At 64.7% G+C, this 111,482-nt stretch carries 108 protein-coding genes and 1 tRNA gene (2 of these 109 cut by a window edge); 58 read left to right on the top strand and 51 right to left on the bottom strand.

Going from position 1 to position 111,482, the window contains the following annotated elements:
• The 6 genes in view from yajC to AC1RQP_RS01395 are tightly spaced (at most 60 nt apart) and all read left to right on the top strand, a layout consistent with a single transcriptional unit that may run on beyond the window.
• Positions 1-351 carry the 3' portion of a preprotein translocase subunit YajC gene (gene yajC, locus AC1RQP_RS01370; RefSeq protein WP_028179502.1) on the top strand. Its footprint begins 18 nt before the window's first position, so 351 of the gene's 369 nt are visible here — the last part of the coding sequence; its start codon lies beyond the left edge, outside the window; it ends in the stop codon at positions 349-351.
• Positions 352-398: 47 nt separating this feature from the next.
• Positions 399-2,003, top strand: a complete 1,605-nt coding sequence (gene secD, locus AC1RQP_RS01375) for a protein translocase subunit SecD (RefSeq protein WP_239623744.1) — start codon at positions 399-401, stop codon at positions 2,001-2,003.
• A gap of 10 nt (positions 2,004-2,013) precedes the next feature.
• Positions 2,014-3,033, top strand: coding sequence for a protein translocase subunit SecF (gene secF / locus AC1RQP_RS01380; RefSeq protein WP_239623743.1), 1,020 nt, complete (start codon positions 2,014-2,016; stop codon positions 3,031-3,033).
• Positions 3,034-3,093: 60 nt separating this feature from the next.
• The gene (locus AC1RQP_RS01385) at positions 3,094-3,477 is read left to right on the top strand and encodes an Mth938-like domain-containing protein (RefSeq protein ID WP_239623742.1); all 384 of its coding nucleotides are present in this window, start codon (positions 3,094-3,096) and stop codon (positions 3,475-3,477) included.
• A complete protein-coding gene (locus tag AC1RQP_RS01390) occupies positions 3,474-4,337 on the top strand; it encodes a phytoene/squalene synthase family protein (protein ID WP_492935656.1) in 864 nt (287 codons plus the stop codon). The genes AC1RQP_RS01385 and AC1RQP_RS01390 overlap by 4 nt, the downstream gene beginning before the upstream one ends.
• A gap of 45 nt (positions 4,338-4,382) precedes the next feature.
• Positions 4,383-5,624, top strand: a complete 1,242-nt coding sequence (locus AC1RQP_RS01395) for a threonine ammonia-lyase (protein ID WP_028179507.1) — start codon at positions 4,383-4,385, stop codon at positions 5,622-5,624.
• Positions 5,625-5,643: 19 nt separating this feature from the next.
• On the opposite strand, the gene AC1RQP_RS01400 is transcribed toward AC1RQP_RS01395, so the two are convergent.
• The 5 genes from AC1RQP_RS01400 to AC1RQP_RS01420 all read right to left on the bottom strand — a co-directional run bounded on the left by AC1RQP_RS01400 (position 5,644) and on the right by AC1RQP_RS01420 (position 10,358).
• Entirely contained in the window at positions 5,644-6,822 is a 1,179-nt protein-coding gene (locus tag AC1RQP_RS01400) for an aminotransferase class V-fold PLP-dependent enzyme (RefSeq protein WP_492935657.1), read from the bottom strand.
• Positions 6,823-6,899: 77 nt separating this feature from the next.
• The gene (locus AC1RQP_RS01405) at positions 6,900-7,457 is read right to left on the bottom strand and encodes a CAP domain-containing protein (protein WP_492935658.1); all 558 of its coding nucleotides are present in this window, start codon (positions 7,455-7,457) and stop codon (positions 6,900-6,902) included.
• A gap of 94 nt (positions 7,458-7,551) precedes the next feature.
• A complete protein-coding gene (locus AC1RQP_RS01410; protein WP_492935659.1) occupies positions 7,552-8,646 on the bottom strand; it encodes an AMP-binding enzyme in 1,095 nt (364 codons plus the stop codon).
• Positions 8,647-8,653: 7 nt separating this feature from the next.
• A complete protein-coding gene (gene trmFO, locus AC1RQP_RS01415) occupies positions 8,654-10,081 on the bottom strand; it encodes a methylenetetrahydrofolate--tRNA-(uracil(54)-C(5))-methyltransferase (FADH(2)-oxidizing) TrmFO (protein WP_492935660.1) in 1,428 nt (475 codons plus the stop codon).
• Positions 10,082-10,205: 124 nt separating this feature from the next.
• Entirely contained in the window at positions 10,206-10,358 is a 153-nt protein-coding gene (locus AC1RQP_RS01420; protein ID WP_007590701.1) for a DUF1127 domain-containing protein, read from the bottom strand.
• 626 nt (positions 10,359-10,984) lie between these two features.
• Here AC1RQP_RS01420 and AC1RQP_RS01425 point away from each other — a divergent pair.
• Entirely contained in the window at positions 10,985-11,248 is a 264-nt protein-coding gene (locus AC1RQP_RS01425) for a hypothetical protein (protein WP_492935661.1), read from the top strand.
• 83 nt (positions 11,249-11,331) lie between these two features.
• On the opposite strand, the gene AC1RQP_RS01430 is transcribed toward AC1RQP_RS01425, so the two are convergent.
• A complete protein-coding gene (locus tag AC1RQP_RS01430) occupies positions 11,332-12,156 on the bottom strand; it encodes a lytic murein transglycosylase (RefSeq protein ID WP_492935662.1) in 825 nt (274 codons plus the stop codon).
• A 131-nt stretch (positions 12,157-12,287) separates the two neighbouring features.
• Positions 12,288-13,196, bottom strand: coding sequence for a DUF2189 domain-containing protein (locus AC1RQP_RS01435; RefSeq protein ID WP_492935663.1), 909 nt, complete (start codon positions 13,194-13,196; stop codon positions 12,288-12,290).
• 335 nt (positions 13,197-13,531) lie between these two features.
• On the opposite strand from AC1RQP_RS01435, the gene AC1RQP_RS01440 reads away from it, so the two are divergent.
• A complete protein-coding gene (locus tag AC1RQP_RS01440) occupies positions 13,532-13,930 on the top strand; it encodes a DUF3597 domain-containing protein (protein WP_239623734.1) in 399 nt (132 codons plus the stop codon).
• A gap of 52 nt (positions 13,931-13,982) precedes the next feature.
• Here AC1RQP_RS01440 and AC1RQP_RS01445 read toward each other — a convergent pair whose 3' ends face one another.
• The gene (locus AC1RQP_RS01445) at positions 13,983-14,258 is read right to left on the bottom strand and encodes a GNAT family N-acetyltransferase (RefSeq protein WP_492935664.1); all 276 of its coding nucleotides are present in this window, start codon (positions 14,256-14,258) and stop codon (positions 13,983-13,985) included.
• 320 nt (positions 14,259-14,578) lie between these two features.
• Between AC1RQP_RS01445 and AC1RQP_RS01450 the strand changes: the two genes are divergently transcribed.
• Positions 14,579-14,974 (top strand): SPW repeat protein, encoded by a 396-nt coding sequence (locus AC1RQP_RS01450; RefSeq protein ID WP_492935665.1) that lies wholly within the window; start codon positions 14,579-14,581, stop codon positions 14,972-14,974.
• A gap of 49 nt (positions 14,975-15,023) precedes the next feature.
• Here AC1RQP_RS01450 and AC1RQP_RS01455 read toward each other — a convergent pair whose 3' ends face one another.
• Both AC1RQP_RS01455 and AC1RQP_RS01460 read right to left on the bottom strand, forming a co-directional pair.
• A complete protein-coding gene (locus tag AC1RQP_RS01455; RefSeq protein ID WP_239623731.1) occupies positions 15,024-15,299 on the bottom strand; it encodes a GNAT family N-acetyltransferase in 276 nt (91 codons plus the stop codon).
• 87 nt (positions 15,300-15,386) lie between these two features.
• Positions 15,387-15,746: a hypothetical protein gene (locus AC1RQP_RS01460; protein ID WP_492935666.1), complete on the bottom strand. Its 360-nt coding sequence runs from the start codon at positions 15,744-15,746 to the stop codon at positions 15,387-15,389.
• 93 nt (positions 15,747-15,839) lie between these two features.
• Here AC1RQP_RS01460 and AC1RQP_RS01465 point away from each other — a divergent pair, with 93 nt between their 5' ends.
• The 6 genes from AC1RQP_RS01465 (at position 15,840) to AC1RQP_RS01490 (ending at position 22,209) form a co-directional block, all read left to right on the top strand.
• On the top strand, positions 15,840-16,337 hold the full coding sequence (locus AC1RQP_RS01465; protein ID WP_492935667.1) for a hypothetical protein: 498 nt from the start codon (positions 15,840-15,842) through the stop codon (positions 16,335-16,337).
• A gap of 105 nt (positions 16,338-16,442) precedes the next feature.
• Entirely contained in the window at positions 16,443-18,050 is a 1,608-nt protein-coding gene (locus AC1RQP_RS01470) for an acyl-CoA synthetase (protein ID WP_492935668.1), read from the top strand.
• 9 nt (positions 18,051-18,059) lie between these two features.
• Positions 18,060-18,920 (top strand): PCC domain-containing protein, encoded by an 861-nt coding sequence (locus tag AC1RQP_RS01475; protein WP_492935669.1) that lies wholly within the window; start codon positions 18,060-18,062, stop codon positions 18,918-18,920.
• Between the two features lie 84 nt (positions 18,921-19,004).
• A complete protein-coding gene (locus AC1RQP_RS01480; protein ID WP_492935670.1) occupies positions 19,005-19,772 on the top strand; it encodes an AAA family ATPase in 768 nt (255 codons plus the stop codon).
• A gap of 917 nt (positions 19,773-20,689) precedes the next feature.
• Complete coding sequence (locus AC1RQP_RS01485) at positions 20,690-21,253, top strand: SRPBCC family protein (RefSeq protein ID WP_194393833.1); 564 nt, start codon at positions 20,690-20,692, stop codon at positions 21,251-21,253.
• A gap of 2 nt (positions 21,254-21,255) precedes the next feature.
• The gene (locus AC1RQP_RS01490; protein ID WP_492935671.1) at positions 21,256-22,209 is read left to right on the top strand and encodes a YVTN family beta-propeller repeat protein; all 954 of its coding nucleotides are present in this window, start codon (positions 21,256-21,258) and stop codon (positions 22,207-22,209) included.
• 78 nt (positions 22,210-22,287) lie between these two features.
• On the opposite strand, the gene AC1RQP_RS01495 is transcribed toward AC1RQP_RS01490, so the two are convergent.
• Both AC1RQP_RS01495 and AC1RQP_RS01500 read right to left on the bottom strand, forming a co-directional pair.
• Positions 22,288-23,133, bottom strand: coding sequence for a DUF3313 domain-containing protein (locus tag AC1RQP_RS01495; RefSeq protein ID WP_492935672.1), 846 nt, complete (start codon positions 23,131-23,133; stop codon positions 22,288-22,290).
• A gap of 29 nt (positions 23,134-23,162) precedes the next feature.
• The gene (locus tag AC1RQP_RS01500; protein WP_492935673.1) at positions 23,163-24,170 is read right to left on the bottom strand and encodes an alpha/beta hydrolase family protein; all 1,008 of its coding nucleotides are present in this window, start codon (positions 24,168-24,170) and stop codon (positions 23,163-23,165) included.
• A gap of 192 nt (positions 24,171-24,362) precedes the next feature.
• Between AC1RQP_RS01500 and AC1RQP_RS01505 the strand changes: the two genes are divergently transcribed.
• Positions 24,363-25,004, top strand: a complete 642-nt coding sequence (locus tag AC1RQP_RS01505; RefSeq protein WP_492935674.1) for a TetR/AcrR family transcriptional regulator — start codon at positions 24,363-24,365, stop codon at positions 25,002-25,004.
• Positions 25,005-25,133: 129 nt separating this feature from the next.
• Here AC1RQP_RS01505 and AC1RQP_RS01510 read toward each other — a convergent pair whose 3' ends face one another.
• The 5 genes from AC1RQP_RS01510 to AC1RQP_RS01530 all read right to left on the bottom strand — a co-directional run bounded on the left by AC1RQP_RS01510 (position 25,134) and on the right by AC1RQP_RS01530 (position 31,389).
• A complete protein-coding gene (locus AC1RQP_RS01510) occupies positions 25,134-25,790 on the bottom strand; it encodes an HAD-IA family hydrolase (protein ID WP_492935675.1) in 657 nt (218 codons plus the stop codon).
• A gap of 11 nt (positions 25,791-25,801) precedes the next feature.
• Positions 25,802-26,365 carry a DinB family protein gene (locus AC1RQP_RS01515; protein WP_492935676.1) on the bottom strand — a complete coding sequence of 188 codons (564 nt, stop codon included), beginning with the start codon at positions 26,363-26,365 and terminating at the stop codon, positions 25,802-25,804.
• A 49-nt stretch (positions 26,366-26,414) separates the two neighbouring features.
• A complete protein-coding gene (gene uvrA, locus AC1RQP_RS01520) occupies positions 26,415-29,396 on the bottom strand; it encodes an excinuclease ABC subunit UvrA (protein ID WP_492935677.1) in 2,982 nt (993 codons plus the stop codon).
• A 287-nt stretch (positions 29,397-29,683) separates the two neighbouring features.
• A complete protein-coding gene (locus AC1RQP_RS01525) occupies positions 29,684-30,382 on the bottom strand; it encodes an outer membrane protein (protein ID WP_492935678.1) in 699 nt (232 codons plus the stop codon).
• Positions 30,383-30,621: 239 nt separating this feature from the next.
• On the bottom strand, positions 30,622-31,389 hold the full coding sequence (locus tag AC1RQP_RS01530) for an outer membrane protein (protein ID WP_492935679.1): 768 nt from the start codon (positions 31,387-31,389) through the stop codon (positions 30,622-30,624).
• Positions 31,390-31,829: 440 nt separating this feature from the next.
• Between AC1RQP_RS01530 and AC1RQP_RS01535 the strand changes: the two genes are divergently transcribed.
• Both AC1RQP_RS01535 and gyrA read left to right on the top strand, forming a co-directional pair.
• On the top strand, positions 31,830-32,324 hold the full coding sequence (locus AC1RQP_RS01535; RefSeq protein WP_061881761.1) for a single-stranded DNA-binding protein: 495 nt from the start codon (positions 31,830-31,832) through the stop codon (positions 32,322-32,324).
• Positions 32,325-32,706: 382 nt separating this feature from the next.
• Positions 32,707-35,436, top strand: a complete 2,730-nt coding sequence (gene gyrA, locus AC1RQP_RS01540; protein ID WP_492935680.1) for a DNA gyrase subunit A — start codon at positions 32,707-32,709, stop codon at positions 35,434-35,436.
• An 82-nt stretch (positions 35,437-35,518) separates the two neighbouring features.
• Here the strand turns inward: gyrA and AC1RQP_RS01545 are convergent, their stop codons facing one another.
• Entirely contained in the window at positions 35,519-35,776 is a 258-nt protein-coding gene (locus tag AC1RQP_RS01545) for a hypothetical protein (RefSeq protein ID WP_492935681.1), read from the bottom strand.
• Positions 35,777-36,045: 269 nt separating this feature from the next.
• Here AC1RQP_RS01545 and coaD point away from each other — a divergent pair, with 269 nt between their 5' ends.
• From coaD to AC1RQP_RS01580, 7 genes are all read left to right on the top strand, one after another.
• Positions 36,046-36,543: a pantetheine-phosphate adenylyltransferase gene (coaD, locus tag AC1RQP_RS01550; RefSeq protein ID WP_492935682.1), complete on the top strand. Its 498-nt coding sequence runs from the start codon at positions 36,046-36,048 to the stop codon at positions 36,541-36,543.
• A 36-nt stretch (positions 36,544-36,579) separates the two neighbouring features.
• Positions 36,580-37,143 (top strand): peptidylprolyl isomerase, encoded by a 564-nt coding sequence (locus tag AC1RQP_RS01555; protein ID WP_492935683.1) that lies wholly within the window; start codon positions 36,580-36,582, stop codon positions 37,141-37,143.
• Between the two features lie 8 nt (positions 37,144-37,151).
• On the top strand, positions 37,152-37,562 hold the full coding sequence (locus AC1RQP_RS01560) for a UCP034077 family protein (protein WP_492935684.1): 411 nt from the start codon (positions 37,152-37,154) through the stop codon (positions 37,560-37,562).
• The gene (locus AC1RQP_RS01565) at positions 37,559-38,023 is read left to right on the top strand and encodes a peptidylprolyl isomerase (protein ID WP_492935685.1); all 465 of its coding nucleotides are present in this window, start codon (positions 37,559-37,561) and stop codon (positions 38,021-38,023) included. The genes AC1RQP_RS01560 and AC1RQP_RS01565 overlap by 4 nt, the downstream gene beginning before the upstream one ends.
• Positions 38,024-38,157: 134 nt before the next feature.
• Positions 38,158-39,231 carry a tRNA preQ1(34) S-adenosylmethionine ribosyltransferase-isomerase QueA gene (gene queA, locus AC1RQP_RS01570; RefSeq protein ID WP_492935686.1) on the top strand — a complete coding sequence of 358 codons (1,074 nt, stop codon included), beginning with the start codon at positions 38,158-38,160 and terminating at the stop codon, positions 39,229-39,231.
• Between the two features lie 56 nt (positions 39,232-39,287).
• The gene (locus AC1RQP_RS01575) at positions 39,288-39,530 is read left to right on the top strand and encodes a type II toxin-antitoxin system VapB family antitoxin (protein ID WP_492935687.1); all 243 of its coding nucleotides are present in this window, start codon (positions 39,288-39,290) and stop codon (positions 39,528-39,530) included.
• Positions 39,530-39,907, top strand: a complete 378-nt coding sequence (locus tag AC1RQP_RS01580) for a type II toxin-antitoxin system VapC family toxin (RefSeq protein ID WP_492935688.1) — start codon at positions 39,530-39,532, stop codon at positions 39,905-39,907. The genes AC1RQP_RS01575 and AC1RQP_RS01580 overlap by 1 nt, the downstream gene beginning before the upstream one ends.
• 130 nt (positions 39,908-40,037) lie before the next feature.
• Here AC1RQP_RS01580 and AC1RQP_RS01585 read toward each other — a convergent pair whose 3' ends face one another.
• From AC1RQP_RS01585 to AC1RQP_RS01600, 4 genes are all read right to left on the bottom strand, one after another.
• On the bottom strand, positions 40,038-41,075 hold the full coding sequence (locus AC1RQP_RS01585) for an aspartate-semialdehyde dehydrogenase (protein WP_492935689.1): 1,038 nt from the start codon (positions 41,073-41,075) through the stop codon (positions 40,038-40,040).
• Between the two features lie 231 nt (positions 41,076-41,306).
• Positions 41,307-41,909 carry a PepSY domain-containing protein gene (locus AC1RQP_RS01590; RefSeq protein ID WP_492935690.1) on the bottom strand — a complete coding sequence of 201 codons (603 nt, stop codon included), beginning with the start codon at positions 41,907-41,909 and terminating at the stop codon, positions 41,307-41,309.
• Positions 41,910-42,159: 250 nt separating this feature from the next.
• Positions 42,160-42,906, bottom strand: a complete 747-nt coding sequence (locus tag AC1RQP_RS01595; RefSeq protein WP_239623707.1) for a TetR/AcrR family transcriptional regulator — start codon at positions 42,904-42,906, stop codon at positions 42,160-42,162.
• A 134-nt stretch (positions 42,907-43,040) separates the two neighbouring features.
• Positions 43,041-44,225 (bottom strand): patatin-like phospholipase family protein, encoded by a 1,185-nt coding sequence (locus AC1RQP_RS01600; protein ID WP_492935691.1) that lies wholly within the window; start codon positions 44,223-44,225, stop codon positions 43,041-43,043.
• Between the two features lie 217 nt (positions 44,226-44,442).
• Here AC1RQP_RS01600 and tgt point away from each other — a divergent pair, with 217 nt between their 5' ends.
• Positions 44,443-45,588 carry a tRNA guanosine(34) transglycosylase Tgt gene (gene tgt / locus AC1RQP_RS01605; protein WP_492935692.1) on the top strand — a complete coding sequence of 382 codons (1,146 nt, stop codon included), beginning with the start codon at positions 44,443-44,445 and terminating at the stop codon, positions 45,586-45,588.
• Between the two features lies 1 nt (position 45,589).
• Here the strand turns inward: tgt and AC1RQP_RS01610 are convergent, their stop codons facing one another.
• Complete coding sequence (locus tag AC1RQP_RS01610; RefSeq protein ID WP_239623704.1) at positions 45,590-45,808, bottom strand: hypothetical protein; 219 nt, start codon at positions 45,806-45,808, stop codon at positions 45,590-45,592.
• 221 nt (positions 45,809-46,029) lie between these two features.
• On the opposite strand from AC1RQP_RS01610, the gene cysK reads away from it, so the two are divergent.
• Together cysK and AC1RQP_RS01620 are read left to right on the top strand one after the other, a co-directional pair.
• Complete coding sequence (cysK, locus tag AC1RQP_RS01615; RefSeq protein WP_492935693.1) at positions 46,030-47,007, top strand: cysteine synthase A; 978 nt, start codon at positions 46,030-46,032, stop codon at positions 47,005-47,007.
• Between the two features lie 3 nt (positions 47,008-47,010).
• Positions 47,011-47,253: a BrnA antitoxin family protein gene (locus tag AC1RQP_RS01620; protein WP_239623702.1), complete on the top strand. Its 243-nt coding sequence runs from the start codon at positions 47,011-47,013 to the stop codon at positions 47,251-47,253.
• A 90-nt stretch (positions 47,254-47,343) separates the two neighbouring features.
• Here AC1RQP_RS01620 and AC1RQP_RS01625 read toward each other — a convergent pair whose 3' ends face one another.
• Both AC1RQP_RS01625 and AC1RQP_RS01630 read right to left on the bottom strand, forming a co-directional pair.
• Entirely contained in the window at positions 47,344-48,771 is a 1,428-nt protein-coding gene (locus AC1RQP_RS01625) for a caspase family protein (protein ID WP_239623701.1), read from the bottom strand.
• Between the two features lie 201 nt (positions 48,772-48,972).
• Positions 48,973-49,848: a DMT family transporter gene (locus tag AC1RQP_RS01630; protein ID WP_492935694.1), complete on the bottom strand. Its 876-nt coding sequence runs from the start codon at positions 49,846-49,848 to the stop codon at positions 48,973-48,975.
• 150 nt (positions 49,849-49,998) lie between these two features.
• On the opposite strand from AC1RQP_RS01630, the gene AC1RQP_RS01635 reads away from it, so the two are divergent.
• Positions 49,999-50,397 carry a RidA family protein gene (locus tag AC1RQP_RS01635; RefSeq protein ID WP_492935695.1) on the top strand — a complete coding sequence of 133 codons (399 nt, stop codon included), beginning with the start codon at positions 49,999-50,001 and terminating at the stop codon, positions 50,395-50,397.
• 49 nt (positions 50,398-50,446) lie between these two features.
• On the opposite strand, the gene AC1RQP_RS01640 is transcribed toward AC1RQP_RS01635, so the two are convergent.
• The 3 genes from AC1RQP_RS01640 to AC1RQP_RS01650 all read right to left on the bottom strand — a co-directional run bounded on the left by AC1RQP_RS01640 (position 50,447) and on the right by AC1RQP_RS01650 (position 52,047).
• Complete coding sequence (locus AC1RQP_RS01640; RefSeq protein WP_239623698.1) at positions 50,447-50,992, bottom strand: hypothetical protein; 546 nt, start codon at positions 50,990-50,992, stop codon at positions 50,447-50,449.
• Positions 50,937-51,287, bottom strand: coding sequence for a hypothetical protein (locus AC1RQP_RS01645; protein ID WP_239623697.1), 351 nt, complete (start codon positions 51,285-51,287; stop codon positions 50,937-50,939). The genes AC1RQP_RS01640 and AC1RQP_RS01645 overlap by 56 nt, the downstream gene beginning before the upstream one ends.
• Before the next feature lie 172 nt (positions 51,288-51,459).
• Positions 51,460-52,047 carry a formyltransferase family protein gene (locus AC1RQP_RS01650; protein WP_239623696.1) on the bottom strand — a complete coding sequence of 196 codons (588 nt, stop codon included), beginning with the start codon at positions 52,045-52,047 and terminating at the stop codon, positions 51,460-51,462.
• A 478-nt stretch (positions 52,048-52,525) separates the two neighbouring features.
• Between AC1RQP_RS01650 and AC1RQP_RS01655 the strand changes: the two genes are divergently transcribed.
• Positions 52,526-52,744 carry a hypothetical protein gene (locus AC1RQP_RS01655; protein WP_028180534.1) on the top strand — a complete coding sequence of 73 codons (219 nt, stop codon included), beginning with the start codon at positions 52,526-52,528 and terminating at the stop codon, positions 52,742-52,744.
• Between the two features lie 65 nt (positions 52,745-52,809).
• Here the strand turns inward: AC1RQP_RS01655 and AC1RQP_RS01660 are convergent, their stop codons facing one another.
• Positions 52,810-53,112 carry a hypothetical protein gene (locus AC1RQP_RS01660; RefSeq protein WP_028136298.1) on the bottom strand — a complete coding sequence of 101 codons (303 nt, stop codon included), beginning with the start codon at positions 53,110-53,112 and terminating at the stop codon, positions 52,810-52,812.
• A 106-nt stretch (positions 53,113-53,218) separates the two neighbouring features.
• Positions 53,219-53,446, bottom strand: a complete 228-nt coding sequence (locus AC1RQP_RS01665) for a hypothetical protein (RefSeq protein ID WP_492935696.1) — start codon at positions 53,444-53,446, stop codon at positions 53,219-53,221.
• A gap of 275 nt (positions 53,447-53,721) precedes the next feature.
• On the opposite strand from AC1RQP_RS01665, the gene AC1RQP_RS01670 reads away from it, so the two are divergent.
• Together AC1RQP_RS01670 and AC1RQP_RS01675 are read left to right on the top strand one after the other, a co-directional pair.
• The gene (locus AC1RQP_RS01670; RefSeq protein ID WP_239623694.1) at positions 53,722-54,807 is read left to right on the top strand and encodes an AI-2E family transporter; all 1,086 of its coding nucleotides are present in this window, start codon (positions 53,722-53,724) and stop codon (positions 54,805-54,807) included.
• A gap of 146 nt (positions 54,808-54,953) precedes the next feature.
• Entirely contained in the window at positions 54,954-55,346 is a 393-nt protein-coding gene (locus AC1RQP_RS01675) for an NUDIX hydrolase (RefSeq protein WP_028182320.1), read from the top strand.
• 82 nt (positions 55,347-55,428) lie between these two features.
• Here AC1RQP_RS01675 and AC1RQP_RS01680 read toward each other — a convergent pair whose 3' ends face one another.
• Positions 55,429-55,665, bottom strand: a complete 237-nt coding sequence (locus AC1RQP_RS01680) for a hypothetical protein (RefSeq protein WP_061881737.1) — start codon at positions 55,663-55,665, stop codon at positions 55,429-55,431.
• A gap of 728 nt (positions 55,666-56,393) precedes the next feature.
• Here AC1RQP_RS01680 and AC1RQP_RS01685 point away from each other — a divergent pair.
• The 3 genes from AC1RQP_RS01685 to AC1RQP_RS01695 all read left to right on the top strand — a co-directional run bounded on the left by AC1RQP_RS01685 (position 56,394) and on the right by AC1RQP_RS01695 (position 61,024).
• Entirely contained in the window at positions 56,394-59,501 is a 3,108-nt protein-coding gene (locus AC1RQP_RS01685; protein ID WP_492936358.1) for a DEAD/DEAH box helicase, read from the top strand.
• Positions 59,502-59,868: 367 nt separating this feature from the next.
• Positions 59,869-60,531 (top strand): hypothetical protein, encoded by a 663-nt coding sequence (locus AC1RQP_RS01690; protein ID WP_492935697.1) that lies wholly within the window; start codon positions 59,869-59,871, stop codon positions 60,529-60,531.
• A gap of 223 nt (positions 60,532-60,754) precedes the next feature.
• The gene (locus AC1RQP_RS01695) at positions 60,755-61,024 is read left to right on the top strand and encodes a hypothetical protein (protein ID WP_492935698.1); all 270 of its coding nucleotides are present in this window, start codon (positions 60,755-60,757) and stop codon (positions 61,022-61,024) included.
• A 46-nt stretch (positions 61,025-61,070) separates the two neighbouring features.
• On the opposite strand, the gene AC1RQP_RS01700 is transcribed toward AC1RQP_RS01695, so the two are convergent.
• The 7 genes from AC1RQP_RS01700 to AC1RQP_RS01730 all read right to left on the bottom strand — a co-directional run bounded on the left by AC1RQP_RS01700 (position 61,071) and on the right by AC1RQP_RS01730 (position 69,750).
• A complete protein-coding gene (locus tag AC1RQP_RS01700) occupies positions 61,071-61,313 on the bottom strand; it encodes a hypothetical protein (protein ID WP_492935699.1) in 243 nt (80 codons plus the stop codon).
• Positions 61,314-61,772: 459 nt separating this feature from the next.
• Entirely contained in the window at positions 61,773-61,943 is a 171-nt protein-coding gene (locus AC1RQP_RS01705) for a hypothetical protein (protein ID WP_239623691.1), read from the bottom strand.
• A gap of 787 nt (positions 61,944-62,730) precedes the next feature.
• Complete coding sequence (locus AC1RQP_RS01710; RefSeq protein ID WP_492935700.1) at positions 62,731-63,813, bottom strand: acyltransferase family protein; 1,083 nt, start codon at positions 63,811-63,813, stop codon at positions 62,731-62,733.
• A gap of 707 nt (positions 63,814-64,520) precedes the next feature.
• Complete coding sequence (locus tag AC1RQP_RS01715) at positions 64,521-65,585, bottom strand: acyltransferase family protein (protein WP_239623689.1); 1,065 nt, start codon at positions 65,583-65,585, stop codon at positions 64,521-64,523.
• A gap of 323 nt (positions 65,586-65,908) precedes the next feature.
• Positions 65,909-65,984: transfer RNA gene (locus tag AC1RQP_RS01720), tRNA-Lys, on the bottom strand.
• 296 nt (positions 65,985-66,280) lie between these two features.
• On the bottom strand, positions 66,281-68,947 hold the full coding sequence (locus AC1RQP_RS01725; RefSeq protein ID WP_492935701.1) for a glycosyltransferase: 2,667 nt from the start codon (positions 68,945-68,947) through the stop codon (positions 66,281-66,283).
• 212 nt (positions 68,948-69,159) lie between these two features.
• Complete coding sequence (locus AC1RQP_RS01730) at positions 69,160-69,750, bottom strand: hypothetical protein (RefSeq protein ID WP_028182176.1); 591 nt, start codon at positions 69,748-69,750, stop codon at positions 69,160-69,162.
• Between the two features lie 330 nt (positions 69,751-70,080).
• Here AC1RQP_RS01730 and AC1RQP_RS01735 point away from each other — a divergent pair, with 330 nt between their 5' ends.
• On the top strand, positions 70,081-71,640 hold the full coding sequence (locus tag AC1RQP_RS01735; protein ID WP_492935702.1) for a glycoside hydrolase family 17 protein: 1,560 nt from the start codon (positions 70,081-70,083) through the stop codon (positions 71,638-71,640).
• Here AC1RQP_RS01735 and AC1RQP_RS01740 read toward each other — a convergent pair.
• The 3 genes from AC1RQP_RS01740 to AC1RQP_RS01750 form a co-directional block, all read right to left on the bottom strand.
• On the bottom strand, positions 71,600-71,980 hold the full coding sequence (locus AC1RQP_RS01740; protein WP_028178746.1) for a hypothetical protein: 381 nt from the start codon (positions 71,978-71,980) through the stop codon (positions 71,600-71,602). The genes AC1RQP_RS01735 and AC1RQP_RS01740 overlap by 41 nt on opposite strands.
• Before the next feature lie 95 nt (positions 71,981-72,075).
• Positions 72,076-72,516 carry an MgtC/SapB family protein gene (locus tag AC1RQP_RS01745; protein WP_028178747.1) on the bottom strand — a complete coding sequence of 147 codons (441 nt, stop codon included), beginning with the start codon at positions 72,514-72,516 and terminating at the stop codon, positions 72,076-72,078.
• Positions 72,517-72,650: 134 nt separating this feature from the next.
• Positions 72,651-74,030, bottom strand: coding sequence for a hypothetical protein (locus AC1RQP_RS01750; protein ID WP_492935703.1), 1,380 nt, complete (start codon positions 74,028-74,030; stop codon positions 72,651-72,653).
• A 176-nt stretch (positions 74,031-74,206) separates the two neighbouring features.
• Between AC1RQP_RS01750 and glmU the strand changes: the two genes are divergently transcribed.
• Positions 74,207-75,562, top strand: coding sequence for a bifunctional UDP-N-acetylglucosamine diphosphorylase/glucosamine-1-phosphate N-acetyltransferase GlmU (glmU, locus tag AC1RQP_RS01755; protein WP_492935704.1), 1,356 nt, complete (start codon positions 74,207-74,209; stop codon positions 75,560-75,562).
• A gap of 6 nt (positions 75,563-75,568) precedes the next feature.
• Here glmU and AC1RQP_RS01760 read toward each other — a convergent pair whose 3' ends face one another.
• The gene (locus AC1RQP_RS01760; protein ID WP_061881722.1) at positions 75,569-75,787 is read right to left on the bottom strand and encodes a hypothetical protein; all 219 of its coding nucleotides are present in this window, start codon (positions 75,785-75,787) and stop codon (positions 75,569-75,571) included.
• Positions 75,788-76,007: 220 nt separating this feature from the next.
• On the opposite strand from AC1RQP_RS01760, the gene glmS reads away from it, so the two are divergent.
• From glmS to panE, 4 genes are all read left to right on the top strand, one after another.
• Positions 76,008-77,834, top strand: coding sequence for a glutamine--fructose-6-phosphate transaminase (isomerizing) (glmS, locus tag AC1RQP_RS01765; protein WP_492935705.1), 1,827 nt, complete (start codon positions 76,008-76,010; stop codon positions 77,832-77,834).
• A gap of 89 nt (positions 77,835-77,923) precedes the next feature.
• On the top strand, positions 77,924-78,694 hold the full coding sequence (locus tag AC1RQP_RS01770) for a DUF502 domain-containing protein (RefSeq protein WP_239623682.1): 771 nt from the start codon (positions 77,924-77,926) through the stop codon (positions 78,692-78,694).
• A 105-nt stretch (positions 78,695-78,799) separates the two neighbouring features.
• Positions 78,800-79,669: an NAD(P)-dependent oxidoreductase gene (locus tag AC1RQP_RS01775; protein ID WP_492935706.1), complete on the top strand. Its 870-nt coding sequence runs from the start codon at positions 78,800-78,802 to the stop codon at positions 79,667-79,669.
• 203 nt (positions 79,670-79,872) lie between these two features.
• Complete coding sequence (gene panE / locus AC1RQP_RS01780; RefSeq protein ID WP_492935707.1) at positions 79,873-80,802, top strand: 2-dehydropantoate 2-reductase; 930 nt, start codon at positions 79,873-79,875, stop codon at positions 80,800-80,802.
• Here panE and recG read toward each other — a convergent pair.
• Entirely contained in the window at positions 80,799-82,907 is a 2,109-nt protein-coding gene (gene recG / locus AC1RQP_RS01785; RefSeq protein ID WP_492935708.1) for an ATP-dependent DNA helicase RecG, read from the bottom strand. The two genes, panE and recG, sit on opposite strands and share 4 nt — an antisense overlap.
• Before the next feature lie 215 nt (positions 82,908-83,122).
• On the opposite strand from recG, the gene AC1RQP_RS01790 reads away from it, so the two are divergent.
• From AC1RQP_RS01790 to AC1RQP_RS01810, 5 genes are all read left to right on the top strand, one after another.
• Complete coding sequence (locus AC1RQP_RS01790; RefSeq protein ID WP_239623679.1) at positions 83,123-83,413, top strand: FAD assembly factor SdhE; 291 nt, start codon at positions 83,123-83,125, stop codon at positions 83,411-83,413.
• Positions 83,410-86,928: a transcription-repair coupling factor gene (mfd, locus tag AC1RQP_RS01795; RefSeq protein ID WP_492935709.1), complete on the top strand. Its 3,519-nt coding sequence runs from the start codon at positions 83,410-83,412 to the stop codon at positions 86,926-86,928. Before AC1RQP_RS01790 ends, mfd begins: the two co-directional genes overlap by 4 nt.
• Positions 86,929-87,165: 237 nt before the next feature.
• Positions 87,166-87,375 carry a cold-shock protein gene (locus tag AC1RQP_RS01800; protein ID WP_492935710.1) on the top strand — a complete coding sequence of 70 codons (210 nt, stop codon included), beginning with the start codon at positions 87,166-87,168 and terminating at the stop codon, positions 87,373-87,375.
• Between the two features lie 187 nt (positions 87,376-87,562).
• Positions 87,563-88,687: an acyl-CoA desaturase gene (locus tag AC1RQP_RS01805; protein WP_492936359.1), complete on the top strand. Its 1,125-nt coding sequence runs from the start codon at positions 87,563-87,565 to the stop codon at positions 88,685-88,687.
• Between the two features lie 230 nt (positions 88,688-88,917).
• Entirely contained in the window at positions 88,918-89,160 is a 243-nt protein-coding gene (locus AC1RQP_RS01810) for a hypothetical protein (protein ID WP_492935711.1), read from the top strand.
• A 12-nt stretch (positions 89,161-89,172) separates the two neighbouring features.
• Here the strand turns inward: AC1RQP_RS01810 and AC1RQP_RS01815 are convergent, their stop codons facing one another.
• From AC1RQP_RS01815 to AC1RQP_RS01825, 3 genes are all read right to left on the bottom strand, one after another.
• The gene (locus AC1RQP_RS01815; protein WP_492935712.1) at positions 89,173-90,396 is read right to left on the bottom strand and encodes a GGDEF domain-containing protein; all 1,224 of its coding nucleotides are present in this window, start codon (positions 90,394-90,396) and stop codon (positions 89,173-89,175) included.
• Positions 90,397-90,481: 85 nt separating this feature from the next.
• Complete coding sequence (locus AC1RQP_RS01820) at positions 90,482-91,984, bottom strand: AMP-binding protein (RefSeq protein WP_492935713.1); 1,503 nt, start codon at positions 91,982-91,984, stop codon at positions 90,482-90,484.
• Positions 91,985-91,988: 4 nt separating this feature from the next.
• Positions 91,989-93,833, bottom strand: a complete 1,845-nt coding sequence (locus tag AC1RQP_RS01825) for an extracellular solute-binding protein (RefSeq protein ID WP_492936360.1) — start codon at positions 93,831-93,833, stop codon at positions 91,989-91,991.
• A gap of 259 nt (positions 93,834-94,092) precedes the next feature.
• Here AC1RQP_RS01825 and AC1RQP_RS01830 point away from each other — a divergent pair, with 259 nt between their 5' ends.
• Positions 94,093-94,911 carry an invasion associated locus B family protein gene (locus AC1RQP_RS01830; RefSeq protein WP_492935714.1) on the top strand — a complete coding sequence of 273 codons (819 nt, stop codon included), beginning with the start codon at positions 94,093-94,095 and terminating at the stop codon, positions 94,909-94,911.
• Between the two features lie 72 nt (positions 94,912-94,983).
• Here the strand turns inward: AC1RQP_RS01830 and hspQ are convergent, their stop codons facing one another.
• Positions 94,984-95,316 carry a heat shock protein HspQ gene (hspQ, locus tag AC1RQP_RS01835; protein WP_061881708.1) on the bottom strand — a complete coding sequence of 111 codons (333 nt, stop codon included), beginning with the start codon at positions 95,314-95,316 and terminating at the stop codon, positions 94,984-94,986.
• Between the two features lie 106 nt (positions 95,317-95,422).
• Between hspQ and AC1RQP_RS01840 the strand changes: the two genes are divergently transcribed.
• Positions 95,423-96,376, top strand: a complete 954-nt coding sequence (locus tag AC1RQP_RS01840; protein WP_028178767.1) for an AEC family transporter — start codon at positions 95,423-95,425, stop codon at positions 96,374-96,376.
• Between the two features lie 6 nt (positions 96,377-96,382).
• On the opposite strand, the gene AC1RQP_RS01845 is transcribed toward AC1RQP_RS01840, so the two are convergent.
• Positions 96,383-97,567, bottom strand: a complete 1,185-nt coding sequence (locus AC1RQP_RS01845) for a UbiH/UbiF family hydroxylase (RefSeq protein WP_239623671.1) — start codon at positions 97,565-97,567, stop codon at positions 96,383-96,385.
• A gap of 87 nt (positions 97,568-97,654) precedes the next feature.
• On the opposite strand from AC1RQP_RS01845, the gene pcsA reads away from it, so the two are divergent.
• The 3 genes from pcsA (at position 97,655) to AC1RQP_RS01860 (ending at position 100,203) form a co-directional block, all read left to right on the top strand.
• Positions 97,655-98,422, top strand: a complete 768-nt coding sequence (pcsA, locus tag AC1RQP_RS01850) for a phosphatidylcholine synthase (RefSeq protein WP_492935715.1) — start codon at positions 97,655-97,657, stop codon at positions 98,420-98,422.
• Entirely contained in the window at positions 98,419-99,153 is a 735-nt protein-coding gene (locus tag AC1RQP_RS01855; protein ID WP_492935716.1) for a TerC family protein, read from the top strand. Before pcsA ends, AC1RQP_RS01855 begins: the two co-directional genes overlap by 4 nt.
• Before the next feature lie 75 nt (positions 99,154-99,228).
• Complete coding sequence (locus AC1RQP_RS01860; RefSeq protein WP_028178771.1) at positions 99,229-100,203, top strand: quinone oxidoreductase family protein; 975 nt, start codon at positions 99,229-99,231, stop codon at positions 100,201-100,203.
• A 165-nt stretch (positions 100,204-100,368) separates the two neighbouring features.
• On the opposite strand, the gene AC1RQP_RS01865 is transcribed toward AC1RQP_RS01860, so the two are convergent.
• The gene (locus AC1RQP_RS01865) at positions 100,369-101,559 is read right to left on the bottom strand and encodes an acetylornithine transaminase (RefSeq protein WP_492935717.1); all 1,191 of its coding nucleotides are present in this window, start codon (positions 101,557-101,559) and stop codon (positions 100,369-100,371) included.
• Between the two features lie 268 nt (positions 101,560-101,827).
• Entirely contained in the window at positions 101,828-102,466 is a 639-nt protein-coding gene (locus AC1RQP_RS01870) for a hypothetical protein (protein ID WP_492935718.1), read from the bottom strand.
• Positions 102,467-102,801: 335 nt separating this feature from the next.
• Between AC1RQP_RS01870 and AC1RQP_RS01875 the strand changes: the two genes are divergently transcribed.
• From AC1RQP_RS01875 to AC1RQP_RS01885, 3 genes are all read left to right on the top strand, one after another.
• On the top strand, positions 102,802-103,743 hold the full coding sequence (locus tag AC1RQP_RS01875) for a hypothetical protein (protein WP_492935719.1): 942 nt from the start codon (positions 102,802-102,804) through the stop codon (positions 103,741-103,743).
• 434 nt (positions 103,744-104,177) lie between these two features.
• On the top strand, positions 104,178-104,609 hold the full coding sequence (locus AC1RQP_RS01880) for a MerR family transcriptional regulator (RefSeq protein WP_239623665.1): 432 nt from the start codon (positions 104,178-104,180) through the stop codon (positions 104,607-104,609).
• Positions 104,542-104,961, top strand: a complete 420-nt coding sequence (locus AC1RQP_RS01885; protein ID WP_492936361.1) for a carboxymuconolactone decarboxylase family protein — start codon at positions 104,542-104,544, stop codon at positions 104,959-104,961. The genes AC1RQP_RS01880 and AC1RQP_RS01885 overlap by 68 nt, the downstream gene beginning before the upstream one ends.
• A 114-nt stretch (positions 104,962-105,075) precedes the next feature.
• Here the strand turns inward: AC1RQP_RS01885 and rimO are convergent, their stop codons facing one another.
• Positions 105,076-106,395: a 30S ribosomal protein S12 methylthiotransferase RimO gene (rimO, locus tag AC1RQP_RS01890; protein WP_492935720.1), complete on the bottom strand. Its 1,320-nt coding sequence runs from the start codon at positions 106,393-106,395 to the stop codon at positions 105,076-105,078.
• Positions 106,396-106,812: 417 nt separating this feature from the next.
• Between rimO and AC1RQP_RS01895 the strand changes: the two genes are divergently transcribed.
• The 4 genes from AC1RQP_RS01895 to AC1RQP_RS01910 form a co-directional block, all read left to right on the top strand.
• Positions 106,813-107,868: a hypothetical protein gene (locus AC1RQP_RS01895; RefSeq protein WP_239623663.1), complete on the top strand. Its 1,056-nt coding sequence runs from the start codon at positions 106,813-106,815 to the stop codon at positions 107,866-107,868.
• 582 nt (positions 107,869-108,450) lie between these two features.
• Entirely contained in the window at positions 108,451-109,041 is a 591-nt protein-coding gene (locus AC1RQP_RS01900) for an ANTAR domain-containing response regulator (protein ID WP_239623662.1), read from the top strand.
• Positions 109,038-110,201 carry a CmpA/NrtA family ABC transporter substrate-binding protein gene (locus AC1RQP_RS01905; protein WP_239623661.1) on the top strand — a complete coding sequence of 388 codons (1,164 nt, stop codon included), beginning with the start codon at positions 109,038-109,040 and terminating at the stop codon, positions 110,199-110,201. The genes AC1RQP_RS01900 and AC1RQP_RS01905 overlap by 4 nt, the downstream gene beginning before the upstream one ends.
• Before the next feature lie 334 nt (positions 110,202-110,535).
• Positions 110,536-111,482, top strand: the 5' portion of a protein-coding gene (locus tag AC1RQP_RS01910) for a NirA family protein (protein ID WP_492935721.1). The gene runs 835 nt beyond the window's last position; the window shows 947 of its 1,782 coding nt (coding positions 1-947); the start codon lies at positions 110,536-110,538; its stop codon lies off the right edge, out of view.

Below are 111,482 nucleotides of genomic sequence, written 5' to 3' on the forward strand. Positions count from 1 at the left end.
TATGCCCAGGCCGCGGGCGCCGGCGACACCAACAGCATGTTGATGTCGCTGCTGCCGTTCGCCCTGATCTTCGTGATCATGTACTTCCTGATTCTGCGTCCCCAGCAGAAGAAGGTCCGCGACCACGCCGAGCTCGTGAAGAACATCCGCCGCGGCGACACCGTCGTGACCTCGGGAGGCCTCGTCGGCAAGGTCACCAAGGTCGTCGACGACGACCAGATCGAGTTCGAGATTTCCGACGGCGTGCGCGTGCGGCAGATGCGCCAGATGATCTCCGGCGTGCGAGCCAAGGGCGAGCCGGCGAAAGAAAGCTCGAAGGATAGCGCCAAGGACGACACCGCGGCGAAGTGAGCGCTCGCGCGAGTCTCTCAAGTCTCCTGATCTGACAGGTCCAGTCGATGTTGTATTTCACGCGGTGGAAGGCGCTGGGGATTATCCTGACGGCGCTGATCGTGTGCCTCTGCGCGATCCCCAACTTCTTCCCCGAGGCGGAGGTCAAGACCTGGCCCGCCTGGGCGCAGCGCAGGCTCGTGCTCGGCCTCGACCTCCAGGGCGGCTCCTACCTGCTGCTCGAGGTCGATTCCAACTACGTGAAGAAGGAGCGGCTCGACCAGGTCCGCGACGACGTTCGCCGGACGCTGCGCGATGCCAAGATCGGCTTCACCGGCGGCGTCACCGTGCGCAACGACGCGGTCGAGGTTCGGATCACCAAGGAATCCGATGCGCAGGCTGCACTCGCCAAGCTGCGGGAGCTGTCCCAGCCGTTGGGCGGCCTCATGGGATCCAGCGGTCAGCGCGACCTCGAGGTGGCCGATGCCGGCGGCGGTGTGATCCGTTTGAGCATCCCGCAGGCCGCGATGCTCGACCGCATGCGCAAGACCATCGAGCAGTCGATCCAGATCGTCGAACGCCGCGTCAACGAGCTCGGCACCGTCGAGCCCGTGATCCAGCGCCAGGGCAATGACCGCATCCTGGTGCAGGTCCCGGGTCTTCAGGACCCGACGCGCCTGAAGGAACTGCTGGGCAAGACCGCGAAGATGGAATTCCGCATGGTCGACACCTCCGTGCCGCCGGACCAGGCGCAGCAGGGGCGGTTGCCGGCGGAATCCGAGCTGCTGATGAGCGCATCGCCGCCGCCCACGCCCTACGTGGTCAAGAAGCAGGTGCTCGTCGCCGGCGGCGACCTGACCGACGCCCAGGCGAGTTTCGACCAGCGTACGGGCGAGCCGGTCGTCAGCTTCAAGTTCAACACCTCGGGCGCGCGCAAGTTCTCGCAGGCCACGACGGAGAACGTCGGACTGCCCTTCGCGATCGTGCTCGACAACAAGGTGATCTCGGCGCCCGTGATCCGCGAGCCGATCACCGGCGGCCAGGGTCAGATCTCCGGCAATTTCACGGTGCAATCGGCCAACGATCTCGCGATCCTCCTGCGCGCCGGCGCGCTGCCGGCGCCGCTCACGGTGGTCGAGGAGCGCACCGTCGGTCCGGGCCTCGGCCAGGATTCGATCGAGAAGGGCGAGCTTGCGGCCTATGTCGGCTCGATCCTCGTCATCGTCTTCATGCTGCTGACCTACCGTCTGTTCGGCGTGTTCGCCAACATCGCGGTGGCGATCAACGTCGCGATGATCTTCGGCCTGCTGTCGCTGCTCAATGCCACGCTGACCTTGCCCGGCATCGCCGGCATCGTGCTCACCGTCGGCATCGCGGTGGACTCCAACGTGCTGATCTACGAGCGTATCCGCGAGGAATTGCGCGGCGGCCGCAACGCGATCTCGGCCATCGACGCCGGCTTCAAGCGGGCGCTCGCGACCATCCTCGATTCCAACATCACCACCTTCATTGCCGCCGCGGTGCTGTTCTACATCGGCACCGGCCCGGTGCGCGGCTTTGCCGTGACGCTCGGCATCGGCATCATCACCACGGTGTTCACCGCCTTCACCATGACCCGGCTGATCGTCGCCTGGTGGGTGCGGTGGAAGCGGCCGCAGAGCGTGCCGATCTAGGAGCCTGATCGTGACTCACACCGTTCTCATCGGGCTCGGCGTCCTCATTGCCATCCTCACCGTGGTCTCGGTGTTCGGCTGGCTGCCGTCGCTGCGCATCGTCCCTGACGATACGCATTTCGACTTCACGCGCTTCCGCCGCATCAGCTTCCCGATCTCGGCGCTGCTGTCGATCGTCGCGATCACGCTGTTCTTCACCCATGGCTTGAATTTCGGCATCGATTTCAAGGGAGGCACGCTGCTCGAAGTGCGGGCCAAGTCCGGCGCCGCCGACATCGCGGCGATGCGCACGACGCTGGATGGCTTGCGTCTTGGCGAAGTCCAGCTGCAGCAGTTTGGCGGACCCGAGAACGTCCTGATCCGCGTCGCGGAGCAGCCGGGCGGCGACGCTGCCCAGCAGGAGGCCGTGCAGAAGGTTCGCGCCGCGCTTGGCGATTCCGTCGAATATCGCCGCGTCGAGGTGGTCGGCCCGCGCGTCTCAGGCGAACTGCTGGCCTATGGCATGCTCGGTCTGATGCTCGCGATCCTAGGCATCTTGGTCTATCTCTGGTTCCGCTTCGAATGGCAGTTCGCGCTCGGCGCCATGATCGCGAACGTGCATGACATCGTGCTGACCATCGGCTTCATGTCGATCAGCCAGGTCGATTTCGACCTGACCAGCATCGCCGCACTGCTGACGATCCTGGGCTATTCGCTCAACGACACCGTCGTCATCTACGATCGTATCCGTGAAATGCTGCGGCGTTACAAGAAGATGCCGATGCCGCAGCTTCTCAACGAGTCCATCAACTCGACGCTCTCGCGCTCGATCATCACTCACTTCACGGTGACGCTGGCGCTGCTCGCGCTGCTGTTGTTCGGCGGGCACGCGATCCACAGCTTTACCGCAGTGATGATGTTCGGCGTGGTGCTGGTCGGTACCTACACCTCGATCTTCATTGCGGCCCCGATCCTGATCTACCTCGGCGTCGGCGAGCATCGCGAAGATGCGGTGGAAGCGACTACGCCGGCGAAGAAAAACAAGGCATGATCCGAACCTCGTGCCCTCGCAGGAGTTTGCGGGGGCAGTAAGCCCATTCGGACGAAGCTCATGGCCGGCGATCCCAATGCTCCGCATTTCCCGCGCTCGGCGCCGATCGATGCCTATGGCAAGGGCGGCTTCGCCTTTGCCGGCATGTCGCATCGGGGCTCGCTGCTCTGCCTGCCGGACGCGGTCTGGGCCTGGGACGTGACGGACCCCGCGAAGATCGACCGCTATTCGCTGGATCGGGTCTTCACGGCGGCCAACAGCATCGACACGCTCCTGGTCGGCACCGGAACCGGGCTGTGGCTGCCGCCGCCGGAGCTGCGTCAGGCGCTCAAGGCGGTGAGGGTGGTGCTGGACACGATGCAGACCGGACCCGCCGTACGCACCTACAACATCATGATCGGCGAACGGCGGCGGGTTGCCGCTGCGCTGATCGCCGTGCCATGAGCAGCCCTGCGCCGCCGCCCGATTCCGTTGCCTTCTGCGCCGATCTGGTGCGCAGCCATGACTTTCCGCGTTACGCCGCGACCCTGTTCGCGCCGGCCGCCGAGCGCCGTGCGTTGCTGGCCCTGTATGCCTTCAACGTCGAGATCGTCCGCGTCCGCGACCAGGTGAGCCAGCCCTTGCCCGGCGAGATCCGCCTGCAATGGTGGACCGACATGTTGTCGGGCCATGTCCATGGCAGCGCCGAGGGCAATCCCGTGGCAGCCGAGCTGCTCCGCGCGATCCGTGATTTCAACCTGCCGGTCGAGCCGCTGTCGCTGCTTGCCGACGAGCACCAGTTCGATCTCTACAACGACCCGATGCCGACCATGGCCGCGCTGGAAGGCTATCTGGCCGCGACCTCATCGGCGCTGTTCGGTCTGGCGGCGCAGGTCTTGGGACCGCCGTCCGAGGCGGTCGAGCATCTCGCCCGCCATGCCGGGCTGGCGCAGGGCATCGTGCAGGTCATCGCCAACTTGCCACGCGATGCCGCGCATCGGCAGTTGTTCCTGCCGCAGCAGCTGATGGAGAGGCACAATTGCAGCATCGAGGATGTCTTCGCCGGCACGGATACACCCCATCTCCATGCGGTGCTGGAGCAGCTTGCGGGTGAAGCCCGGCAGCATCTGACGACGGCTTCGTCGCTGCTGGCGCAGGTGGCACCGTCCATGCGGCCGGCGTTTCTGCCGCTGAGCCAGGCGCAGGCCGATCTCGAGCGCCTGTCGCGTCCGGGACGCAACCCGTTTACGCTGCAGCCGTCGTCGCGGCTGCGCACGCTCTGGACATTGTGGCGCGCCTCGCGATCGCGTGAATTTACCAAATAGCGGCTGGCTTATCGCCTGAGCCGGCCAAATGCTCTATGCTGTCCTATGGCTGACTTGTCCCGAAGCACGTCCGATCTCAGCGGCTTTCCGGTCGCACCAAGCGACATTCTTGCCGCCGCCGAGACCATCCGCGGCGCCGTCGTCGAGACGCCCTGCAGCCATAGCCGAACACTGAGCAGTATCTGCGGCTGCGACATCTGGCTGAAATTCGAGAACCTCCAGTTCACCTCCTCGTTCAAGGAGCGCGGCGCGCTCAACCGGCTCACCGCGCTGACGCCGGAAGAGCGCGTGCGGGGCGTGATCGCAATGTCCGCGGGCAACCACGCGCAAGGCGTCGCCTACCACGCCAAGCGGCTCGGCATTCCCGCCACCATCGTAATGCCGATCGGCACGCCCATGGTGAAGATCGAGAACACCAGGCACCACGGCGCCGAGGTGGTGGTCACGGGCGCGACGCTGGAAGAGGCGGCCGCCTTCGCGCGCAGCCACGGTGAAGCGCGCGGCATGATCTTCGTCCACCCATATGACGATCCGCTTGTCATCGCGGGGCAGGGCACGATCGGGCTGGAAATGCTGAAGGCGGTACCGGATCTCGACACGCTGGTCGTTCCGATCGGCGGCGGCGGGTTGATCAGCGGTATTGCCATTGCCGCGAAATCGATCAAGCCATCGCTGCGGATACTGGGCGTCGAGGCCTGGCTGTATCCATCGATGTACAACGCGATCCATGACGGCAATCTGCCGGCGCGCGGCGATACGCTGGCCGAAGGCATCGCGGTGAAATCGCCGGGGAAGATCACCACCGAAATCGTCCGTCGTCTCGTCGACGACATCGCGCTGGTCAACGAAGCCGAGCTCGAGCGTGCGGTCGCAACCCTGATCTCGATCGAGAAGACGGTGGTCGAGGGCGCCGGCGCCGCCTGCCTCGCCGCGCTGATGTCCGATCCGTCCCGCTTTGCCGGCCAGAAGGTCGGCCTGGTGCTGAGCGGAGGCAATATCGACACGCGGCTGATTGCCTCCGTCCTCACCCGAGAGCTGGCGCGCGAGGGGCGGCTGACGCAGTTGTCGCTCGATATTCCTGATCGCCCCGGGCAGCTTGCCGCCGTGGCCGCGCTGCTGGCCGAAGCCGGCGCCAACATCATCGAGGTCTCGCATCAGCGGACCTTCTCAGATCTTCCGGCCAAGGCGACGCTGCTGCAGCTGGTCATCGAGACCCGCGACAGCGCGCATCTCGACGAGGTGATGGCGAGACTGAGCGCATCCGGACTGAGCGCGCGCTGCACCTGAGCGGTGCGCGGGCATGCCGCTACCGCGACGCCAGAGCCGCGAGGTGACCGATCAGCCGATCGATCTCGGCTTCGGTGTTGTAATAGTGTGGCGATGCCCGCACGAGCGGCGGCAGCGAGCGGAGCTCGGCATCGATGCGGGTACTTGATGGATCCGACGCGCCGATCGTGATGCCGGCGGCAGCGGCGCTGCCCACGATGGCGTCCGCCTCATACCCGTCCATCGTGAAGCTGACGATGGCGCCCGGCGCGCGGCCGAGGTCGCGAATGGCGAGGCCGCGGACGGACGCAAGGCCGCCCCGAAGGCGGTCCGCCAGCAGACGGCAGCGCTGCCCGATGGAACCCATGCCGATATCGAGTGCGTAATCGACGGCAGCGCCGAGCCCGAGCCGGGCCGCATAATTGTTCTCCCAGGTCTCGAAACGGCGTGCATCGTCCCGCAGCCGATATTCATCCCGCGAAACCCAGGGTGCGGCGAAATGGTCGATCATCGGTGGTTCGAGCTGTTGCAGTAGAGCCCGGCGGACGTAGAGAAAGCCCGTGCCGCGCGGGCCGCGCAGGAACTTTCGCCCCGTGGCCGACAGCATGTCGCAGCCGATGGCATCGACGTCGACGGCCATCTGGCCGACCGCCTGACAGGCGTCGAGCAGATAGGGAATACCATGTGCCCGCGCGATCTTGCCGATCGCCGCGGCGGGATTGACCAGCCCGCCATTGGTCGGAACCCAGGTGATGGCGATCAGCTTTGTGCGCTCATCGATCATGCGTTCGAGCGCGTGCACGTCGAGTTCGCCGCTGGCATCGCTCGGCACGACATCGATCGTCGCGCCGGTTCGCTTCGCGACCTGAAGAAAGGCGACATAATTGGCGGCGTATTCGGCCTCGGCCGTCAGGATGCGGTCGCCCTTGCGGAAGGGAAGCGCGTAGAACGCCATCTGCCAGGCAACCGTCGCGTTCTCCACCAGGGCGATCTCGTCGGGTGCGGCATTGAGCAGGCGCGCCACCGAGTCATACACCGCGTCGAGCCGATCGGACTCACGGTCGGCGGCGGCATAGCCTCCGATCTCGCTTTCCAGATCGATGTGTCCCTTGATCGCCGCGACGACCGGCGCCGGCATCAGAGCCGCACCCGCATTGTGCAGGTATGCGAGCCGGGAGGCGGCAGGCGTGTCGGCGCGTATCCGGTCGATGTCGATCACCTCCGCCTCCGCTTCTCGCGATCTTCGTGCATGAATTAGACGCGTCGAGGACTGCGAGCAAGACGGCGCAGTCTGGCTCAGATGCAGAGGCTGAGCAGCTTGATGGTACAGGTGCTGGATTTGGGCTTGGTTGCGGGCGCCGCCTCGCGCTTCACGACAACCAGCGGCTCCTTGTCCTTCTTGCCCTTACCCTTGCCCTTCGGCTCGTAATCGCCGGCGATCACCATGGCCCAATAGGTGCGCTTGCCGTTGGCATTCTTGGCGCTGGCGATGCCGACGCGGGAGGCGTTGTGCAGCAGGAGGTTCTTGCGGTGCCCGGACGAGTCGATCCACTGTCCCAGCGTCTTCTCGAAATTGTCGTAGCCGTAGGCGATGTTCTCGGCGGCGCGGCCTGCGCCCGCCGGCGCGACGCGGCGGTTGAAGGGCCCGAGCGCGTCGTGACTGAGGTCGTCCTTCGCCGCCATCGCGCGGGCCTGATCCATGGCGATGCGGTCGAGGGTGGCATCGCGAACGACGGGGGCCTCACCATGCTTGAGACGGAAGCTGGAGATCAGCTCGGCCGACGAGTCAGCCATCGCGGGCGCGCCTGCCAGCAGCAGAAGGCCGGCGATCATCCCGCCAATCACACGATGCATCATCGTCCCCCGAGTGCCCATGATCTTTGCCAGCCCTGCGCTATCCAAGCATTTCTCTATCGCCAATGTGGACGCTTCAAGGCACGCCGCAACGCTAGCTCGCCGGCAGCTTCGCCTCGAAATTGAAGCGGTCGCGCAGGTTCTTGCGCTGCTCCAGGATGTCCTTGAGGAAGGCGCGGTCCTGCTCGTTCTTCATCATCGGCTCGATCAGGTCGAGCTGGTTCATGGCCACCAGTTGCAGGACCTCGGTGCGCGGCGCGCCGCTCGCGTTGCGCGGCAAGGCGTGCACGATCTGGATGTGCTCGGGCGGCTTCGGTCCCTTGGCGGCGGCAAGCTCGCTGCGGAGCTGGCCTTCGAGCGCGGCCTGATCGGCTTCGACGAAGGCATAGAGCCCGACGCCGGAGCGGCGGTCGGCAAAGGCGACGATGGCGGTGTCGCGCACGGCAGGATTCCGGCGGATCAGCTCGGCGAGCACCGGCGCGTCGTTGACGAGCCTGCGGCCGCCGCCCTCGCGGTCGGTGAAGTTGAACAGGCCGCGGGTGATGGCGCGATAGACCTTCTTGCCGGTGGCGAGCCACAGGCGCGCGGCGAACGACTTCTTCGCGAGGATCTTCCGCTCCCGCGGCGTCAGCGCCTCCGGCGCGTAGGAGCGCTTGTGCTTCAGCAGATGCCGCAGGTCTTCATAGGCGAGGATGCGATAGAGCCGGCCGCGACGGTTGAAGCACGCGGCAAGCTGAAAATCGGTCACGTAGGCGCGGCCGTCGCGGCCGACCAGCCAGTTCTGCTCCTTGGCGAGATCGTTGTGGCAGATACCGGCGCGGCGCAGCCGGCGCAGCGCGGCCTTGGCCGAGCGGAAATAGGCGAGATCGCCATACGGTTTTGCCAGATGCAGCGCGACGCCGTCGACGAAGCCGCGCACCAGCGCGCGGCGTCCGGCCCACAGCAGTTCGGGACCGACGTTGAGGCCTTTGGCGCGCACCAGCGCATGCTTCTCGCGGGCGAACAGATGGCGTGCCAGCAGAAACGACCACCATGGCACCTCGTCGAGCCGGCGCAGCACCGCATCGGTCTCGCCGCTCTCGGCGCGGAAGCGGCCGCGCTCGACGGTCGAGAACACGTCGCGCTTGAGCAGCACGCCTTCGATCCAGCGCGCCGACAGCTCTGCGGCGTCGTCTTTGGGGAGGCTCATCGAAGACTCATGCGGCGGCGGCAATGCGAAGGTGATCGGCGATCCAGCGATCGAGATCGGCGAGCGCCCGTGCGCTCAGCGCCTGTTTCTTGGCCACCGTCTTCTCGTTGCCGCGCAATCGCGTGCCGTCGGGCTTCTTCGTCGGCACCGTTGCGAGCGGCGGGAACAGGCCGAAATTGATGTTCATCGGCTGGAACGACCGTGTGCCCGGCTCGATGGTCTCGATATGGCCGCCGGTGATGTGGCCGAGCAGCGATCCGAGCGCAGTCGTGCCCGGCGGACTGACAAGCGTCTCGCCGCGCGCCTCCGCTGCCGCATAGAGACCGGCGATCAAGCCGACGCTGGCGGATTCCACATAGCCCTCGCAGCCCGTCATCTGGCCGGCAAAGCGCAGCCGCTTCTGTGCGCGCAGCCGCAACTGGGTGTCGAGCAGCTTCGGCGAATTCAGGAAGGTGTTGCGATGCAGGCCGCCGAGTCGGGCGAACTCGGCCTTCTCCAGACCGGGAATGGTGCGGAAGATGCGCTGCTGCTCGCCGTACTTCAATTTCGTCTGGAAGCCGACGATGTTGTAGAGCGTGCCGAGCTTGTTGTCCTGACGGAGCTGCACGATCGCATAAGCCTTCGTGGCGGGATCGTGCGGATTGGTGAGGCCGACGGGCTTCATCGGACCATGGCGCAGCGTCTCGGGGCCGCGCTCCGCCATCACTTCGATCGGCAGGCAGCCGTCGAAATAGGGCGTATTGGTCTCCCATTCCTTGAATTCGGTCTTCTCGCCGGTCATCAGCGCGGCGACGAAGCTGTCATACTGCTCCTTTGTCATCGGGCAGTTGATGTAGTCGGCGCCATTGCCGCCGGGGCCGACCTTGTCGTAGCGCGACTGGAACCAGGCCACCGACATGTCGATGGACTCGCGGTGCACGATCGGCGCGATGGCGTCGAAGAAGGCGAGCGCGTTCTCGTCGGTCAGTTCGCGGATGGCGTCGGCCAGCGGCGCTGAGGTGAGGGGGCCGGTGGCAACGATGACGTTGCTCCAGTCGGCAGGCGGCAGGCCCGCGACCTCGCCACGGGCGATCTCGATCAGGGGATGATCTTTCAGCGCCTTGGTGACGGCCGCCGAGAAGCCGTCGCGGTCGACCGCGAGTGCGCCGCCGGCGGGCACCTGGTTGGTATCGGCCGCGCGCATGATCAGCGAGTCGAGCCGGCGCATCTCCGCGTGCAGGAGGCCGACGGCGTTGTTGGCGGCGTCGTCCGAGCGGAACGAATTGGAGCAGACGAGCTCAGCAAGCCCATCAGTGCGGTGCGCCTCGGTCATGCGGGTCGGTCGCATCTCGTGCAGCACCACCGGCACGCCGGATTTCGCCACTTGCCAGGCAGCTTCAGAACCGGCGAGGCCGGCGCCGATCACGTGGACGATGTTGGATTGGGGTCCTGTCATGGGGCGGACAGGTAGCGCTTTTCGGCGGAGAGTGGAATCGCCGAGATCGAGTTTTCTGCCACCAGATACGACAACGCCCGCACGAGGCGGGCGCTATCGGGTCGTCCGGTCGGGGCTGAAATGATCAGCCCTGATACTGACCGGCGGCAACGCGCGGGATGTCCGAGCGATCGAGGCCGATATCGGCCAGTTCGCGATCGCTGAGTTGGGACAGCTCGGCAACATTGCGCTGATAGTCCCGGAAGGCCTGGATCATGCGGATGAGCGAGAGCAGCATTGGTAGTCTCCTGTAGTTCGATTCAGCTCTTGCCCGAGCCTCATCGTTGAAGTGAATATAGATGGGAGTAGTGCAGTGCGAAAGTTCCTATGTTGCGATGCAGCTAAGCGCAGAGTGCATAGCGTCTGTAACGGACGATTAACCTGAGGGCGCTCCCGCCCAAGCAACGGGCACGGTCTCGTGCAAGGCGTAACAAATGTCCGTGAATTCACGGACTTATCGTGTCAGAGTGAGCTGTAATGCGTCAGGGAAATATGTTGCGTTTCCTCGGCCCGCCAGGACCCGAACTAGCTACTGAACCCAAGTCATACATGCGCGATTCGCATGAGTCAGGAACAAAAGATATGAATATTAGTTCATTCATATCTGCTATGGATCGCCCTAGATGTTTGTCGTTGTTCGACCGGTGAACGCCCCTGCACGCTGAGTGCACGCTTTGCGTGCAGCATTCGTTACAGGCCTGTTATGAAAGACAGCATTTCTGCATGCCGCTCTGCGCCATGTGCAGCATCACGCAATTCTCGCAGAGAATTTATTGCGACAAGTTGACGCGCCTAGATGAAAGTCGTGCCGCAGAATCCGGCAATGTCGCTGGTCTGTGCAAGGACAAGAAGGAAGGTAACGTCATGTCGAAGTTACTCGGGGTTATCGCAATCGCTGCCGTTGTGTTCGCCGTCGCGCCGGCTGAGGCCGCCAAGCACGCCGCGGGCGGCTGCAGCGGGGCCAATCTGGAGAAGACGGAGACCGCGATCGAGAACATGGCCGACGGCGACGGCAAGTTCGTCGCGCAGAAGGAAATCGCGTCGGCACAGGACGCGCTGCTCAACGGCAAGATGGGCGTGTGCGGTGCGCATCTGAACAAGGCGATGCAGGCGACCATGGCCAAATAGGACCAAATAAAAACTGAGAAGTCAGCGCACCAAAGAGAGGGCCGATCGCCGCGCGATCGGCCCTTGCTCGCTTGTCCGGGGGCTTAAGGGGCGCGCGCCAGCTGGGTGGCGAAATAGGCAATGGTCTTGGAATAGACCTCGCTCTTGTTCCATTGCTGAAGCACCGCAAAATTCGGACTGCCCGGCTGCCAATCCTTGCCTCGTTGCCAGCCATAGCCGGCGAGATAGTTGGCGGTGGAGGCGAGCACGTCGGGCGCGTTATGCAGGAGATCGCGCTTGCCATTGCCGTCGAAATCGACGGCATATTTCATCCAGGATGACGGCATGAACTGGGTCTGGCCGAGCTCACCGGCCCAGGCGCCCTTCATATCGGCTGGGGCGAGATCGCCGCGCTGGACGATGCGTAGCGCGTCCATCAACTCGGCGCGAAACTGCTCGGAGCGGCGGCAGTCATAGGCAAGCGTTGCCAGCGAACGGATCGTCGCGAACTTGCCGGTGTTGACGCCGAAATCGGTCTCCAAACCCCAGATCGCAACCAAGATCTCGCCGGGCACTCCATAGGCCTGCTCGATGCGCGACAGCACCGAGCCGTATTGCTTCATCATGTTGGAGCCGCGCTGCGTGCGTGGCGGCACCATGCGGCCGGAAAATTCCTCGAAGGACTGGGTGAAGACCTTTTGCGAGCGGTCGCGGTTGAGCACGCTCTGATCGAGCGTCACGCCGGCAAGCCCGGCGGCGATGGCCTGCTGCGAGATGCCTTTCGCCGCAGCGTCGGTTTTGAAATCCGCAAGCCAGGCGTCGAAATTGCCCGAGCCGCAGGCAACAGCAGCGAGCGCTGGCTGGGCTGACAGGATTGAAGCGGAGAGGGCGAAGGCTGCGAGAGCAAGACGAGAAATCGTCGGGGTCATTCGAGTAAATGAATTCCGTGAAGCGATCTGGTGGGCGCAATCTCGGTTGGAACCGCGGCCAAAGCAAGGCGCACAGCAGCGTGCGATCCTGCCCGAGCCAGGGCAAGGCAGGATCGCATGTCACGATATCGTCAGGCGTCGGTCCGATTGCGCCAGGGGAAGAGGTTGGCCGGGAAGTCGGCGGCCGGCTTGCGCGGCCGATGCGGCGGGGGCGGCACCGGGCGCGCCCCGGGCTCCGAGACGATCACCTTGCGGTAGAGGTGCCACGTGGCATGGCCAAGCAGCGGGATCACCACGGCAAGGCCGAGGAAGGCCGGTATTGTGCCGAGCGCGAGCAGCACCGCCACAATGAAGCCCCACGCCGCCATCGGCACGGGGTTTCTTGCGACGACCCGCAGCGACGTCACCATCGACTCGAATGCGCCGGCATGACGGTCGAGCATCAAGGGGAACGACACGACGCTGATACAGAGCGCGGCGAGCGCGAACAGGAAGCCGGTGCCGCAGCCAACCGCGATCAGCCACCAGCCTTGCTGAGTCGTCAGCACACGCGTCACGAAGTCCGAGAGTCCGGTCACGCCCTCGTAGCCGAACGCTGCGATGTAGATCGCCTGCGCGGTCGCGACCCAAGTGACGAGCAGGGCGAGCAGCAATGTGCCGAGGCCCAGCATCGCACCGAACGAAGGCGAGCGCAGCACCTCCATGGCATCCCAGGCGCTGGCCGGTTCATAGCGCTCGCGCCGGCTGGAGAGTTCGTAGAGTCCGAGCGCCGCGAAGGGCCCGATCAGCGCGAAACCGGCAGCCAGTGGAAACAACAGGGGTAGCACTGAATAGCCCATCACCACGCGGGCGAGGACGAGGCCGAGCACCGGGTAGATCACGCACAGGATGATGGCGTGGCTCGGAACGGCCTTGAAGTCTTCCCAGCCGCGCCTGAGCGCGTCCCGCAGATCGGACAGTCGGATGGTTCGGATCACCGGTCCAGCCGTATCCGCGGGCTGGGCCATCGTGGGGACATTGCCCTGGTAGAGTGTGGCCATGGTCGCTAGCTCCCTTGCCAGGCAGCCAAGACCGGCGCCGGCAAACGGCGCAAGCGGCCGCCATTCTCTGAAATCTCGCGATCCCGACCACACGCGAATTCCGGCTGGCATCGCGAGCTGAATGCCAACCATACTCCCAAGTCCAAGCCCTGTCCCTCATGCTCGGGTGAAATTCGATGCCGCGGCGCAACCACAACGACGTCATTCTGTCGTCATTTCGCCGCAGATAAGCTGATGCTGCTGTTAGCCCGCGGAAGTTGCGGGCGCGGCGCGGCAACTTCGTCTATAAGTGCCACTCAAGGCCCTTCCAACGGATTCCTTTTCGGGGAGCAGACATGAGCATTTTCGGGAAAATCATGAGCGCGATCTTCGGCAGCCAGCCGGCCTCCGCCGCGCCTGCCGGTGGCACAGCTTCGCCCGGCGCGCCCGCAAGCGCGCCAGGCGCTTCGGCGCCGGCCGCCGCGCCCATGGCTGCCGTCGACGTGGCGGCGATCGTCGACAAGGCGGCGGCCGCACACAAGGGCGAGAAGCTGGAATGGCGCACCTCGATCGTCGACCTCATGAAGGCGCTCGACATCGATTCCAGCCTCGCTGCGCGCAAGGATCTCGCCAAGGAACTCGGCTACGGCGGCGACATGAACGACTCGGCCAGCATGAACGTCTGGCTGCACAAGCAGGTGATGTCCAAGCTCGCAGCAAACGGCGGCAAGCTGCCGCCGGAGATCAAGCACTGACCCGCCCCGGGTCGTGCCGGAGGGGCCCGCGATCTCGCGGGCCCCTTTGCTTTCAGGCGACCAGATCTGCATCCTCCGGATGCCTGTCGAGATAGTCGACGACGAAGCTGCAGCCGGCGATCACCTTCCTGCCGTCGCGCCGGATCAGGTCCAGTGCGCCCTTGACCAGTTCGGAGCCGATGCCGCGGCCGCGCAGCGCGCGTGGCGTCTCGGTGTGGGTGATGATGACGGCGGACGGCGTCAGCCGGTAGTTGGCGAAGGCGATGTCGCTGTCGACATCGAGCTCGAAGCGGCTCCTGTCCTTGTTGTCGCGTACCGATGCCGCCATGAGGGATCCTTCTGAAATGCAGATTGCCTCCTGATCTAGGAGGCTGCCTCCGCCCTTGCCAAGGTGAGACCAAGGCAGGTTGGTGCAGAGGAGATATCCGCAAATGCGCGCCGCTGTGACCGCAGTGCAGTATGGACATCGCGCTCTGCGAGCATGGCCCGGCGATCGCAAATATTCCTCGATACAGCTCTTGCAAGCCGAAGTTCGGTTCCCACGTCCTGGAAAGGACATACGCCCGAATGCGGCCGGCAGGGTCGCCAGATATTCGGAGTGTCGTGATCGCCAGCCGCAGACGTATGCCTCTTTTGCAGGAGGGTACGATGTCGGACTCTGGTTTCTTGAAGACTCATCGAACATGGGAAGACTGGTGCGGGATGCTGCTTGGCGCGGCGATCGTCGCTTCGCCGTGGTTCCCCGTCCAGGATCAGGCGGTCACCGGACACCAGACGGCCATCCTGAATACCGTCGCGATCGGTCTGATCGTGTTTGGCATCAGCCAGCTCGAATACGTGGCCTTGCAGCGGTGGCAAGAGGTGACCACGATCCTGGTCGGGCTGTGGCTCATCGCCTCGCCTTACGTGATCGGTTATTCCGCCGACGGCTTCCTCCGCGTCTACCACACGGCGCTCGGTGCGGTGGTGGTGCTGCTCGGCATACTCCAGCTGTGGCAGGACTGGGGTCAGACTGACCAGGACCTGCTCAAGCATGGGCAATAGGCCGTAGATGCCGGCAGGCCCGCCGGCCACGGGCGGCGGGCCTGTGCACTCATCTTGTTACGAGATCTGCATAGTCCGGGTGCTTGTCGATCCACGCCTTCACGAACGGGCATTGTGGGATCAGCTTCAATCCGGCGGCGCGGACGTGGTCGAGTGCGCCTTGTACCAGCTTCGAGCCAATGCCCTTGCCACCAAGTTCCTTCGGCACGTCCGTATGCTCGAATGTGATCACGTTGCCATCGAGCTTGTAGTGCTCGGTCGCAAGATGGCCTTCCACCGCAAGCTCGTAGCGGTGTTGCGCCTTGTTGTTGATAACGTCGCTCATGTCGTGGCCCCTCCAACTGCCAGCCTCGCGCACGAGACCGTAACGCGCGGTCGGGTCGGCAGGTTTCCGATGTTGCGGTCGTTCGGTTCAATCGGTCGCTTTGGCCAGCCTGGAATCCTCGGGCTGCGGCGGCTGGCGGAGGCAACCCTGGCAGATGATCAGGGAACGGTTGACCCTGGCGTCCTGCTCGGCCTCGATGCCGTCCTGCGCCTGCCACCATTCCTTCGAGTGGGGCTGAACGCCGGCTTGCGACCTGTTGCGCTCGGCGTGGGCAGCGGTGTGCGTTGGTTGTGAAGCAGCGCGCGGCCGGTTGGGATCCTCGCCGGCGCCATCCCAGGCATAACGCGCAGGCTTGAAGGCGGGATCGGAAGCCAGATGCGCCTGTGGCGCAACGGCACATCCGGCGAGCGCCAGCGTGAGCAGGATGACGGCGGGCGCTTTGATCATGGAATGCACTCTGTACGCGGAGACGGATGAAGGGTGCGCCGATCATGTTTAAAATTCACTGAACAATTGCGATTGTGGCTGCGACCAACGCCAATGCGATATCTGATCCTCCTGCTCACATTGCTCGTGGCAAGCGCACGCGCCGACGACGCAAAGCCGTTCAATCCGGCCGACTATCCACCGGGCGTGCAGACCGCGCTGCGCTACGCCAATGAGGAATGCGACGCCCAGGAGGGCGGCGAGGTGACCTTCGCGCCAAACACCGTGCGCAAGATCGACCTCACCGGCGATGGCCGCGAGGACTACATCGTCGATTTCCAGGACACCAAATGCGGCGATCGCGAGACGACGTATTGCGGAACCGGCGGCTGCGTCATGAAGATCCTGGTGACACTGCCGGAGGGCAGGGTGCGCGAGGTGTTCGGCGGCCATGTCCTCCGCTACAAGATCATGGCGCCGCCGTCGAAGCGCGGCGCCGCCCGCACCATCCGCTTCGATCTGCATGGCAGCTTCTGCGGCGGCTTCGGTCCGCAGACCTGCATCAAGCAGAAGACCATCGCAGCGACGCCGTTTGCGTTCAAGCAGCCGTAGAGCTGGTCCGCAGCCGCCGGCCTTGCAGGGGCGCTGGCGATGGCGATAAATGGGCGGCAATAAGCGGGCAGCTTGTGCGCCGCCCGTCGTCGAAGAGGAAGCCCGATGCAGCCCCTGCGCATGTCCCGCCGCGTCATGAATCTTGCCTACATGCTGACCCAGAATGCGCGGCGGCATGGATCGCGCCCCGGCTTCGTCTGGGGTGACAAGTCCTGGACCTGGCGCGAGATCGATGCACAGGTCTCGGCGTTGGCTGCGGCGCTCGCCGCACGCGGCATCGCCAGGGGTGATCGCATTCTCGTCCATTCCAAGAATGGCGATGAGATGTTCGTCTCGATGTTCGCCGCGTTCCGGCTCGGCGCGGTCTGGGTGCCCACCAATTTCCGCCTGATGCCGGACGAGGTCAGCTATCTCGCGCAGGCCTCCGGCGCCAAGGCGTTTCTGTGCCATGTCGATTTCCCCGAGCACGCTGCGGCGGTGAAGGGCGGCGCGCTTGAGTTCACCTGGAGCATCGACGGCAAGGCACCATTCGCGGATATGTCGGTTGCCGATGCCATGGCCTCGCGGGCAGGAACGGCAGTCGAGAACGTCGCTGTCGAACACGACGATCCCTGCTGGTTCTTCTTCACCTCCGGCACCACCGGCCGTTCCAAGGCGGCCGTGCTCACCCACGGCCAGATGGGGTTCGTCGTCACCAATCATCTTGCCGATCTGACGCCAGGCGTGACGGAGCAGGATGCCTCGCTGGTGGTGGCGCCGCTGTCGCACGGCGCCGGCGTGCATCAGCTGATGCAGACCGCGCGCGGCGCATGCACGGTGCTGCTGCCGACCGAAAAATTCGACATCAACGAGGCGTTCCGCCTGATCGAGGCGCATCGCGTCAGCAATCTCTTCACGGTGCCGACGATCCTCAAGATGATGGTCGAGCATCCCGCCGCCGACAAATACGATCATTCCTCGCTGCGTCAGGTGATCTATGCCGGCGCGCCAATGTATCGCGAGGACCAGAAGGCCGCGCTGAAGAAGCTCGGTAAGGTCATCGTGCAGTATTTCGGCCTTGGCGAGGTCACCGGCAACATCACCGTGCTGCCGGCCGCGCTGCACGACCCCGAGGACGGCCCGCACGCGAAGATCGGCACCTGTGGCTTCGAGCGCACCGGCATGCAGGTCTCGATCCAGGACGACGAGGGACGGGAGCTTGCCGCCAACCAGAGCGGCGAGATCTGCGTGATCGGGCCTGCGGTGTTCGCCGGCTATTACGACAATCCCGAAGCCAATGCGAAGGCATTTCGCAATGGTTGGTTCCGCACCGGCGATCTCGGCCACATGGACGAGGAGGGATTCGTCTACATCACTGGACGTGCCTCCGACATGTACATCTCCGGCGGCTCCAACATCTATCCGCGCGAGATCGAGGAGAAGATCCTGACGCATCCTGAGATCGGCGAGGTGGCCGTGCTCGGCGTGCCCGATGCGACCTGGGGCGAGGTCGGAATAGCTGTCTGCGTTGCGCGCGAAGGCGCGAAGCCAGTGAGCGAAGCGGAGATGGCGGCGTTCCTCTCGCCAAAGGTGCCGCGCTACAAGATGCCGAAGCGGTTCTTCTTCTGGGAGGCGCTGCCGAAGTCCGGGTACGGCAAGGTGCCAAAGCGGATGGTGCGCGATGAGCTCGAGGCGCGCGGGCTGCTCGATCTCGACAAGACCAAGGCAGGCTGAGCGCAGGTGATGCGGAGTATCAAGCAGCCGGGCCCGCCCGTCGCCGAACGCATTCAATGGGTGGAGGCGAGGGGACGTGCCTTTTCCTTCACGCTTCAGGCAGGACTGCCGCTGCTGGAAGCTGCACGTCGCGGATTTGCGGCAGAGGGATTTACCTGCGGCGTGCTCAATTTCGGCCGCGGTGCGCTCGAACCGTTCGCCTATGTCATGCCGGCGCTGTCGAAGACCGGCGAGAACGCGGCATTCTACAGCGAGACATATCGGCCCGAAGGCGTGACGCGCACGAAGCTTGGCAGCATGACGCTGGGCGTGCGGGACGGCGCGCCGTTCTTTCATTGCCATGGGCTCTGGACCGAGGCCGACGGCAAGGCAGGCGGCGGCCACATGCTGCCGGACGAGACCGTTGTGGCCGAGCCCTTCGAGGTCGAGGCGTTCGGCATCGATGGCGCGATGTTCACCGCCGAACCCGATCCGGAGACCAATTTCAAGCTGTTCGGGCCCGTCGCGGTCGCGAGCACCGGCGCCCGCACGACGAGCCGAAGCTTCGCATTGCGGCTGCGGCCCAATCAGGATTTCGCCGGCGGCCTCGAGGACTTCTGCCGTGCACATGGCATTGCGCGTGCGAAAATCCACGGCGGCGTCGGCTCGACCATCGGCGCGCGTTTCACCCATGGCGGCGTCACCGAGCCGTTCGCGACCGAGCTGGCGATCACGGCCGGTGCGATCGCGCCGGGCGCTTCCGGTGAACTGCAGGCCGCGCTCGATGTTGCGCTGATCGATTACACCGGCGGCATCGCCGAGGGCCGCCTGATCCGCGGCGACAATCCCGTGCTGATGACCATGGAGCTGGTGCTGGAGGCGCTGGCGTAGCTGGTCAGGCCTGCGCGGGCGGGGTACAGCCTTTACAGCTCTCTTGTTCCTGTTATGTTCTGGTGATGGTCTCAGGGGCGGGCAATGGCACGAAAAGGCAATCGGACGATCAACCTGCCTGCGCCGTATCTGAAGCGGGTCTGGCTCGATCCCTCGCAAGTTCACGATCGCGAGGTCTATCCGTTTTGCCTGCCCATCTTTCCCGATGATTTCGAGCTCATCTTCGACGCGGCCATCACCATCATCGTGGGAGAGAACGGGACCGGGAAATCGACGATCCTCGAGGGCATCGCGGCGCTCGCCGGCTATGACGATGCCGGCGGCGGCAAGGGCTACAGGCCGGTCGATCATTCCGAAGCGCGCGAGAAGATGGGCGGCCAACTCTCGAAGGCGCTGCGCGCAAGCTGGCTGCCGAAGATCACCAATGGCTGGTTCTTCCGTGCGGAGAGCTTTTTCTCGGTTGCGCGATATCTGGACAAGGCGGCGCGGGACGTCGGCCAGGTCGGTCCCGATTTCCTCTCGCACTCCCACGGTGAAGGCTTCCTGCGCTTCTTCGAAGAACGCTGCCAACGCCAGGGCATCTTCATCTTCGACGAACCGGAATCGGCGCTGTCGCCGGCGCGCCAGATCGAATTCCTGAAGCTGCTGCGCCGCATGGAAGAGTCCCGCATCTGCCAGGTGATCATGGCGACGCATTCGCCGATGCTGATGGCCTATCCCGACGCGCGGCTGCTGCGGCTCGGGAAATACGGCCTGGAGCCGACGACGGTCGAGCAGACCGATCATTACCGGGTGATGCGGGAGTTTTGTACTGATCCACGCGGGTTCGTGGAAGCGACGCTGGCGGAGTAGGGGCGCACCCGACGCCCCACACTCGTGTCCCGGACAAGCTGCAACGCGTGAGCGTTGCGGCGCAGAGCCGGGACCCAGGAGCTCGCGCGTCGTGCTGCCCATGGGCCCCGGCTCAGCAGCGCACCGCCGAAGGGGCGCTGCGCTGCGTCCGGGGCACGAGAGCCCGAATTTCTCTAGCATTGCTACCCGCATTATACGCGCAGTTTCCCGTTCTCGCGGCACATCGTGTCCGAGCTTTGTGTTGATCGCCGCCCTCAAAAGTGCCGAGGGCGCAGGGAAGGCCGGGTGCCGGCTGGCACCCGCGGTCCACTGTGCGAAAGCGTGTGCTAAAAACACTGCACAGCGGCATACAGGTGAAGCCAAACGTCCGGCCTTCCCTGCGCAGTGGTTTACGGCTTATGTCGTGATCTCCTCGGGGAGCGATGCACTATTGCCCCCGTCGCCTTGCGGATGAGCGACGGTGCGAACCCGGTCGGGCCGCAACGTCACCGCAAGCCTTGGCGCACAGACCCCGGGCGCCAGGACCACACGATTTTGCCGTACGCTGGCTGCGCCCGTCGTGTGCGCGCCTCGTCTGCTCACGGAGTGATCCGCCCTGCAAACGGCCTGCGCGCGACGCTGCCTGCGTCCACCACATTCCCATCCCGCGTTCGTGACGATCGCGATCCGCCCCTCGGCCCGGGCTGGGGTGGCCAAAACATGCGATAATTCCGAATTCGAGTAAAGCGAATTATTTTCGCCCGCAGGAGTTGACCGTGGTCTGGCGTGTTTTGCCCGTCAGGCACCGCAACGGATGGTGTGATGGTGGGGAGCGCGCCGCCACAGCCGCGCCACGAACCGGTCTCCCCACCGTCCAAAAATGCGCTACGATGCTTCCAGCGCGCTTCAAGTCGCGCAGGATCAAGTGAGGAAACGACATGAGGATGACGATGGGACCGGCGATCGCCGGGGTCGCGGCGCTGGCGGTGGCGGGGATGGCACTGACGACGGCGTTCGAGCCGGTCTGGGCGCACGGGCCGACGCGGCAGAAGGTGAGGGAATCCATCGAGATCAACGCGGCCCCGGCCAAGGTATGGGCGGTGATCGGCAATTTTCAGGACATGAGCTGGCTCCAGCCCGTCACCAAGACCACGGGCGAGAAAGGCAACGAGATCGGCGCGACGCGGACGCTGACGCTCACGGGCGGCGCAACGGTCGAGGAGGAGCTCTACAAATACGAGCCCGACATGCTCAGCTATTCGTACCGGATCACCAAGGTCGACGTGAAGGTGCTGCCGGTGACCAATTATTCCTCGACACTGACGGTGTCGCCGGCGCCGGACGGCAAGGCGAAGCTGGAATGGGCCGGCGCGTTCTATCGCGGCTATCCTAACAACGATCCGCCGCCGGAGCTGAGCGACGAGGCCGCCAGGACCGCCGTGAGCGGGCTGTACAAGGCCGGGCTCGAGGCGCTCAAGAAGAAGATCGAGAGCGGAAGCTGATAGTGCGGGCGCTGGTCCTGGCGGCACTCGCCGCCAGCCTTTGCCTCGTCGGTCCTGGCGGCGCGTTCGCCGAGGAGGCGTTCGTCACCAACCAGCTCAGCGAAGACTTGATGGTCGTGGACCTCGCGACGTCGCGCAGCGTTGCGACCATTCCGATCGGCGGCAAGCCGGCCGGTGTCGCCGTCAGCGCCGACGGGCGCTTTGCCTATGTGACGAGTCCCGATGCCAAGGCGGTCACGGTGGTGGACGCGGCCGCGCGGCAAGTCGCGGGGCGGATCGAGGTCGGCGGCGGGCCGCTCGGCATTGCCGTCGCGCCCGATGGCCGCACCGTCTATGTCGCCGACTGGTATGCCGCTGCGGTGCGGGTGATCGATACGGCTTCGCGCAGCGTCACGGCCAGCATCGCGGTCGGCGCCTCGCCATCGGGCCTCGCCGTGACGCCGGACGGCAGGCTGCTGCTCTCGGCCGACCGCGACGACGACAGCGTCTCGGTGGTGGACACCGCGACGCGCCAGCGCAGGGCCATGATCAAGGTCGGCACCCGCCCGTTCGGCGTTACCATCGATGCCGACGGAAAGCGCGCCTACACCGCCAATGTCGGCTCCGACGATGTCTCCGTGATCGACATCGCCGCCGGCCGCGAGATCGGTCGCGTGCCGGTGGGGATGCGGCCCTATGCGGTGGCGCTGACGCCGGGCCGCGGCTTCGTCACCGACCAATATGGCGGCACCGTCAGCGTGTTCGACCTCGCGAGCCTGAATCCGATCAAGCGCATCACGGTCGGCGACTATCCCGAAGGCATTGCCGCAACCGCCGACGGTAAGCGCATCATCGTCGCCTGCTGGGAGAGCAACACGCTCAGCATCATCGATGTTGCCGAGTTGAAGGTGATCGGCGAGGTCAAGGTTGGCGACGGCCCGCGCGCGTTCGGGATGTTCTTGCGCAGGACGGAGTAGTTCGCCAAGACCCGCGGCCGCTTCGCAAGCGACGACGCTGCATGAAGCTGCTGCCGATCGCTCATTCAGTAGTACCCGTCAGCGCTGATCAGTTGGCGGGGGGCCAGCCTGATCGGTAACCGCCGCTTCCGAGACCGCGCTGGCCGGCGCACCCCGGTCGGTCCAATCCGGCGGCAGCCCAATCCTCTCTCCGGCCATTCCAATCAGTCCCGGCGCTCGCCCGAATGTTTCACAGATCGCCTCCTTGGGCGCGCCGCCGAGAGAGGCCTGCAGACGGCCGATGGATGGCGGCGCCGAGACCTTTCCGAACGGACTCTCGCCGGTCACAAGCATCTTCCCGAAATCGTCTCCGAAAGCGCCGGCGAGATCATAGGCATCCCCGTCGCTCGATGCGCGCGGAGCGCTGGTGAATGAATTCGCGCCGCGCGCCCAGATCATGGCAGCTTTTTGGTTGCCGCTGCGGTCACGGGCTTCGGCCTCTACCGACAGGCTCCCAAGTCCGATCGGAAGCCGCGGGACAGGGATGGGCACACCGGGAGCAACGATGGAGGGTACAACGCTCGCGACCTTGGAGACGCCGGCTGCCGTCGCATCGGTCGGCGCAATGTGGGTAACGACCGCCCGAACATTCAAGTCCGCGGCTTCCGTCGGTGCTACGATCCGGAAGCGCTCGCTCAGCGCAAGACACATCGCTCTATTTATCGCATTCTTGATCAGGCTGCGCTGCCGGTCGGAGAACGGCTGGCTTGCGGCGGTTGCCGCGAACGCAGCTGGCTCGATACGCGCAGTCTTCGCGGCGAGAACATCAGCCTTGCTGATCCGAACCTGCGACTTGGTCAGAACACCATCGGACGGCGTCAGATCGTCGTAAGAGGCCAGGGACCCGGACCGCTCCAGCGGTGCGGTCGCGCAACCTGCAGCCATCAAGCTCAAGGCCGCTGCGACACACCATCTCATGGCGTGGGAGCAAGACCGATCTCCGCCCTCTGGACCATGCGCCGGGAACGCGCGGCCGGAACGGGAGAGGGCGCGGCGCCGGGCGCCGATGCCAGGATTGGCTGCCAGGTCGCATTCCAACGCGCCAGCGTCGTCTCGTTGCCGTCGAAGGCCAGGTCGAGGAAAGCCAGAGTGAGCTCGGCCGTCGCAGCCTTCACTTTCGGATTGAGAGCCGGACCACCCGTGAACGAGCGATCGGTAAAGATGCTGTGCGAGCCGCCCTCGAACACGGCAAGCAGCTTGCGCGGTTCGGCAATGGCGTTGAAGACAGCCAATCGATCGGCAGCAGGCGAGTGGTATCCGGGGATTTCGATGACGTCGTTTGTCGCCGTCACGTGCAGGTTCGGAACGGCGATCTTGCCCAGGACCGAGGCAAGATCGGACTCGCCGTAGAACGGCGGCGCAGAGATGACGATGGCCGCCGAAAAGCGCGGGTCGCGGGCCTCGACCCACCGCCCTTCACGCATCACGCGGGCGCCAACCGCAAGAAGGGCCGTGTTCGCGCCATATGAATGTCCGGCTGCTACGATGCGCCGGCGGTCGACCTCGGCGCCGTAGGGGCTCGACAGCACAAGGTTCAGAGCGAAGTGCAGATCCCTGGCCCGCGCCAGCGCCTCGCTCTCATGAGCCGCCCGCTGCAAACGGTCCACGACGGTGAGAGGATTGCCTCGCCAGAGCGACGAATCGCTGCCCGCATGCTGAACATGCAAGCTCGCAATGCCACGGGCCGCCCAATATCGCCCGAGATAGCTGTACCCCCGGCGGGAGCCACCCAGGCCATGGGAGAACACGATGAGCGGTACGCGCGATCCCGGCGCGACAGTCGTCGGCCAATGCAGGCGCGCCGGAACGGCTCGCGAACGTGCTGGATCGACCCAGTCGAAGTCGACGAAGGCGGGCGGGGCGGACTGCGCTTGCGCTGGAGGCGCCGGAACGGCGGCCGTGACCGCGACGGCGAGCAGCATGGCACCGAGGCGCCGTCGTGTCATGTTGGGGGGCGCGATTGCGTTGCCCCCGCCACGTGCGGGCGCGGATGAAACATGCCACGAGGGAGTGTCGCCGCCAACCCTGTTCGCCATGAACACACCTTGAACACAATTCGCACTGGGTGTAATTTTGTATTGCACTTAGTGCAATTTTGCAAGCGGATTCATTTCGTGCCAGAACAGGCCATGAAAAGCTCGTCTCGAAAGGAGGAAGGCCTGCGCGAACGGAAGCGGCGCGAAACGCTGCATCGCATCACCGAGCAAGGCCTGAAACTGTTTCTGACCCACGGCTACGAGGCCACCACGCTCGACGCGATCGCGGAGGCCGCCGGGATCTCGCGGCGGACGTTCTTCTACTACTTCAAGTCCAAGGAAGAGATTCTGCTGGCGTGGCAGGACGGCGGTTTCAGCGAGACCCTGCGAGCCGCCGTGCTGGAGCAATCGACCAAACAGTCGCCTCTCACTGCCGTAAAGAACGCCTTGTTGGAGCTGACGGCCCGCTTTCCCGCCGATTACAAGCAGACCAAGGCAATCGAGCGCCTGATGTGCGCGAACGAGTCGCTTCGCATACGGCAGCAGGCGAAATATGTAGAGAAGGAACAAGCGGTCTTCGACGCGCTCTGCCAGATGTGGCCGCAGCCGAGGCAGCAACCCGCGCTCCGCATGGTCGCCATGATGTCGGTCGGCGCATTCCGTCTTGCGATCGAAAACTGGAACCGCGACCAGGGGAAGCGACCTCTCGCCATTTGCCTGAGAGAGGCTTTTGCGTGCCTGGACCAGGAAATTGGAAGGGGCCTGCTTGCACAAGACTGACTCGTGCGGGACTGACGGCCGATCCTGCGACGTGCGTCAGCGGGAGGCTGGCTAGTCCAGCTCGCTCCGCAACTTTCCGACGCCGGGTGACCTGGAGATTTGCTCCGGATGTCGCCCTGCGCATCCGGGCTACCGCACCGGGCACAACGCCCGCACGATCTCGTCCAATTGCTCGAACGTGTGGTCCGGCGCATGCGCGCGCAGCGCTGCGGGTGCCGCATAGCCCCAGCATACGGCGCCGCAGGTGATACCCACGGCGCGAGCGGCCTCGATGTCGCGAACCTCGTCGCCGATCGCAATCACTCGCTCAGAGCTTACGCCCGCACGCCGGATGACGCGGCGGAATTTCGCGGGCTTGCCGAACAGCGACGCAGAACAGTCGAAATGCGCGAACAGCGCTGCGACGTCCCCGAGCTTCTCGCGCGCATTGGCTTCGCTGTCGGAGGTCACCAGCGCGAGCTGCACGCCGTTTCCGGCCAGCGTCCGCAGCATCGCCTCGACGCCGTCGAACAGCGCGATCTCCGCGGCGGCCTCAGCCTTCAGCCGACGCGCATGCCGCGCGATCGCCGGCAGCTTCCACAAGGGCACTTCGAGCCGGGCGAGGATCTCGCGGCTCGACGCATGCCGCAGCTCCTCGATGTCCTCATCCTTCACGCGGCGAAAATTGAAGTGATCTGCGACGTCGTTGATGGTGCGGAGGAACCACGGAAAGCTGTCGGCGAGGGTGCCGTCGAGGTCGAAGATGGCGAGGGCGTAGGGCACGTGAAGGGATGTTGGTTTGTTCATCCGCTATCGAACTAGGTTTTCCACACAGTCTCTTCGGTCCAACCTAGTTCGGCGAATTCGCTGGCGCGGAGCGATGCTTCTCCCTCGGGAAAGAATTCGTCAAGCTGAGGCGGTGCGACGCGCGTTTCGGACAGCATGGCATGCGCCTGTCCGCGATGATGAATCTGATGTTGGAACAGATGCATGAGCAGCCGGTCGCGTCGCTCGGTCTGTGCGGCCGTGTCGCGGTTGATCCGCACAACGCTGTCGAGGATCTCCGGCGTCAATGCATCGCAGACAGCGACCAAGCGCTTGTCGACTGCGGCTTGTGCCTGCTTGAGCGCGGCTAGAGAAGGGTACGGCACCTGGTTCTTCCAGGCGGCCGGACCCAACCAACCGCCCTCCAGCGCATCGACATAGAAGAGGTCGACGACATGGATGTGGTTTAGCGTGCGCTGCAGGCTTGGAAAGAACCCGGTCCGCTTGGCCTCGAAATCAGCTTGAGGCAGAGCAGCGCAAGCAGTGAGCAGCCGATGGTTTGCCCAGGCATTGTTATGGGCGAACGCGCGATAGGTTTGCACAAGTCCGGCAGGCAAAGCTCATTCTCCCTCAGACATGTGCGTCGGCACGTTCCAAACGCGCAACCTACTCCGCCGCCTCGCTCGTGCTCCTTCGCTTCGGCTTCCGTGCCTTCTTCAGCACCGGCTCCAGGAATTTGCCCGTGTAGCTCCGCGGCGCTTTCGCGATGTCCTCCGGCGGACCCCAGGCGACGATCTCGCCGCCGCCGTCACCGCCTTCGGGGCCGAGGTCGATGACCCAGTCGGCGGTCTTGATGACTTCCAGATTGTGCTCGATGACGACGACGGTGTTGCCCTGCGCGACTAGCTCGTGCAGCACCTCAAGCAGCTTCTTGACGTCATGGAAGTGCAGGCCGGTGGTGGGCTCGTCCAGGATGTAGAGCGTGCGGCCGGTGGCGCGCTTGGACAGCTCCTTGGCGAGCTTGACGCGCTGGGCTTCGCCGCCCGACAGCGTCGTCGCCTGCTGGCCGACATGGATGTAGTCGAGGCCGACGCGGTGCAGGGTCTGGAACGTCTCGCGGACGCGCGGCACTGCCTTGAAGAACTCGGCGGCCTCCTCGACGGTCATGTCGAGCACGTCGGCGATGCTCTTGCCCTTGAACAGGACTTCGAGCGTCTCGCGGTTGTAGCGCTTGCCCTTGCAGACGTCGCAGGTGACGTAGACGTCGGGCAAAAAGTGCATCTCGATCTTGATGACGCCGTCGCCCTGGCACGCCTCGCAGCGGCCGCCCTTGACGTTGAAGGAGAAGCGGCCGGGCTCGTAGCCGCGCGCCTTGGACTCGGGCAGGCCGGCGAACCATTCGCGGATCGGGGTGAAGGCGCCGGTATAGGTCGCCGGATTCGAGCGCGGGGTACGGCCGATCGGCGACTGGTCGATGTCGATGATCTTGTCGATGTGCTCGAGGCCCTCGATGCGGTCGTGGGGCGCGGCGCCCTCGCTGGCGTTGTTCAGCTTGCGGGCGATGGCGCGGTAGAGCGTGTCGATCAGCAGCGTCGACTTGCCGCCGCCGGACACGCCGGTGACGCAGGTAAACAGGCCGAGCGGAATCTCCGCGGTGACGTTCTTGAGGTTATTGCCGCGCGCGTTCACCACCTTGATGGTGCGGCGATGGTTGGGCGGGCGCCGCTCCGGCACCTCGACCTCGAGCTCGCCGGTCAGATACTTGCCGGTCAGCGATTTCGGGTTGCGCATGATCTCGGCGGGCGTGCCTTCGGCGACGATGTGGCCGCCATGCATGCCGGCGCCGGGGCCGATGTCGAGGACGTAGTCGGCGAGGCGGATGGCGTCCTCGTCATGCTCGACCACGACCACGGTGTTGCCGAGGTCGCGCAGCCGCTTCAGCGTGTCGAGCAGGCGGGCGTTGTCGCGCTGGTGCAGGCCGATCGAGGGCTCGTCGAGCACGTAGAGCACGCCCGTCAGGCCCGAGCCGATCTGCGAGGCCAGGCGGATGCGCTGGCTCTCGCCGCCGGACAGCGTGCCGGAGGAGCGGGACAGCGTGAGATAGTTGAGGCCGACATCGAGCAGGAAGGTCAGGCGCTCGCGGATCTCTTTCAGGATGCGGCCGGCGATCTCGTTCTGCTGCGCGTTGAGCGCGCCGGGCACGGTCTCGAACCACTCGCCGGCCTTCCTGACCGACAGCTCCGAGATCTCGCCGATATGCTTGCCGCCGACCTTGACGCAGAGCGCCTCGGGCTTGAGGCGAAAACCCTTGCAGCCCTCGCAGGGGACGTCGTGGAAATATTTCGCCAGCTCCTCGCGCGCCCACTCGCTCTCGGTCTCGCGATAGCGGCGGTTGATGTTGGTGATGACGCCCTCGAACGGCTTCTTGGTGTCGTAGGAGCGGACCCCGTCCTCGTAGGAGAACTTGATCTCGTCGTCGCCGGAGCCGTAGAGGATCGCGTCTCGCGTCTTCTTCGGCAGATCCTTCCACTTGGTATCGAGCGTGAACTTGTAATGCTTGCCGAGCGCGGTCAGCGTCTGCACGTAATAGGGCGATGAGGATTTGGCCCAGGGCGCGATCGCGCCCTTGCGCAGCGTCAGGTCCTTTTCGGGGATGACGAGGTCCTCGTCGACATGCTGCTCGACGCCGAGCCCGCCGCAGGCCGGGCAGGCGCCATAGGGATTGTTGAACGAGAACAGGCGCGGCTCGATCTCGGGGATGGTGAAGCCGGAGACCGGACAGGCGAACTTTTCCGAGAACAGGATGCGTTCGGGACCGCTCTTGTCGTGGATCTTCGCGGTCTTCTTTTTCTCTTTCTCTTCGGCAGGCGCGGACGCCGGCGCGTCGGCGAACTCGACGACGGCGAGGCCCTCGGCGAGCTTCAGCGCGGTCTCGAAGCTTTCTGCGAGGCGCTGGCCGATGTCGGCGCGTACGACGATGCGGTCGACGACGACGTCGATGTCGTGCGGGAATTTCTTGTCCAGCGTCGGCGCTTCCGCGAGCTCATGGAAGGTGCCGTCGATCTTGACGCGCTGGAAGCCCTTCTTGAGCCATTCGGCAAGCTCCTTCCTGTACTCGCCCTTGCGGCCGCGCACGACCGGCGCGAGCAGATAGAGGCGGGTGCCTTCGGGCAGCGCCAGCACGCGGTCGACCATCTGGGAGACGGTCTGGCTCTCGATCGGCAGGCCCGTGGCCGGCGAATAGGGTACGCCGACGCGGGCCCAGAGCAGGCGCATGTAGTCGTAGATCTCGGTCACCGTGCCCACCGTGGAGCGTGGGTTCTTCGACGTCGTCTTCTGCTCGATCGAGATCGCCGGTGACAGACCATCGATCTGGTCGACGTCGGGCTTCTGCATCATCTCGAGGAACTGGCGGGCATAGGCCGACAGCGATTCGACGTAGCGGCGCTGGCCCTCGGCGTAGATGGTGTCGAAGGCGAGCGAGGATTTGCCGGAACCGGAGAGGCCGGTGAACACCACCAGCTTGTCGCGGGGGATCTCGACGTCGATGTTCTTGAGATTGTGCTCGCGCGCGCCACGGATTGTAATTGCGCGCAGGCTGGAGCCCGCGTTCTGTTGTTGGCGCTTCGCCTTGATCACTTCGTCCATCCCGCTGGTCCTTAAGGAATCCAAAGACGCGCGATCGCGCCAATGTTGAAGGCGCGCTTCGCCCGGAACCGGGAACGGCGCCGATGGGTATGGCAGCGAACGTAGGAAGAACGGCGGCGGATTTCCAGTGCGACTTGCGAATCGTCAACGGATTGTTGGCGCGCTGGCGGCATCTGGCAGCAGCGGGGAGTGGAAACTTCGCGCGAAGTGTCCGGCAAAACAAAAAGGCCGGCGCTGGCGCCGGCCTTTCGTGACGATATGACGTCGGTCGCGATCGGTACTTCAGATCAGTACTTGGCGACGACCGGGGCGCCGAAGTGATAGTTCACGCCGACCTGGACGGTGTGGAAGTTGATCGTGCCAGACGCCAGCGGAGCGCCAAGGTTGGAGAAGTAGGTCTCGCTGCCGAGGCTGCGATAGAGATACTCGCCCTTGACCGACCACTGCGGCGCGAAGAACGCTTCGACGCCGGCGCCGACGGTCCAGCCGGAGTGCCACTTGCTGTCGGAGACGCTCACGCCGAGCGCGCTGAGGGTGACCTTGTTGTCGATCCAGGCGTAACCACCGGTGCCGTACAGCAGGATGTTGTTGACGGCCCAGCCGATGCGGCCGCGCACGGTGCCCATGGCGTCGGTCTTCGAGCTCAGCGTGGCGGTGGCAACGCCGAAGCCGGGGACGACGGTCGCGCCGGTGACCGAAGCGCTGACGTCAGCCCAGGCGCCGTCGGCCTCGAGACCGAACACGACGTTGCCGGTCTGCCAGTTGTAGCCGGCGGTACCGCCGACGAAGCCGCCGTTCATCTTCGGATCGGTCGAGGACTCTTCCCAAGCGCCGCCGCCGACGACACCGAGATAGAAGCCGGTCCAGTTGTAAACAGCGGCCGGAGCGATCGGAGCCTTGGTGTAGGGGCGGGCCGCAAGGTCGGCGGCCGAGGCCGGAGCGGCGAGAGCGAACAAACAGGCCGAAGCCAACAAAACCTTTTTCATCTTCAACTAAATCCCAGTCCCAGTTTCTGTTATTGCCTTCCGTGACCGGAAGGGCAGCGGACTCAACGGCCCAACTGAGGTTGTGCTTACACCACCAAAGCCGCAAGTTGTGTCTCCGAAAAGCCACAACGACGCAAAAGGTAATGGTTACTGACTCGTTTCCCGGCGATCAGTGCGCGCCCAAAGCAGAAAGGCCGGCGCGAGGCCGGCCTTTGTTCTCCAACAATATCAGCGAGATATCAGTACCTTGCGATCATCGGGCCGCCCCAGCGATAGTTCAACCGGATGAGACCGATATCGACGTCCTGGCCGATGCGATTGGAGGCAGTGAAAACACCGAGCGGAGCCGTGACAAAATTGCCGGATCCGGTGAAGTCGATCGTGCGGTGGCCCAGGAAGATGTGATCGTACTCGAAGCCGACCGACCAGTTCGGCGCAAATCCGAACTCGACGCCCACGCCCACTGTACCGCCCCAACGGGTCTCGTTGGCCCGGTCGAACTCGAGGCCGGTCGCCACATCGTAGGTCCGATAGCGATCGCCGACGACGGCGGCGCCGCCCTTCACGTAGAGCAAAACGTTGTTCCAGGCATAGCCGATCTGCCCGGTGATCAAACCGAAAGAGTCGATCGTGGACTGGTTGCGAAGGCCGGACACCGCGCTGATGTTGTCGCCGGTAAAGTCGGCCCAGTTGCCCTGGCCTTCGAAGCCGAACACCCAGTTCGTCGACTGCCAGCGGTAGCCCACCTGGCCACCGACGGTGCCGCCCGTCGCATTGTGACAGCCCTCGCCGACCAGAACGCCGGTCGCCGGAGTCACGAAGTCCCAGCACTTGCGGCTTGTGCCACCGCCGCCGTTGATGCCGATGTAGAAGCCGCTCCAGTCGTAGATGGCGGCGATCGGCGGTGGAGCCTTGGTGTAGGGACGGGCGGCAAGATCGGCCGCGCTTGCGGGGGCCGCCAGCCCCAACGCCATTGCACTGATTGCACCAAAAAGAATCTTATTCATTGCAGTCTCCCCAGTTTCGCCCGCTTCTCGAAGTCCCCGAAGCGGGCTGATCAGGCGCGACGCCCATATGAACTAATTCCAAGGCAACGATAGCCCAAGGAAAGGGCAAAATCCGTCTCCGAAATGCCACACTCGCCTACTGATTGAATTGGCTCTAACTTGATGAATGTTAAGCGGTTTTCGTCCTTCTCGGGAACCCGGAAAAGTTCCATCCGGGTTCCGCGCAATCGGCGTGTGACCAGTATCTGTTCAGTGCTTTTGGCGCGAAGAACAAATCTGGAACGTAGCCGGACGGGATGCTATATGTGGGGATAACCTTGGGGGTGGCGGGCTGATCGGCGTCCGCAAGCGTATAGGGTCGCGTCAACGGGGCGCAGAGGAACGCGGGCAGCGGGATTCGCCCTTTTGGAATTCAGTGGCATTCGGAGTGGAGAGCGGCGATGGCGGGAAGCGTCAACAAGGTCATTCTGGTTGGAAATCTCGGCAAGGATCCTGAAATCCGCCGTACCCAGGACGGGCGGCCAATCGCGAATCTGAGCATCGCCACCTCGGAGACATGGCGTGACAAGGCGACCGGCGAGCGCAAGGAGAAGACCGAGTGGCACCGCGTCGTGATCTTCAATGAAGGGCTCTGCAAGGTTGCCGAACAGTATCTGAAGAAGGGCGCGAAGGTTTACATCGAGGGCGCGCTGCAGACCCGCAAATGGACCGACCAGAGCGGCGTCGAGAAGTACTCGACCGAGGTCGTGCTCCAGGGCTTCAACTCGACGCTGACGATGCTCGATGGCCGCGGTGGCGGCGGAGGAGGCGGCAGCTTCGGCGACGAGCCGGGCGGCGATTTCGGCTCCTCCGGTCCCGTCAGCAGCGCACCGCGCCGTCCCGTCGCCGCCGGCGGCGGCCGCAACAGCGACATGGACGACGATATCCCGTTCTGAGGACGAGGATCGAGAGACGCCGAGCGGACGGAGCTTGGCGTTTCGTATCAGCAGTTCTGCCTAATCGATGGAGCGGGCTCGGGTTTTCCGGGCCCGTTTCATGTTCGGCTTGAACTCAAATCGTTGCGACATCGAGGGGATGGCCGATCGCGGCTCCCGGCTGCTGCGAACGGGGCTCGCGGGGCCTCCCTGGCTGCGCGGATTCTGGGGCATGGCGGCGGTTCCGCGGAGCCATTTCCGGGGCTGTCCGAGATATCCTGTTCTAAGCCGTAAGCCATTGGAAAAATAAGCGGAAAAAGCGCTTCTCGGCCCTCCGCGAGGGTGGTTATCCGCCCCCCGATGCGCTATATGATTCCCAGACAAAATCTCACCGGATTCCCCCTTGGCTGACGACGACAACAAGCCCGGCGACCAGCCGGCGCAACCCTCGGACATTCGCCCCGTCTCCATCTTCGAGGAGATGAAGAAGTCGTACCTCGACTACGCCATGAGCGTGATCGTGGCACGTGCGCTGCCCGATGCGCGCGACGGCCTGAAGCCGGTACACCGCCGCATCCTGTTCTCGATGAACGAGCAGGGGCACACGCCCGACAAGAAGTACGTCAAGTCCGCCCGCGTGGTCGGCGACGTCATCGGTAAGTATCACCCGCACGGCGACCAGTCGATCTACGACGCCATGGTCCGCATGGCGCAGGACTTCTCGATGCGCGTGCCGCTGATCGACGGTCAGGGCAATTTCGGTTCGGTCGACGGCGATCCCCCGGCCGCCTATCGTTACACCGAAGCGCGCCTGACGAAGGCGGCGCTGGCTCTGCTGGCCGACATCGACAAGGACACCGTCGACTTCCAGCCGAACTACGACAACAACGAGACCGAGCCATCGGTCTTGCCGGCCAAGTTCCCGAACCTTCTCGTCAACGGCGCGGGCGGCATCGCGGTCGGCATGGCGACCAACATCCCGCCGCACAATCTCGGCGAGGTCATCGACGCCTGCGTCGCTCTGATCGACAACCCTGCGCTCACTATTGACGAGCTCATCAACATCGTGCCGGGACCTGACTTCCCGACCGGCGGCGTCATTCTCGGACGTGCGGGCATCCGCGCCGCCTATCACCTCGGCCGCGGCTCGATCGTCATGCGCGGCAAGGTCGCGATCGAGACCATCCGCAAGGAGCGCGAGGCGCTCATCATCACCGAGATTCCGTACCAGGTGAACAAGGCGACGATGGTCGAGCGCATCGCCGAGCTGGTGAAGGAAAAGAAGATCGAGGGCATCGGCGACCTGCGCGATGAATCCGACCGCGAAGGTTACCGCGTCGTCATCGAGTTGAAGCGCGACGCCGTGCCAGATGTGGTGCTGAACCAGCTGTATAGATTCACGCCGCTGCAGACGAGCTTCGGCGTCAACATGGTGGCGCTCGACAGCGGCCGTCCGCGGATCATGCATCTGAAGGAGCTGCTGGCGATCTTTGTCGACTTCCGTGAGCGGGTTGTCACGCGGCGCACCAAGTACCTGCTCGCCAAGGCGCGCGATCGGGCGCATATCCTGGTCGGTCTCGCGATCGCAGTCGCCAATATCGACGAGATGATCCGCGTTATCCGGAGTTCGCCCGACCCGACTACCGCCCGCGACACCCTGATGTCGCGCGACTGGCCGGCCCGGGACGTCGAGGACATGCTGACGCTGATCGACGATCCGCGTCATCGCATGAGTGCGGATGGCACGATCCGGCTGTCGATGGAACAAGCGAGAGCTATTCTCGATCTGCGCCTTCAGCGCCTTACCGCACTCGGCCGTGACGAAATCCGCGACGAGCTCGACAAGCTCGCCAGCGAGATCGCCGATTATCTCGACATCCTGCGCTCGCGCGAGCGCGTGCTGGGCATCATCAAGACCGAGCTCGCCGAGGTGAAGGCGGAGTTCGCCACGCCACGCCGCACCGTGATCATGGAGCAGGAAGGCGAGGTCGAGGACGAGGACCTGATCCAGCGCGAGGACATGGTCGTCACCGTCTCCCACGCCGGCTACGTCAAGCGCGTGCCGCTGTCGGCCTACCGCGCGCAGCGCCGCGGCGGCAAGGGCCGCTCCGGCATGCAGACCCGCGACGAGGATTTCGTCAGCCGCCTGTTCGTCGCCTCCACCCACACGCCGGTGCTGTTCTTCTCCTCGCGCGGCCAGGTCTACAAGGAAAAGGTCTGGCGGCTGCCGATGGCTGCGCCGAACGCGCGCGGCAAGGCGATGATCAACATCCTGCCGCTGGAGCAGGGCGAGCGCATCACCACCATCATGCCGCTGCCGGAGGATGAATCGACCTGGGGCAATCTCGACGTGATGTTCGCCACCACCGGCGGCAACGTCCGCCGCAACAAGCTGTCCGACTTCGTCGACGTCCGCCGCTCCGGCATCATCGCGATGAAGCTCGACGACAACGAGGCGATCGTCGACGTGCAGATATGCACCGAGCGCGACGACGTGCTCCTGACGGCTGCCGGCGGCCAGTGCATCCGCTTCCCCGTTACCGACGTGCGCGTGTTCACCGGACGAACCTCGATGGGCGTGCGTGGCATCGCGCTTGCCGAGGGCGACAAGGTGATCTCGCTGGCGATCCTGCGCCATGTCGAGACCGCGTCCGACGAGCGCTCGGCGTACCTGAAGATGCGCCGAGCGGTGGCCGGCGAAGCCGCGGCGGAAGAGGTTCCGGCCGATGCAGAGGCCGAGGAGACCTCCGGCAGCTTCCAGCTGTCGCAGGAGCGTTATGCCGAGATGTCGGCGCAGGAGCAGGTCGTGCTGACCGTCTCCGTCAACGGCTACGGCAAGCGGACCTCGTCCTACGAGTACCGCACCACGGGCCGCGGCGGCAAAGGCATCGTCGCCATGAGCGTCAACAACCGCAACGGCAATCTGGTGGCTTCCTTCCCGGTGGAGGATGCCGACCAGATCATGCTGGTCACCGACAAGGGCCAGCTGATCCGCTGCCCGGTCGAAGGCATCCGCATCGCCGGCCGCTCGACCCAGGGCGTGATCGTGTTCGACACCGCCGAGGACGAGCATGTGGTGTCGGTCGAGCACATCACGGAAGAGGCGGAGAGCAACGGCGCGAACGGAGAGTAACGTTCAGCCCGGTAGCCCGGACTGCGCGGCGCTGGATCCGGGCTGCGAACCGCTCAGCTGACACGAAATCGTCAGGCCCCGACTACGGGGTCCGATCGGCAGTCACGAGGCGCGCCTCGCGGACATTGGTCTTCGTGCCGGCGGTGCGCAGGCAGGAGGCCTCGAAGTTCGGCCAGGCCTGCTGCGAGCAGTCCTTTCCGACGCTGCGGATGTCGAGCCGGTCGCTCTTGGCCAGCGGCTGCGGCACGCTGGCTTCGACGGTGGGGGCAAAGCCGGGCAGGAGGGTGAGGGCCGCGGCAACACATGCAGAGAGTGCGATCGCTGAAAGGGTCTTGATCATTGACGGTCCCCTGTGATGCGGCCGCTCACGCCCGGTGTGCGGCCCGTCATTCGTTGACCGGATTAGTAACCATGGCCAGTTTCCGGACGTCTTCGCCGATGCGGGAAATGGTTTCGTTCTCGCTCCGTTTTGTTTCGTGGCTGCCCCGGGGACGAAACATAACGGCCGTCGCCGACACGTCCGCGAGAGATTTTCCGGGGGACGGGCAAGAAACGGGCAAGGAACCTGCCCGGCTTGCCGGGCCGGGCCGGGCGCGGTAGGAGGGAGCCATGCCGCGCATTGCCTTCTATCCCGGTTCCTTCGATCCCATCACCAACGGCCACCTGGACGTGGTCCGGCACAGCGCTTCGCTGTGCGACAGGCTCGTGGTCGCGATCGGGGTGCACCCGGGCAAGAAGCCGCTGTTCTCGACCGAGGAGCGGTTGGAGATGCTCCGTGACGTCTGCGGGCCCGTGGCAGCCCAGGCTGGCTGTGTGCTCGAGGCTGTGACCTTCGACGATCTGTCGGTCACCTCGGCGCGCAAGCACGGCGCGACGATCATGATCCGGGGCCTGCGCGACGGCACCGACCTCGACTACGAGATGCAGCTCGCCGGCATGAACGAGGCGATGGCGCCCGAGGTGCATACGGTCTTCCTGCCGGCCTCTCCCATGGTCCGCCCGATCACCGCCACTTTGGTGCGCCAGATCGCCGGCATGGGCGGGGATGTCTCGGCCTTCGTCCCGCCGCAGGTCGCGGCACAGCTCAAGGCCAAATTCGCCGGATAGCGGCCCGCTTCCTTTCTCATCCTGACCGGAGTTGTCATGATCCGAATTCTCGCAGTTCTTGCCGCGCTTCTGTTCGCGGTGCCGGCGGTGGCGCAGCAATTGCCGGCGAACCTCGACAAGGCCAACGCCATCGTCATCGATAGCACCAAGGGTCGCATCGTCATCAAGCTCAGGACCGACATCGCGCCGCAGCATGCCGAGCGCATCAAGCAGCTCGCGCGGGAGGGCTTCTACAACAACGTGCCGTTTCATCGTGTCATGGACGGCTTCATGGCGCAGACGGGCGACGGCCAGAATTTCAACGGCACCGGCGGCTCGAAATATCCGAACCTGAAGCAGGAATTCTCCAAGGTGCATTTCGCCCGCGGCATCGTCGGCATGGCCCGCCGCGGCGACAGTGTCGACAGCGCCAACTCCCAGTTCTTCATCATGTTCGCCGATGGCGGCAGCCTCGATGGCCAGTACACGGTGATCGGCGAGGTCGTGCAGGGCATGGACGTTGTCGACAAGCTGAAGAAGGCGCCTCCGGGCTCGCCAGGCGGCGCGGTCACCGATCCCGACAAGATGGTGAAGGTTCAGGTCGCCTCCGACATCAAATAGGAGCGGTCATGGCGCGCCGCGGTGGCAAGCTCCTGCTGGTGGCCGCGATGCTGCTGCTCGGCGTCTCAAGTGCGGCCGCCGAGGACGCGCAGGTCAACACGATCCAGGACATCTTCCGGCACCTGCGCACCTGCTGGAGGCCGCCGTCGCCGGCCCAGGCGCGCCCACTCGACATCACTGTCGTGGTGAGCTTTAACCGGGCCGGAAACATTCTGGGCCATCCGAGGATTACCTATGAATCCGCGGAGGCCTCCGACAGTGACCGGCTGCAATACCGGATCGCGGTGATGGAGGCGTTGCAACGCTGCACGCCGATGCCATTTACCGACGCAATGGGCGGCGCCGCCGCAGGACGTCCATTCGCGATCCAGTTCCGCAGCCGTAAGACTTCACCCCCAACACAAGAGAGACGAGCATGAGCGCCACCGAAAACACCCTGATCCTCGAGACCACGCAGGGCCCCGTCACCATCGAGATGCGGCCCGACCTCGCGCCGAACCACGTCGCGCGCATCAAGGAGCTCGTGCGCGAGGGCTTCTATGACGGCATCGTGTTCCACCGCGTCATCGAGGGCTTCATGGCGCAGACCGGCTGCCCGCACGGCACCGGCACCGGCGGCTCCGGCAAGAAGCTGAAGGCCGAGTTCAACAAGGAGCCGCATGTGCGCGGCACCACCTCGATGGCCCGCGCCGCCAACCCCGATTCCGGCGACAGCCAGTTCTTCATCTGCTTCGACGATGCCCGCTTCCTCGACAACCAGTACACGGTCTGGGGCAAGGTCACCGACGGCATGGAGAACGTCGACAAGATCAAGCGCGGCGAGCCCGTGATGAATCCGGACAAGATCGTCAGGGCGCGGATGGCGGCCGACAAGGAATAGTCACTCATTCCGGGGCGCACCTTGGCGTGAACCATGGTGCGCAATTGGGCTCCCGAGAATCTCGCGCCACAATCTCGGGATTCCGGATCGCCGCGCTCGAGGCGCGGCGTCCGGAATGACGGCGCTAGTGACACATGCGCACCGACCTCTTCGACTTCGACCTGCCGCCCGAGCGCATCGCGTTGCGTCCGGCGAACCCGCGCGACTCCGCGAAAATGCTGGTGGTCGAGAAAGGCGCGCTGAGGGATCAGGTCATTTCCGACCTGCCGCAATGGCTGGAGCCTGGCGACCAGCTCGTCGTCAACGACACCAAGGTGATCGCGGCGCAATTGAAGGGCCGCCGCATCGGTCGCGAGACTGAGCCGAAGATCGAGGCGACCCTGATCAAGCGCCTCGACGACTCGCGCTGGCAGGCCTTGGTGAAACCGGCGAAGAAGCTCACGGCCGGCGACCGCATCCGTTTCGGCAACGAGGGCAAGGTCTGCCTGCTCGGCCATCTCGATGCCGAGGTCGAGGCCAAGGGCGGCGAGGGCGAGGTGACGCTGTCGTTCTCGTTCCACGGCCCGGCGCTCGACCAGGCGATCGCCGATCTCGGCAGCCCGCCGCTGCCGCCCTACATCGCTTCCAAGCGCTCGCCTGACGACCAGGATCTCGCCGACTACCAGACCATGTTCGCGGCCAACGAAGGCGCGGTGGCGGCGCCGACCGCAGGGCTGCATTTCACTCCGGCACTGGAGCAGGCGCTGCACGAGCGCGGCGTCGGCATCAACCGTGTCACGCTGCATGTGGGGGCAGGGACGTTTCTGCCGGTGAAGGTCGACGACACCGAAGGCCACAAGATGCACGCCGAGTGGGGCACGATCTCGGCCGAGACCGCGGAGCGCCTCAACACGGCGCGAAAGAACGGCGGCCGCATCGTTGCGGTCGGCACGACGTCATTGCGCCTCTTGGAAAGCGCGGCGGGTGAAGACGGCACGATCCAGCCTTTCGCGGCCGAGACCGCGATCTTCATCACGCCCGGCTATCGCTTCCGCGCCGTCGATGTCCTGATGACCAATTTTCATCTGCCGAAATCGACGCTGTTCATGCTGGTCTCGGCCTTCTCCGGGCTGGAGATTATGAAGCAGGCCTATGCGCACGCCATCGCGAACGGCTACCGGTTCTACTCGTACGGTGATGCGTGCCTGTTGTTCCGGGCCCGAGAGTGACCCGGCAGTTCTTTTGTGTTATGCTGTCGCCCCTGAATTGGTAGATCGAGTAGTTGATGAACATCCGCTCCGCGAAAGTCGACGAGCTTGTCCAGCGCCTCGCCCGCCTGACGGGGGAAGACATCGAGACGGCGTTGGAACGCGCCATTGAGGAGCGGTTGTCGCGTGTCAGCTCGCCGGTCGGTGATAGAAGGGCCGCCCTGACTTCTTTCTTCGAGCGGGCCGCGAGCTTGCCTGTTCTGGATTCCCGGTCTGCTGAAGAAATCCTCGGTTATGACCGCTTCGGGCTTCCGTCCTGATGGTGCTGGATACCTCTGCGATCGTCGCGACCGTATCCAACGAGCCAGACGGGGAGCGCTACCGGACAGCCATGCTGGGTGCCGACAGCTTGTCGATGTCGGCAGTAGCCGTGTTGGAAACCAAAATCGTTCTCTCTGCTCGCTTCGGATCGGCGGCCGTGACGTTGTTCGACGAGTTGCTGGAGACTGCCGGGATTATCGTCGTGCCGTTCGACGCCGAGCTGGCGAAAGGCGCGTTCGAGGCGTTTGAGCGTTTCGGCAAGGGGCGAGGACATCCTGCACAGTCAACATCGTTGATTGCGCGGTTTACGCTCTGGCGAAAGCGCGTTCGCAGCCGCTCCTTTTCAAAGGAGCCGACTTTGCCAGGACAGATATAGTTGCGGCGTTGACCTGACTGCGCGTCAACCAGTCGGGTGGACAAAGCGAAGCATGCCCACCATCTCTTGTGCGCGTGGAGAAGTAGTGGGCACGGCGCTTGCGCCTTTGTGCCCACTCTACGCACCTGCGTTACGCCATCACGCGCTGCGGCAGCAGCTCCGCGATCTGCACCGCGTTCAGCGCTGCGCCCTTGAGCAGCTGATCGGCCGCCACGAACATCGAGATCGAATGCCCGCTGGCGTCGCTGAGGTCCTTGCGGATGCGGCCGACCAGGACGTCGTCCTGGCCCGAGGCGTCGATCGGCATCGGGAAGTAGTTCCTGGCGCGGTCGTCGACGACCTTCACACCCGGCGCCTGCGCCATGATGGCGCGGACCTGATCCTCGGTGATCGGCCTCTCGCATTCGAAGGTGATGGCCTCGCAATGGGCGCGCAGCACCGGCACGCGGACGCAGGTGACGCCGACCGCGATGGTGTCGTCCTCGAAGATCTTGCGGGTCTCCTTGATGACCTTGGTCTCTTCGTCGTTGTAGCCGGTGTCGGGATCGACGGCGGTGTTGTGGTTGAAGAGATTGAAGGCGTAGGGGTGCGGCATCACCCTGGGCGTATAGACCTGCCCGTTGAGGTTGGCGCGGGTGGATTCGACGAGTTCCTCCATGGCGGCGGCACCTGCGCCGGAGGCTGCCTGGTAGGTCGAGATGATGACGCGCTTGATGCGGTTCTGCCGGTGGATCGGCCACAGCGGCACCAGCGCGGTGATCGCCGCGCAGTTGGGGTTGGCGATGATGCCCTTGTGGTCGCGGATGCGGCTGGCGTTGATCTCGGGGATCACCAGCGGCACGTTCGGGTCCATGCGGAAGGCAGAGGAGTTGTCGACCACCACCGCGCCGGCCTTGACCGCGATCGGCGCGAACTTCCTGGAGATGCCGCCGCCGGCCGAGAACAGGGCGATGTCGACACCTTCGAAAGACCGCTCGGTCAGCTCCTCGATGACGACGTCCTTGCCGCGGAACGACACCGTCTTGCCGGCCGAGCGGGCACTGGCGAGCGCCTTGAGCTTGCCGACGCGAAAGCCGCGCTTGTCCATGGTGGCGATGAATTCGGCGCCCACCGCACCGGTGACGCCGACAATCGCGACGACGGGATCGTTACTCACTTTGTCCTCCATTGCTTTTGAAATCCAGACAACAAAAAAGCCCCGGACCATCGAGGGCGGGGCTTCGGTAGAGCTGATGCGTTTTCGTCGACGACTACGCGCGCACGCCTCCCCGGGCCCCTGAGGCCGTGGTGGTTTTGGTCGTGCGTTTGGTGGTCGTGGACATGGCGGCGACTTATGGGGGAGAGTCTTGCGGCCGTCAATGGCTTTTCGCCCCGGTCGGTACCGGGGGAAAATCTGTCGCTATCGGGCCCGGGCGCCCGGCGGCTCCAGGATGACCTCCTTGAGGTCGTCGCCGCTGATCACGACGATCGCAAAATTGAGCCGGCCGCGTTCGCGCACGAGGCCGCCGCTGATGGCCTTGCCCGAGGCGGCGCGCTCGGCGACGCGCACGGCATCGGCAAGGCGGTGCCTGATCGCACCGAGCGCTGCGAGGTTGCTGCGGTCCTCGTTGTCGAGCTCGCTGAGGGGCAGGGCGGCCTCGCCACCGACGAGCTCGCCGGTCGCGGCATTGATGGTGTGGCGCCAAATCCGGTCGTTGTGCAGGGTCTTCACCCGGTAGACCGGGACGCCTGAAGCGCCGTCGAAACTCACGTCGGCGGTGGTGGCGCCGGCATGGCGGGCTTCCGCGATCGCCATGGCCTGGCTGATCGTGATCGACGAGCTGCGGAAGCGTTCGATCTCGCGGGTGACTGCCTGGCGGTCTGCTTCGGCATCACCATCTGTATCGTTGTGGAGCGCGGTCGGCGTGTCCGCGGTCACGATCGCCTGCGACGGCGCGGCGAAGAGCAGCGCGGGCAAGGCGATCGCAAGCAGTTGCAAGGTCCGTCGTCTGGCTGTCGTCATGCTCGAAACCTTCGGCCTGCGAGTGTGCCGGATGAACGTAAAGAATTCGCGGCCGGCCCTGGGCAAGGCCGGCCGCGGAACGCCGCGGCGGGCTGTACCTGCCGTGACGATCGAAGCGGTCCGGACCTCTTTGGGGCTGGTGAAAAAGCGGCCCGTACCAACTTAGAACTAAACCATACCGTATCGTTTTGTTTTGGTCAATGCCGTTGCGTCGGCCCCTTTGGGGAAAGAGCGTCAGTTCACGGAATCGTCAGCGGGAGGAGCGGCGGCGCGCCGGGCCCTTTGCGGCGTCCCGGACCCGGTCGGCAGGACCCAGGGCACCGGCAAGGAACAGTTTGATCGCGATGCGCATGCGCTTCTCGGCCGATTTCGGCTCGAGCGCCGTTCCGAACGTCGCCATGCGGTGGGTGTGTCCGACGACGACGTCGAGGAACACCTCGGCTGCGATGGTGGTGTCTTCGACATCGAGCGCCCCTTGCGCCACCAGATGGTCGAAGAAGCGCGCGGTGGTGGCGACGGCCTTGAGCCAGCCTTCCTCCTTGCCGAGCTTGGCGACGTCAGGGAAGTTGATGGCCTGCGACGTCATCATGCGGCTGAAGGCGACGGCGTCGGGACCACAGGTGAATGAGAGCATCTCGCGCCCGATCTCGACCAGCCGCTGTTCGACCGAGATGTCGGCGGCGCTGCTCAGCTGGGTCTCTGCCGCGGCCGACAGCGGCGCGAGCCAGCGCGCGATCTCCCGCCTCAGTACGGCCGCGAACAGCCCGCGTTTGTCGCCATAGCGCGAATAGACCGTGGGCTTGCTCACCCGGGCCGCTTCCGCGACCGCATCGAGCGAGGTCGCCTCGAAGCCGCGATCCAGGAAAAGGCGGGTGGCGACCTCGATCAGCCGCTGGTCGCGCTCGATCGCGGCGGTTTTCGTCGGCCGGCCGCCGCGGGATTTCGGCATCTCGCGCCGTGGTGCTGCCGGTTTTGTCCTGGTCGCAGTCAATCCCATGCCCAATGATTCCTGCGCGTTTCTGACAGTCGTCTTTGCTCTATAACGCGCAGCAGCCGGGGCGTCATCGCGAATCTGGCCGAAATGGCCGCATCGTCAACGGTCTCGACACGGCCTCGTTCCGTCACGCGGCTTCACGGAAGCGTCGAGGTCCAGGCCTGGCCGGATGCGGCCTTCTCGTATCCGTACTGATACAGCGCCCGCATATAGGTGGTATCGAACCCTTCGGACGGCGGGGCGGGGTAGTCGCGCGCGATGTAGGAGAGATGGAAACCCAGTCGGTTGCGCTTGGCGAAATCGTAAGTCGACAAGATGATCGAGCGCGTCTGCGATTGGGTGATTGCCGACAGGCTGCGTGAGGCAACGTCGATGGTGCCGTTGGAGACGAGCTCGAAGTTGCGCTCGATCTTCTTGTTGACGAGGATGTAGATGTCGATCTTCGCACTGCCGGGCATGCGGCCGCTCTGGAACAGCAGGGCTTCCGGCAATGTCAGCACCGGGGCCGTCACGCCGCCGTCGACATGCATCTCCTGAAACTTGCGGCCCTGACCTTCGGCGTCGATCATGATCGGCGGAAACACCAGGGGAATGCTGGCCGAGGCCGCCATCACGTCGCGAAACAGCTTCAGGGCCTCGGGCGTTCCGACCGCGGCGATCTTGCCCATGTCCCAGATCGCAGTGCGCTGGGTGTCGAGGTCGGTCGTCACCACGAGCAGCTTCCGACCCTTCGCATGCTCGCGCGCGACCTGCGCCATGATCTCCGGACCGACATAGCGCGCGACCAGCTCGCGCAGCCGCGTGTTGCCGAACAGGCCGGATCCGAACAGCACGCGCATGATGCTGGGGTCGTTCAGGAGGCTCTCCGCGATGCCGCTGGTGTAGACCTCCTTCAGCGTGTCGTCATATTGCGGGCCGAGGAACGCAAACGGCGCGATCAGGCCGCCGGTGCTGACGCCCGAGACGACGGTGAAGGTGGGGCGGGTTCTGGCCGCGGTCCAGCCGTTGAGCACGCCGACGCCATAGGCGCCGTCAGCACCGCCGCCGGACAGCGCCAGATAGGATCTCGTCGCGGTGCTGTTGTCCTTCTCGAAGCTGAATTTCGTGACGGGATCGTCGGCGTAGCGCCGGAGGCCGTCGATATCGAGCACGCGCGACGTGCTGGCTTCGGCGGCCGTATAGGGCGTGCGGGGCAGGGAGGTGCATGCGCCGAGTGCCAGGCTGCACACCAGGACCAGCGATCCGGTCAGGCGGACAATTGTCTGCCTGATCCGGTCACACGAGGAGACGGATGCGTCGGTCGAATATGAGGGGGTGGGCATTGTCGGTGGCTGGCGATCACGCATGTACGACCGCCGGCAAATTTGCCGCGGCATCCCGTCCAGTCCCCATGACAAAACTACACGGTATCGTTTTGTTTGGCAAGAGCGGAGGGCGCTGATCCCTGGCGCGAATTGATGTCCCGGTCTGGAGTACAAATCGGCGGGAGCGCGGTCTGGCGGGTTGATCGGCCTGCCTCGACACGCAATAAGCACCGCCATGAATCCGGACAATGATCTCCCCAATCACTTTGAAGTGCTCGCCGCCGATGGGGCCGCGCGCACAGGGCGGCTGACCACGCCGCATGGCGTGGTGCGGACGCCGGCCTTCATGCCGGTCGGCACCGCCGGTGCCATGAAGGGGATGCATTGGCGCGAGGTGCGCGATGCCGGCGCCGACATCGTGCTGGGCAACACCTACCACCTGATGCTGCGTCCGAGCGCGGAGCGGATCGCCGCGCTCGGCGGATTGCAGCGGTTCACCGGCTGGAACGGACCGATGCTGACGGATTCCGGTGGCTTCCAGGTGATGTCGCTGGCGGATTTGCGCAAGGTCAGCGAGAACGCCGTCACCTTCCGCTCGCATATCGACGGTGCCAAGGTCGAGCTGTCGCCGGAGCGCTCGATCGAGGTGCAGCGTTTGCTCGGCTCCGACATCGCCATGCAGATGGACGAATGCGTGCGGCTTCCGGCCGAGCGCGCCGACATCGAGCGCGCGATGCAATTGTCGCTGCGCTGGGCCGAGCGAAGCAAGCGCGCCTTCGAGAACGCCCCCGACGGCTACATGCTGTTCGGTATCGTGCAGGGCGGCGACATCCCCCAACTGCGTCACACGAGCGCCGAAGGTCTCGTTGCGATCGGCTTCCATGGCTATGCGATCGGCGGTCTTGCGGTTGGCGAGCCGCAGGCGGTGATGCTGGCGATGATCGACGAGACCGCACCATTGCTGCCGAGAGAGCGCCCGCGCTACCTGATGGGCGTCGGCACGCCCGACGACATCCTCGAAGCCGTGAAGCGCGGCATCGACATGTTCGATTGCGTGATGCCGACGCGCAATGGCCGGCATGGCGTCGCCTTCACGAGCTTCGGCCAGGTGAATCTGCGCAATGCGCGCCACGCCGACGATCCGCGTCCGCTCGACGAAGAGAGCTCATGGCCTGCGGCGCGCAACTACGCGCGTGCCTATCTGCACCATCTGGTCAAGGCGGGCGAGACGCTGGGCGCGATGCTGCTGTCCGAGATCAATATCGCTTACTACCAGTTCCTGATGCAGGGCATCAGAGGTGCGATCGCGCAGGGAAAATTCGAGGAGTTCTATCAGCGCACGCGCGAGGACTGGGCGAGGGGCGACATCGCCCCGCGCTAGATCAGTTGCAAGTGAAGCGCTGCTTCAGGGCGTGCTTGGTCACGAAGCCATAGCCGCAATTGTCGCAGGTCCAGAGATAGCTGATCATGTGGTCCGAGACGTAGGCAGATGCTTCGGCGGCGACCATGGAGTCGGCGCAGACGGGACAGGTCGGCAGCTCGCTGCAACGAGGATCGCGGCTCGACGCGACGGTCGGCAACACTTCAGCAATTGCTGACATCGTGGTGACCTCCCTGCTTGAGATATGAGCCTAACATAAGCAGAAGCGGTTGACGAGGTCGCAACACAAATGCGTAGGTTTTCTGATTTTACCGCTCACGTGATTTTGCGATGCAGCGTATTTAACATGTGCCGCATTGTCGCTTGCGTGTCGCCGCAGGCTGTCTGTAACTGCGCAATGGTCGCGACGGAAGTGCAGGTCGTTGCCACAGGGAGTTCATCATGGACGCATCTTCCGCTACGGGTGCAGCGCACCAAGCCGGCCGCGGCCGGATCTATGACTCGATCGTCGACGCCTTCGGCAACACGCCCATCGTGCGCTTGCGCCGGCTGCCCGGCATGCACGGCGTAAACGCGACCATTTTGGCAAAACTTGAATATTTCAATCCTGCAGCAAGTGTGAAGGACCGCATCGGCGCGGCCATGATCATCGCGATGGAGAAGGCGGGCATCGTCAAGTCCGACACCGTGCTGATCGAGCCGACCTCCGGCAATACCGGTATTGCGCTCGCGTACGTAGCGGCTTCGCGCGGTTACCGGCTCAAGCTGGTGATGCCGGAGTCGATGTCGATCGAGCGGCGCAAGATGCTGGCTTTCCTCGGCGCCGAACTGGTGCTGACGCCGGCAGCGCAAGGCATGAAGGGTGCGATCGCGGCCGCCGAGGAACTGGTGAAGACGACGCCGAACTCGGTGATGCCGCAGCAATTCAAGAACCTCGCCAATCCCGAGGTGCACCGCCGCACCACCGCGGAGGAAATCTGGAACGACACCGGCGGCAACATCGATTTCTTCGTGGCCGGCGTCGGCACCGGCGGAACGATCACCGGCGTCGGCCAGGTGCTCAAGCCACGCAAGGCCTCGCTGCGTGTTGTGGCGGTCGAGCCGGAGGAGAGCCCGGTGTTGTCGGGAGGACAGCATACCCCGCACAAGATCCAGGGGATCGGCGCCGGCTTCATCCCTGACATCCTCGACCGCGCCGTGATCGACGAGATCGTGAAGATCAACTCGACGACGGCGATCGAGACCTCGCGCGCGCTGGCACGGCATGAAGGCATTCCGGGCGGCATCTCCTCGGGTGCGGCGATCGCGGCCGCGCTGCAGATCGGCAAGCGTCCGGAAGCGGCGGGAAAAACCATCCTGGCGATCGTGCCGTCTTTCTCCGAGCGCTATCTCTCGACGGCTTTGTTTGAAGGAATCTAGGACATGGCGGAGCAACCACCGAGGCGGCCGCGTACACTAGGCGATGCGAGGACGGAAGCAGAGGCAGCGTTCAAGAAGGTGACGGCCAAGGTCGCCGCGGCGCCGCCTAAACAAACTGCTGTTCCCGGCATCAAGGAGCAGGTCACGCTGCGCATCGATCAGGACGTGCTGGAGTTCTTCCAGGAGGGCGGCCCCGGCTGGCAGGACCGGATCAACGAGGCTCTGCGCAAGGCGGCCGGGAAGTAGGCACCAGCTCGACACCACTGCGAGGACGACCAAAGAAAAAGCCCGGCGTGAGCCGGGCTTTTTGCTTGAAAGTTGGAGTCAGGCCTCGCCTCAGCGGCGGAACATGCCGCCCATCATGCCGCCGACGACACCGCCGACGAAGGCCGCACCGGCTGCATCGCCGGGATTGCTGCGCTGAGGAGCCGGCGCCGGTGCACTGCTCGGAGGGGGGGCGCTGGCGCGCCGCGCCGCCTTCTGGCTGTTGTCGCTCGCGGTCGCCGGGGCAGCCACGATCTCCGAGAGCAGAGCCTTGTGCTGAAGCTTGTTGAGGTAGCCAGATGAGGGATAGCCGCGCGCCGTCTGCCAGCGCTTGAGCACCGATCGCGTCTCGTCGTCGAACGCGCCGCTCTGCTTGGTGTCGAAGCCCAGCGCCGTCAGGCGACGCTGCACGTCGCGACGCTTGTTCTTGTCGAGGCCGATCTGGTCCTCGGTGACTTGAGTGGCCTCGTCGGTGAAGGTTGCGGGATCAACGCCGGCGTTGAGGGTGCGGGTCGCGGTCGAGGGGCCGCTCTTGATCGCGGCGAGGCGTGCCAGCGCCAGCGCCTTGAACTGACCGTTCGGGTAGGCGGTGAGATAGGCGTTGAGCTCTTCCGGCTTGTTGGACTCCTTCACCGAGCGCCAATATTCGAGCTCGACGCCGTCCGAGCCGCCGGTCGCAGCGGGCACGATACCGGCCGCGGTCGGCGCCGCATTGGCGACCTGGGTCGTCGGAGCCTGGTTGAGATAGACGGAGCCGGTCAGGTTGGTGTGGCCCCAGGGCAGCTGGCCCTTGCGGGTCTCTTCATTGACCTGGGCGCGCACCGACGTCATGGCCTGCTGGATCTCGACGCCGGGCCTGGTGATGTTGTCGATCAGCGCACGCGTGAACGGGCTGTTGTTGCCCTCCTGACCATCGAGCGCGGTCTGGCCGGGGCCGGTGGCGAACGCGATGAGGGTGCCTTCACCGGATTTCATCTCGGCGAGACCGCTTTGCACGTTGACGCTGCGGGTCGCGGAGTTCGACTTGATCTTGGCGGCGAACGGATTGTCGCGGCAGGCATCGAGGAAGACGAGCTTGACCTTGGCATCGCCCATGGTCTGCTCGAGCGTCAGGTCGATGTTGATGGCAGCCCCTAACTTGACGTCCATCTCCGACTTGATGTCAGCGTCGACGGGCAGCAAATAGTTGGTGCCGCTCACGGCGATGCCGTGGCCGGCATAATAGAACAGCGCGATGTCGGAGCCCTGCGCCTTGCGGCCGAAATCGAGCAGCTTCTCCGTCATCTGGTCGCGGCTGAGATTGGAGCCTTCGATCACCTCGAAGCCGACGTTGCGCAGCGTGGCCGCCATCGCCTTGGCGTCGATCGGCGGGTTCGGCAATTGCGCGACGTTCTTGTAGGAGCCGTTGCCGACGACGAAGGCGACGCGGCGGTCAGCCTTGGCGGCACTGATCGACAGTGCCATGCACACCAGCGAGGTGAGGAGGGTGAGATAGCGCATTCTGAAATCCCCAGAATCGAATTGCAGGCAGCAACAAATTGGCAACGAACCTACACGAAGTGCCAGACGTCGCGCCACCAAAACGGCCGGTTCGTTGCGTCAACCCGCTGCTGTGTGGCCGAATGTGCACGATGGAGTGCCCCTCCAACGTGATCCAGATCACACGGCCACTTCGTTTTGTCGCGCGAGGCGGCGCGAGGTTCACTGCGCGCGCGCGGCAACGGGCGAAGCGGGCTTCAAATTCAGCAGATTACCGCCAAGGATCAGCACCGCGCCGAGGACGGTCCAGGCGTCGAGCCGCTCGGAATACAGGAGCCAGCCGGCGATCGCGGTCAGGGGGACCCGCAGGAAGTCCATAGGAACCACGATCGTCGCGTCGGCGTAGCGCATCGCGCTGGCGAGGCAATAGTGTGAAAATGTGCCGCAGACGGCGATCACGCCGACCCAGGCCCAGACATAGACCGATGGCCAGGTCCAGGCGAACAGTGCCGGAACGAAGCCTGCGGCCGATTGCACCACCAGCATCCAGAACAGGATCGAGAGCGCGCTTTCGGTGCGGGTCAACGATTTGACCAGCGCCATTGACACGCCAAATCCCATGGCGGCCCCGAGCGCGATGAGCTGGCCCGGATTGATCTCCCCGGTCGCGGGTCTGACGATGACGATCACCCCGACGAGTCCGAGCACGATGGCGGCGATCTTCCATGGCGTCATCCGCTCCGACAGGAAGCTTGCCGCGAGGATCGCCGTCCAGATCGGCATTGTGAACTCGATCGCCACCACCTGGCCGATCGGAATTAGCGTCAGCGCGAAGAACCAGCCGAGCTGGGCGACATAGTGCACCAGGTTGCGCCCGACATGCTCCGGCAGGCGCGATGTCTTGAGCACCTTCAAGCCGCCGGCGCGGTAGATGATCGGCGAGAGCAACACGAAGCCGACCAGCGACCTCACTTCCATGATCTGAAAAACATTGAGTTCGCGCGTCGTCTCGCGCCCGGCGACCGCCATGACCAGCATCAGCGACAGCCAGCCGGCCATCCATAGTGCAGCCATCGTTCTGGATGGTGTCGCGCTCATTGGGGCAGGATGCCGGAGGAAGGAAACCCGAAGGGACGGCCGGTATCGGCGACATCACCGGCGTTTGCAACGGCCAAATCTGCGGATGCAGCGATGCAGGGTGCGTGCTAGGCATCTCGGGATAACGAGAAGATCGGGAGAGCGTCGCTCATGCATATCTTGCAGCCGGCCGAGTGGAAAAAACCGCGCGGCTTTTCCCATGGCGTAGTGGTCGAGGGGCCGGGGCGCTGGGTGGTTCTGGCCGGCCAGACCGGCGGCGACGAGGCCGGCAATTACGCGCCCGACATGGCAGTGCAGGTCGCGACTGCGCTGAAGCGGATCATCAAGCTCCTGGGCGAGGCTGGCGCCGGCCCCGAGCACATCGTCCGCCTGACCTGGTACCTGACCAGCCGCAACGAGTATGAAGCGGCCGGTGCTGGCATCGGTACGGCCTGGAAGGAAACGCTCGGACGAAATTTCCCGCCCTCGACGCTGCTCTATATCGGTGGCCTCGTGGACGACCGGGCCAAGGTCGAGATCGAGGTCACGGCGTTCGTGCCGGCCGCGTAAAAAAAGCCCGGCGAACTCGCCGGGCCGATTGTCAGAAGGGTCGTCGGCCTTAGCGCGACATTGAGATGTTGGCGCCGCGGAACTGGCTGTCCGCGCGCATCGTGACGGTCTGCTTGTTGCCGTGCGTCCTCAGCGCGATGTTGGCGTTGAAGCCGGCGGCAGAGGCGACCACTTCGAAGTTTCCGCCGCCACCGCGGCCCTGGAGCGAGCCGGAGATGTTGCGGCTGGCCTCGCTCCAGCTTCCCGTAATGGCATTTCCCGCCGACTGAACGTTGGCGGAGAGGATGAACTTGTAGGCGTCGCTGGCGCAGGTCAGCGTCATTTCCATTGTGGGGCCGACGGGGGCGTATTTGGCCCGGCAACGGATGCGTTCCGTCGATCCGTCCTCGAGGCTGACCGTGCCGGCGCCGTTCCAGCTTCCCGCCATCGGAGCGAATGGACCGGATTGCGCCTTGCTTTCGGAATTGGCGGCTGCGGCCGCAAACAAGACGGCGGCCGCGATCAACAGCCGCCGATTCCGGGCACGAACCTGCGTTGGTTTATAGGCGCGATGCTTCCCAGCGCCCGCTGCAAGGTATGCCTGCTGATGCTCCATTCCACTTCCCCGATCCGGCGTTGCCGTTGAGTTGACCGTTGGCATATGCACCATTGATCGAAACTTTCACAAGTCCCTCGCGGCCGATGGTGCCGGAAACGTTAGCGCCGGGCGCGGTGATCTTGCCATCGGCAACCGTCAGCATGGAACTCGCGGTCGGCTCGCACGAGCCGCTCTTGGTCACGATCGTGACCTGCCAATTGCCGTCATAGGGGCTCTGGGCGAAGGCGGGGGCGGCGAGGGTGCCGGCGAAAACTGAAGCGGCACAGAACACCGCAATGCGATCAAAACGCATAAATTCCATCCTTGAATTTGTCTGATATGCTGACGCTTATTCGGACGAAATGTGACGGAAATTTGTTGCGACGCCAAATCGAAAATTGTTCCTGTTAGTACAATGGTTTATTTGAGATTCTGACTCCGATTTTCGAAGCAGAATCAACGCGGGCTCACATTAAGGGTAAACGTCAGGAGAGACTCGGCGCGGAGGTCGCGAACTGCTCGTCCTGGGCTTTGGCAGGCAGCGCCTTGTGGACCTTGGCGTAGTCGATCACATCGGCCAGCAGCTTGAGCCCGAGCGGCGCCAGCGCGCGCTCCCAAAGCTCCCGTGCGGTCTCGCCCTTCTTGACGAAGCACCAGTCCTGGGCGGCGATGGCGCCAGCGTCCATACGGTCGGCGAGATGATAGATCGTGCCGCCGGCGATCGGATCGCCTTCCTTGATGGTCCATTCCACGGCGGCCTTGCCGCGATGGCGCGGCAGCAGCGAGGGGTGATATCCGATCCCGCCGAGCTTGGCGGCGGCGAGCGCGTCCTTGCCGATCCGGGCGTGGCTGTGGGCCGTGATGATCAGATCAGTGTCGGGGGCAATCTCGGAAGCCACCACGAGCTTCGGATTGGCCTGGACCACGACCTCGATTCCGGCGGCCCTCGCGGTCGCGGCGAGGCGATCCTCGGCATCGGCTACCACGACCCGGACGACCGAGACGCTATGCTCCCGGAGCATGTTCAGGGTGGTCACGCCGAAATGGCGGGAGCCGACGAGGGTAATGCGCATGGGTGTCCGATCCGTTTCGCAACTGCGTCATCCCCCGATAACACGTCCGCACACCCTGTCACCACCCGCGCAGCGTTTGCGTGGGTTATCAACAATGCGCCGGGCGCCAGCCGCCGGTGAACCTATTTGTGCGTCACGGACGAGCGTTGCTGCGCCGCCACGGTCGGACGATAAGCGACCGCCAAGGGGTTCCTGTGTCTCGTTTTTAACAGAGATGCCCCCGATTGGCTGGTAACGTGCACCGACCGGGGCTGGCGACATTTCAACCCGCATCCATTTTCGAACCCGGCTTTGGCCGCTGGCGTGATCGCCGGCGGCCTTTTCTCGTGCCACCCATCACGAATTCGTCCGACGGTAACACGATCTCAACCAGCTTGGCGTATCGACGAAGCCGTCGCGGATTTGTATTGCGTACCGCGACACCGAAAACGTCCGCCGGCGTGGGCGCGCCGCCGGGCCTTTTCACGGGACAGATTTCATGCCGAGCGCAATCGAGCAGATCGTCGACGCCTATGTGCGTCTGAAGAACCGCCGCGGACTCGACGAGCTGATGATGCACAGGCAGCGGCTCGCGGTCGATCTGAAGAGCAGGTCCGGCTATGATTTCAGCCTGCCGATCGGCCAGATCGACGAGGAGATTGCGATCATCGAGGCGGGGCTCAGCCGGCTCAAGGCGGAGAACTCTACGGCGACCTAGAGGTCTGCTGCGCGCGCCCGGCATGTCTGCGCGCTGACCGATGGCGGGTCTAAAATGTCTGTCGCTCAGTCGCGACGGCCGCCGTCGATGACCGTGAACAACGGCCGCGCCGGGGTCGGCTCGACCAGCAGCTCCTCCACCAGCGCGGTTGCCGCATCGACATATTTGCGCGTCGGCTTGTCGAGCGGGCGCCTGGCCTCATCATCGAGCGCGACCTTCGCGGCCTCGACCAGCTTGCGCATGCGTGCCGCATGGTCGTCGCCGGCCGTCAGCGTCGCGCGTGCCAGCGAGCGCAGCACGAACAGCTCGCCCTCGAGGCGGAGCAGACGGTCGTTGAGCCTGGTCAGGACGGCGTTGAGGTCGGCCATGATTGGGGTTTGGCGCGGAGGATCCATGCTGATCTAGCGCCGACCGGTGAACGGAGTGCAAACGGCGGCGGTGCAATTGGGCGGATCCTGCGACGCCGCGGACGGCTTACCACCCGACGCCCGCCCAGCGCCTCCCGAACACCGGCGGTCTCGTCTTCACGGCCTGCCAGCCGAAGAAATGATGCTTGCCGGACCAGGCGTGCACGACGCCGCTACAGATGCCGCACTTGAAACTGCCGGTATGGGTCTCGCTGTGCTCCTCCCTGGTCGCGGTGTAGTTCATGCCGCAACCCGCACAGGTGAACTCTTCGATCGTCCAGATGCTATTGGCCATTGCACAGAATGCGTTTCGGTGACCTCGATCCACCATAGCCGCCAGCGTTTGCAGCGGCGTAAACCGGCGCGGGGAAATCCGGTTAACGGGCGTTAGCCAAGCCGGGCTGGGGCGCACGCCGGATGGTGCGTCATCGTCGCGCAATGCCGGATGGCCCGAGAGGGGCCTGATCGAGGCGCGGTCGGTTCCGGTCGTCTTGACGCCGGATGCGTTGCTGGCAATAACGGCCGGGCCGTGCAAGCGCCGGAAGTTGCGTTCATGCCGCAAGGAAAGCCGTGCCCGTGAAAAGTCTCCGTCAGCTCCTGACGGGAGAGGACGTCATCCAGCTCGTGATCCGGCTTGGCCTGCTCGCCCTGCTGATCATCTGGACCTTCCTGATCATCCGCCCGTTCGTGCCGATCCTGGCCTGGAGCGGCGTGCTCGCGGTCGCGTTCTATCCGGCGTTCAGCTGGGTCGCCAAGATCCTGGGCGGCCGGCCCAAGACTGCGGCAGCGATCCTGACCCTGATCACGCTCGGCATCGTCATTGGTCCGGCGACTTGGCTCGGCATCAGCGCGGTGGACGGCGTGCGCGAGCTGGCGAACCAGCTCGGCACCGGCGACCTTGCGCTCCAGTCGGCGCCGGAGCAGCTCAAATCGTGGCCCCTCGTCGGGCCCTGGCTCTACGAACTCTGGGACCAAGCCTACAACAACGTCCGGGCGGTGGTGCGCGAGGTGGCGCCGTATCTCCAGCCGCTGGCAGGCCCGCTACTTTCGCTCGCGGGCGATGCCGGTGTCGGCACCCTCCAGTTTCTGGTCTCGGTGTTCGTGGCCGGATTCCTGTTTCCGCACGGGCCGAGGCTGGTCGCGGCCGGCCGCGGCTTCCTGTTTCGCATCGTGCCCGAGCAGACCGAGCATTTCCTGGGTCTTGCGGGTGCGACCATTCGCGCCGTGGCTCAGGGCGTGATCGGCGTCGCGATCGTGCAGGCGCTGCTCGCCGGCATCGGCTTCAAGCTCGCCGAGGTGCCCAGTGCGGGCCTTCTCGCCTTCATCGTGCTGCTGCTCTCGATCGTGCAGATCGGTGCCTTCCTCGTGCTGCTGCCGGTGATCATCTGGATCTGGACCGCCAAGGACGTCACCACCGCTTTGCTGCTCACCGTGTTTCTCGTCCTCGTCGGCTTCATCGACACCATGCTGAAGCCGCTCGTCATGGGGCGGGGCCTGACCACTCCGACCATCGTGATCTTCGTCGGCGTGATCGGCGGCACGCTGGCCCACGGCATCGTCGGACTGTTCATCGGGCCGATCATCCTATCGGTGGCCTGGGAGATCATGATGGCCTGGATCAGGACCGAGGATCAGGCGGAGGCGGGCGAGGGCTGATCTCGCGCCCCCGAACGTGCGGTCTTCCGGCCGTGCCGCGCCAGGACCCGATGGCTTTGTGGCCTGTGATCAAAGCGCGCCGCGAACTTGTCTGTTCGACTAGACAAGTTACGATCGGGTCGATTCTGTTTTTGATGACGGCAGCAATGGCGAAATCTTCCAAGCTGGTTGCCGCCAGGCGCGGCAAGGTATTGCTGGTCAGGCGCCGGTCGGATGGCCTCTGGATGTTTCCGGGCGGCCGCAAGCGTCCGCGCGAGTCGGAGAAGGACTGCCTGCGGCGGGAGATCAAGGAGGAGCTTCCAAAGCTGAAGCTCGGCAGGATCACCCTCTGGAAAGAAGTGAAGACGAGGAACAAGCGCTCCGGCCGCAAGATGAATGACGCGATCTTCATCGCCAAGTCCGCCAAGGGCAGGCTGGCGATCGGCGACAAGAAGGAGATCGACCGCGCGGCCTGGCAGAAGCCCCGCGGCATCCGCCTGACGCCGACCTCGCGCTACATCCGCGACCGCCTGTTTCCGCGAAAGCGGCGGCGGAGCTGAGCTTGGTCCTCTCGCACCGCCCGGCAAATGACCGCGGACCGTGCGCGCATTGCGCCAAGGCGCGGGTTGGAACGGTCAGCCGTTATTGCTTGGCCGCCATCGCTTCCAGGCAATGGTTGAGAAAGGCGGTGCGATCCCTGGGCAGCACCTTCTCGAGATCGGCCTTCAGCGCGCATTCACGCTGGCGCAACTGCTCGGCCCGGCGCTTCTCGGCTGCCTCGCGGTATTCGGGAGCAACCTTGTTGGGATCGACCAGCGTCTGTGCGTGGGCGGCCGTCGCAAGCAGTGCGATGGCGCCGATGAAAATGAATGACCTCAAATGAGCCTCCGTAAAAACGGGCATCCTAACGCGTGGCGCGTGCGCACTCAAACCAGGGGATGAGGTACTCCGTTCCGGCATGATTGGAGCGCCCCAGCAGGTTGGTCGTCGATCATTGGAACGACTCTGCGTGGCGTGCGTCGAATCGAGGCTCACGGCCCATCCCCAAGCCCCAAAGCCCCCGGGCCGCGAGAAAACCTTACCCATAAAGGTTGGCGACCTCAGGGCCTCTCGCGTTGAGGTCGTTTGCTCGGGGCAGAGCGTGTGAACCAGTTCACAAGCGCACGGCGAAACCGCTGCTATGAAGACGTCATTGCTTAAGCTATTCATATTGACCGAAACGCCCCAGTGTGGCTCCAAGCGCTGGGGCTTTTTCGTGGCTGCATGCGCGCACGACGTCTTCGATCGTCGCAATGCTCGCATCGAGCGATGCTGATCTCGGGCCGCATGAGTTCCGCGCTGCAGGCCTAGCAAAACAGCCAGATTGTCGGGATCGCGGCGCCGCCTTTGAACGTTGCCACGAGGGGTGCGTTTGCGGGGCAAATCCCATATGCATGGCGGCGAGTTGCCGATTCGAGATGAGGGCGGCTCGCATTCTGTTGGCTACAATGCAAGACCAGAAACGGGTTCACGTGAGGCTTTCGAGAAAGACGAGGGTGGCCAAGAAGGCGCCGAAGAAGAGCAAAGGATCGCAGCGCGCCACGATCTCGTCTTCGTCGCCCCTCGGCATGATGGCTCTTCACCTGCTTGCACAATGGAAGCAGTCCGGACGCAGCGGGATCGTCTTCCTCGCCGAGAGCGAGAACAGGGCGGAGCGGCTAGGCAGCGTCATTCACGCGCTCGACCCGTCCTGCGAGGTGCTGGTGTTTCCGCGATTGAACACCTTGCCGTTCGACCAGCTCGAGCCGTCGCACGAGCTCGCAGGGCGCAGAGCCTCGGTGCTGAGCCGCCTCGCAAAATCCAGGAAGCCGTTGTTTCTCGTGTCGACCGCGGAAGCGGTGATGGAGCGCCTGCCGCCGCCGGCGAGCCTGTCGCGCCTGAGCCTGAGCCTGAAAGTGGGCGGCCCGTTCTCCGAGCGGGACCTCGAGACCCGGCTCCAGGCCCTCGGATACGATCTCGACGACGAGCCGGACTATCCGGGCGGCGCGCTGTTCCACGGGCAGACCTTCGAGATATTTCCCGCAGGCGCGCTGGGGCCGTTCCGGATCGAGCATTCGGAGCGTGCGATCAGGCGGATCGTGGCCTTCGACCCGAACGAGCACAGGATCATCTTCGAGACCAAAGAGCTGCTCGTCGATCCCATGTCGGAGCGGCTCGGCCTTGCCGGCAAACGCGGCAAGCGCGCGAGCCTGTTCGACTATTGCGGGGTCGCCAAATGGATCGCGGACGCCGGCGTCCCGTTGCATGCCGACGCCTGGCTGGACACGATCGAGGAGGCCGCAGGCCGATCAGAGCGGGAGCGTGAATATCTCGCACGGCGCGACTGGAAGCAGCTCTCCAAGAGCATGAAGGTGCTGCCGCGGACGGCGCCCTTCCAGCACATCCCGGAGTTTTCGAAGCTGACGTCCTCGAGGAAGGCGCTGCGCGGCTTCGTCGAGGAGACACGCCGGGCCGGATCGCGACTGATTCTCGTCGCCGCGCACGAGGACGATCTGCGCGTGATGGAGCGGATGAGCGGCGTCAAGGCGGAGCGCTGCGACGACTGGGACGAGGCGGCGCGCGGGCGGGGCGGCGAGGCGACGCTGCTGGCCGATCTCGATGCCGGCTTCGTCGTGCCGGGGAAGAAGCCCCTGGTCGTGGTGACGGCGTCCGACGTGCTCGGCAGCCGCGCGCATCATCCGCAGCCGATGGCGCGCGCCTGGAGTGCGGCCTTCGACCATGCCGATGTGCCCGAGCAGGGCACGGTGGTCGTCCACCTCCAGCGCGGCCTTGCCGTGCTCGACGGCTTGCAGACCGTCAACACCGGCGGCGGCGCCATGCGTGAGATGATCCGCCTGAAGTTCGCAGGCGACAATGCGGTTCTGGTGCCGCCGGCCGATCTCGCCTTGATGTGGCCTTACGCGACCGAGCTCGGCAAGCTCGCGCTCGACAAGGCGGATGGCAGCACATGGTGGGCCCGCCGCGGCGAGGCCGAGCGCGAGATCCAGGCCGCGGGCAAGGTGCTGGCCAAGCACATCAGCCAGCGCCGGCGGCGGCGCGCCGAGAAGCTGGTGCCGCCGGGATCGGCCTACGAGAAGTTCGTCGCGCGCTTCCCTTACTTCACGACGATCGACCAGGCCCAGGCGATCAGCGACGTGCTGGACGATCTTGCATCCGGTCATCCCATGGACCGGGTGGTCTGCGGCGACGTCGGCTTTGGCAAGACCGAGGTGGCGCTGCGCGCGGCGGCCGCGGTGGTGCTGTCGGGCAAGCAGGTGGCGGTCGCGGTGCCGACGACGGTGCTGGCAAGGCAGCACGTCGCGACGTTCCAGAAGCGCTTTGCGCCGTTCGGCATCGAGGTGGGAAACCTGTCGCGGGCAACATCCGGCGCGCAGCTGCGGGAGACTAGGGAGGGCCTGCGCAGCGGCCGGATCAAGGTCGTGATCGGCACGCAGGCGCTCACCGGCAAGGACGTCAAATTCGACGATCTCGGCCTCGTCATCATCGACGAGGAGCAGCATTTCGGCGCGGCCGAGAAGGCCAAGCTGGCCGGCCTCGCCAAGAACGTCCACGTGCTGATGATGAGCGCGACGCCGATCCCGCGGACGCTCGCCGCCGGGCTTGCCGGCTTCCGCGACCTCAGCGTGATCGCCTCGCCGCCGGTGCACCGGCTGCCGGTCGCAACCCGGATTGCGCCGCTGTCGGATGCCGCCATCGCCAACGCGCTGCTGCGCGAGCAGCGCCGCCACGGGCAGAGTTTCCTGATCTGTCCGCGCATCCACGATCTCGATCCGATGCTGGCGCGGGTGCAGGCGGTGGCGCCGGACCTGCGCATCGTCTGTCTGCACGGCAAGCTGCCTGCCGACGAGATCGACGACCGGATGATGAGCTTCGTCGAGGGCGGTGCCGACGTCCTGCTCGCGACCAACATCGTCGAGAGCGGCCTCGATATTCCCCGCGCCAACACCATCGTGGTGTGCTGGCCGGAAAAGTTCGGCCTTGCCCAACTGCACCAGCTGCGCGGACGCGTCGGCCGCAGCGGCATCCGCGCCTTCGCCCATCTCTTGACCGAGACGGAGTCGGGACAATCCGAGAAGCGGCTGGCCGTGCTCGAAGAGTTCAGCCGGCCGGGCGCCGGCTTTGCCATCAGCGAGCGCGACCTCGATCTCAGGGGCGCGGGCGATTTGTTCTCGGAGCAGCAGTCCGGCCACGTCCAGGTGTTCGGGCCCGTGCTCTACAGCCACCTCCTGAAGATGGCCTCGGAGAAGGCCGACGAGGAGCGCGCCGCGGTGTGGGTGCCCGACCTGAACCTGCCGGTCGGAGACATGCTGCCCGAGACCTATGTGCAGTCCGAGCCCGTGCGGCTCGAGCTCTATGCGCGCGCCGCAAGATGCAATGGCGAGGACGACCTCGAAGACCTCGAGGAGGAAACCTCCCGCCGCTTCGGACCCTTGCCGAAGGTGGCGCGCGATTTCTTCGCCGCAGCCAGGCTCAGGATCGAGTGCAAGCGCAGAGGCATCATCCGCCTCGATGTCGGTCCCGAGGCGGTGGCTGCGACGTTCCTGCCGGGGCGCTTGCGCAAATCGAGAGGCAAGTCGCTGCAACGCGACGGCGATCGGGTGGTCCATCACAGTGCGATGCGCAACGCGCCGTTCGAGCGGGTGGAGGCGCTGTTCGAGGTGCTCGACGAGGGGTGAACTCAAGAAACGCGAAAACAACCCCATGCACAGTAGCCAAGTGCTTCTGCCGCAACGCCTTCTGCATCAGGCGCAAAAGGCCCGTTTGACCTGTCGGGCAAAACAGTGGCATGATGCCAACTTCGGAAAATCCGTTAGGAGGAAGCCGACGCTGCGGGCGCGTGTCCGGTGCTCGAGAACGAGTGCGCAGCGCACAGCCCCGTAATCGGCCGGGGGCGGCGAGCCCGTCGGCCGGTCAGGCCGCTAACGTGGAATTAATCCGAAAAGCCCACAATTCTAGGCAGTTGGATGGGTGCTGCGTACAGGAGCCGTCACGAGGACGTTCCGGCGACGGCGTCCTGTTGCTCGCTCATTGGGGTCAACGCAGATGACCACGTCCCTGGAAACGCCAAGCTTCGCCGAAGAACTCGACGCGGTGGCCCTCGCAGCCGCCGCAGCCGCGCACGATCCCGCGGCCCCGGAAGCTCCAGTGCCGCTCACGCGGCCCGGCCGGAAAACGGTGCTGCTCCTGGCGGTGTGTGCCCTGGCCATCAACGGCGCGGCGGCGATCTATACGTCGCCGTCCGGCTTGCCGTCGCTGAATGTCGGCAGCCTGGCTGAGTTGCTTCCGCGCCAGGAAGCGCCCGCGCCGAAACCGGATCCGGTCGTCGCTGCCTTGAAGGACATTCAATCCGCCCAGCAGCAACACACGGCTTCGCTGCAGGCGAACAACCACGCCCTGCAGCAGAATGCGGCCCTGCTGCAGCAGGATTCACTGGTGCTGCTGTCCCTGCGGCAGAGCATCACGGACGAACGGGTCGATGTGAAGAAGATATCTTCGCAGCTGTCCACGCTGATCGCGAAGGTCGACTCGCTGCAAAACGTGATGACGTCGGACGTCACGTCCTCGATCCGGCGCGCGAATGCTCGCTATGGACTGTCCGCAGCGATGCGCAAACGGCTGGTCCGGCCGTCGAAGTCCTTGGGCCCGGTTTCGGTGGGAGGAGCTCCGCTGAGCGTGCCGGCGACGGTTTCTGCGCCGGAAAGCTGAAGATCGGAAGATCGTTCATATCCGCGCCTGGCCTGGTTTCGGGCACAGTCAGGGCTGAGATCGCCCTCGCGCACCTGCGACATTCTCAATGCCCAGGCCATGTTAAGGCTCCGCCAATTGCCCTCATGACTGCCGCGGCGTGCTTTTCAGGAATCTGTGTCTTGCTGAAGCGATGTCCGCATCCCAGTTCCACTGGTGTGCGATCAGATGTGCGGAGGACAAGATGCGCAGACTGTTGGTGATGTTCCTCGCGTTGGCTTCGCTGACCCAGGTCCACGCGGAGGGGAAGGTGAGCGGCCCGGACGCCTCGTGCAGCTATACGCTGGCGAACGGGGACACGTACCAGATCCCGGCGGGCCAGAATCTCTGCTGGCGTGTCCCGCCGCCCTCTTACAGGGTGTACACGCTCCTGCGTTGTGATCCGCCGTTTCAGGAGCTCAGCCGGGTCCAACAGGGCGATGGCCGCTGCAACAAGTACGAGGAACGCCAGTAACCGCTGCTGGATACGCGCCTTCGATGGCGGCTCTCACCGCGAGGCGTCACTTCAAGGCGTGATCGATCTTGTGTCCCAAATGCCCGGTGTCGTGATCGCGACGCAACTGGCTCAGCGACGTGTCGTTCAGCTGGGCCAGGACCTCGCTGAGCTGCGCCGCATCGGGATAGCCGGCCGCAAAACCCTTTCCGTAGATCTTGCGCAATGTGCCGACCAGCGCGTTGCCGTGCTTCTTGCTGATCTGGCCGTCCTTGTCGCGGTGGCGACCATCCAGGCCCGGTTCCTTCATGTGTCTCTCCCGTGCGGCGTCTGAAGCGCCTGGACAGAGCGTGCGCCCAAACGAGTCGACTGGCAATGGCAGCGCGCGCGTGTCACCGATTGCCGGCGCCGCCGCAAGAGCCCGCGCTTGTCTCGCCTGCTTGTGAAGGCGCGGTCGATTGTGGCGAGCCGACAGGTGCAACACATAACGGAACGATTGCTCGATAGGAGCTGATGCGATGCGCTCTCTTTTTGCCGTGGGTCTCATGGGTCTGTCGCTCGTCCTGTGCACCGCCGCAGACGCAGCAACGGTGCATCACCGGCGCGCACGCCCACTTGCGGTGGACCGGCCGCGCACGAATGTGACGCCACCGGCGCGCTTCGCGGTCCCCGGCTGGAGTGACGAAGCAACGCGGCGCTGGCTCGACAATGCCTCGTCGAACGTCGGCCGAGGCGGATAGCGGCGACAGGCGCGGGTGATCGCTCGGAACTAGGCGGCCTGCTCTTCAAACGAGGTGTAGACGCGGCCGCCGGGATCAACGACCCGAACGTCCCAGCATCCGTCCTGAACAAGCTCCTTGGCCTTCTTGAGGGCGGCGGTGAGTGACGGCCGCTTGAGCTTGACGACGCCCGCCGTGTCGAAACCGTTGATTTCAAACATGCTGTCCCTCCGGTTTTGGTGAAGCGTACACGTTTCCGGCGGGGTGTCTTCCGATTTTTGGGGTGGGAGGGCCCTCATAGCTGCCCCGGCGTGCTTTCAGGAATCTGTGTTGCTGACGCGATGTCCGCATCCCAACGAGGCGCGGAGTTTAACTGGTGGGGCGAGCGCCAACGCGTTCAACGATGATGGGCATCAGCGCAGCTTCGAGGCGCAGAGCCGTCGCTGTGCGGCTTCGAGTCGCATCGGGGACGTGGGATTTTCCTTTTGGGAGACGGGAGGTCGGACGGCCACCCTCATCCCGCCCGGCACTCCCGGCGCTCTGATCCGCAATTGGATCGGCAGCCGGGAGCATTTGGGGGCTGGAACCCGAGCCGTGCCACATTCGCATCCGGGCGGCAATGCGTAGAACATCGCACTCCGGTAGTTATACGGAATCCATTTTCGGAACGGGGTGTTCTATAGAAAGAACACCGGCGCGATTTAAGTACTTGGTTCTATTTCTGCCGGGAATGCCGCAGTGGGGGCTGGAACCACGCTGCGGCTTTTCCCATTGCGCTGTCGATTCATGTGGTCGGTCGCTGCGAGGTACTTCGGGGGCTTACCGTCCCAATCCGGCCAAACATCAGCGCCGCGCCGACCGCACGCTTTTGGCGATCATCCAGGCCTCGGCCATTCCGGTTCAACGGAACTCGTGAGTACTGTCCCCACGCGACGTCAGGCTTGCGCCGATTTCCCGTCCGCGTCATCGAGCCCTGATAGTTGTTGGCGCAAATCATCTACATGGCTTCTACGCTGCCGTTCGCCATAGCCCGGCAGATTGTTCGATGAATCGGATAATGCCCTTCCTCTGGCTCAGAACCTTCGACTCGACGAAAGCCCAGGACATCCAAGCCAGCAAGCACACCACCGGCAGCGTCATCATGAAGTTGAACAGGGGTAAACGAAGCTCGGGAAGAAAGAAGCTGACTGTCTGTTGGATTGGATATCCGTACAGGAAAATTCCGTACGAATAGTCCGCCCCCTTCACGAGCGGCACGCGCGGAGGATTGAGCAGCCCGACATAAACGGTGACGTAGGCCGCTGGGATGACCGAGAGAAAGAGCGTCTGTGGAAAGAGGCAGAGGCCAATATACGCGATGAGCGACGCCAAGAACGCAGCCCGGCTGAAAGGCACAACCTCCCGCATTCTGTAGAGAGCAACGCCGACGAGAAATGCGACCACAAGTCCGCGGCCGGGGATTGCTCCTTCCATGGTGGGCGGCGATCTGAATACGGCATTCACCGTCAAGACAAACGCTGCGGCAACTGCGACCAATAGCAGAACCGAAGGTCGCCGCGTGACTCCCAACGCCGCAAGAATCGTGACCGCGACGTAGCATTCCAGCTCAAACGGAACCGTCCAGAGTTGCAGATTGACCCACGGCGCGGGCTGATCGGTAAACACTCCGGGGAGGAAATATTGGATGTAGCCGAACAGGTTGAGAAAATAGCGCTGAAAAAGATGGTCCTGGAAATATGCCGACAGATCAAACCTCGTGACGAGAGGTCCGATGATCAACGCTGAAACCAGCACCTCGACAGCGAGCGCTGGCGCGATCCGGATGACACGTAGGACGACAAATGCGCCGATGGAATTGCGTTCAAGGCTCCCGGCAACCAGGAAGCCGCTCAGCGCAAAGAAGGCTGGGATGATGAAGAAGGGCAGCGGCCGAAACCACTGTGTCCAAAGTGGCGCTTCGGCTTGCGGGCCGTAGCAGACCGCTATGGTGTGCCATGCAACAATTGATACCGCGAGGCTCAGTCGGAGATAATCGAATCCGGAGGGCCGGTCTTCGGCTCTCTTAAGCGCGGAACCTAACGTCTTGGTCATCAAATGGCCTGCCCGAAAGAGGCCAGTTTACATGGCGGGGGGACGTTAAGGATACAGCCATTGCGGCGACAAGGTTACCGGCGTGGTCAGGACAAGAGCGCAGTCCGCGCGTAGGATGGGTTGAGCTGTTGCGAAACCCATCGCCGGCAATTCGGTCGGCCACTCCGCGGTCCTTCGATGATTGCTCCGATAATCGATTGCGGATCGCAGCGGCGCTGATCGCAACGAGCGATGGGTTTCGCAAGAGCTCAACCCATCCTACGGGCTTGATAGAACTTGACGGATCGCAAATCGCAGGTGAACAAGCCACATACCTTATTGGTAGTCGATCTCCGGCCCAGCCCAGGCTCGGGATCGGCGAGGCCCGGTGGCGCACACGCCACGACACCAATACCCAGCCACCGGGTCGCCCATAACCCTCGCAGTGACAATCAGCACGTAGGATTGGTTGGGCTCTTGCGTACCCATCGCCGGCAACGACATTACGAACGGCGACAGTGCACTTAATTGACGTCGATATCGCTCTGCATCAAGTGCACTGTCAGTGCGTAGGATGGGTTGAGCCCTTGCGAAACCCATCGCCGGCAATTCGGTCGGCGACTCCGCGGTCCTTCGAGGATTGCTCCGATAATCGATCGCGGATCGCAGCGGCGCTGATCGCAACGGGTGATGGGTTTCGCAAGAGCTCAACCCATCCTACGGGCTGATCAAGAAGCTGGATGTGCGGCATGCCGCGACTGAAGGCAAAACTTCCCGGTGAGAAAGCGGGCAATTACCTTGTGCCTGTTCTCACCGATGGAGGCGAGGCCAATGGCGACCACATTGGAGAGCGTCACCGCGAGGAGGAACACAAGCGCCCCACGATTTGGGAACAGCAGCCAAATGCCAACCATGATTGTGTGATGAATCAGGTATAGCGAAAAAGAATAGTCGGCGAAAAAACAGATCGCTCGCTGCACCTTCTCCGAAGTGATCCGGTGGCTCCGTTGCGTCGCTTCGACGATGCCGAACACGACCGCTGTCAATAATGGATACCCAACGAAGCTGTATTCTCCGCCGGCGGGTGTGATTGCGATAAAAACAACGGTACTCACGAGAGCCAAGATGGCTGTCGCAGGGAGGCGATAAGGCAATCTTGCCAGGACATAGATTGCGGAGCCGGCAAGCCAGAGCGAGAACAGGCCACGGCCGACGCCGTCGCTTTGGAAGGCGCCGAACAGGAAGTGAAGCGGGGTTTGACCAAAGAACAATGCCACGGGTGCCAGGAGTGGGATTGTTCTCAGATTCCGGCACATGAAGAACACGGACCCGGCGAACATATAGATATGCCACTCGATCGCCAGTGTCCAAAGCGGGCTGGCTGACCCGAATGCCGACCATTGCAGCGTGTCGGGATACACGCCGCGGTAGCCCTCCAGCATGAACAGATTGGCGATGAAGGTCTTCAATGTGTAGTAGCGCGCAATCGTCGGCTCGGCGGTCAGATAAAGCACGAAACCGTCAACGACGACGACGAACAGCAAGGCCGGGATGAGCCCCGAATAGATCCTGGCGAAGCGGTCAATGAAGAATTGCAGAAATCCATAACTCGGTTTTGCCGACCGTGAAACGAGTGTGTGAGTAATCAGAAATCCCGAGAGCAGGAAGAACAGGAGAACGCCGGTGTTTTGAATGTACGGGAGACGATTCGGCCAATCGCCAATGAAGAAGACATACGCGTGTCCCACACAGACCATCTGAGCGGCAACGGCGCGCAGCAAGTCGAGTGTCACGGATGTATCGTTCTTTGATCTGTCTAGGCTGAAAGTCATCCCCATGGGGCCCACATAGCACAACGCGCGCGAATGCGCCCCCGGAAGGGGATGGATTTTGTGGGTTCGCCATCGGCGACAAGTTCGCGTCGTGTCTCAAGTCTCTTGCGGCGCTTCTCTGTACTCACCGGCCGCAAATGCAGACGAGGCCTCCAGCACCGCCGAGAAGCGGCGGAATGACATAGCGCGTGAAAATGTCGAGCCAGGTAGTTTCAGTCATTGCCCCTGCGCGCCCCGCGCACAAAACTAAAATCCGGCACTTCTTCCTAAGCTATTGATTTGGTTGGTGAGCGCGCTGGGGCTCGAACCCAGGACCCCGTGATTAAAAGTCACGTGCTCTACCGGCTGAGCTACGCGCTCCCATGGCCGCTGATGGCTTCGAAAGAGATCGCCATCGTGCTCGGACATTCGAGAAGCATGTCTTGCCGCTGCGCTTCTTAAGCTTGCGTCGCGGGGAAAAACCGGCTGTTTCCGGATCATGCTCTCGGCCCGCGCTGTGTAGGGGCAGTGGCTGCGGAGGTCAATAGTGCGGGTGGCTGCCGAAGATCGCGACAGGAGCCGGGATTCGCCCGTGCTGTCCGCCGCTTAGGTCGGGAATCTCAACCTGATTGGCGGGCCGCCATCCACGCCGAACAGCGAGGATGGCCTCCCGCCCGTCAGTTCGTCTCCCGCCGCACCTCGCTCGGCACGGCTTGCGGCGCGCCGACCGGGGGCAGGGCGACCGGGCGCAGGCCGATCAGCTCGGCGGTGCGGATCGCGCTGTCCCGCCAGAACTGGAAGGAGTTGATCCGACTGAGCTCGAGGATGGCGATGGCGACGGCGGCGAGGAACGGCAGGCTCTGCAGCACCAGCACGCCGGCGAAGATGTAGATCTCGGTGATCTGCCGGAAGCTGTTGGAGGCGACCAGCACGCCGGCGCCGATCAAGAGCAGGGCGCCGATCACGGCTTCCCAGAACGCCTGGAACTCGATCGACATCCTGCTGAGGCCGCCCTTGGAGGTGCGGGCGAACGCGATGTGCTCGGTGATCAGGCCCTGCGCCACCGCGCGCGACACCGTCCACTGCACGCTCATCGCCGCGATCATCGCGCCCAGCATCTGGCCCGGCTTGATCGCGACGCGGGCGCGGTACATCGACAGGAAGTGCGCCAGCGAGACGACGAAGGCACCGATGATCGGCAGCGTCAGGATCTTGTCGGGAATGGCGATGTCGGCGAAGGCGACGATCGGCACCCAGATGAGGTTGAGCAGCGCCACGACCACGCCGAGGCTTTCTGCGCCCAGCCAGTTCAGCCAGCCCAGGCCATATTCGCGCTTCTGGTCGGGCGTGAGCCGGCTCGCACCGGGCAGGAAGCGGCGCCAGTGCTTCTTGACGATCTGGAGGCCGCCATAGGCCCAGCGGTGCCGCTGCTTCTTGAAGGCCTCGTAGGTGTCGGGCAACAGGCCTGCGCCATAGCGGGTGTTGGTGTAGTGCGTGACCCAGCCGAGCTCCTGGATCGCAAGGCCGAGATCGCTATCCTCGCAGATCGTGTCGGACGACCATCCGCCGGCCATGTCCATCGCGGCGCGGCGGATCAGGCACATCGTGCCGTGCACGATGATGGCGTTGGCCTCGTTGCGCTGGACCATGCCGATGTCGAAGAAGCCGGCATATTCGCCGTTCATGATGTAGTGCATGATCGACAGGTCGCCGTCGCGATGCTCCTGCGGCGCCTGCACGAGGCCGACGCGCGGATCGGCGAAGGCCGGCACGAGGTCCTTGAGCCAGTCGGGCTCGACGACATAGTCGGCATCGAGGATGCCGATGATCTCGGCATCGGCGGCGGTGCGGTCCATCGCGATGCGCAGCGCGCCGGCCTTGAAGCCCTGCACCTTCTCGGCGTTGATGAACTTGAAGCGTTCACCAAGCGCGCGGCAATGGTCCTGGATCGGCTGCCAGAAGGCTGGATCCGGCGTGTTGTTGATGATGACCACGCATTCGTAGTTCGGATAGTTCAGCCGCGACAGCGCATCCAGCGTCTGCTTGAGCATGTCGACGGGCTCGAAGTACGCGGGGATATGGATCGAGACCTTCGGATAATAGCTCTCCGGCGCGTTCTCGACGGGCTTGCTCCTGGCGAGAAGCCGCTGCGGCGGCCGGCCGAAGGCGACCGCGGCGATCTCGTCGATGCGCGCCATCGCAATGAGAACAAGAGGAACAAGGAGGATCATGCCGAGCGTCAGCGCGAAGGCCGAGCCGAAGATGAAGTAGTGGCTGTTCCAGAAGGCGAACACGGTCGCGGCCCAGGCGCCGACGCCGTTGGCGGTCGCCGAGAGCAGGAAGGCCTGCTTCGCGGTTGCTTTCTGGATCCGCAGGATCGGCAGTGACAGCAGGACGCCGACCAGCAGCGCGATGCCCATCAGCTTCCAATAGTCGGGATTCTCCACCGGGCCGGTCCAGGCGAATTTCGGCTCGCGGCTGGCGTTGAGGATGCCCCAGTACGGACCGACGCCGCCTTCGAAGAACTTCCAGGGCTGATCGATGGCTTCGACGATGTTGTATTCCATGCCGATGGCCTCGGCACGGGTGACGAAGTCGCGCAGGATCAGCGCCTGCTGGAACGGGCCCGGATCGGCGTTGCGCAGATTGTAGCCCTGGCTCGGCCAGCCGAACTCGGCGATCACGATGCGCTTGCCGGGGAACAGGTTGCGCAGCAGGTTGTAGCGGTCGACGGCCTGGTCGACCGCCTGGTCCGAGCGGAAGTTTTCCCAATAGGGCAGCACGTGGGCGGCGATGAAATCGACGTTGGAGGCAAGGTCGGGATTGTCGCGCCAGATGTTCCAGATCTCGCCGGTGGTGACGGGCACGCGGACCGCGCCCTTCACCTTCTTGATCATGTCGATGAGGTCTTCGACCTTCTGCTCGCCGCGGTAGATCACCTCGTTGCCGACGACGACGCCGACGACGTTGCTGTTCTTGCGGGCGAGCTCGATGGCGGCCTTGATCTCGCGCTCGTTGCGATCCTTGTCCTTGTCGATCCAGGCGCCGACGGTGACCTTGAGGCCGAACTCGGCCGCGATCGGCGGCACCAGTTCCACGCCGCCCGTGGACGAATAGAGGCGGATCGCGCGCGTCATCGTCGACAGCGTCTTCAGGTCGGCGCGGATTTTCTCGACCGTCGGAATGTTGTCGATGTCGGGATGGGCCGAGCCTTCGAACGGGGCGTAGGAAACGCTGGGCAGGAGGCCCTTGAAGTCAGGCGCGGGTTCCTTGTCGCGCAAGACCCCCCAGACTCCTGCATGGAGCGCAGACACGAGCAACAGAACGGCGGCGACTACGCGCATCGCGGCTAAACCAAAAGGGGCTGAGGTGGCAGGGAAGCGGATCCGACCCCGAGATCCGACCGAGTCCGCGGCAAAGGGAGCATACCTCTGCCGCGCGGTTTCACAACTGTCATGGCCTCATGTCCTTATGAGGGCATGCCTTTTGGGATGCGTGGCAGTGCCAACCGTCTCTATCGCCGATCGTTCCTGAACGGCAGCTGAAACGATCGCGGCTATTTCGAGGGGGCCGGGGACGGGCTTGCCGCAGGCGAGGGGCTCGCCGCCGGCTGCGGTGCCGGGGAGTTGCCTGCGGCCGGCGCCGCCGGCGGGGAGGCCGCGGCCGCCTGCTGCGGCTGGGCGTTCGGGTTGATCCAGCACGCGTGCACGCGGCTGTCCAGGGTCTCGGCCACCTTCGGATCGATCTGGCCGCCGAACCGGGTCAGGCAGCGGAACGCGGCCTGGATGTGGCCGCCGGGACAGCCGAAGCGGTCGTAGAGGTCGAGATGGCGGAACGCGGTATCGAGGTCGTCCCGCCACATCAGCCGCACCACGCGCCGGCCGAGCCAGACGCATTCGGGGTTGCCGGCCGGGCCGTTGATGACCTGGGCCGCTTCCGCGAACTCGTCGGTGCGGCGCTGATTCTGGGCTGCGTCCTTGGCGGCGTCGGCGGGCTGGGCAGCCGCCTTGCCCTGGTCGGGGGCCGGCGTGCCGCTCTGGGCGGAGGCGCCGCCGACACCGATCAGAACGAGCAAGGAGGAGACGGCCAAGGTGGCGGCGAACTGCCGCAGGACCGCATTTCGTAACTCGAACACCCGTTGCCGCATGAATTCCCCAATATATCCGCTGACCGTCCGCGCCGAGACCTCGCGGACGCGCTAGCTGATGGCGTCCAAATGGGTCTCCAATGCGGCGGAAAATTCCCGTCGAATCCCATGACCTGTATTTCGAATTTTGTCCAGCAAAGTCACGATACTAGCCCAAGGCCGAACAGCCGCAGCCAAATTCCGCAGGGTGAGGAGCGGGTCGGTCGCCTGTTACCCCTTGGCAGAAGGCGTGCGAGCAGGTAATCGACGGACCCTTCGCGGAGGACGGAACCGATTTCTCTTCGTACGCCACTGGCGCTTCTGCTCGTTTCATTGGGTGCGATCGCTGCCGTGTGGTGGTGGCTTGCCACGCCGATCACGCTCGCGCGCGCCCCGATCGACCCTGCCGACAAGGTCCAATGCGTCTCCTACGCGCCGTTCCGCGGCGAGCAGACGCCGCTGGAGGCGTGGACCCATATCGAGGCCGAGCAGATCGAGCAGGATCTGCGCCAGCTCAAAGAGATCACCGACTGCGTCCGCACCTATTCGATGGAGAACGGGCTCGACCAGGTCCCGGCGATCGCCGCCAGGGTCGGCGGGCTGAAAGTGCTGCAGGGCATCTGGCTCTCCAGCAACCGCACCAAGAACTACGAGCAGGCCGGGCTCGCCATCCGCCTCGCCAAGCAATTCCCCGACATCATCACCACGCTCATCGTCGGCAACGAGGTGCTGCTGCGCGGCGAGATGACGACGGCGGATCTCGTCTCCATCATCCGCCTGGTGAAGACGCAGGTCAGCGTGCCCGTCACCTATGCCGACGTCTGGGAGTACTGGCTGAAGAACCGCGAGGTCTCCGACGCGGTCGACTTCGTCACGATCCACATCCTGCCGTATTGGGAGGATTTCCCGGTCAAGGCGAAGTTCGCCTCCGCCCATGTCGAGACGATCCGCGAGCGCATGGTGGTGGCGTTCCCCGGCAAGGAGATCCTGATCGGCGAGACCGGCTGGCCGAGCGAGGGGCGCATGCGCGACGCCGCGCTGCCGTCACGGACCAATCAGGCCCGCGTGGTCTCGGAAATCCTCGGCCTTGCCAAAGCGAACAAGTTTCGCGTCAATCTGATCGAGTCCTACGACCAGCCCTGGAAGCGCAAGCTGGAAGGCACCGTCGGCGGCTATTGGGGCCTGTATGATTCGGTGCGGCGAAACCTGAAATATCCGCCGGGCCAGCCGATCAGCAATTTCCCGTACTGGAAATGGTACATGGGCGCGGGCATGGGCCTCAGCGTGCTGGTGTTCGCCGTCGCGTTCATCACGCTGCGCCGGCGGCCATGGACGCCGCGCTTCTCGGCCTGGCTCGGCGTCGGCATCTCCGCGACGACGGCGGGCAGCCTGCTCGGTATCGGCATCGACAAGATGTACTACGAGAGCTACGGCATCGGCGGCTGGCTGCTGTGGGGCGCGCTGCTGCTCGCCGGCATCCTGTCGCCGATCTTCTGCGCGCAGGCGATGGTGATCGGCCGCAGCCTTCCGACCTTCCTCGATCTGCTCGGCCCGCGCGAGGGGCGGAAATGGTCGAAGCTCACCGCGGTGCTCGGCCTGACGCTGGCGGTCACGGCCGTGATCGCGGCGCAGACCGCGCTCGGCTTCGTGTTCGACCCGCGCTACAAGGATTTTCCCTACGCCGCGCTGACGATGGCGGTGGTGCCGTTTGCGCTGCTGATGCTGAACCGGCCGCAGATCGGCCAGCGTCCGATCGCCGAAGCGGTGTTCGCGGGCGTGCTGACGCTTTCGGCCGCCTATGTGCTGGTCAACGAAGGCCGCGACAATTGGCAGTCGCTGTGGACCTGCGCGATTTATCTGTTGTTCGCCCTCACGCTGTGGCGGGCGCGGGCCGAGCAAACCCAAGAATGAACAGGCCGATCGCAAGGCCGGACAGCACGACGTTGTAGAGCACGATGCCGAGGCCGGCGGCGACGATGCCGACGGTGAGCAGCACGATCGACGGCCGCATCAGGTTCAGCGTCGCCACCACCAGTGCGACGATGCCGAACACCGAATTCTTGAACAGGACGGTCGCAACCGAACGCGCCTTGCAGATCGCGGTCTGCAGGCCGGCGTCGCAGGCAAGCGCGACCGTCGAGAGCTCGATGCCGAGATAGCGCAAGTAACTGGCATAGCCGACGGAGACGAAGCCGACGACGATCAGGAACTGCACCTGGTAGGGCGTGAGGCGAAAGGGCTTCTTTGTCATGGGCGCAATATGGTCGGGATGGCGCGGTCAGGCAACAGGGCAGGCGACGTTTCTGTCGATCCGATATGGGCGGACGTGTCCTGCCGACGCCGGGATTACTTCAGCCCCAGCCGGCGCTCGACCCAGCCCAGCACGAATAGCACGAGCAACGTCACCGCGATGGCTGCTCCGACGAGCAGCCAGGCTCCCAACGCGCAGGCAATGCCGAGGCCGGCCGCGATCCAGACCGTTGCGGCCGTGGTGAGGCCGTGAACTGTCTTTGCCTTGGCGTCGTGCAGGATGACACCTGCCCCGATGAAGCCGACACCGGTCAACACGCCGGCAACGACGCCCTGAATGACCCTGGAGATCGCATCCGGGTGGTCGCGCAGGTTCTGGAACTCGATCACGGAGATCGAAACCAGCGCGGAGCCGAGAGCCACCAGCGCCAGGGTTCGCATTCCCACCGGCTTGTCGTTCATGTCGCGGTCGATGCCGATCAGCAGCCCAGTTCCGGCCGCGACGAGAAGCCTCAGGACATCATCCAGCTCGTTCATGAAAACCCACGCGCGTTTCAGGAGGGGCGACGCTCGGAGCTCGTCGGACGTGATCGCGAACTTGCTGCGAAGCGCGGCTCAGGTCCAAGCGTCCGTTGGTCGCATGCCCGCAGCCTCCGTCCGGGAGGGAGGCGTTAGCGCCTGAAGAAAGACGACAGCGTCGATCCCGCAGACGTCGATGCTGCCTCCGGTTTCGCCGGCGCCGGCGCAGGCTGCGCCGCGGGAGCGGGCGCGGGCTCCTCGCGCTTGGATCGCTTCGAGGAATAGCTGCGGCGGCGCTGCGGCTTCTCGGGCTTTGCGGCCGGCGCAGCTTCGGCTTGCGGCACCGCGTCCTGATTCTTCTCCGGGCTCTTCTCTTGAACCCTGTCCTGGGTTTTCTCTTGCGCTTTTTCCTGGGCCTTTTCCTGGCCCTTCTCTTGTCCCTTTTCCTGGCCGCCACGCATCGACAGGCGCTGACCATCGAACACGGTGGTCTCGCAGTGACGGTCGTTCTCGGCGAGGCTCGCGCAGAATTTTGCGGCGACGGCGGCGTTGACCAGCGGGCCGGCCCCCAAGCGGAGCTGCATGCCGAGGCCGGTGGTGCCTTCCTTGATCATGATGATCGGCCGCAGCGCCGCGATCTCCGGATGGGACTTGGTCAGGCCGCGCCAGAGCGCGCGCAGGCCGTCGATCGAGTTGGCGCCGCCGAGATCGATCGCAAAACGCGTCTGCTGAATCGCGATCGCAGGAGATTCGTTCTCGGCTGCTTCCGGTGGCTTTATCGCTGCCGCGACGACCTCGGCCGAGGCGGGCGCCGGCTCGGCTTTCTTCTCGGCTGCCTCGGGTTGAATCAGTTTCGATGCGGACGGATCCGGCGGCGCCATGAGCGGCTTGGACGGCACCAGCGGAATGGCCGGCAGCGCCGAGTTCATTGCCGGCGTCTGTTGCACGAGCGAGGCGGCGGCGGTCTGCGGCGGTGGGCTCGGCGGCTCCTTGAGCGGTTCCTTCGGAGCGTCCTTCTGAGAATCCTTGGCGGCTTCCGTGCGCGGCTTGTCGTTCGCCGGAGCTGGGGTCGAGGCGACCGGCGCGACGCTGGGAGCTGCGGGCGCTGGCTCCTGCGGTTTCGCGCCCTGCTGCGGCGTGGCGGCCTGCTTCGCAATGGCGCCGGTGACGGAATCGAGCCCTTGCTCCAGCACGGTGACGCGCGAATAGAGCCGGTCGCGATCGGTGTTCAGCGTCTCGATGGCGGCGGCGAGGCGGCGGGCCTCGTTCTGGCTCTCCTTGGTCAGCATCTGGAGCCGGTCGGCCTGGCGCGCGAAATCGGCGGCGGCTGCCTGGTCGCGCCGCCAGCCGAACTGGGCCTGGTTGGCCATCACCGCGATCACGACCGCGCCCACGGCCGCTACGCCCCACGAGCCCAACCGCCACATCATGCGACGGTCGAACGCGCTTTCCTCCGCCAAAAGTCCGGAGAACAGCCCGCCGGTCTCCTTGGTGCCGAAGGCATCCGCCAGTCGGTCGGAATCCTTTGCCATGTACGTTAAGTGCCCAGCCCCGGTCCGGGCTTCCCCGAATCAATCAGGGAACATTAACAGGAAAAGCGCCTCGCACTTGAATTCCGGGCGTTTGCGGGGGTAGCAAGGCGATATCCTTCCGAGGGCGCTCGCTGCCCGTCGCGCCAATTGATTCGGCTATATCTGACAGGATTTCGATGACCGCCCGTTCCAGCCTCACGATCGTGCTCGCCGCCGGTGAAGGCACGCGCATGCGATCGAGCCTGCCGAAGGTGCTGCATCCCGTAGCTTCCCAGACACTGCTCGCCCACGTGCTCGCCGCCGCACCGAAGGGAGCCGGCACCTCGCTCGCGGTCGTGATCGGCCCCGATCACCAGGCGGTCGCGGATGAGGCGAAGCGCATCCGCCCCGACGTGCTCACCTTCGTGCAGAACGAACGCCTTGGCACCGCGCACGCGGTGCTGGCGGCGCGCGAGGCGATTGCGCGCGGCGTGGATGATCTGCTCATCGCCTTCGGCGACACGCCGCTGATCTCGGCCGAGACCTTTGCGCGGCTGCGCGCGCCGCTCGCCAGCGGCGCCGCGATCGCCGCGCTCGGCTTTCGCGCCGCCGATCCGACCGGCTACGGCCGCTTCATCGTCGAGGGCGACCGCCTGGTCGCGATCCGCGAACAGGCCGACGCCAGTGCGGATGAGCGCAAGATCGATCTGTGCAACGCCGGCGTGATGGCGATCGACGGCCGCCGCGCGCTCGACATCCTCGGGCAAATCGGCAATGCGAACTCCAAAAGCGAATATTATCTGACGGACGCAGTCGAGATCGTCCGCGAAAAGGGATGGGAGTCCGTTGTGATCGAGACCAGCGAGGACGAGGTGCGCGGCATCAACACCAAGGCGCAGCTCGCCGAAGCGGAAGGCGTGATCCAGGCGCGCTTGCGCAAGGCGGCGATGGAGGCCGGCGTCACACTGATCGCGCCGGAGACAGTTTATCTCTCCGCGGACACGGTGTTCGGCAAGGACGTGACCATCGAGCCGTTCGTGGTGATCGGCCCCGGCGTGTCGATCGCGGACGGCACCGTGATCCATTCCTTCTCGCACATCGTGCAGACCACGCTCGGCAAGAACGTCTCGATCGGCCCCTATGCGCGGCTTCGTCCCGGCACCTCGCTCGGCGACGGCGCGCGCATCGGCAATTTCGTGGAGACCAAGGCGGCGACGCTGGAGGCCGGCGTCAAGGTCAACCATCTCTCCTACATCGGCGATGCTACCATTGGCGCAAACTCCAACATCGGCGCCGGCACCATCACCTGCAACTACGACGGCTTCAAGAAGCACAAGACGGTGATCGGGCAGGGCGCGTTCGTCGGCACCAACTCTTCGCTGGTCGCTCCCGTGACAATCGGCCATGGCGCCTATATCGGCTCCGGCTCGGTGATTACCAAGGATGTACCCGACGACGCCATGGCATTGGAGCGCAGCCAGCAGATCATCAGGGAAGGCGGCGCGGCGCGCTATCGCGAGCTGAAGACGGGCGGCAAGAAGCCGGAGAAGTAAGCGGCGCTATTCGTCGTCGGCGAATTCGGAGAAGATGGCGCGGGTCAGGCGCCAGCCGCGCGGCTTGGCGCGCTTCACCGGCTCGCCTTCGGCATGCTTGACGAAGACGGGCTTGCTTTCCTTGCCGCGCATGGGCGGCGGCCAATGCGCAAGGCGAGTGCCCGTGGTCTCGCTGGCGCGGACGGACATCGATGACAGGCCTTTGCGGTCGGACGAGCCCTTCATGATCTTGGATCTCCTGGATGGAAATCGTTGGCTAAACCAGTTGACAACAAGTTAATGCGCGCGGTTTAACGCCGGCCAATTCGACGCAGGCGAAGTGCAGGGCGCCCGGTCCTGTCTCAATCGGCAATAATTATTGAGTATCTGGTTCGTCGGGAATTTCGCTAAAAACTGAGCGCGTCGTTTAGGCGATTTTTCGACGATTTGGGGGATAGTGATCCGCATGTGCGGAATTGTCGGCATTCTCGGGCGCGAGCCGGTTGCAGAGCAATTGGTGGATTCGCTCAAACGTCTTGAATATCGCGGCTATGATTCTGCGGGCGTCGCCACGCTCGAAGGCAAGCACCTGGAGCGCCGCCGCGCCGAGGGCAAGCTCAAGAACCTGGAGAAGCGGCTCGAAGCCGAGCCTCTGAAGGGCACCACCGGGATCGGCCACACGCGCTGGGCCACCCACGGCAAGCCGACCGTCAACAATGCCCATCCGCACGCGACCGAGCGCGTCGCAGTCGTTCACAACGGCATCATCGAGAATTTCCGCGAGCTGCGCGAGGAGCTCGAGAAGAACGGCACGGTGTTCCACACCGAGACCGACACCGAGATCGTGCTGCATCTCGTCGATGATTTGCTCGCACGCGGCAACAAGCCGGTCGAAGCCGTCAAGCTGACGCTGGCGCGGCTGCGCGGCGCCTTCGCGCTCGGTTTCATCTTCGCCGGCGACAACGACCTCATGATCGGGGCCCGCAACGGACCGCCGCTGGCGATCGGCTACGGCGACGGCGAGATGTATCTCGGCTCCGACGCCATCGCGCTCGGCCCGTTCACCGACACGATCAGCTATCTCGAAGACGGCGACTGGGTGGTGCTGACCCGCAAGAGCGCGACGATCTTCGACAAGGACGGCTATACCGTCCAGCGCGACAAGATCAGGCACGCCGCCTCGACCTCGCTGGTCGACAAGGCCAATTACCGCCACTTCATGGCAAAGGAGATCCACGAGCAGCCGGAAGTGGTCGGCCACACGCTGGCGCGCTACGTCGACATGGCGACCGAGCGCGTCGCGCTGCCGGTCAAGCTCCCGTTCGACTTCAAGACCATCCAGCGCATCAACATCACGGCGTGCGGCACCGCGAGCTATGCCGGCTTCGTCGCGAAGTACTGGTTCGAGCGCTTTGCGCGCGTGCCGGTCGAGGTCGATGTCGCCTCCGAATTCCGCTACCGCGAGGCGCCCTTGCGCAAGGGCGATCTCGCCATCTTCATCTCGCAGTCCGGCGAGACCGCCGACACCCTGGCCGCTCTGCGCTATGCCAAGGCGCAAGGCGTGCACACGGTCGCCGTCGTCAACGTGCCGACCTCCACGATCGCGCGCGAGAGCGAGACCGTGCTGCAAACGCTGGCGGGACCGGAGATCGGCGTCGCGTCGACCAAGGCTTTCACCTGCCAGCTCATGGTGCTGGCAAACCTTGCGATCGCGGCCGGCAAGGCGAGAGGCGAATTGTCCGACGCGGACGAGACCAGGCTGGTCCATGGCCTCGTCGAGGTCCCGCGCCTGATGGCAGACGCGCTCACCATCGAGCCCCAGATCGAAAAGCTCGCGCACCGGATCGCCAAGTCGCGCGACGTACTCTATCTCGGCCGCGGCACCAGCTTCCCGCTGGCGCTCGAAGGCGCGCTGAAGTTGAAGGAGATCTCCTACATCCACGCCGAAGGCTATGCCGCCGGCGAGCTCAAGCACGGGCCGATCGCGCTGATCGACGAGACCATGCCGGTCGTCGTCATTGCGCCCCACGACCGGGTGTTCGAAAAGACCGTCTCCAACATGCAGGAGGTCGCCGCGCGCGGCGGCAACATCATCCTGATGACCGACGCCAAGGGCGCCGCGGAGGCGACGGTCGAGTCACTCGTCACCATCGTCATGCCCGACATGGCGGCGGCTTTCACGCCGATGGTCTACGCCGTCCCCGTGCAGCTGCTGGCCTATCACACGGCTGTCGTCATGGGCACCGACGTCGACCAGCCGCGCAACCTCGCCAAATCGGTGACCGTGGAATAGGCAAAACGGACATCGGTCGGTCGCTTCGTGGTCTTCCAAAACCTGCTAGAAGACCCTAGCTTGTTGCTAGCGACCGACCTGGAACCCGAATGACCCCCCGCGACGACGCGCCTGCGCCTCTTGATCCCGTCCCGGAACCTCATACCGGCCTGATGGGCCGCTTCCGCAATTATTTCCTGACCGGGCTCGTGGTGACCGGGCCGATCGCGATCACGCTGTATCTGGTCTGGTGGTTCGTCACCTGGGTCGACGGCGTGGTGCGGCCCTTCGTGCCGCTGGCCTACCGGCCTGAAACCTATTTGCCCTACGTCATTCCCGGCTGGGGACTGGTCGTCGCATTCTTCACGCTGACGCTGGTCGGCTTCCTGGCGGCCAATCTGATCGGCCGGACGCTGGTCGATGTGGGCGAGACCTTGCTCGGCCGGATCCCGGCGGTGCGCGCCATCTATCGCGGCCTGAAGCAGGTGTTCGAGACGCTGTTCTCGGGCAAGGGCTCGAGCTTCCGCAAAGTCGGCCTCGTCGAGTTTCCCTCGCCGGGCATGTGGTCGATCGTGCTGATCTCGCAATCGCCGAACGAGGACATCGCGCGCAGTCTGCCGGGTCAGGAGGAGCACGTCTCGGTGTTCCTGCCGTGCTCGCCGAACCCGACCACCGGCTTCTTCTTCTATGTCCCGAAGAGCAAGATCATCGAGGTCGATCTCACCGCCGAGGATGCCGCGACGCTGATCATGTCGGCCGGCGTGGTGCAGCCGGGCTCGGCCCCAGATCCGAAGAAGGCGGCGGCGCTTGCCGGCGTGGCGAATGCCGCGCGTATCGCCAATGCCTCCAAGCTCCAGCCCGAACCTGCGAAGGCGGAGTAGGGCCATTCCCCCGCGGGATGGCCGCGTTCACGCAGGCGTTCTCGTCCTCTGCTATTCTCTGGTTGAACCCGAGCCCACCGCCCGGAATTCGATCTGGAGTGCAAGATGCCCGAAATGACGTCAAAGACCATTGCGATCCTCGCCCCCGGTGCCATGGGCAGCGCCGTGGCCCAGCGTCTCAGCGAGAACGGAGCGCGCGTGCTGACGTCGCTGAAGGGACGGAGCGAGGCGACCTTGAAGCGGGCCATGGACGCCGGCATGGTCGGCGCCGAGGACGAGGCGATCGCTGAGGCCGACATCATCCTCTCGATCGTGCCGCCGGGCGAAGCTGTCGCGCTGGCCGAACGCCTGGCGTCGTTGATCGTCCGGCGCGCAAAGAAGCCTGTTGTCGTCGATTGCAACGCGGTCAATGTCGATACGGTGCAAAGGATCGAGGAGATCATCGGCTCGGCGCAGGCGCCGTTCGTCGACGCCGGCATCATCGGATTTCCGCCGCAGCCCGGCGGCAAGAGCCCGGCCTTCTACATGTCCGGCGAGCACGCCCAGGAGGTCGCGGTGCTGAAGGACCTCGGCCTCGACGTGCGGATCGTCGCAGGCCCGGTCGGCGCGGCGTCGGCGCTGAAGATGTCTTATGCCGGCATCGTCAAGGGCCTCGCCGGGATCGGCTCGGCCATGGTGATCGCGGCAACGAAGGCGGGCGCGGCCGATGCGCTGCGCGACGAGCTCGCGCTCAGCCAGCCGGCGATCCTGGCACGACTCGAAGTGGCGCTGCCGGATATGATTCCGAAGGCCTATCGCTGGGTTGCGGAGATGCGGGAGATTTCCGGATTTCTCGGGCCCGATCATCCCGCGAGCCAGATCTATGAGGGCTTTGCCCGCTGGTTCGAACATCTTGCAGGAGATGCGAAGGGCGAGGCGGTGGATGCGGAGCTGATGAAGGCATTTGCCGCGGGGAACGCGCGGAAGAAGACCTGACGTGCCCACGTACGCTCCCGCAAGGTTTGCGGTTGCGGTGTGCGGGTCTCTATCCTCCCCGTCATTGCGAGCGCAGCGAAGCAATCCAGAATCTTTCCGCGGAGGGACTCTGGATTGCTTCGCTGCGCTCGCAATGACGGGGAGGAGACGGTGCGGAGCACACCTGCTATTGTATTTGCGGTTCTTCTGAGACGGGAGTTCGAATGAGAGTGCTGGTGATCGGCGCTGGCGCGCTCGGCGGCTATTATGGAGCTTGCCTGGTTCGAGCAGGCCGCGACGTGACCTTCCTGGTGCGCGGGACGCGGGCGGAGCAATTGCGCCGAGACGGACTAAGTGTCGTGAGCCCGCACGGCGACTTCGTGGTGCAGCCGAAGATCCTTCTGGCCGGCGATCTCACGGAGGCCTTCGACGTCGTGCTCGTCGGCGTGAAGGCCTACTCGCTCGACGACGCGATGAGCCAGTTTGCGCCGGCCGTCGGCCCCCACACGATGATTTTGCCGATCCTGAACGGGTTGAAGCACATCGACGCTCTCACCGCCAGGTTCGGCGCGAGATGCGTCCTCGGCGGACTTGCCAATGTCAGTGCCGGTCTCGATGCAGACGGCCGTGTCGTTCAGTTCATGGCCAATCAGACGATCGTCTTCGGCGAGATCGAGGGGGCACTGAGCGAACGCGCGCTCGCACTGGAGACGCTGCTCCAGGTCCCCGGCATCGACGTGCGCGCCAGTGAAGCCATCATGCAGGACATGTGGGAGAAATTCGTCCAGCTCTCGACGCTCGCCGGCATCACCTGCCTGATGCGCGCGAGCATCGGCGACATCCTGGCCGTGCCCGACGGTGAGCAGTCGATTTTCCGCCTGTTTGCGGAATGCTGCGCCGTCGCGACGGCTTCAGGCTTTGAGCCACGCGCGCCGTTCATCGAGTTTGACCGAAAATTGTTCACCACCCTGGATTCGCCGCTCAAGGCCTCGATGCTGCGCGACATCGAGCGCGGCTCGGTCACCGAGTCCGAGCACATCCTGGGCGACATGGCCCATCGCGCCCGTGCGCTCGGCATCGACACGCCGGTGCTGGATCTGGCGCGGGCGCATGTGGCGGCTTACGAAGTCGGGCGGCGAAGGGCGGCAGGCTAACCCGCCCCGATCAGCGGGATCGCTTCGTCTCGTTCATAGAGGTACAACAGGCACCGCAGCGCCTCGCCGCGCTCGCCCTTGAGCTTCGGATCGTCCTTCAGGATCCGCAGCGCCTCGTCACGGGCCTGGGTGATGAGCTGGCCATGGACCTCCGAACGCGCGATGCGGTAGCCGGGCAGGCCGCTCTGGCGTACGCCGAGCACGTCGCCTTCGCCGCGCAGCTTCAGGTCTTCCTCGGCGATACGGAAGCCGTCGGTGGTCTCGCGGATCACCTTCAGCCGTGCCTTCGACATCTCGCCGAGCGGCTCACCATAGAGCAGAATGCAGGTCGAGGCTTCCGAGCCGCGGCCGATGCGCCCGCGCAGCTGGTGAAGCTGGGCAAGGCCAAAGCGCTCGGCGTTCTCGATCACCATGATGGTCGCGGCGGGCACGTCGACGCCGACCTCGACCACGGTGGTCGCGACAAGAAGTCCGATCTCGTGGGCGGCGAACTGGCCCATGACGCGATCCTTCTCGGTGCCCTTCATCTGGCCGTGGACGAGGCCGACACGCTCGCCGAAGCGTTTTTGCAGGCTCTCGAAACGCTTGGTCGCATTGGTCAGGTGCTCGGTGCCCTCGGCTTCGGATTCCTCGACCAGGGGGCAGATCCAGTAGACCAGCTTGCCGGTTTCGAGCGCGCGGCCGACACCGTCCATCACCTCACCCAGCCGGCTCATGGCGACGGCGCGGGTGTCGATCGGCTGGCGGCCGGCGGGCTTTTCGCGCAGCTCGGAGATGTCCATGTCGCCGAAATAGGTCAGCACCAGCGTGCGCGGGATCGGCGTCGCGCTCAGCACCAGCACGTCGACGGCTTCGCCCTTGGACGTCAGCGCAAGCCGTTCGCGCACGCCAAAGCGGTGCTGCTCGTCGACGACGGCGAGCGCGAGATCATGGAAGATCACATCGTCCTGGATCAGCGCATGGGTGCCGACGAGCAGATCAATCTCGCCTGCGGCGAGCCGGGCGATGATCTCGCGCCGCTCCTTGCCCTTTTCCCGGCCGGTGAGGATGGCGACGCGCATGCCGGCGCGCTCGGCCAGCGGGGCGATGGTCTTGATGTGCTGACGCGCCAGAATTTCCGTCGGCGCCATCAGCGCGGCCTGCTTGCCGACCTCGGCGACGGCGGCGGCTGCGAGCAGCGCTACGACCGTTTTGCCCGAGCCAACGTCGCCCTGGAGCAGCCGCAGCATGCGGACGGGCTGCTTCAGATCCTCGGCGATGGCGGCCGCAGCGCTGCGCTGGGATGGCGTGAGCGCGTAAGGAAGGGCGTCGATGATCTTGTTGCGCAGCTGTCCGTCGCCGGCATTGCGGACGCCGGCGGGACGGCGCAGCTGTGCGCGGATCAGCGCCAGCGCGAGCTGGCCGGCGAGCAACTCGTCGAAGGCGAGGCGCGACCAGAACGGCTGGTCCGGCAATATGTCGGTCAGCTCGACCGGCTGGTGCACGCGATTAAGCGCTTCCGCGATCGGCGGGAAGTGGCAGCGTCGCAGCACCTCGGGGCTGATCCATTCCGGCAAGGCGGGTAGCTTCTGCAGCGCCTGCGCGATCGCGCGGCGGAGCGAGCCGAGCGCGAGGCCTTCGGTCAGCGGATAGACCGGATCGATGCCCGACAGTTTCGAGATCGCCTCCTCGTCGAGCACGCGGTCCGGATGCACGATCTGCGGGATGCCGTCGTACATCTGGAGCGTACCGGAGACGTAACGCTTCTCGCCGACCGGCAGCAGTTTTTCGACATAGCCCGGCTTGGCGCGGAAGAACGTGAGCACGACATCGCCGGTGTCGTCGCTGGCGTAGACGAGATACGGCGCGCGCGCATTGCGCGGCGGGGGCGGGCGGTGGCGATCGACGGTGACCTCCAGCGTCACCATGGTTCCGACGGCCGCATCGCGGATCTTCGGCCGGGCCCGGCGGTCGATGACCTGGCTCGGCAGATGCAGCAGCAGGTCGACCAGCCGCGGCGTCTCGCTGCGGCTGAGCAGGTACTGCAACAGCTTGTCCTGCTTCGGACCGACGCCGGGCAGACTGGTCACGGGAGCAAACAGCGGATTGAGCAGGCTGGGGCGCATCAGTGGAATCTAAGATTGTTCCTGGCCGTCATGCCCGGCTTTATGCCGGGCATCCACGTCTTTTTTGCAGCCCCACGTGGATGGCCGGACGAGCCCGGCCATGACGGACGGGATGAGCGACTTGTCGCAACAAAGGGCTGACACGGGCGGCTCGAATGGCTATATCACCCCGGCCCGGCACGTCCGGGCTTTCTGCGTTTGACTGGATTTGAGACATGACGGGAACGACACGATCGAGCAGCGGGCTGGACGACCGCCGCAAGCGGCTTCTGTTCCGCTGCTGGCACCGCGGCACGCGCGAGATGGACCTGATCCTCGGCCGCTTCGCGGATGCCGAGATCGGCAATCTGTCCGACGCCGAGCTCGGCGAGCTCGAGCGCCTGCTCGAGGTCAACGATCCCGATCTCTATGCCGCCATCACCGGCGACAAGGTGCTGCCGGCCGAGGTCACCGGCGCGCTGTTTGCCCGCATCAAGGCGTTTCCGGTCGCGGACGGCAACGTATGAAGCAGGGGATGAAATCGCCGGCCGAGCTGCTGACGCCCGGCCGCGCGCTGACGCTTGCCAACGTCGCCGAGGGCGCGGAAGGCCTCGTCGTCTCCGATCTCGCCCGCGCGATCGCGGCGCGGCCGAAGAAGCCGGCCGTGAGCCTCGCCGTGGTCTGCCGCGATGGCGGGCGCATGCAGCAGCTCGAGCGGGCGCTGCGCTTCTTCGCGCCCGATCTTCCGGTGCTGACCTTTCCGGCCTGGGATTGCCAGCCCTATGACCGCGTCTCGCCGCATGGCGGCATTCTCGCGCAGCGCCTGACCACGCTGGCGCGGCTGGCTTCGCTGACCGGCAGCGACAAGCCGCTGATCGTGCTGACGACCGTGAACGCCGTCGTGCAGCGCGTGCCCGCGCGCGAGCTGGTTGCGGCGCAGGCGCTGTCGGTCGCCCCCGGCAATGTCGTGCCGATGGACACCATCGTCGCCTGGCTCGAGCACAACGGCTACAACCGCTCCTCGACCGTGCGCGAGCCCGGCGAATACGCCGTGCGCGGCGGCATCCTCGATCTGTTTCCGGCCGGCCTCGAGCAGCCCGTGCGGTTCGACTTCTTCGGCGACAGCCTGGAATCGATCCGGTCCTTCGACGCCGAGACCCAGCGCACGCTGCTCGACATGCGTTCGCTCGACCTCGTGCCGGTGTCCGAGTTCCAGCTCGTCACCGACACCATCCGTCGTTTCCGCATGGGCTATGTCGCCGAGTTCGGCGCGCCCGAGCGGGACGATGCGCTGTACGAGGCCGTCAGCGAAGGCCGTCGCCATCCCGGCATGGAGCACTGGCTGCCGCTGTTCCAGGACCGGATGGATACGCTGTTCGATTATCTGCAAGGGGCAGCCGTCGCGATCGAGCCGCAGGCCGAAGACGCCGTGCGCGAACGCTTCAAGCAGATCCTCGACTATTACGAGGCCCGGCGCGAGGCGATGGAGCATCCCGGCGGCGGCGCCATCTACAAGCCGCTGCCGCCCGATCGGCTCTATCTGACCGACGAGGAATGGGGCAAGCGCCTCGGCGACATTCCATTGGCGCGGCTGACGTCGTTCTCGGTACCGACCGACGGCACGAGCGTCGTCGACGCTGGCGCGCGCAAGGGCCGCGACTTCGCCCCGGAGCGCAACGACACCGCCGTCAACGTGTTCGAATCCGTCGTCGCGCACGTGATGGCCTTGCAAGCCCAGCGCAAGAAGGTCGTGATCGCGCTGTGGACCGAAGGCTCGCGCGACCGCATGACTTCGATGCTGCGCGATCACAAGCTGACCCACACCACCAGCGTCAACAGCTGGCGCACGGTGCAGGCGACCCCGCGCAACGAGACCATGCTCGCCGTGCTCGGCCTCGAAAGCGGCTTCGAGACCGACGAGATCGCGCTCATCAGCGAGCAGGATATCCTCGGCGACCGCCTGGTGCGGCCGCGCAAGGCCAGCCGCAAGCTCGACAATTTCATCTCGGAGGTGACGAGCCTCAATGCCGGCGACATCGTCGTGCATGTCGATCACGGCATCGGCCGCTTCATCGGCCTGCAGACGCTCGACGTCGCGGGCGCGCCGCATGACTGCCTCGAGCTGCATTACGCCGCCGAGACCAAGCTGTTTCTCCCCGTCGAGAACATCGAGCTGCTGTCGCGCTACGGCTCTGACCAGACCGACGTCGAGCTGGACCGTCTCGGCGGCGCGGGCTGGCAGACCCGCAAGGCGAAGCTGAAGAACCGCATCCGCGAGATCGCGGGCGAGCTGATCAAGATCGCTGCCGAGCGCATGCTGCACGAGGCGCCGAAACTGCCGGTGCAGCAGGGCCTCTATGACGAGTTCTGCGCGCGCTTCCCCTATGACGAGACCGAGGACCAGCTCGGGGCGATCGAATCCACGCTGAAGGATCTCGAAAAGGGCCGCCCCATGGACCGGCTGATCTGCGGCGACGTCGGCTTCGGCAAGACGGAAGTCGCGCTGCGCGCCGCCTTCGCGGTCGCGCTCGACGGCAAGCAGGTTGCGGTGGTGGTGCCGACCACGCTGCTCGCGCGCCAGCACCACCGGACGTTCAGTGAGCGGTTCAAGGGATTCCCGGTCAATGTGGCCCAGGCCTCGCGCCTGATCCCCACGAAACAGCTCAACGAGGTCAAGAAGGGGCTCGCGGACGGCTCCGTCGACATCGTCGTCGGCACCCATGCGCTGCTCGGCAAGGCGATCAAATTCCGCGATCTCGGCCTGCTCATCGTCGACGAGGAGCAGCATTTCGGCGTCAGCCACAAGGAGCGGCTGAAGGCGCTCCGCGCCGAGGTCCATGTGCTGACGCTGTCGGCGACGCCGATCCCGCGCACGCTGCAGCTGGCGCTGACCGGCGTGCGCGAACTCTCGATCATCGCTTCGCCCCCGGTCGATCGCCTGGCGGTCCGCACCTTCGTCGCCCCGCATGATCCCTTGATGATCCGCGAGGCGCTGCTCCGCGAGCGCTATCGCGGCGGCCAGGCTTTCTACGTCGTGCCGCGCATCGACGACCTCGCCGAGGTCAAGGACTTCCTCGACAAGAACGTGCCGGAAATGAAGGTTGCGGTCGCGCACGGCCAGATGCCGCCCGCCGTGATCGAGGACATCATGACCGCGTTCTATGACGGCAAGTTCGACATCCTGCTGTCGACCACGATCGTCGAGTCCGGCCTCGACATCCCCAACGCCAACACGCTGATCGTGCATCGCGCCGACATGTTCGGTCTGGCCCAGCTCTACCAGCTCCGTGGCCGCGTCGGCCGCTCCAAGCTGCGGGCCTATGCGCTGTTCACGCTGCCGGCGCAGCAGAAGATCACGGCGCAGGCCGAGCGCCGGCTCACCGTGCTGCAATCGCTGGAGACGCTGGGCGCGGGCTTCCAGCTCGCTTCCCACGACCTCGACATCCGCGGCGCCGGCAATCTCCTGGGCGAGGAGCAGTCCGGCCACATCAAGGAGGTCGGCTTCGAGCTCTATCAATCGATGCTGGAGGAGGCGATCGTCAACCTCAAGGCCGGCGTCTCCGAGCCCGCTGCCGACCGCTGGTCGCCACAGATCACCATCGGCATGCCCGTGCTGATTCCGGACGACTATGTCAGCGATCTCTCGGTGCGGCTGTCGCTGTACCGGCGCCTTGCCGATCTCGACACCGAGGAGGAGATCGAGAACTTTGGCGCCGAGATGCGCGATCGCTTCGGCGTGCTGCCGGACGAGGTCCGCTATCTCTTCAAGGTCGCCGCGATCAAGGCGTTCTGCCGCAGGGCCAATGTCGAGAAGATCGATGCCGGTCCGAAGGGGGCCGTCATTGCCTTCCGCGACAATTCCTTCGCCTATCCCGACCGCCTCGTGACCTTCATCCGCAGCCACGGCCAGGCCGCCAAGGTGCGGCCCGACATGAAGGTTGTGTTCCTGCAGGACTGGGAAACCCCGGAAGAGCGCCTTGCCGGCACGACGGAGATCATGCGGCAACTGGCGCAGCTCGCCGAGAGCAAGAAGGCGGCGTAAGCGGCTACTTCAGCCAAGTGCGGCGCAGCGCACCGCACTTGCGCCCGAAGGGGCGACATATCGTCACTTGCGGAATGACCAATAAATAGCCATGTTCAAATCTTCGAGTTTCGGCCGAACGACTTGGCCTCGCCGCTATTTCCGCGCCTGACTGATGACCCTCCCTCCAGATCTCGAATTCGCTGACCGCACCTCTGTGCGGCTCTAAAGACTTATCTATCTCAAAGGACGCTCCCCATGACGACGGGAACTGTGAAGTGGTTCAACAGCCAAAAGGGTTTCGGCTTCATTCAGCCGGACGAGGGAGGCCAGGATGTCTTCGTTCATATCAGCGCGGTTGAACGTGCCGGCATGAGCTCCCTCAACGAGGGTCAGAAGGTTTCCTTCGACGTCGTTGCAGACCGCCGCACCGGCAAGTCTGCTGCGGACAATCTGCGCGCCGCATAAGCTGCCGCAGCCGGCGCCTGTCGCTTTGACCATGGATGTATTGGCAGAGCTTCAGGTTCTTGCGACCCGCGACTGGTTTACCGGCCGCGGGTTTTTTGCACTTGATGCGCGGTGGTCCGCCCACCGCAACAGCTGAGGTTCGAGCGTGTCTGCGAATATCGAGTCAGATGAGGAACATGACGACGTCATGTATCCGCAGGTTCTGCCGTTCTTGTTGATCCACATCGGATGTGTCGCGGCGATCTGGTCGGGTGTTTCGTGGCAGGCGGCCGGGCTTTGCATCGCGCTGTATTGGCTGCGCATGTTTGCGATCACGGCCGGATATCACCGGTACTTCTCGCACCGGGCCTACGCGACAAGCCGGGTGTTCCAGTTCGTCCTTGCCTTCCTTGCCCAGAGCAGCGCCCAGAAGAGCGTGCTGTGGTGGGCCGCCAAGCACCGCCATCATCACCTTCACTCGGACACCGCGCAGGATGTGCATTCGCCCCGGCACAAGGGCTTTCTCTACAGCCATGTCGGCTGGATCTTCTACCGTCGGCACGATGCGACCGACCTCGTCAAAGTGGCTGATCTCGCGTCGTATCCCGAACTGATGTGGCTGCACAGGCTGGAACTGCTGCCGGCAGTTGTGCTGGCGGGTCTGTGCTTTATCCTTGCCGGCTGGTCCGGACTCGTGGTCGGCTTCCTGTGGAGCACCGTGCTGCTGTATCACGCCACGTTCTGCATCAACTCGCTGGCGCATGTTCACGGACGCAAGCGGTATGTGACCGGTGACGACTCCCGCAACAACTGGCTGCTGGCCCTGCTGACGATGGGTGAGGGGTGGCACAACAACCACCACGCCTATCAGGCCAGCGCCCGTCAGGGATTCTACTGGTATGAGATCGATCTGACCTATTACGTCCTGGTGGTCCTGTCCTGGTTCGGAATCGTCCGGGACCTGAAGATGCCTCCCGCTCAGGTTCTGCGTAATCAGCAACGGTTGGGATCACGCGTGGTCAGGCAGGCGGCAGAACAGCTCGCCGCCCGTTTCGATTCCGAGCGCATCGCGCTCGCGATCCGGACGTCGATCCATGAGACAGAATTGTCGGTCCGTGATGCTCTCGCTCTGTTGCAGCAGCGTGCCGGCGAGCGTCTGTCCAGTATGCCGACGCGCGACCAGCTGCTGGCTGAAGCCCAGCGCATGTTCGTCAAGACCATATCGCTGGACGACATTGTCGACCGTGCCTACGAGCTCTTGAACGATTCCGTCGGCTTGCTCCTGGCGGCTCCCGCTCTGTCGACCCAGGCGAAAGCGGAGGGTGGCGTTTAGCCCGGGTGATACCCATATAGGGGTATGACACATTGGCAGAAGTCCAGTCCGCGACAAGCACCCAGATCCAAGGCCGAACTCCGCGAGATGCTGACCGAAGCGGTCCGCAACACGCGCCCCGTCCCTGACCGAAACCAGGCGAAGGCGCCGACGAGCGCCGAAGGCCCGTCTGTTTCCAATCAGGCGTTCAAGGTCCTTCCGGCGGTTCGCTGACCGGGAGCAGGTGCTGCATGCGCAAGTTTCCCGATCCTACCGAACAGGAGCTGAGCGAGGGCCCGCAAGCCGTGGCCTTCCAAATCGCGGATGGGAATATGCGGCAGAACTGCATCCTGCAGACGAACTTGCCGACCAAGGTGCAGGCGCAGCGATATCTTCTTGCGAATTGGCCGGTCGTCGAGAAGATGGCCCGCGACGCTCTCGCGCTGGGAAAGGTCGAGAACGGCGAGATCAGGCTCGTGATGCCGCCGACGTAATCACATCGCGCTTCAGGATGCCGCCCGCGACGCATCCGCCGATAGTCGCGCCAGCAGCGACCGCGCCGTATCCGACGGGGACAGCGAATCCACGCTGACCACGGGATCGCTGCGCATCTCGTGCTTGCCATTGGACGTGTGCCGCATCACCGCCGACAGGCGGCGGGCGATCATGTGCGCCGTGCGGAAGTCGGTCTCCGCGAACACGACGATCACTGAACCGTCCTTCTGCGCCGCACCGAAATCCATCTGCCGCATCAGGCGGCTGAGAATCCGTGCGGCATCGAGCTGGGCACGGGAATTGCCGGGATCGAAAGCGAAGCGCGCGACGGAAAGACCGCCGCCGCGGGCGAGCGCCTGCTCGACCGCCTTGGCAAAATCGCGGGCAAAGGCCTCGACCGTGAGCAGGCCGCTGCGCGGATCGAGCCAGCCGCCCGCATCGATCGAGCGCAGCGTGCGGCTCAGCTGCGCTTCCATCGCGTGCTGGCGGATCAAGGGCAGCGCATTGGCGGCGACCTTCGCAGGCTCGCCGGCAATCAGTTCGAGATTGGGTAGATCATAAGTCTGCGTCAGCTGATGCGCGGTGAGGACCACCGGCAGGCTGCGGAAGCGGGTGTCCTCCGCGAGCACCGTGAGGAAGGCATCGGTCACTCGTGGGGTGAAACCTTCGGCGAGCACGACGCCGTCGAGGTCGCGGGTGTTGAGGTGCTTGGCGGCGGCCTCGATCGAGAGCGCGCCGACCACGCCGAAGCGCTCACCCAGCGCGACGGAGAGCGCGGGATAGGCTGCGCCGCGACCGATCAGGAGCACGGTGGCATCGCGTGCGGGATCGCCCTCCGGCAGCGCGAGCTTCGCTTCCGGCAGCCGGCGCAGAACCGTTGCATGCAGTGTGCGCACGCGTAGCGCGGCACGGAGCCGCGCGATCAGGCGCTCGGGTTTGCCGCCGTGCGAGGAGAAGGGCAGCGCGTTGTGCGGCAGCCTGCCCGCCGCATCCAGGGTCACGAAGGGAACGTAAGGCGATTGGTCGGCGATCTTCTTTGCGAGCGCCGTCACAGGCGGCTCGTGTTCGGCATGCATCGCAGCGAGAACCGCGGCCGGCTGCACCTCGTCGACCGCGCGCGCCGCGCTGGCCCAATCGGTGTCGACGACGGGAAAGAGCCGGGCCTCGTCCAGCGCGGCCACGAAGGCGGGGCGCTCGGCATCGGACACAAACAGGATCGGGCCCGCCTGGGACATCGACAAACTCTGATCACGCGACAGATGCCGCGCAGCCTAGTTCGGCCGCCTTAATGCAGCGTCAACGGAACGGGCAAAACTATGCCTAGACCGACCCGGAGCGGTCGCGAAAGGCCTCGACCATCAGGGGGTTAAGCCCGAGCTCGCTGAGCGCCTCGCGGGCGCGGGCGTTGTCCTGGGCGCGTCCGGCCAGCCGGTGACCCGAGAGGCGGTCGGGCAGCGCCGTGAGCAGGGCGCCCTGGCCGAGCCGGCGCGCCCATTCCTGGAGATCGTTGGAGAGGAAGCGATAGCCGCCGACGGCCATGATGCCGGAGGGCGGCGCAGTGATGCAGATCGCGCCGCTCGGTCGGTCGAGCCGCGCGGCGTAACCGGTGTCGACATAGTCGCGCGGCGGCTGCGCGGTCAGCGTCTCGCCGACCGGTAGCGGCGGGGCGTAGGCCGCGATCGGCACCATCGCGCCGCGCAGGCCGAGCGTGCCCTTCGGCGTCAGCAGAATTTCGCCGGCAATGGAGGAGCCCGACTGCTCGCGCGGGGCGCCGTGCGGCCCGGGCATGACCGGCACCGGCATGCCGTCCTCGCCGCGGCGGGTGCCGAACAGTCCGGCCTCGCCGAACAGATAGACGTCGGTCAGCGGCGCATGCGGCGCGATCCAGGCATCGCTCGCCGCGACCTGCTCGGGCGCGCGCCACAGGCCGATGACGTTGCGCACGGTCGGCAGCCGTGCCGCGAGGTCGGCATCACCGAGCCGCAGCGCGAGCTGCGCCGGCGCAATCAGCACCTCGCATTCGTGCTCGTTGATCTGCTGCTCCAGCACCTCGTTCTCGAACGGGTGATGCAGCGCCAGCGTGCCGCCCGACAGCAGCCATACCGCGAGCGAGGAGGCGAGGCCCGCGAACGACATCGGGGCGAACGCCGCCATCACGGTCGCTCCCTGGCGGATGTCTGCTTCCAGCGACATGGCGAGCCCCCCGGCGATCAGGCTGAAATGCGGCCGCGGCACCGGACGGAAGCCTTCGGCGGTGACGTCGAAGGAGATCATCGCCGCCTTGCGGCCGTCCTGGATCACGGCGCGCGTCAGGCCGGGCGGGCTGGCGAGGACGTCGTCGAGCGACGCCATGCCTTCGGGCAGGTCGCCTCCGAAGCCGCAGACGTGACGGATGGAGAAGGCTTCGGCGGCCGCATGCATCGCGAGGTCGGCATAGCTGACGCCGTCGACCGTGCTCATGGTGACGATGGCGCGCGCCGCGGTACGGTTGAGCGCGGCGGTCAGTTCCGCATGCCGCCAGAGCAGCGGCAGCACCGCGACGACGAGGCCGGCGCGATGGGCCGCCAGCACGGTGAGCACGAACTCGACGGTAGCAGGCAGCTGGATCGCGATGACGGAATTGGCCGGCAGGCCCGATTCGACGAAATGCGCCGACAGCGCCTCGATGGCCGTATCAGCCTCGGCATAGGTCATCCGCCGCGGCTGGTGCCCGGTCACGCGCGCCTTGTTGAGGGGATCGAGCAGAGCGAGCGCGTGCGGCTGCCGCATCAGCGTGCGCTGAAACAGCGTGTCGAGCGTCGGCGATATTGCTGGCTGGTTCACGGCGTCACTTTGCCTGATGAGCTTGCGGCTGCCCCTTCGCCCACCAGGTCTCCGGCAAATAGCCCGAGAGCGAGATGGCCTTGGGCCGTTCTATCCGATTCCAGCGCGCGATCCATTGCTCCGATACGTTAAACAGCGGGATTGTGTAGAAGCCCGCGATCAGAGCGCGGTCGAGCGCCCGCACCGCCGGGACGAAATCCGTATGTTCACGGGCCTCCAGCAGGGCAGCGATCATGGCATCCACCGCGGGATCCCTGGCGCCCATGTAATTGCGCGTGCCGGGATTGTCCGCGGCAGCACTGCCCCAATAGAAATATTGCTCGTTGCCGGGCGAGAGCGACTGGTCCCAGCGGTTCTGGATCATGTCGAACTCGTAAGCGAGCCGGCGCTGGTCGAACTGCACGGGATCGACCGAGCGAACGGTCGGCTCGATGCCGGCGCGCTTGAGGTCGCGCTGGAAGGCGAGCGCGATGCGCTCCTGGTCGCGGGTCGTCACCATGATCTCGAAGGTGAAGGGCGTCTTGGTCGCGCGATTGCGCAGCACGGTGCCGTCGAGATCATAGCCGGCCTCCGACAACAGCTTCAGCGCGGCGCGCAGCGTCGTGCGGTCGCGGCCCGATCCGTCGGTGACCGGCAGGCGATAACTGCCATCCATGATATCGGGCGGAATCCGTGCGGCAAACGGCTTGAGCAGCTCGCGTTCGCGTGCATCCGCCGGGCGGCCATAGGCCGACAGGTCCGAGCCGGCGAAATAGCCGGCAGCGCGCGAATAGAGCCCGAAGAAGTAATTGCGGTTGACCAGCTCGAAATCGAACAGCAGCGTCAGGGCCTGGCGCACCCGGATGTCGGCGAAGATCGGACGGCGGGTGTTGAACACCAGGAATTCGGAAGGCTGCGGCACGCCGGGCTTGGCGGTGTCGCGGATCACTTCGCCGCTCCGGGCGGCCGGAAAATCGTAGCCGTCGTGCCAGCGCAGCGGCTCGTGCTCGATGCGAAAATCGTAGAGCCCGCGCTTGAAGGCTTCGAACTGGCCGTTGGCCTCGCGAAAATAATCGAGCCGGATCTCGTCGAAATTGTAGAGCCCGCGATTGACGGGCAGGTCGCGGCCCCAATAGTCGGGATTGCGGGTCAGCGTCACGCTGGCTCCGGGCTTCACGGCCGCGACCCGATAAGGGCCCGAGCCGACCGGCGCCGTCAGCGTCGTCTCCTCGAAGGCCGCGACGTCGACTGCGTGCTTCGGCAGGACCGGCATCAGGCCGAGAATCAACGGCAGCTCGCGGTCGTTGGCGCCCGCGAGATCGAAGCGGACGGTGAGGGGATCGGGCGCCGCGGCCTTGGCAACTTTGGCGTAGTACTGCCGGAGGTTGGGGCGGCCGTGGTCGCGCAGCAGCTGCCAGGAGAACAGCACGTCCTCGGCCGCTACCGGCTTGCCGTCGGAGAAGCGGGCGCGCGGATCGAGGCGGAAGGTGACGAAGCTCCGCTCGTCGTCGGTTTCGACCGTCCTGGCGAGCAGGCCATAGAGCGTGAACGGCTCGTCATTGCCGCGTGCGAGCAGGCTCTCGACCACGTAGCTCCGCATCTGCTGCACGGCCAATCCTCTCACGATGAAGGGATTGAGGCTGTCGAAGGTTCCGAGAATACCCCAGGTCAAGCGGCCGCCCTTGGGGGCGTCGGCGTTGGCGTAGGGCATGTGGGTGAAGTCGGCCGGCATCGCCGGCTTGCCGTGCATGGCGATGGCATGAGCCTCCTCGGCCCGGGCGCCGCCTGCCGGAAGTCCGGTGACCACAGCGAGGGCGAGGACGCAGAGGCGGACGCCGAAGCCTTCGAGAAGGCGCTGGAACATGAACATCGGCACACGGTGATTCGACGACCGGCGGGCCTGAATCCTATCACAGGGAATTTGGTGGGGCGTTGGCGCCAAGCCGGCCAAAGGCGGTTGTCGGCATTGATCTTTTCGTCGGCCACGTTAAAAGGCGGGCAATCGCGCAAGAGCGTCGAGCCCGTCACCTATCCGCCTCAATTGACGGGGAGAGAGCCGCGCCCAAGGCGGCCAGGTTCGGCGCTTCGGAGCGGTTCGGGCACTTCCCGTTCAGAAAGGGTTTTCCGCAATGAATTTCCGTTACTTGGCCGCGTCCGTCCGGCCGCGCGGGCGACTTCTCGCCCTGTTGACGGCGACGGCGTTGGCCATTCCGTTTGCCGCCGAGGCCCAGACCCCTGCGCCAGCCCCGGGCGCACCCAAGGCGACTCCGGCCCCGAAAGCGGCTCCCAAGGCTGCCCCCAAGGCTCCGGCACCGGCAGCGTCTCCGCAGGCCCAGCAGGCTCCCGCCCAGGGCGCTCCCGGGCAGCAGGGCGCGGCCCAGCCCGCTGACCAGCAGATCCAGCTGATCTATGCCCCCTGGACCAAGTTCTGTCTCAAGGGCCAGGATGCCAACGCCAAGCAAGTCTGCTTCACCGGCAAGGACGGCCGCATCGAGTCGGGACAGCCGGTCATCGCGGCCGTCATCATCGAGCCGGAAGGCGAGCCCAAGAAGATCCTGCGCGTGACGCTGCCGCTCGGCATGCAGCTCGTGCACGGCACCCGCATCATCGTGGACAACAACCCACCGCTGCAGCAGCCCTATGTGATCTGCTTCCAGAACGGCTGCATGTCGGATTACGAGGCCACGCCCGAGCTCATCAACAACATGAAGAAGGGTCAGAATCTCGTTGTCCAGGCGATCAATGCCAACGGCGCGCCGCTGACCCTGCCGCTGCCGCTCGCCGGCGAATTCCAGAAGGCCTATGACGGTCCGCCGACCGATCCGAAGGTGTTCGAGGAAACCCAGAAGAAGCTTCAGGAAGAGCTTCAGAAGAAGGCCGACGAGCAGCGCAAGAAGCTCGAGCAACAGGGCGGCGCCGCTGGCGCGGCTCCGACCGGCCAGAAGTAATCAGGCGAGATTTCGATATGAAAAAGGCGCTCGTTTCGAGCGCCTTTTTTGCTGGCCGCCAACCGGCGACGATCAGTTCAGGGATGAGTTGCGGGGGCGATAGCCGCCGGCCTTGTCCTTGATGAAGATCTCGGCGACCTGGGAATGCCGGACCGGCTCGCCGGAATCGTCCGGCAACAGGTTCTGCTCCGAGACATAGGCGACGTATTCCGATTCCGCGTTCTCCGCGAGCAGGTGATAGAACGGCTGGTCCTTGTTGGGCCGCACCTCCTCGGGGATCGACAGCCACCACTCCTCGGTGTTGTTGAATTCCGGATCGATGTCGAAGATCACCCCCCGGAACGAGAAGATCCGGTGGCGAACGACCTGTCCGATCTGGAATTTCGCGGTCCGCGCTTTAATCATTCCCCGTCGATAGACCAGGATTGTGGCCGATGCTAGTGCCCTCGTCTGGAATTAACCCTCGTTTCCGGGGCGGATAGCCCCCAAGCCTTCAGAAAACACTTCATCAATGGTCGATATCCTCAATCTGGCGTTGCCTTATTTTGGCTTGATCTTCGTCGGCTTCGCCTGCGGCAAGGTCAAATCCCTCCCGGAATCGGGCCTCGCCTGGATGAACTTCTTCCTGCTCTACGTGTCGCTGCCGGCGCTGCTGTTCGCGATCATGTCGAAGACACCGTTTTCGGAATTGAATAACCCGCCATTCCTGGTCGCGACCACGCTGTCGACGGTTGCCGCGTTCACGCTGGCGCTGGTCGTCGGCAAGGTCTTGGGCCGGCTGACGCTGCGCGAGGCGACGCTCGCAGGTCTGTCCGGCGGCTACGGCAATATCGGCTACATGGGGCCGGGTCTGGCGCTCGCAGTGCTGGGGCCGAAGGCGTCGGCGCCGACTGCGCTGATCTTCTGCTGCGACAGCATCTTCCTGTTCACGATCGTGCCGCTCTTGATCGAGCTCTCCGACCGCGACCATCCCTCGCTCGTGCACGCCTTCGGCGTCGTGCTGAAGCAGATCGTGCTCAACCCGCTGATCATGTCCGCCTGCTTCGGCGCCGCGGTCGCCGCCCTGCATATCGAGCTGCCGGTCGCGCTGGATCGCACCATCACCTTCCTCCAGAACGCAGCCGCTCCGACCGCGCTGTTCGTGCTCGGTGTGACCGTGGCGCTGCGCCCGTTCGATCGGGTGCCGTGGGAAGTGCCGGGCGTGATCGCGGTCAAGCTCCTGATTCATCCGCTCGCAGCGTTCGGCCTGATGCTGGCGTTCGGTCCGTTCGCACAGCCCTGGGCGGCCACCGCCGTGCTGATGGCCTCGCTGCCGCCGGCGCTGAACGTGTTCGTGATCGCCCGGCAGAACGATGCCTGGATCGAATCCGCCTCCGTGGCAGTGCTGCTCGGCACCTTCGCCTCGGTGGTCACGCTGACCAGCGTGATGTGGGCGATCCAGAGCGGGCGGCTGGCGTTTCCGTGAGGAGGCTTATCGCCGCCAGGTCGGCGTCAAGCCTTCGCGCATTGCAAATCGCCTGAGCGGGCCGATGGCGCCAAGCAGGTGCATGCCGACGGCGCGGACCGGCTGGAGCGGCAGGAAATCGTTGAGCAAGGAGCGGTTGGCGATGTCGATCGCAAAGGTGCGGCTCAAAATGTCCGGCCGCCGCGCGCGGTCGTAGCGCTTGAGGATCTCCTCCGCGCCGGGATCCTGCCCCGAGGCGATGGCATCGTTCGCGAGCCGTGCAATGTCGGCGGCATCGCGCAGGCCGAGATTGAGGCCCTGGGCGCCGATCGGCGGAACCACATGGGCGGCTTCGCCGACCAGCGCGATGCGGTCGCGGCCGAAGGATCTTGGACGTTCGATCGCGAGCGGGAACAGGTTGCGCCCGGGCTCCACCGTCATGCGGCCGAGGATCGAATGCGACTGCTTCTCGATTGCGCCGGACAGCTCCTCGTCGCTCAAGCTGCGAAGGCGCTCGGCCTCCGCGGGCGCCGAAACCCAGACGACGCTGGAGCGGTCGCCGGGCAGGGGCACGAACACGCAAGGCCCGTGCGGCGTGTGGAACTCGGTCGAGACGTTGCGGTGCGGCCGTGCGTGGCTGACGTTGAAGGTCAGTGCGGTCTGGTTCAGCTCGCGCCGCGTCACCTCGATGCCGGCGGCCTCGCGGCACAGCGAGTGCCGGCCGTCGGCGCCGACCACCAGGCGGGCCGAGAGAAATTGTCCGGAGGCCGTGCGCACTGCGACGTCGTCGGCTTCGATGACGACGCTCTCGGCCTCGTCGTCGAAGCGGACGAGGTTGGGCAGCTCGCCTGCGCGCCCTTCCAGCGCCAGCATCAGCGAGCGATTGTCGATGTTGTAGCCGAACGCGTCGAGTCCGATTTCGTGACAGGAGAATCGCACCTCCGGCGCGCGGAACAGCCGGCCGGTGTCGTCGACGAGGCGCATGACCTCGAGCGCGGCCGCCTTGTCCTTGCAGCGCGGCCAGACGTCGAGGCCTTCCAGGAGATCGACGGAGGCACCCAGCAGCGCAGTGGTGCGATTGTCCGCGTAGGGCACGCGCCGTGCCACCAGCGCGGTCCGGGCACCCGCCTGCGCTAGTGCGATGGCCGCCGCAAGTCCCGCGGGTCCGCCGCCGATCACGGCTGTGTCATGGAGTGTCGATGCGTCTGTCATGGAACGACATTGGACACGGCCGGCGGCGAATTCAAGCCCGCTGATTTTTGCCTGATTTTATGACGAATTGTGCGACGGAGCGCCGCAATGGCGGATGTGCAAACCGGTCCCATTCTGATAGCAGAAGCCATGGATAGCCAGCAGGATTCCCTGAAACCGAGACCGGCGATCCGCGCCGCGGCGCTCTCGGTGCACATCTTCACCGCGTTCGGCGCGGCGATCGCGCTGTTGGCGATGCTGGAGGCCGTGCGCGAGCACTGGTCCGCGATGTTTCAGTGGCTCGGCGTCGCCCTCATCATCGATGCGATCGACGGGCCGATCGCGCGCCGGCTCGACGTCAAGAACGTGCAGCCGAACTGGTCGGGCGACGTGCTCGACCTCGTGGTCGACTTCGTCACCTATGTCTTCGTGCCGGCCTACGCGATCGTGGCGAGCGGGCTGTTGCTGCCGGTCGCAGCTCCCTTGCTCGGCGTCGCCATCATCGTCACCAGCGCACTATATTTCGCCGATCTGCGCATGAAGGCCGACGACAATCATTTCCGCGGTTTCCCGGCGCTGTGGAATGCGGTGGCGTTCTACCTGTTCCTGCTGCACTGGCCGCCGCTCTGGTCGACGCTGCTGGTGGCTGCGCTCGTCGTGCTGACCTTCGTGCCGTTCCACGTGCTGCATCCGGTCCGCGTCGTGCGGCTGCGCTGGCTGACGATGTCGCTGATCGCGATCTGGGCGGTGCTGGGCGTCTACACGCTGGCGATGGATTTCCGCGTCGGCGCCGGCGTGACCATCGTGCTCTGCGCCATCGCGCTCTGGATCAGCTTCAGCGACGCCTTGATCCGCCTGGCGAGATCCTTCGCGTGATGCACCTGTTGACCAGCCCGGAAGCCTGGGCCGCGCTTCTCACCTTGACGGCGCTCGAGATCGTGCTCGGCATCGACAACGTCATCTTCATCTCGGTGATCGTCTCGCGCATCCCGGAGCACCAGGCGTACCGCGCCCGCCAGATCGGGCTCGCGCTGGCGCTGGTGTTCCGCATCCTCCTGCTCAGCGTGCTGGTCTGGCTGATCGGCCTGACTGCGCCGGTGTTCTCGTTTGCAAGTTACGACTTCTCCTGGCGCGACCTCATCCTGATCGGCGGCGGCCTGTTCCTGATCGCCAAGGCGACGCACGAGATTCACGCCGAGGTCGAGGCCGATGAAGGCGAGGGCGACCACAAGTCCGGCCGGAACGCCTTCTTCTGGGTGATCGTCCAGATCATCGTCATCGATATCGTGTTCTCGCTGGATTCGATCATCACCGCGATCGGCATGGCGCAGGACATCGAGATCATGGTCGCGGCCGTCGTGATCGCATGCCTGATCATGTACATTTCGTCCGGCCCGGTGTCGCGATTCGTTGCGGAGCATCCGACGACGAAGATGCTGGCGCTGGCCTTCCTGGTGCTGATCGGCGTCGCGCTGGTCGCGGACGGATTGGCGTTTCATATTCCACGCGGCTACATCTATTTCGCGATTGCGTTTTCGGCGGCGGTGGAATTCTTCAACGTGCTGGCCAAGCGCAACCGCAGGAAGGCCGGCAAGTCGTCTGCTTGATCGTTGCGGCCGGCCCCGAGTTGACAAGGCTGGCGCGATGGCTTTCGCTCAGTCGCGAGAAGAGGAGGTCAAATGATGACCAAAGCCATCCGCGTGCACAAGGTCGGAGGCCCCGAGGCCCTGGTCTATGAGAGCGTCGACGTGCCGGCGCCTGGGCCGGGCGAGGTGCGCATCCGCCAGCATGCGGTCGGCCTCAACTTCATCGACGTCTATTACCGCACCGGCCTCTACAAGGCGCCGGGGCTGCCCTTCATCGCGGGCAACGAGGCCTCGGGCGAGGTCGTCGCGGTCGGGCCTGGCGTCACGAATTTTCATCCCGGCGATCGCGTCGCCTATTATCACAATCTCGGCGCCTATACCGGCGAGCGCAACATCCCCTGGGAGAAGCTGGTCAAGCTGCCCGACCACATCACCTACGAGCAGGGCGCCGTGCTGATGCTGAAGGGGCTGACGGTCTGGTATCTCCTGCACAAGACCTTCAAGGTCGAGCCGCATCACCGCGTGCTGATTCATGCAGCCGCCGGCGGCATCGGCCTGCTGGCCTGCCAATGGGCGAGGGCGCTCGGCGCCCATGTCATCGGCACGGTCGGCTCGCGCGAGAAGGCCGAGCTTGCGGAGGCCAATGGCTGCGATCACGTCATCCTCTACAACGAGGAGGATTTCGTCGCCCGCGTGAAGCAGATCAGCCGCAACGAGGGCTGCGACGTCGTCTATGACGGCGTCGGCAAGGCCACCTTTCCGGGGTCGCTGTCCTGCCTGAAACCGCGCGGCATGTTCGTCTCCTTCGGCAATGCCTCAGGTCCGGTGCCGCCATTCTCGATCGCCGAGCTGAACAATCACGGCTCGCTGTTCGCGACGCGGCCCAAGCTCAACGACTATGTCGGCACGCGCAAGGAACTGCTGGAGGGTGCCGACACGCTGTTCGCCGCCGTCATCAACGGCAAGCTGCACGTTCCGATCAACCACGCCTACGCGCTCAAGGACGCCGCCAAGGCGCATATCGATCTCGAAAGCCGCAAGACGACGGGCGCGTCGATCTTGAAGCCGTAGGACTTCCGTCGTCATCCGCATCTGTGTCCCGGACAAGCTGCAACGCGCACGCGTTGCGGCGCAGAGCCGGGACCCAGAAGCACCGCACGATGCGCAGAGATGGGCCCCGGCTCTGCAGCGCACCGCCGAAGTGGCGCTGCGCTGCGTCCGGGGCACGAGACAGCCTTACGCCACCCGCCGTGCCGCGCCGGCCTTGGTCAGGATGCCGTCGAGGCAATCGATCATCTCGGCGATCTCTGCCTTCGTGACGTTGAGCGCCGGCATGAAGCGCAGCGTGTCGAGTTGCGGCGCGTTCAGGAGCACGCCGGCCTCGAACGCCTGCGCGACGATGCCCGGCGCGATCGGCAGCTTGAGATCGAGCGCGAGCAGGAGCCCACGTCCGCGTACGCCGCCGAGCCCGTGCCGGGCCGAGACTTTCTGCAACTCGCTTTCGAGCAGGAGGCCTGCCTCGGTGACCGCCTTCAGGAAGTCCGGCTTGCCGACCTCCTCGAGCACCGCGAGCCCCGCCGCGCACATGATCGGGTTGCCGTTGAACGTGCCGCCCTGGTCGCCATGCTCGAAGCAGGAGGCGCGCTCGGTCGCCAGCAGCGCGGCGAGGGGCACGCCACCGCCGATGCCCTTGCCGAGCGTCATGATGTCGGGTGCAATCCCGGTGTGCTCATAGTGGAAGAGCTTGCCGGTCCGGCCCATGCCGGTCTGGATCTCGTCGAAGATCAGCAGCAGGCCGTGCGCCTCGTTGAGCGCGCGCAATTGCTGCAGGAACTGGTCGGTCGCGGGCCACACGCCGGATTCCCCCTGGATCGGCTCCAGCATCACGGCGACGGTGTTGTCGTTAATCAGCTTCTCGACCGAGGCGATGTCGTTGAGCCTTGCCTTCTTGAAGCCTGCGACCTTCGGCTCGAACAGCGGCTCGAACGCTTTCTTGCCCGAGGCCGACATCGTCGCCAGCGTCCGGCCGTGGAAGCCGCCTTCGAAGCTGATGATCTCGAACGCGCCGCCCTTGTGCACGCTGCCGAATTTGCGCGCGAGCTTGATCGCGCCTTCATTGGCCTCCGCGCCGGAGTTGGCAAAGAACACCTGATCGAAAGCAGTGTTCTCGACGAGTGCCTGCGCGAGTTTGAGGCTCGGCTCGTTGTAGAAGGCCGGGCTCGGCGTCAGCAGCCGCTTGGCCTGCGCGCCAAGCGCGTCAGCGACCGCGGGTGGGGAGTGGCCGAGGCAGTTCACGGCCCAGCCCTGCACGAAATCGAGATAGCGCTTGCGGCTGTCGTCCCAGAGGTAGGAGCCGGCGCCGCGGACGAACACGGTCTTGGGCCGTGCGGTGATGTCCATCAGCGCGTCATACGGATGCGTGGTCATGTCGATCTCCTCTGGAGGCGGGTGGGAAACGGGCGCAAAAAGCAGAAAGGCCGCACCTTGCGGGTGCGGCCTTCTCGAAGACTTGAGCTGAATTCTAGTGGTTCAGCGGCGTCGTCGGACATGGCGCACCCTCTCATCGTCGCGGGAGCGACGACGGAGCATTGCGGTGCGCTGGTTGGTCCGGTTGATCATGGGGCGCGGCAATACATGCGATTGCGGGGGCTTGTCAAGCGGGCGTTTTGCCGAACACCCGCCTGGCGTGCATCGGTCAGGTCAGGTGAGCGGCTTCCTCGGCGTCTTCGTCGCCCCAATCCGCGTCCGCAATCGCGGTGTCGATCAGCTCGCCGCGCATCAGCTTGAGCGGCGAATTCCAGTACAGCGCGATGTTGTGGAACGGGTCGGTCAGCACCTTGAACGCCCATACCAGGCCGGTCGTGAGGTCGCGTGTGACGAAGAGCTGGAGCATGCGCGCCAGTCCGCCGCCGATGCCGATCGCGAGCCAGAGCGTGCCGACATGCCGGATGAAGTCGAGACGCCCGGCCGGCGCATCGAAAAGTCCGAACAGCGTCGGATAGAAATACAGCGCGATCGGCGCGCTGCCCCAGACGAAGAGCAGAATGATCTTGCGGGTCTGGTTGTAGCCGACCTTGATCGCTTCCTTGTACTCGTTGCTGACGTCGTTGACGGCGTCATAGCCGTTCGGCTCGAAGAAGAAATGCCCGGTCTGCCGCGTCAGCATTGCAAGCCAGCCGACGATGCCGGCGAGCGCGGGGTCTACGAACAGCAGCGCGTAGCAAAACAGGAAGATCACGGCGCTGAAGAGATGCAGCGTCTGGTTGACGGTGCTCTGGTGGTAGAAGCGGTAATCGTCGAAGCGCTGTGTGCGCAGCATACCCGAGAGGCTCATCCTCGTTCCTCGCTCGCGTTGAAAAGCGCGGGCAGAGTTAGGCCGAGTCCGTGACCTCTGCGTGAATGCACTATAGTGTCACAATACGCTCCGCTGGCTGTCTCGCGCGTAGCGCTGCGGCAGCCGAGACGACGAAGCGTGCGAATGAGGCCGACGCGGTTACCGGCGCGCGCATAGTCCGCTCCGGAATACCGCTGGTTTCCCGCCATTTCATTGTCGCCCCGCAGAAACCATCGAGGCGCTGGCGCGTTTGTGATCGAGGTACGCCAATTGGTTCGAACCGGACGCACGGCGGCTCAGACCAAGAGGGCGGGACCAACGAGACAGTTTCAGCCTTGTCCGACACGCCTTATCCAATCGACCTCGACAGCATTCGCGGCGCATTTCCGCCGGGGATCGAGACGCCGCGGCTGCTGGTCGACTTTGCCGGCTGGCTCGAGGGGCGCCCCTGGGGCAGCGTCGGCTGCTTCGCGCTGCAAGGTCAGTTCGCAGATCATGCGCCGATCGTCGACGGCAGTCCCCTGCGCGACAGGTTCTCGCTGTTCATGCGTCTGCCGGATGGCTCGGCCGTGGGTGGCTGGTATGGTGCCGGTCTCGACCGGGACAATCCGCCGATCGTGGGGCTGGGATCGGAGGGCGACTACGAACTGCTCGCACCGAGCCTCGACGGGCTGCTCGCAAAATTGACGTCGCAGCAATTCGACAACGCCTGGAGCGATCTGAAGCCACACGACGAGGTTGAGGCCCAGACGGGTGAGCTCGCGCAATGGCTCGCCGGACGGCCGCATGGCGAAGCCGCGGCGCCCGATGAGGCATCGTCGGAGCTACCCGACTTCCGTGGCTTCGTCGAAAAGTGGAGCCGGGATCGCGAGGACTATTGGGCCAATCATCGGCTGATGGCCGAGCTCGGTTGGCGGCTGGCGGCGCATCTGCCGAAGGGCAAGAAGCCCTGGGACCAGACCCGCTTCGAGATCGCGATCGTCGGCGCGCAATACCAGGCGCGCGTGCTTTCGCGCGGGCCGCAGCCGTTCGAAGAGGCCGCATCGATCGAGTCCCTGCTGCGCGACCTGCGCGAGGAGATGCGCCGCGCGCAGCCCGCGCTCGGACTGTGGTACACGATGCATTTCGGGCTCCATGCCGATGGCAGGATCATGCCGAATTTCGAATACGATTTGCGGCCGACCATCGACGGCGAGCCGGCGCTGCTCTCCGAGGCAAAGGCCGATCTCGCCCGCGCTCCGCGCCCGGAGCGCTGGGTGCCGAAATGGCTGGCCTAACTGCATCCACATCGTCGTTTTGAGTGTAGCGAACCCGCATGTCGCCCCGTCATCCTGAGGTGCGAGGCTTGCGATGCCGACGCATCGCAAGCGGAGCCTCGAAGGATGAGCGGCCGGGATGCAGCCGGGCCGTCGTCCTTCGAGGCTCGCTCTACGGCGCGGTTGCGCCGCAGAACGAGCGCCTCAGGATGACGGTGATGGAGTGGTAGTCGCCGCGCAAGCGCGCCAGAACCCCGCGACGCTGCCGTGCAGATCGTACGCATCCGCGCGCTCGATCTTGGCGGTGACGATCTCGCCGACGCGCAAGGGGCGGCGGCTCGTGAGGTACACCGCGCCGTAGCTCTTGCTTGACCTCGCGGCCCCTTCGATCCCTCTTGACTTAGAGCGCGCTCGAAGGGGTATCTGTACGTGCGTCAGTACGAGAACGGGCACAAATGAAGATCGGCGACCTTGCAAAACGAACCGGCTTGTCGACCCACACGCTGCGCTACTATGAGCGCATCGGGCTGCTTCCATACGCTGACCGGGATCGCTCCGGTCAACGTGATTTTGACGCATCAATCCTGACATGGATCGCATTCCTCGGTCGGCTCAAGACCACCGGAATGCCAATCCGGGACATGTTGCGTTACGCGGCGCTTCGTGACGACGGCGACGCCACCGGGCCAGCCCGGCGGCAGATGCTGGAAATCCATCGAGAACAGGTTCGCACGCAGATTGCCGAACTCCAGGAATGCCTGCTCGTCCTTGATACCAAGATTGCCGGCTACGCCGGCGACGAACAGAGGACGAAGGAAAATGACGCACGCCCAAACACAAGCCGAAAGCCGCTTCGATCGCGGCCAGCGGGCCCTGTCACGCATTGACGGCAGTGCCGGCGAAAAAGTCATCGCTTCGCTCGCCGATATAGCTCCGGACTTCGCACGATACGTGATCGAGTTTCCCTTCGGCGACATTTACTGCCGCCCGGGCCTCGGCCTCCGCGATCGAGAGATCGCGACGATCGCCGCGCTGACGGCGCTCGGAAATGCCGCGCCTCAGCTCAAAGTGCATATCGAGGCGGGTCTGAACGTCGGGCTTTCTCCCGACGAGATCGTGGAGATCATCATGCAGATGGCCGTCTATGCGGGCTTCCCGGCTGCGCTGAACGGGCTATTCGCAGCCAAGGAGGTGTTCGCCGCGCATGACGAACAGCGGGCGTCTGGAGAAGCGACATGACCACCTCGCCTCAAACCCTCTTCTGCTCGGCAGCATTGGTCAGTGCATGCGATCTCTTCCGCGCACCCAAGCCGCAGCGCTGGGTACCGAATGGCTGGCCTGACGCCGTGCCTCTCAGAACCCCGCGACGCTGCCGTGCAGATCGTATTGGTCCGCGCGCTCGATCTTGGCGGTGACGATCTCGCCGACGCGCAAGGGGCGGCGGCTCGTCAGATAGACCGCGCCGTCGATCTCCGGCGCGTCGGCCTTGGAGCGACCCTTGGCGACGGTCGGGCCGACCTCGTCGATGATGATCTGCTGGCGCGTCCCGACCTTGCGCTTCAGCCGCCGTGCCGAGATCTTCTGCTGCCGCGCCATCAGCGCGTTGTAGCGCGCCTGCTTGACCTCTTCCGGTACCGGGTTCTCGATCGCGTTCGACGTTGCGCCGGCGACCGGCTCGTACTTGAAGCAGCCGAGACGATCGATCTCGGCCTCATCGAGCCAGTCGAGCAGATAGGCAAAGTCAGCATCGGTCTCGCCGGGGAAGCCGACGATGAAGGTCGAGCGCAAAGCGAGATCGGGGCATTCCTCGCGCCAGCGCTTGATCCGCGCCAGCGTCTTGTCCTGCGCCGCCGGACGCTTCATCGCCTTCAAGACCTCGGGGCTCGCATGCTGGAACGGGATGTCGAGATAGGGCAGCACCTTGCCCTCGTTCATCAGCGCGATGACCTCGTCGACATGCGGGTAGGGGTAGACGTATTGCAGCCGGACCCATGCGCCGAACTCGCCGAGCTCGCGCGCGAGGTCGAGGAATTTGGCGCGGACCTGGCGGTCCTTCCACGGGCTCTCGGCATATTTGAGATCGACGCCGTAGGCGGAGGTGTCCTGCGAGATCACCAGCAGTTCCTTGACGCCGGCGCCGACCAGGCGCTCGGCCTCGCGCAGCACGTCGTTGGCCGGGCGCGAGACCAGATCGCCGCGCAGCTTCGGGATGATGCAGAAGGTGCAGCGGTTGTTGCAGCCCTCGGAGATCTTCAAGTACGCGTAGTGGCGCGGCGTCAGCTTGATGCCCTGCGGCGGCACCAGGTCGAGATGCGGATTGTGCGCCGGCGGCAGCGCGCGGTGCACGGCATCGAGCACGCTCTCATATTGCTGCGGGCCGGTGATGGAGAGCACGCCGGGATAGGCCTGCTCGATCGCTTCCGGTTCCGCGCCCATGCAGCCGGTCACGATCACCTTGCCGTTCTCGGCCATGGCCTCGCCGATCGCCGAGAGCGATTCCTGCTTGGCGCTGTCGAGGAAGCCGCAGGTGTTGACGATGACGATGTCGGCCCCGTCATGCTTGCGGGCGAGCTCATAGCCCTCCGCGCGCAGCCGCGTGATGATGCGCTCGGAATCCACCAATGCCTTGGGGCACCCGAGTGACGTGAATGAAATACGCGGCGCTCTGTCCATGTAATCGCCTGGAGCCTACATCTGGATTGTTCGGATACGCGATCCAACTAATTGATCCAATGCCGAAATTCAATAACTAACGTGCTCCATGCGGCAGCGCTCGCGCATATATTGCGACGCGATCTGGCAGTAGCTGGACGTGGCCTCATTACCGCGTAGCCATACGCGTATGGAAGCAAGCTGGACGAGTGCGAGACAACCCCGACTGGAGAATTTCCGCCGGATTATTTTAGCCGACGATGCTTTTGAACGTGTCGTCCAGCGATTGCTACAAAGAACTACAATTTGCTCGTCTGCTTCGGAGTAAGAGCCATGCCAATCGAGCGTGCCCCACGAAGCCCGCTTTCTCAAGATTATCGCCCTCCGAGCGGCCCGGACACATACACAGTTCAAATCCTCTTCTAACAGGGCTTCGCCATGAGCACCGTCGTTTGGTTCGACACCAGCCTTCTTATCGACATCGAGTCCGGCGCGCTCCAGGGCGGCCTCGACGAACTGGCGCGCATGCAGAGGGACGGCTTCAAGATGCTTCTTCCCAAGCATGTCGAGACCGAGTTCCTCTTCTCGAAGGCTGGTGCGCAGAACATGGCGCAGCGGCAAGCCTTCCTGCAGCGCTTCGGCCTCCAGGTCGATACCATGGCCTCGCAGGTCCCTCTTGCCCAGGTGCGGGCGTGGACCGATCAGGCCACTGCCGCGGGGCTTGGGCATGGGGACGCCAAGATGGTCGCCCATGTCCGCGCCAGCGCGCATGTCCGGAATATCAGGAATCCCGTGCTCCTCAGCCAGAACACCAAGGACATTGCTAAGATGCGGCTGCAGGGGGTGAACGCGCTGAAGTTCGAGCCGGTCGCCCTGAGACCGAAGATGCATATCGCAGCGCACGGCGGCGGGGGAGGGACCAAGCCCAAGTCCTCGGTCTCGCCGGCGACGGGCGCCCCGACTCGCGGCGCGATGTTCAAGGCCGGCCTGAAGGGAGCGTTCTCGGCGGCCAGCATCGCCTCCATGATCCCAGACGTCATCCTCAAGTTCGCCGACCGCGCCGCGGCGAAGCAGGCGCTCCGGAACATCCAGGTGAAGTTCATCAAGGAAGGCTTCGCCCGCGGCGTCGCCGCCGGCATCATGCGTTGGACGGAAGCCGAGCTCGACGCGAACTCCAAGAACCGCATGACGAGCTTCCGCCTCCAGGGCATGGGCGATGCGGCCGGGATGCTGAAGCTGGGCGACATGTTCAAGCTGGCCGAATCCGTCGAGAACTACGCCGTCGACATTGGATATGCGTATGCAGGCACGCGGGATCCGGCGTGGAAAGACGAACTGCGCGACAAGGGCTTCGCATTCCTGCGCAACACCCGATATCACTTCGGGGATGATCCGGAAGCTCTGTTCGAGTTCGAGTTCATCGACAAGCTGGCGTGGGCGATCCACCACTCGACCGACGCGATCATCGGGCCTGCAATCAAGTTCGATTCTTAGATAGGAGAGCGCCACAGAGCTGCCTCACATCGCACTCTGACATCCGTCCTTGGCGTGCGAAGCGCTTGATCCAAGCATTAAGGCCGACCATTGAGAGCCGCTTCTGCGGCACATGATGCTCGAAAAGCGATTGTCGATCAGCAATCGTGACCGATCACGCCAACCTCGTGATTCTTCGAGGAGCCGCCATTTTTTTAAAAGGGCGCGCCTTGATCTTGAACTGTCGCTTCGACACCGTGTACGCAAAACTGCGATGAGCCGGTTTCATCCTCGGCATGGCCTTGGTTAGCTTTTCCTGTGGCATGATGTTTCCGGTGCGGGCTGAAGTCGACAAGACTATGCATGTCTAAGATCGGCAACGCTTGTGTCCGGAGTTCAGGCTACGCGTGAAGGTACCCGATGGGTGCGCGAGGGACATCTCGGGCGCCGCCGAGCGACACGAAGCTGACCTTGGGCGCAGCCGTCTGATCCATATCTGAACTGCCTGATTGACCGGCCTGAGCTAGTCCCAATTGCCATAATTACAACCCTTTGCAGGGCGTACCGGCGTGCTATGGATGAATCACCCGCCGCGAGTGAGCCATGAGCGCCGAACAGTCGCCCAAAATCGTGATCGTCGACGAAAGCCCGATCCGGGCTGCGATCCTGGAGGAGGGATTGCGGGAGGCCGGATTCACGCAGGTGGTCCATATCAGTGAGATGCAGAGCCTGCTCGCCCGCATTTACGCGGTCGATCCCGACATCATCCTGATCGACCTGGAGAACCCCAGCCGCGACGTGCTGGAAGCGATGTTCCAGGTCAGCCGGGCCGTGAAGCGGCCGATCGCCATGTTCGTCGACCAGAGTGATTCAGCTTCGATCCAGGCCTCCGTCGAGGCGGGGGTGTCCGCCTATATCGTCGACGGGCTGAAGAAGGAGCGCATCAAGCCGATTCTCGACCTCTGCGTGTCCCGCTTCAACGCCTTCGCCAAGCTCCAGGAGGAACTGGAGCGGACCAAGTCGCAGCTGGAGGACCGCAAGGTCATCGAGCGCGCCAAGGGCATTCTGATGAAGGTGAAGGGCCTGACCGAAGACGAGGCCTATGTGCTGCTGCGCTCCACGGCGATGCGCGAGAAGAAGAAAATCGGCGAGATCGCGCAGTCGATCATCACCGCGTCGGAGATGCTGAAATGACCGTTCCCCTCCGCATCGGGTTCATTCCGCTGGTCGATGCTGCGGCGCTGATCGTCGCCGTCGACAAGGGATTTGCCGCAGCCGAAGGGCTCGACGTCGAGCTCGTGCGCGAGGTGTCCTGGTCCAACGTCCGCGACAAGCTCAATATCGGCCTGTTCGACGCCGCGCATCTGCTGGCGCCGGTGGCGATCGCGTCCTCGCTCGGGCTCGGTCACGTCAAGGTGCCGATCGCCGCGCCCTTCAATCTCGGCATCAACGGCAATGCCATCACGGTGTCGCCGGCGCTCCATGCCGCGCTGATGGAGGAGATCGACGGCGATCGGTTTGACCCGATGGCGACTGCGAAGGCGCTGGCGAAGGTCGTTGCCATCAGGCGCAAGGCAGGGGCCGAGCCGCTGACCTTCGGCATGACCTTCCCGTTCTCCACCCACAATTATCAATTGCGGTTCTGGATGGCTGCAGCGGGCGTTGATCCCGACGAGGACGTGCGCCTCGTGGTGCTGCCGCCGCCCTTCATGGTCGACAGCCTCAAGAACGGCCATGTCGATGCGTTCTGCGTCGGCGCGCCCTGGAATTCGGTCGCGGTCGATCTCGGCATCGGGCATATCCTGCATTTCGTCTCCGACATCCTGGTCCGTGCGGCGGAGAAGGTGCTGGCGGTCCGCCAGACCTGGGCCGACAAGAATCCGGACGTGGTTGCAGCACTGGTGCGCGCGGCCGTGAAAGCCGCCGAGTTCATCGAGCATCCCGAGAACCGCACGGAGGCGGCGCAGATCCTGGCCCAGCCGGAGCGGATCGGCGTCGATGCCGAGGTCATTCAGCGCACCCTCACCGGACGCCTCAAGATCTCGCCCGACGGTACCTTCCGTGAAAGCGGCCGCTACCTCCTCGTTGGGCGCGAAGGGGCAGGGCGCCCCGATCCGGTCCAGGCAGCCTGGCTCTATGCCCAGATGGTGCGCTGGGGGCAGACGGCGCTGACCCCCGACGGCGTCAAGACGGCGATGGCGGTGTTCAGGCCGGACCTCTACGACGCGGCGCTTGGCAGCAGGGCGCCCATTGAAGCTCCAGCGGCGTTCGGCGCCTTTGCCGGGCCCGTCTTCGATCCCGACAACATCCGGGGGCATCTCGAGGCCTTCGAGGTCGGGCGTTGGAAGACTTGATTCGGATCTGCTTCGTTTTCGAGCACGTAAGTTTGTTGGCTAATGTTTGGGCTGACTGCTCGAATTTCGGGAGAGCTCTCGGACCAGTATTTTCCAGGGCGTATCCTAATCGTCTGATATTAAGAGACTTTTTATTTCGACCGAGCTGGCACGCAACTTGAATGTTGCACTGCGGCCAGCTTGTCATAGGTGCCTGCTGAGCCAAGTCCCACAGCAACGAAGCTGAATGGACCGTCGGGTTGCGAAGCGGGCTCTCGAGCCGGCCGAGTTTCCCGCGGGTCGCACAATTCCCGTCGAAGCCACTTTGGTGGCCGCAGGAGCTTCGTTACCGACCATGAAAATCGAAACGCTCTCAGTCGACTTCACCGACGAGCAGAAACGCTATCTCGAAGGCTTCACGACCGGCTTGCAGATCAGCCGGGTCGGCCGCGGTCTCGGCGCGGGTGCCGGCAAGGCGAATGCCGAGCCTATTGGTCCCGATGCCGTGCACATCAAGGCGCAGGACAAGGTCATCGCGTCGGGCAGGAAGCTCGCCGACCAGGAGAAGTTCAAGCGCGACGAGCATCCGTTCGACGCGTATCCGCGGCTGCGCCAGCAGGCGCTCGACAACGCGCCGCCGAGCCCGGCTGACAATTTCCGCTGGCGCTATTACGGAATCTTCTACGTCGCGCCGACGCAGGATTCCTACATGTGCCGCCTGCGCATTCCGAACGGCATCATGAAGCACTGGCAGCTGTCGGGCCTTGCCGATCTTGCCGATGAGCTCTGCGGCCCCTATAGCCACGTCACCACGCGCGCCAATCTCCAACTCCGCGAGATACCGCCGAAGCATGCGGTGAAGCTGCTCGAGGGCATCCAGGAGCTCGGCCTGTGCTCGCGCGGCTCCGGCGCCGACAACATCCGCAACGTAACAGGGACGCCGACGGCCGGCATTGATCCGCAAGAGATCCTCGACACGCGACCCTTTGCGCGCGAATGGCACTACCACATCCTCAACGATCGCTCGCTCTACGGCCTGCCGCGCAAGTTCAACGTCGCCTTCGACGGTGCCGGCAGGATCGCGGTGCTCGAGGAGACCAACGACATCGCCTTCACCGCCTACGAGGTGAAGGACAGGTTCGGCGTTGAGCCCGGCGTCTGGTTCCGCCTCGGCCTCGGCGGCATCACCGGCCACAAGGACTTTGCAAGATATTCCGGCATCATCGTCAAGCCGGAGCAGGCGACCGCCGTCGCCGACGCCATCGTGCGCGTGTTCATCGACCATGGCGACCGCACCAACCG

The organism is Bradyrhizobium sp. GW821-FHT13H06, from assembly GCF_058803975.1.

Coding starts and splice junctions, on each gene's coding strand:
- secD (WP_239623744.1), top strand. CDS start 399: ATGTTGTATTTCACGCGGTGGAAGGCGCTGGGGATTATCCTGACGGCG.
- AC1RQP_RS01385 (WP_239623742.1), top strand. CDS start 3,094: ATGGCCGGCGATCCCAATGCTCCGCATTTCCCGCGCTCGGCGCCGATC.
- AC1RQP_RS01390 (WP_492935656.1), top strand. CDS start 3,474: ATGAGCAGCCCTGCGCCGCCGCCCGATTCCGTTGCCTTCTGCGCCGAT.
- AC1RQP_RS01395 (WP_028179507.1), top strand. CDS start 4,383: ATGGCTGACTTGTCCCGAAGCACGTCCGATCTCAGCGGCTTTCCGGTC.
- AC1RQP_RS01405 (WP_492935658.1), bottom strand. CDS start 7,457: ATGCATCGTGTGATTGGCGGGATGATCGCCGGCCTTCTGCTGCTGGCA.
- AC1RQP_RS01410 (WP_492935659.1), bottom strand. CDS start 8,646: ATGAGCCTCCCCAAAGACGACGCCGCAGAGCTGTCGGCGCGCTGGATC.
- trmFO (WP_492935660.1), bottom strand. CDS start 10,081: ATGACAGGACCCCAATCCAACATCGTCCACGTGATCGGCGCCGGCCTC.
- AC1RQP_RS01420 (WP_007590701.1), bottom strand. CDS start 10,358: ATGCTGCTCTCGCTCATCCGCATGATCCAGGCCTTCCGGGACTATCAG.
- AC1RQP_RS01425 (WP_492935661.1), top strand. CDS start 10,985: ATGTCGAAGTTACTCGGGGTTATCGCAATCGCTGCCGTTGTGTTCGCC.
- AC1RQP_RS01430 (WP_492935662.1), bottom strand. CDS start 12,156: ATGACCCCGACGATTTCTCGTCTTGCTCTCGCAGCCTTCGCCCTCTCC.
- AC1RQP_RS01435 (WP_492935663.1), bottom strand. CDS start 13,196: ATGGCCACACTCTACCAGGGCAATGTCCCCACGATGGCCCAGCCCGCG.
- AC1RQP_RS01440 (WP_239623734.1), top strand. CDS start 13,532: ATGAGCATTTTCGGGAAAATCATGAGCGCGATCTTCGGCAGCCAGCCG.
- AC1RQP_RS01445 (WP_492935664.1), bottom strand. CDS start 14,258: ATGGCGGCATCGGTACGCGACAACAAGGACAGGAGCCGCTTCGAGCTC.
- AC1RQP_RS01450 (WP_492935665.1), top strand. CDS start 14,579: ATGTCGGACTCTGGTTTCTTGAAGACTCATCGAACATGGGAAGACTGG.
- AC1RQP_RS01455 (WP_239623731.1), bottom strand. CDS start 15,299: ATGAGCGACGTTATCAACAACAAGGCGCAACACCGCTACGAGCTTGCG.
- AC1RQP_RS01460 (WP_492935666.1), bottom strand. CDS start 15,746: ATGATCAAAGCGCCCGCCGTCATCCTGCTCACGCTGGCGCTCGCCGGA.
- AC1RQP_RS01465 (WP_492935667.1), top strand. CDS start 15,840: ATGCGATATCTGATCCTCCTGCTCACATTGCTCGTGGCAAGCGCACGC.
- AC1RQP_RS01470 (WP_492935668.1), top strand. CDS start 16,443: ATGCAGCCCCTGCGCATGTCCCGCCGCGTCATGAATCTTGCCTACATG.
- AC1RQP_RS01475 (WP_492935669.1), top strand. CDS start 18,060: ATGCGGAGTATCAAGCAGCCGGGCCCGCCCGTCGCCGAACGCATTCAA.
- AC1RQP_RS01480 (WP_492935670.1), top strand. CDS start 19,005: ATGGCACGAAAAGGCAATCGGACGATCAACCTGCCTGCGCCGTATCTG.
- AC1RQP_RS01485 (WP_194393833.1), top strand. CDS start 20,690: ATGAGGATGACGATGGGACCGGCGATCGCCGGGGTCGCGGCGCTGGCG.
- AC1RQP_RS01495 (WP_492935672.1), bottom strand. CDS start 23,133: ATGGCTGCAGGTTGCGCGACCGCACCGCTGGAGCGGTCCGGGTCCCTG.
- AC1RQP_RS01500 (WP_492935673.1), bottom strand. CDS start 24,170: ATGCTGCTCGCCGTCGCGGTCACGGCCGCCGTTCCGGCGCCTCCAGCG.
- AC1RQP_RS01510 (WP_492935675.1), bottom strand. CDS start 25,790: ATGAACAAACCAACATCCCTTCACGTGCCCTACGCCCTCGCCATCTTC.
- uvrA (WP_492935677.1), bottom strand. CDS start 29,396: ATGGACGAAGTGATCAAGGCGAAGCGCCAACAACAGAACGCGGGCTCC.
- AC1RQP_RS01525 (WP_492935678.1), bottom strand. CDS start 30,382: ATGAAAAAGGTTTTGTTGGCTTCGGCCTGTTTGTTCGCTCTCGCCGCT.
- AC1RQP_RS01530 (WP_492935679.1), bottom strand. CDS start 31,389: ATGAATAAGATTCTTTTTGGTGCAATCAGTGCAATGGCGTTGGGGCTG.
- AC1RQP_RS01535 (WP_061881761.1), top strand. CDS start 31,830: ATGGCGGGAAGCGTCAACAAGGTCATTCTGGTTGGAAATCTCGGCAAG.
- AC1RQP_RS01545 (WP_492935681.1), bottom strand. CDS start 35,776: ATGATCAAGACCCTTTCAGCGATCGCACTCTCTGCATGTGTTGCCGCG.
- coaD (WP_492935682.1), top strand. CDS start 36,046: ATGCCGCGCATTGCCTTCTATCCCGGTTCCTTCGATCCCATCACCAAC.
- AC1RQP_RS01555 (WP_492935683.1), top strand. CDS start 36,580: ATGATCCGAATTCTCGCAGTTCTTGCCGCGCTTCTGTTCGCGGTGCCG.
- AC1RQP_RS01560 (WP_492935684.1), top strand. CDS start 37,152: ATGGCGCGCCGCGGTGGCAAGCTCCTGCTGGTGGCCGCGATGCTGCTG.
- AC1RQP_RS01565 (WP_492935685.1), top strand. CDS start 37,559: ATGAGCGCCACCGAAAACACCCTGATCCTCGAGACCACGCAGGGCCCC.
- queA (WP_492935686.1), top strand. CDS start 38,158: ATGCGCACCGACCTCTTCGACTTCGACCTGCCGCCCGAGCGCATCGCG.
- AC1RQP_RS01575 (WP_492935687.1), top strand. CDS start 39,288: ATGAACATCCGCTCCGCGAAAGTCGACGAGCTTGTCCAGCGCCTCGCC.
- AC1RQP_RS01580 (WP_492935688.1), top strand. CDS start 39,530: ATGGTGCTGGATACCTCTGCGATCGTCGCGACCGTATCCAACGAGCCA.
- AC1RQP_RS01585 (WP_492935689.1), bottom strand. CDS start 41,075: ATGGAGGACAAAGTGAGTAACGATCCCGTCGTCGCGATTGTCGGCGTC.
- AC1RQP_RS01590 (WP_492935690.1), bottom strand. CDS start 41,909: ATGACGACAGCCAGACGACGGACCTTGCAACTGCTTGCGATCGCCTTG.
- AC1RQP_RS01595 (WP_239623707.1), bottom strand. CDS start 42,906: ATGGGATTGACTGCGACCAGGACAAAACCGGCAGCACCACGGCGCGAG.
- AC1RQP_RS01600 (WP_492935691.1), bottom strand. CDS start 44,225: ATGCCCACCCCCTCATATTCGACCGACGCATCCGTCTCCTCGTGTGAC.
- tgt (WP_492935692.1), top strand. CDS start 44,443: ATGAATCCGGACAATGATCTCCCCAATCACTTTGAAGTGCTCGCCGCC.
- AC1RQP_RS01610 (WP_239623704.1), bottom strand. CDS start 45,808: ATGTCAGCAATTGCTGAAGTGTTGCCGACCGTCGCGTCGAGCCGCGAT.
- cysK (WP_492935693.1), top strand. CDS start 46,030: ATGGACGCATCTTCCGCTACGGGTGCAGCGCACCAAGCCGGCCGCGGC.
- AC1RQP_RS01620 (WP_239623702.1), top strand. CDS start 47,011: ATGGCGGAGCAACCACCGAGGCGGCCGCGTACACTAGGCGATGCGAGG.
- AC1RQP_RS01625 (WP_239623701.1), bottom strand. CDS start 48,771: ATGCGCTATCTCACCCTCCTCACCTCGCTGGTGTGCATGGCACTGTCG.
- AC1RQP_RS01630 (WP_492935694.1), bottom strand. CDS start 49,848: ATGAGCGCGACACCATCCAGAACGATGGCTGCACTATGGATGGCCGGC.
- AC1RQP_RS01635 (WP_492935695.1), top strand. CDS start 49,999: ATGCATATCTTGCAGCCGGCCGAGTGGAAAAAACCGCGCGGCTTTTCC.
- AC1RQP_RS01640 (WP_239623698.1), bottom strand. CDS start 50,992: ATGGAGCATCAGCAGGCATACCTTGCAGCGGGCGCTGGGAAGCATCGC.
- AC1RQP_RS01645 (WP_239623697.1), bottom strand. CDS start 51,287: ATGCGTTTTGATCGCATTGCGGTGTTCTGTGCCGCTTCAGTTTTCGCC.
- AC1RQP_RS01650 (WP_239623696.1), bottom strand. CDS start 52,047: ATGCGCATTACCCTCGTCGGCTCCCGCCATTTCGGCGTGACCACCCTG.
- AC1RQP_RS01655 (WP_028180534.1), top strand. CDS start 52,526: ATGCCGAGCGCAATCGAGCAGATCGTCGACGCCTATGTGCGTCTGAAG.
- AC1RQP_RS01660 (WP_028136298.1), bottom strand. CDS start 53,112: ATGGCCGACCTCAACGCCGTCCTGACCAGGCTCAACGACCGTCTGCTC.
- AC1RQP_RS01665 (WP_492935696.1), bottom strand. CDS start 53,446: ATGGCCAATAGCATCTGGACGATCGAAGAGTTCACCTGTGCGGGTTGC.
- AC1RQP_RS01675 (WP_028182320.1), top strand. CDS start 54,954: ATGGCGAAATCTTCCAAGCTGGTTGCCGCCAGGCGCGGCAAGGTATTG.
- AC1RQP_RS01685 (WP_492936358.1), top strand. CDS start 56,394: ATGATGGCTCTTCACCTGCTTGCACAATGGAAGCAGTCCGGACGCAGC.
- AC1RQP_RS01690 (WP_492935697.1), top strand. CDS start 59,869: ATGACCACGTCCCTGGAAACGCCAAGCTTCGCCGAAGAACTCGACGCG.
- AC1RQP_RS01695 (WP_492935698.1), top strand. CDS start 60,755: ATGCGCAGACTGTTGGTGATGTTCCTCGCGTTGGCTTCGCTGACCCAG.
- AC1RQP_RS01700 (WP_492935699.1), bottom strand. CDS start 61,313: ATGAAGGAACCGGGCCTGGATGGTCGCCACCGCGACAAGGACGGCCAG.
- AC1RQP_RS01705 (WP_239623691.1), bottom strand. CDS start 61,943: ATGTTTGAAATCAACGGTTTCGACACGGCGGGCGTCGTCAAGCTCAAG.
- AC1RQP_RS01710 (WP_492935700.1), bottom strand. CDS start 63,813: ATGACCAAGACGTTAGGTTCCGCGCTTAAGAGAGCCGAAGACCGGCCC.
- AC1RQP_RS01725 (WP_492935701.1), bottom strand. CDS start 68,947: ATGCGCGTAGTCGCCGCCGTTCTGTTGCTCGTGTCTGCGCTCCATGCA.
- AC1RQP_RS01730 (WP_028182176.1), bottom strand. CDS start 69,750: ATGCGGCAACGGGTGTTCGAGTTACGAAATGCGGTCCTGCGGCAGTTC.
- AC1RQP_RS01740 (WP_028178746.1), bottom strand. CDS start 71,980: ATGACAAAGAAGCCCTTTCGCCTCACGCCCTACCAGGTGCAGTTCCTG.
- AC1RQP_RS01745 (WP_028178747.1), bottom strand. CDS start 72,516: ATGAACGAGCTGGATGATGTCCTGAGGCTTCTCGTCGCGGCCGGAACT.
- AC1RQP_RS01750 (WP_492935703.1), bottom strand. CDS start 74,030: ATGGCAAAGGATTCCGACCGACTGGCGGATGCCTTCGGCACCAAGGAG.
- glmU (WP_492935704.1), top strand. CDS start 74,207: ATGACCGCCCGTTCCAGCCTCACGATCGTGCTCGCCGCCGGTGAAGGC.
- AC1RQP_RS01760 (WP_061881722.1), bottom strand. CDS start 75,787: ATGAAGGGCTCGTCCGACCGCAAAGGCCTGTCATCGATGTCCGTCCGC.
- glmS (WP_492935705.1), top strand. CDS start 76,008: ATGTGCGGAATTGTCGGCATTCTCGGGCGCGAGCCGGTTGCAGAGCAA.
- AC1RQP_RS01770 (WP_239623682.1), top strand. CDS start 77,924: ATGACCCCCCGCGACGACGCGCCTGCGCCTCTTGATCCCGTCCCGGAA.
- AC1RQP_RS01775 (WP_492935706.1), top strand. CDS start 78,800: ATGCCCGAAATGACGTCAAAGACCATTGCGATCCTCGCCCCCGGTGCC.
- panE (WP_492935707.1), top strand. CDS start 79,873: ATGAGAGTGCTGGTGATCGGCGCTGGCGCGCTCGGCGGCTATTATGGA.
- recG (WP_492935708.1), bottom strand. CDS start 82,907: ATGCGCCCCAGCCTGCTCAATCCGCTGTTTGCTCCCGTGACCAGTCTG.
- AC1RQP_RS01790 (WP_239623679.1), top strand. CDS start 83,123: ATGACGGGAACGACACGATCGAGCAGCGGGCTGGACGACCGCCGCAAG.
- mfd (WP_492935709.1), top strand. CDS start 83,410: ATGAAGCAGGGGATGAAATCGCCGGCCGAGCTGCTGACGCCCGGCCGC.
- AC1RQP_RS01800 (WP_492935710.1), top strand. CDS start 87,166: ATGACGACGGGAACTGTGAAGTGGTTCAACAGCCAAAAGGGTTTCGGC.
- AC1RQP_RS01805 (WP_492936359.1), top strand. CDS start 87,563: ATGTATCCGCAGGTTCTGCCGTTCTTGTTGATCCACATCGGATGTGTC.
- AC1RQP_RS01810 (WP_492935711.1), top strand. CDS start 88,918: ATGCGCAAGTTTCCCGATCCTACCGAACAGGAGCTGAGCGAGGGCCCG.
- AC1RQP_RS01815 (WP_492935712.1), bottom strand. CDS start 90,396: ATGTCCCAGGCGGGCCCGATCCTGTTTGTGTCCGATGCCGAGCGCCCC.
- AC1RQP_RS01825 (WP_492936360.1), bottom strand. CDS start 93,833: ATGTTCATGTTCCAGCGCCTTCTCGAAGGCTTCGGCGTCCGCCTCTGC.
- AC1RQP_RS01830 (WP_492935714.1), top strand. CDS start 94,093: ATGAATTTCCGTTACTTGGCCGCGTCCGTCCGGCCGCGCGGGCGACTT.
- hspQ (WP_061881708.1), bottom strand. CDS start 95,316: ATGATTAAAGCGCGGACCGCGAAATTCCAGATCGGACAGGTCGTTCGC.
- AC1RQP_RS01840 (WP_028178767.1), top strand. CDS start 95,423: ATGGTCGATATCCTCAATCTGGCGTTGCCTTATTTTGGCTTGATCTTC.
- AC1RQP_RS01845 (WP_239623671.1), bottom strand. CDS start 97,567: ATGACAGACGCATCGACACTCCATGACACAGCCGTGATCGGCGGCGGA.
- pcsA (WP_492935715.1), top strand. CDS start 97,655: ATGGCGGATGTGCAAACCGGTCCCATTCTGATAGCAGAAGCCATGGAT.
- AC1RQP_RS01860 (WP_028178771.1), top strand. CDS start 99,229: ATGACCAAAGCCATCCGCGTGCACAAGGTCGGAGGCCCCGAGGCCCTG.
- AC1RQP_RS01865 (WP_492935717.1), bottom strand. CDS start 101,559: ATGACCACGCATCCGTATGACGCGCTGATGGACATCACCGCACGGCCC.
- AC1RQP_RS01870 (WP_492935718.1), bottom strand. CDS start 102,466: ATGAGCCTCTCGGGTATGCTGCGCACACAGCGCTTCGACGATTACCGC.
- AC1RQP_RS01880 (WP_239623665.1), top strand. CDS start 104,178: ATGAAGATCGGCGACCTTGCAAAACGAACCGGCTTGTCGACCCACACG.
- AC1RQP_RS01885 (WP_492936361.1), top strand. CDS start 104,542: ATGACGCACGCCCAAACACAAGCCGAAAGCCGCTTCGATCGCGGCCAG.
- rimO (WP_492935720.1), bottom strand. CDS start 106,395: ATGGACAGAGCGCCGCGTATTTCATTCACGTCACTCGGGTGCCCCAAG.
- AC1RQP_RS01895 (WP_239623663.1), top strand. CDS start 106,813: ATGAGCACCGTCGTTTGGTTCGACACCAGCCTTCTTATCGACATCGAG.
- AC1RQP_RS01900 (WP_239623662.1), top strand. CDS start 108,451: ATGAGCGCCGAACAGTCGCCCAAAATCGTGATCGTCGACGAAAGCCCG.
- AC1RQP_RS01905 (WP_239623661.1), top strand. CDS start 109,038: ATGACCGTTCCCCTCCGCATCGGGTTCATTCCGCTGGTCGATGCTGCG.